The following is a 115,343-nucleotide window of genomic DNA, read 5'->3' on the forward strand; positions in this document are numbered from 1 at the left end:
TCACGTCGCAGGCGATTGACAAAGACTCCGGCAACCCGCGCACGTTCGCCCGCCACACCGGTTTCCCGTTCAACGATGGAGGCCAGAATGACGGCCTCTTCGATTGTGTCAAACGGCAAGCCTTCCTGACGACCGGGCCAAAGCTGTTCGACCATCTGGTCATGGGCCGTGCGCATACGATCAATGATGCTTTGCTTGGTATCACCAAACGAGAACTGATACGTCTCGGGCAGCAAGGTGCCATCAGCGGGGATATCGGTGATCTCGCCACTGAGCCCATCAACAAGATTGATCCGTTCAACGATTTCGCCAGACCGAAGGCCTTCCGGAATCGTGACAAACCGTTTGACCGTATCGCCGTTTGCAAGGATTTCCGCTGCCCGTTTCGGGCTGACACGGGCCGGGAAATGGTATTCGCCCGCACGAAGAGACCGGTCAAGCTGACTGAAGCGGACCCCTGCAAGGAAGATCAGCGGCTCGGTGATGATGTTTTCACGTTGGAAAATCTCGGCAATGCCGCGCACACCAGTCCCCTGCGGGATGATGATGTCGCGTTCCTGCGCCATATTGCTGGGCGATGTGTATTGCACATAAACATACACCGCTGCCCCACCTATGGCGAGAGCAGCGGTGATGATCAGAAAGCCAAGAAAAAGCAGAAAACGCTTCAAGGGAATGCTCCCGGGGTTGCTCTGCTGTTTAAACGGCTTTGAACACGAGCGACGCGTTGGTGCCACCAAAGCCGAACGAGTTCGACAGCGCGACATTAACTTTGCGCTGTTTGGCTTCAAGCGGAACCAGATCGATGCCTTTGCATGCTTCGGACGGATTGCGCAGGTTCAGCGTCGGCGGAACGACACCTTCATGGATCGCAAGGATCGAGAATACTGCTTCAATCGCACCGGCAGCACCCAGAAGGTGACCCGTTGCCGATTTTGTCGAAGACATCGACATGTTCTGGGCGTGATCACCAAACAGGCGCTTGACCGCACCAAGTTCGATTTCATCGCCAAGCGGAGTCGAGGTGCCATGCGCGTTGACGTAATCAACATCTTCCGGGTTCAGACCCGCATTGCGGATTGCATTGCGCATCGAACGGAAACCGCCATTGCCGTCTTCTGCCGGTGCGGTGATGTGATAGGCATCACCCGACATGCCGTAACCGGCAACTTCGGCATAAATCCGTGCTCCACGCGCTTTGGCGTGTTCGTATTCTTCAAGAACGACACAACCGGCACCTTCGCCCATGACGAAACCGTCACGGCCTTCATCCCACGGACGGGATGCTTCGGTAGGCGTGTCATTGTAACCGGTCGAAAGCGCACGTGAGGCGGCAAAGCCTGCCATACCAAGACGGCAGACAGCGGCTTCGGCACCACCGGCAACCATGACATCGGCATCGCCAAGCATGATCATGCGCGATGCGTCGCCAACAGCGTGTGCACCGGTCGAACAAGCGGTAACAACCGCATGGTTCGGACCTCTAAGGCCGTGCTTGATCGAAACCTGACCCGAGACCAGGTTGATCAGGCAAGACGGAATGAAGAACGGACTGACGCGGCGGGTCTTGCCGTTATTGACCAGATCAGATGCCTCGGAAATCCGTGGCAGACCACCGATACCTGAACCAATCAGAACGCCGGTGGCTTCCTGATCTTCTTCGGTTTCCGGCTTCCAGCCGGAATCGGCAAGTGCCTGATCAGCAGCAGCAACGCCATAGACGATGAAGTCGTCCATTTTTTTCATGTCTTTGGTCGAGACATGATCTTCAGCGTTGAAAAGTCCGTCACCCTCACCGCGCGGCACAAGGCCAGCGATCTTGGCAGGGATATCCGACACGTCAAACGTATCGATGCCTTTGATCCCGGATTGGCTTTTCAGCAGTTTCTGCCAAGTATTCTGTGCGCCGCTTGCAAGCGGAGTAACAGCACCAATACCGGTAACAACTACGCGTCTCATCCCGCATTACGCCTTTATTTTATGAATCCAGCAAAGACGAAAAGGGCGCCTGAGGATGCCCTCTGGCGCCCATGTCTGACAGCGAACTTAGCTGTCCGCCTTTTCGATGAAGTCGATCGCGTCTTTAACGGTCAGAATTTTTTCAGCCGCGTCGTCCGGGATTTCACAACCGAACTCTTCTTCAAACGCCATAACCAGCTCAACGGTGTCCAGGCTGTCTGCGCCCAGATCGTCGATGAAGCTTGCGTTTTCAGTGACCTTGTCTTCTTCAACACCGAGGTGCTCGACAACGATCTTCTTCACGCGATCTGCGACATCACTCATAGCTCAAATCCTTCAATAGGTTTTCTGTCAGTAGTGTAAACGTGGTACCCGATCCGTCCCCCTATTGAAGGAGTTCCCGGGAACCGGAAACCGACAACGAACAATCGCCAGTTTCAATATTTGGTATAGCGGCCCCTTTTAAGCAGAAAAGAAGGCAACCCGCAACGGGTTAAATCATCGCCATTCCGCCATTCACATGCAAGGTCTGTCCTGTGACATAAGCTGCTTCGTCACTCGCAAGATACAGAACCGCTGCAGCGATCTCTTTGCTGTCGCCCATGCGACCTGCCGGGATACCGCCCAAAAGCTTTTCTTTCTGGGCGTCTCCGAGTTCTTCGGTCATCGCCGTGGTGATAAAGCCCGGTGCCACACAATTTACTGTGATCCCGCGGGCTGCAACTTCCTGTGCCAGCGATTTCGACCAACCAATCATGCCGGCTTTGGCTGCGGCATAGTTGGTCTGGCCCGGATTGCCCGTCACACCAACGATCGAGGTAATATTGATGATACGACCATGACGACGCTTCATCATGCCACGCAGGGAGTTGCGCGCAAGCTTGAAGGCTGAGGTCAGGTTCACATCAAGAACTGCCTGCCAGTCTTCGTCCTTAAGGCGCATGGCAAGCTGATCACGGGTGATTCCCGCATTATTGACCAGAATATCAAGCTGACCGCCCAGCGCTTCTTCGGCATTCTTGATCAGGCCATTGACCGATTCTGAATCCGAAAGGTTGCCCGGAACCACCACCGCATTGTCGCCGATTTCAGCAGCAACCGCTTCGAGGCGTTCCTGGCGGGTCCCCGACAGAGCGACCTTCGCACCAGCGCCAGCCAGAACCTTGGCGATTTCGCCACCGATACCGCCGGTCGCACCGGTTACAAGTGCCGTTTTCCCTGCAAGATCAAACATAAATTCTCGTTCCCTTTGGGTTCGTTCGTGTTCACAACACTCTTAAAGAGTGCCGAGGAATGCTTCGATATCTGCCGGACCGTTGACAGCCGTGCCGCTCAGTTCGCGGTCAATGCGGCGTACCATGCCGGTCAAAACCTTGCCTGCGCCGATCTCGACCAGATCGGTGATGCCTTGTTCCTTCATATAAAGAACCGACTCACGCCAGCGCACGGTTCCGCAAACCTGCTCTACAAGGAGTTTACGAATGGTTTCCGGATTATCAGTTTTTTCTGCGGTCACGTTGGCAACAACCGGCTTGCCTGGCGCATTCATGGTGACAGCGGCCAGTGCCTCTGCCATGCGATCAGCAGCCGGCTGCATCAGGGCACAATGGAACGGTGCAGATACCGGAAGCAGGACAGCGCGCTTGGCACCCTTTTCCTTGGCGATTTCAATTGCACGTTCAACGGCTGCCTTGTGGCCGGAAACAACCACCTGCCCGCTGGCATTATCATTGGCCGCGGTGCAGACTTCGCCTTGTGCTGCCTCTTCGGCAACGGCAACGGCATCCACGTAATCAAGACCAAGAAGCGCAGCCATTGCGCCAACACCAACCGGTACAGCGGCCTGCATGGCCTGACCACGGATTTTCAAAAGGCGTGCGGCATCGGCAATCGCAAAGGTGCCCGCAGCAGCAAGTGCGGAATATTCACCAAGGGAATGGCCCGCGACCAGTTCGCATTTGTCGGTCAAGGTAAAGCCGCCCTCTTTTTCCAGCACACGGGTCACCGCAAGGCTGACCGCCATCAGGGCCGGTTGCGCATTTTCTGTCAGGGTCAGTTCGTTTTCCGGTCCTTCGAACATCAGCGCACTCAGCTTTTGGGAAAGCGCGTCATCAACTTCCTGGAAAACTTCGCGGGCAATCGGGAATGCTTCTGCCAGTTCCTTGCCCATACCTACCGCTTGCGACCCTTGGCCGGGGAAAACGAGTGCGCGTGTCATTATATTAAATAAACCCTTGTCAGCTTCTACGAAGGCTGTGCCGAAAACCGGCCCCTTGAAATTGAGCCACCCTTGATAACGTGCGCAAGCGCACTGTCAAGAACTGAAACCCCTTGGGTGCGGTCCGTCCGGCTTTTCATCACCCGAAAATACACACAACAATATAAAGTGCATGCGTCGGGCCTTTTAATCATCTTCGCGCGTTTATGGCATATTTCGCGCCATTTACGAAGGACTGCCTGTTGCGCAGCGCACAATAACCGCCCCGATAACCTTGACCGGCAATCTGGAACCTGCGCGCCTTGAAACCCCTTTGTTTGCGGGGTGTTGAACACCAATTCCCGCCCGCCGCGCCGCGAAAACCCTCTTCACACGGCAACGCATGACCGTTATCACAAAACCGCAACGCTCACTGCCCCGGATGGCTTCGCCGCAACCCGACGGGTTCTGCGGGTCAGGCTTAATTGATCTGCCCATCCCGTAAACGGTAAAAAGCTGCATTTGGCGTTGCACTCATGGGTGAAAAGTGTATATTCCGCCGTCTCACGGCTCCTTGCCGGGATTGCCCGGCTATGCCTGCGTGGCACGAGGTCATGTCAGGAAGAGATAAGCCAAAAGGAGTAATAGGAGTATTATGAGCAAGTACGAGAGCGTGTTTATCGCACGTCAGGACTTCTCGACCGCACAGGTCGAAAGCCTGAATGAAAAGCTGACCCAGACCATCGAAGGTCTCGGTGGCAAAATCGCCAAAACCGAATATTGGGGTCTGCGTTCCCTGGCATACCGTGTCAAAAAGAACCGCAAAGGCCACTATACCCTCTTCCAGATCGAAGCTGAAAAAGACGCGATCGCGGAATACGAGCGTCAGATGCGCCTGAACGAAGACGTTCTGCGCCAGATGACTGTCAAGGTTGACGAGTTCGAAGAAGAACAGTCTGCCATTCTGCGCAACCGCGACGAGCGCGGCGGTCGTGGCGGTAATCGCCGTGGCGGTCCCCGTCAGAACGGCTAACAGATAGCGAGGAGATAATATCATGGCTGGACGTCGTCTGTTTTTCCGTCGTCGCAAAACCTGCCCGTTCTCGGGTGCGGATGCGCCGAAGATTGACTACAAAGATGTCAAACTGCTGCAGCGTTTCGTTTCCGAACGCGGCAAAATCGTTCCGAGCCGTATTACTGCGGTTTCGGCCAAGAAGCAGCGCGAACTGGCGAAAGCCATCAAGCGTGCACGCTTCCTGGCGCTGCTGCCTTACGCAGACCAGGTCTGAGGCAGTCGGCAAGAGACCCTTTTGAGGTCTCGGGCCGGGAGTAGATGATGCAACGTGACACCCTCATAGCGATCGGGACCGGACTTGGCAGTGCCGTTCTGTTCCTGCTGGTTCTATCAGGAAATCCGTTTGCTCTTTTGCTCTCATACTTCGGGCATCTGCCGCTTTTCCTGACGGGATTGTGGCAAGGGCCCAAACGCCTGCTGGTTGCGGCATTTGCCGCATGTATTGCCCTCGTTCTTTTGGGGGGATTACTGCCTTTCACGGTCTTTATGGTCGTGTTTGCCGGACCGGCGATGTTGTTGACCCGCATGGCGCTGGTCATCCGGAAAGACCAAAATGGCAATGTTGCCTTCTTGCCTTCCGGAATTGTCGTAAGTGCCATGGCCGTCATGGTCGCGACGGTAATGATCTTCGTTACCGGAACACTGACGGCGGAAGGTGTGGACATACAGGACTTCATCGCGAAGTTCCTGAGCCAGATGTACTCGGAAATGGGTGTCCCCATGACATCCGATGTTCAGGGTCTGATTGGTATGTTCCAGACGTACTTCCCGGCGATTGCTGCGGTGAGCTGGCTGTTGATGCTGTTCGCCAATGCCGCAATCGCACAGGCAATTTTGGTGCGTGCAGGCAAAAACCTGCGTCCGACACCAAGTATGGCATCCTTTGCCTTGCCTGGCTGGTCACTGTTTGCGTTTGCCCTGGCCGGGTTTACGGTCGGCTTTGCCGATGGTTCTCTGGCCTATGTGGCGCGCAACGTCGCGGTGGTACTGGCGGTGCCGTTCCTGTTTCAGGGATTGGCGCTGGTGCATGGGCAGGCAGCCCGATGGCCGCAAAAACGTGTAATTCTGACGGTGTTTTACATCGTCGCGGTTCTGTCCACTTGGTCGTTTATCGCGATCACCGGACTTGGAATTGTTGAGCATTTAATCAGGCTGCGGGGGAAAGAACCGATGACCCGTAGCGATGAGGAGGATCGGTGATGGAAGTTATTCTGCTCCAGCGGGTAGAAAAACTCGGTCAGATGGGTGACGTAGTCACTGTCAAGCCGGGCCACGCCCGCAACCGCTTGCTGCCGCAGGGCATGGCCCTTCGTGCAACCAAAGCAAACATCTCTGTGTTCGAAGCACAGAAAGCACAGCTCGAAGCTGACAACCTGGAACGCCGTAAGGAAGCAGAAGCTGTTTCCGAGAAGATGGGTGAACTCGCAGTCACCGTCGTTCGTCAGGCATCCGACGTTGGCCAGCTTTATGGTTCGGTCACTGCCCGCGATATCGCAAACGCAGTAACCGAAGCAGGCTTCACTGTTGCCCGTACCCAGGTCGTTCTTGATCAGCCGATCAAGACCCTTGGTCTGCATCAGGTCCGCATCAACCTGCACCCGGAAGTTATCATTGAGGTAACCGCCAACGTTGCACGTTCCGAAGAAGATGCCGCTGAACAGCTCCGCAAGGGTTCTGCTGTTCTTGGCACCATCGAGGAAATGGAAGCGGAAGAAGAGGAAGCTCTGGAAGCCGCTGAAGAACTCTTCGAAGAAGAAGTTCCGGAAGACGTTGCAGAAGCACTCGAAGCTGCTTCGGAAGACGAAGAAGAAACCAACGCTTAATTGCGGGTTCTTCGAACCATTTGAAAACGGCACATCCCAAAGGATGTGCCGTTTTCTTTTGCCCTGACGCCAAAGCCCGTCGATTTTTTTTCAAAGCATTTCAGGAGCCTGCAGCATTCGCGACCTCTGCGCTGACGGAATACCGGCTATGAGCAAGCGCGATTAACTCTTTGCGCATATGCGGATGCCTGCTACCTTTTCGGCCCATGACAGATCCCAATTTAGATGCCCTGTTTGCCCCGCTTGAACCGGACCGTGGTGACGACGCCGAAATGGTGCTCGAACGCATGGCACCGCACAATTTTGAGGCGGAGGCAGCCCTTCTTGGCGCAATCCTCAATAACAACGCCGCCTATGAGCGCGTGTCCGATATTTTGCGCCCCGAGCATTTTGCCGACGGGCGGCACGGGCGCATCTTCGAGGCCTGCGGAAAGCTGATCGAACGCGGCCAGCTTGCGAACCCGGTCACGCTCAAAGCCTATTTCAAGCAGGACGAACATCTTGCCGAAATCGGCGGCCCGCAATATCTGGCCGAACTTTCAAACAATCTGGTTTCGGTGATCAATGCCGGTGACTATGGTCAGCTGGTCTATGATCTGTATTTGCGTCGTGAACTGATCGAGCTTGGCGAAGAAGTCGTCAACGAAGCCTATCAGTACGAACTTGATACCGACGCCACCAACCAGATCGAAAAAGCCGAACAGAAACTGTTCTCGCTGGCGACTGCCGGTTCAGCGGAATCGGGCTTTGTCGCTTTTGGCCCTGCCCTTGCCAAGGCCTATGAAAACATTGATCACGCCTACAAAAACGCCGGGCGCGTTGTGGGCGTGACAACCGGTTTGCGTGACATTGACCGGAAGCTGGGCGGTTTGCACCCGTCTGACTTGCTGATCCTTGCGGGTCGTCCGTCGATGGGTAAAACCGCACTTGCGATGAACGTGGCCTTTAACGCCGCCATTGCATCACACCAGAACCGGGCCGCAGGCGAAGATACCCGCGATGAAACCCGAACCGGTGCGGTTGCCGTGTTCTCGCTTGAGATGGCAGCAGAACAGCTTGCCGGGCGCCTTTTGTCGCAGGCGGCAGAGGTTTCTGGCGATAACATGCGCCGAGGTGACCTGAACGAGCAGGATTTCGAACGCTTGCTGCTGGCAACCCAGGAACTCAACACCGTTCCGCTTTATATTGATGATACGCCGGCTCTTCCGGTATCGACGCTGCGTACCCGTTGCCGCCGCCTGAAGCGCCAGCACGGCCTTGCGATGATCGTCGTCGATTACCTGCAGCTTCTGGCACCGCCGACCAACTTCCGCGGCGATGGCCGTGTGCAGGAAGTTTCCGAGATCACCCGAATGCTTAAAGCCATTGCCAAAGAACTTGAAGTTCCGGTTCTGGCGTTGTCGCAGCTTTCGCGTGCGGTCGAACAGCGCGAAGACAAACGTCCGCAGCTTTCAGACCTTCGTGAATCCGGCTCGATTGAGCAGGATGCCGACGTCGTGATGTTCATTTATCGCGAACAGTACTATCTCGAACGTGCCGAGCCAGCCCAGCGTCCGGAAGAAGCCACCGACAAGTTCGGTGAACGCTATGCGCAATGGCAGGACCGTTTGAACCACGTCTATAACACCGCTGAGGTTATTGTTGCCAAACAGCGTCACGGCCCAGTGGGCAACGTGCGCCTGTATTTCGACGGGAACTACACCAAGTTTGGCGATCTCGATCACACAGAAGAAGAGTTTGAACAGGGATAAGGTTCACGCCTTTCCATCAACGGATTCCACGGGGTATTACGAATGACCGTTCTTCCCGCCGTCGGCCGTGCTGCCGAGTGTGCGGAACTGCAAATCAATCTGAAAGCAGTTGCCGACAACTACCACACCCTGAAAAAGCGTTATACCGGACGCACCTGTGCTGCCGTGGTAAAGGCTGATGCCTATGGCCTTGGCGCAGAAACCATCGTGCCGGTTCTCAAAAAACAGGGGTGCCGCCTGTTCTTTGTTGCACAGGCCAACGAAGCAGCCGAACTCTTCCCGCTTTTGCGCGGCGGCGGACGGATTGCGGTCCTTAATGGCGTTTTGCCCGGTGACGAAGCGTTCTTTATCGAAAATGACGTCATCCCTGTCCTCAATGACCTTGAACAGATCGAACGCTGGTCAAATCTTTGCCGCGAATATGAACGTCCGGCCCCGGCCTTTATCCATCTTGATACCGGCATGAGCCGCCTTGGCCTGACCCCGCGCGAGGTCAGCGAACTGGTCGATCGTTATTCATCGGTGCTATACGGCTTTGAAAAAGCTGGCTACATGACCCACCCGGTCGCAGCCGACGAGGCCGAAAACCCGGTAACCAAGGAACAGTATGATCTGTTCATGAAATGGTACCGCCGCCTGCCCCCGGCTCCGCGTGGCTTCTGTAACTCGTCGGCAATTTTCCGCAATGACGATTACCATCTTGAATTCTGCCGCCCGGGTATCGCGCTTTGGGGTGGCAACCCCACACCGGAAACCACCAACCCGATGCGTTCTGTCGTAAACCTTAAGGTCAAGGTCCTTCAGGTGCGTGAGCTCGATGAAAATCAGGCTGTTGGTTATGGCGGCACCTGGAAGGCAAAACGCAAATCGAAAATTGCCACCATTGCGCTTGGCTATGCCGATGGCTGGCTGCGCTCGCTATCGAATTCGGGAAAGCTGATCATCAAGGGGCACGAAGTCCCTTATGTCGGGCGCGTTTCGATGGACGCCATCACCGTCGACATTACCGACCTTCCGGGCAAACCGCTTAAGGCCGGGGATATGGTGCCGCTTCTTGATGACAAGATGACGGTTGACGACGTTGCATCTGCTGCTGGTACAATCGGTTATGAAATTCTAACTTCTCTTGGACATCGCTATCGGCGGGTTTATACAGAGAGCTAAATCATAAGAGCCAGCCAGAAAATTCCGGCAGGTCGATAACAGGGGACTTCGAAGTACAGATGCCGATCTTTGCGCCGGTTGGCCATATGTTTCTGACCTTTTTGGCCCTTGTCGGTCGCGTCACGGTATTTGCGGGACGCACCATCGGCCACATGGTCACACCACCGATCTATTTCCGCCTGATCTTCAAACAGATGCGTGAAATCGGCTATTTCTCCTTGCCGGTGGTGGCGATGACCACGCTGTTTGCAGGGATGGTTCTGGCGCTGCAATCCTATTCCGGGTTCTCGCGGTTTTCGGCCGAAAGTGCGGTTGCGACCGTGGTCGTCATTTCCATGACCCGCGAACTGGGGCCGGTTTTGGCGGGCCTCATGGTTGCTGGTCGCGTTGGTGCCGCGATTGCCGCAGAAATCGGAACCATGCGTGTGACTGAACAGATCGACGCGCTGGTGACCCTTTCGACCAATCCGTTCAAATATCTGGTCGTGCCGCGTGTGATCGCCGGTCTGATCACCCTGCCGGTTCTGGTTCTGATCGGCGATATCATCGGGGTTATGGGCGGCTATCTGGTGGGCGTGAACAAGCTTGGCTTCAATGATGGGTCCTATATCCGCAATACCTTCCAGTATCTTGAACAGCTTGACGTGGTGTCCGGTCTTGTGAAGGCCGCCGTGTTTGGCTTCATCATCACACTGATGGGCTGCTATCACGGGTATCATTCGCGTGGTGGTGCGCAGGGTGTTGGTCAGGCAACGACCAATGCGGTTGTTTCAAGCTCCATCCTGATCCTGATTTCGAACTATATCGTCACCGAACTGTTCTTCACGCGATAAGGGCCGGTTGACAGGATCATGAGCAGCACAGCCAAGATATCGCTTCGCAACGTTCACAAGGGCTTTGGCCCGAAAAAGGTGCTTCAGGGTGTCGACCTTGATGTCGCCAAGGGTGAATCGGTTGCCATCATTGGCGGGTCGGGTACCGGCAAGTCCGTCACGCTGAAATGCGTTCTGGGCCTGCTTACCCCGGATCAGGGCTCCATCAAGGTCGATGGTGTAGAGATGACCACGGCATCGCGCACTGAACGTGATGAGATGCTGGCGAAAACCGGCATGCTGTTTCAGGGAGCCGCCCTTTTTGACTCACTGACCGTGTGGGAAAATGTTGCCTTTGGCCTGATCGAAGGTCAGGGCATGAAAGCCGCCAAGGCCCGCGATCTTGCGATTGCGCGGCTTGAGGATGTCGGTCTGGAGGCTGATATTGCCAACATGTCCCCGGCATCGCTTTCGGGCGGCATGCAAAAGCGTGTGGGCCTCGCGCGCGCCATCGCGACGGAGCCGGAAATCCTGTTCTTTGACGAACCGACCACCGGCATTGACCCGATCATGGGCGACGTCATCAATGACCTGATCGTCAAATGCACCCGTGAACTTGGTGCCAGTGCCATGACCATTACCCACGATATGGCCAGTGCACGCAAGATCGCAGATCGCGTCGCCATGCTGTATCAGGGCAAGATTATCTGGGATGGTCCGGTTGCCGATATTGACAATGCCGATAACCCCTATTTGCAACAATTCGTTGCCGGTGATATCGAAGGTCCGCTTGAACTTGATCTCAAGCATCTCTGAGCACTGTCTGACCGACATTCGCCCTTACTGAACTTCTTTGATCTGCGGAGCATTCTGTGGCCAAAACCCAAAGCCGTTTCATCTGCCAGAACTGTGGTGCCGAGTACCGCAAATGGACCGGACGTTGCGACGGCTGCGGCGAATGGAACAGCATCGAGGAAGAACGCGTGGAAAGCGGCCCCAAGGCCACCGGTGGCATTGCCGGGGGTGCCAAGGGCAAGACCATCGATTTTGTCGCCCTTGAAGGTGAAAGTGCCAGCCCCAAACGCATCATAAGCGGCATCGCCGAACTGGACCGTGCGTGTGGTGGCGGGCTTGTACCAGGTTCCGCCCTTCTGGTCGGCGGGGATCCGGGGATTGGTAAATCGACCATCCTTTTGCAGGCCGTTGGGGCCATGGCCGCCAAACACAAATGCGCCTATATCTCGGGCGAGGAAGCGGTTGATCAGGTCCGCATGCGCGCCGCCCGTCTGGGCCTTGAAAAATCCAAGGTCGACTTTGCCGCCGCCACCAGCCTGCGCGATATCATCACCACGCTGGAAGCGAGCAACCATGACGTGGTGGTCATTGACTCAATCCAGACCATGTATGCCGACACCCTTGATAGTGCACCGGGCACGGTGTCGCAGGTACGTGCATGTGCGCTGGAACTGATCCGCCTTGCCAAGCGCAAGGGATTTGCCGTGCTGCTGGTCGGCCATGTCACCAAGGAAGGCCAGATCGCCGGTCCGCGTGTTCTTGAACATATGGTCGATACGGTTCTGTATTTCGAAGGCGAACGCGGTCACCAGTTCCGTATCTTGCGCGCGGTAAAGAACCGTTTTGGTGCGACCGATGAAATCGGTGTGTTTGAAATGGGCGATGCCGGACTGGTCGAGGTTCCCAACCCATCCGCGCTGTTTCTGGCAGATCGTGACTCGCCGGTCAGCGGCACCGCGGTATTTGCCGGGCTTGAGGGCACGCGCCCGATGCTTGTGGAAATTCAGGCGCTGGTGGCGCAATCGGCCCTCGCCACCCCGCGTCGTGCGGTTGTTGGCTGGGATTCTGCGCGCATGAACATGATATTGGCAGTGCTTGACGCCCGGTGTGGCCTGCCGCTCAGCCAGTTTGATGTGTACCTCAACGTTGCCGGTGGCTTGCGGGTTGGTGAACCCGCAGCCGACATGGCGGTTGCGGCTGCGTTGATTTCGGCTGTTGCCGATGCGCCGGTTCCGGCCGAGACCGTGATTGTTGGTGAAATCGGCCTTTCGGGGGAAGTCCGCCCGGTCGGGCAACTCGAATCGAGACTGAAAGAAGCCACCAAACTTGGCTTTGGAAATGCCTATACCCCCAAGAATGGCACCCAGGGAAAGAAGAAGTTCGCGATCAAGGGCCTCAATCAGACCGAAATTGGCCATCTTCAGGATTTGGTAAACCTCTTCGGCGACGATGTCCGCGACAAGGTGCGTCCGCGCGAAGGCATGTACTAAACGCCTTCACAGTGACGCACTCCGCCACCCGGACTGACGAACAAGGTTTACGAATAGATGGATTTCTCCGCCCTGCCCGATCTTGGCGCACGTGATGTGTTTGACCTGATTGTTGTCGGCATTCTGCTGATCTCGGGGATTTTTGCCTTTTTCCGCGGTTTTATCCACGAAACCCTGTCGATGATGGGCTGGGTCGGGGCCGGGCTTGTCGCGCTTTATGGCTATCCGGTTGCACGCCCCTATGTGCGCGAACTGATCCCGTCCGAACTGATTGCCGATCTGGCAACCGGGGTTGGCCTGTTTCTGATTTCGTTTTTGATTTTCTCGTTCATCAGTGGTCGGATCGGCCGGGCGGTTCAGAATTCCGGTCTCGACAGCCTTGATAGCACGCTTGGCTTTGTTTTCGGGCTTCTGCGCGGGGCGTTGATCGTTTGTATCGGCTTTCTTTCCCTGTCCTGGTTGCTGCCGGCAGATTCGCAACCCGACTGGGTCCGCGATGCCCGCACCCGCCCGGTTCTGGAAGAAGGCGCGTTCCTTATTATGCGCATGGCACCTGACGAAATTTTCGATACCACCGCCCAAGAGCTTGAACGCGCTCAGCGTGAGGCCGATGCAAACGAAAAAACCTATCGCCAACTTCTTGGTCCGGAACCAAAAGGGACTGGACCCGCGCCCCTAAACGGGTATACAAGGCCCTCGCGCGATGATTTGGATCGCCTGATTGAGGCGACCACTAACGAGTGAGGCGTGTGGGTTTCGTACTAATGACGAATTCCGTGCGCCACCGGCGAGAGAGCGGAACCCACTCATGCTGACCACCAATCCATTTGACGACGACAAGCTACGTGAAGAATGTGGCGTCTTTGGCGTATTTGGCTCCCCCGATGCGACGGCACTAACGGCCCTTGGCCTGCATGCCCTGCAGCATCGCGGACAGGAAGCCGCAGGCATTGTGTCCTATGACGGCGAAGATTTTCCGGCACACCGGGCATCCGGCCAGGTTGGCGACATCTTTGGTTCAGAAGATGTCATCAAAAGCCTGCCCGGCCACCGTGCGGTCGGCCATGTGCGCTACTCGACAGCGGGTGGCAAAGGCCTTCGCAACGTGCAGCCACTGTTTGCCGATTTTGAATTCGGTGGTCTGGCGATTGCCCATAACGGCAACCTGACCAACTCGCTTGCGGTGCGTGAACGTCTTGTGAAACGTGGCTCGATTTTTCAATCGACCTCGGACACCGAAACCTTCATTCACCTGATTGCGACCAGCCTGTATGAAAAGATCGTCGATCGCCTGATCGATGCGGTCCGTCAAGTTGAAGGGGCTTATTCACTGGTCGTCATGACCCAGAAGAAACTGATCGGTGTGCGTGACCCGCTTGGTGTCCGTCCGCTGGTTCTGGGCAAGCTCAATGATGCCTATATCCTGTCATCGGAAACGGTTGGCCTTGATATTGTTGGCGCGGAATTCATCCGCGACGTCGAACCGGGCGAAATCGTTGAAATCACCGATAATGGCCTGCGATCGATCAAGCCGTTCAAGCCGCAAAAGTCGCGCTTCTGCATTTTCGAGCATGTCTATTTCGCCCGCCCCGACAGCATTGTCGAAGGCACAAGCGTGTATGACGTGCGCAAGAATATCGGCCGCGAACTGGCGCGTGAATCCTCTGTTGATGCCGACGTTGTCGTGCCGATCCCGGATTCCGGTGTGCCGTCTGCACTTGGTTATGCCGAAGAAAGCAAAATTCCGTTCGAACTTGGCATCATCCGAAACCACTATGTCGGGCGTACCTTTATCGAGCCGACCGACCAGATCCGCCACCTTGGCGTGAAGCTGAAGCACAACGCCAACCCGGGCAAGCTCAAGGGCAAGCGCGTTATTCTGGTTGATGACTCGATCGTGCGTGGCACCACCTCGACCAAGATTGTTGATCTGGTCCGTCAGGCCGGTGCGGCAGAGGTGCATATGCGCATCACCAGCCCCCCGACCATGAACCCGTGCTTCTATGGTGTTGATACCCCGTCCAAGGACAAACTGATGGCGGCCAATCACGACATCGAAAGCATGGCAAAGATCATCGGCGTTGATAGCCTGGCCTTTGTCACCATTGACGGCCTTTATCGGGCGACAGGCCTTCCGGGCCGCGACAATGACGATCCGGCTTTCTGCGATGCGTGTTTCACGGGTGATTACCCGATCAAGCTCACCGATCACAATGCCGAAAACAAGGACCGCAAGCTCACCCAGCTGGTTGAAAGGCAGTCCGCATGACCGATACCAAGCGGCTTGAAGGTCGCGTCGCCCTGATCACCGGGGCGTCGCACGGGATCGGTTGTGCTGTTGCCAAGCGCTTTGCGGCCGAGGGCGCGCATGTGATTGCGATTGGCCGCAATGTCGGTGCGCTCGAAGAACTCAGTGACGACGTCACGGATGCCGGTGGCAAGATTACCCTGCTGCCGCTCGATCTGACCATGTTTGACAAGATTGATATGCTCGGCCCGTCGATCTATGAGCGGTTCGGCAAGCTAGATATTGTGGTTGGTAACGCAGGCCTTCTGGGCGAAATCGCCCCGGTCGGCCATATTGATGCGCAGGTGTTCCAGAACACCTATGCCACCAACGTCACGGCAAACTTCCACCTGATCCGCACCACAGACAAGCTCCTGCAGCTTTCTGAGGCTGGTCGGGCGATCTTCGTGACCTCGAACGCATCGGCAAAAGGTCGTGCCTTCTGGGGCCTGTATGCGTCGACCAAGGCAGCCCTTGAAAGCCTTGTTCTGTCTTATGCGCAGGAACTCGAAGAAACCAAGGTCAAGGTCAACCTGATCAATCCGGGCCGCATCCGCACCAAAATGCGCGCCGAAGCCTATCCGGGCGAAGACCCCCAGACCTTGCCGACGCCCGAAAGCATCACCGATGTTTTCGTCGATCTGGCAGAAGCCACCTGCACCAAACATGGTGAAGTGGTCAACGCTTCCTGAGCTTGATGCGCGGATAACAGTCAAAATTGCAAAAGGCCTTGCTGATATCGCAAGGCCTTTTGTTTTGGGTTTGATTAGGCGCGCCTACTCGGCCGTGCTCATGCCCATGCGCAGCAAGACACGCCGTTCAACGACGACGACCAGTTGATAGAAGACAACGGCGAGGATGACGGACAGGGCCGCCACGGTCCAGATCATGCCGTAATCCATATAACCGCGCGACTGGTTCAACAAATTGCCAAGCCCCTTACCCGTCGCCAGCCATTCGGCAATCATCACCCCCAAAAGCGCGCGCGGCACCGTCAGGCGCGTTGCCGCAAACAAATATGGCATGGATGCCGGAATGGTGATGATGCGCAATTCCTGCCCCGCAGAGGCCCCATATGCCATGGCCAGTTCACGGGTCGCGCGCGGCACCATCGATATCCCTTGCGCCAAAATCACGAAGGCCGGGAAAAACGTGACCGATATCGTCACCCAAAGTGTCAGTGACGTGCCCCGCCCCAACAGCAAAACCAGCAAGGGCGTCAGTGCGACCAACGGCATGGTCTGGGTCACCAGAGCGACCGGCATAAAGGCACGCAAGAATGCGGGAAACAGCCGTGATGAAATCGCCAGCAAAAAGGCAAAGGACAAACCACACAACAATCCGATACCAGTAATCGGAAGCGTTTCCCAAAGAGCAGCAATCAAACGTTCCTGAGCGCTTTGCGCCGCAGGTGAAAAGAACAGATATTCCACCACGCCAATCGGGGTTTTTGAAATCATTGCCGGCACGTCAAGAAGCCGGATAAATGCCCACCAAAACAGGAACGGCAATAGCACCGCCATCGCCCCGGCCAGAATTGATGACAGTGGTCTGTTTGATCCATCCCCTGCCTTTTCAGGCACCGACATGTTCATCGTGACCGCCCGGCTTGCACCGACGAAGCGATGCGACATAAGCGCAAACACCCCATAGGCCAAACCGGCAATCAGGGTGGCGACAACACCAATTCCCCAAAGACGCTCCGGTTCGGCCCGACCAAGCGAACCCAGAAGATACGCGCCAAGCCCCCAGCGACCGCCACCACCAAATTCAGCAAGGATGGCACCAAGAACTGCATTGGGTGCGGCAACGCGGAAGCCCGACAGGATGGATGGCAAGGCGCTTCTGAACTGAACCATGCGCATGATCAGCCAGTTACTGCCGCCATAAACCCTGATCAGGTCCGCCGCCCGGCTATCGGACTGGGACAGACCAATCACGGTTGCCGTCATGGTCACGAAGTAACAGCCAAGGGCGGCAAGAACCACCCGCGGGGTCAAACCCGACAGCGTCAGCGACAGGATCGGCGCAATGGCAATGGGCGGCAGAGCAAAGATCGCAATGTTCAAGCCGCGAAAGACACGCAATGACACCGGGATCAAAACAAAGAAAATACCGGCCACCACACCAAGCAGATTGCCGATCACAAACCCAAGTCCGGATGCCTTGAGCGTTTCCCAAACATGGAGCGGATAGTCGGATCGGTCGTTCCAAAGCCCGATCAGGATCTCGCTGACCCCGGGCAATGCGCCATCGGCAATCAAGTCAAGTCTGCCGACCACCTCCCAGACAAGAAGCAGGACGACAACATTGCGCAGTGGAGCGGCCCATTGTTTATTGCCCGCCATGAAGTACCTCGGCAACCTTGTCGCACAGGGCATGGAAGGCGGGATCGGAAAACAGCTCGGGTTTGCGCGGGCGTTCGAACGGAACATCAATCACCACCGAAAGACGCCCCGGATTGGCCGACATCACTGCAATCCGGTCCGCAAGGAAGACGGCCTCGTCAATGCCGTGGGTGACGAGAAATGCCGTGGCCTGACTTTCCTGCCAGATGCGTTGCAGTTCAAGATTCATCTGACGCCGCAAGATTTGATCGAGTGCGCCAAAAGGTTCATCCATAAAAAGCACGCGCGGACGGGTCACCAGCGCGCGGGCAATTGCCACACGCTGGCGCATTCCGCCGGAAAGTTCGCCCGGCAGGGCATTTTCATAACCTTTCAGGCCAACCAGTTCGATCAAATGTTGAACATCCGGGGCAAAGTCCCGAATGTTCTTTCTGAGGACTTCCAAGGGCACTTCGACATTCTGGCGCACCGACCGCCAGGGCAGAAGTGCCGCATCCTGAAAGGCAACACCGGTCAGACCGGCCCGCGTCGCATCCTGTGGTTCGCGATCCTCGATCAGCACCGCGCCCTTGTCGGCATCTTCAAGACCCAGCGCAATCCGCATGGCTGTGGACTTGCCACAGCCTGACGGACCGATGATCGCGGTAAACGACCCCGAAGGACAACTCAGGGACATATCCCTGAGCGCCTCGATGGTTTTTCCGCGCCCGCTGAAAGTCTTGCAGACACCGTGGAATGTGATCCCCCCAGAGGGCATCCTAGATCTCCTCAAGCAGCGTGGTATCGAACATGTCGCGGCTGCCATTGATGCCAATTTGGCCAAGGGCAGTCAGGCAGGCTTCGATGTCGTCCTCAGCCATTGAGAAGATGCCATTCGGGCTTTCAACGAGCGGCTGCTGAGCCTTGTTGAAGTAGATTTCGTTTTCGATGGTCCGGCCCGTTCCCTTGAACCAGCTATCGGCCCATTTCGGCGGCCAGACAGTCGGATCAACAAAGTTTTCTTCCCAGCCACGACGCGATGCGCGCAACCAGCCAACCAGTTCCTTGCGCTTGGTTTTAAGCGTTTCTTCGGTCACCACAACTGTATCGTTAAAGATGGTAAAGCCGAAATCATAAAGCAGGAACGAGGTTGCCTCTGCCCCCTGCTGGGAAATGGTGAACGGAACATTGGTGGTGAAATCAAGGCTGGCGTCAATTTCACCCTTGATCAGCGGGGTCGGATCATATGCATACGGAACAATGTTAACATCGGCCTTGTCGATACCGTTCAGTTTCAGCATCGCTTCAACCGAAATGACATTGACCGGCGGCACGGCAAGAGTCTTGCCGACAAGATCTTCTGGTTTGTTGATCGGGTTGGATTTCAATGAAACGATGCCGATCGGGTTTTTCTGATACTGGGTGCCGATGATCTTGAACGGTGCGCCCTGCTCTGAAATCGCCTTGATGGTGGTGTCTGGTGTGGTCAGGGTCAAATCGGCACGCCCGGTGATGATTGTGCTTTCGGGAATAACATCCGGTCCCCCCGACGCATAGCTCATATCAAGGCCTTCGTCGGCGTAATAGCCATTGTCGAGCCCCAGAAAATAACCCGCGAATTCCGCGTCATTGATCCAGGATGCCTGCATGGCAAACGGCGATGCGGCCATTGCACGGAACGATCCGAACGGCATGGCGGATGCGGCGGCGCCTGCGGCAGCTGCGCCAAGAAAACGGCGACGGCTCAGTTTCATATCCATAGCTTAATCTCCCTGATGAATTTCGGTGGTCGGCCTGCGCATTTTTTGCGCTTATGCCAGCCCCTGAATACGTTGAAGTTCCTGAAGCGGAGGCGTTTCCTCGATTTGTTTTGGGTCCAGAAGCGGCCATTTCACACCACTTGGACGTTTTGCCCGGCGCCCGACATCAAGCACGCGGGTTGGTGTCATGATCTGATCCACAAGAATGTCGGTTTCTGATGGTTGAAGCATCTCTTCGACCACCTGAACATCATGAACAACGGCCACAACCGGGGTGGTTTCATCGACCAGACCAAGATCGGTGAACATGCCCCATTCAAGGTCAAAGAACCCGTGTCCCTTGCCAAACCGCACCCCGTTCATCGACACGGCCGACGCACCGGTGACCATGTAGTCAAAGCGGCCACGTTTGGCGATTTCTTCAAGGGTGATCGGGCGGCCGAAATGCTCCATACCATCCAGCCAGGATGCATAAAGCGCGGCCCCATCGGGAACCATGGAAGGCTCAAGAAGCAAAAAACCGCGATAAATGCCATAGGTCGACATGACAAAAGTTTTGCCATCCTCGATCATCCGACGACGAAGATCGGCAAGGCAGTTATCCGGGGTGATAAAGGCAAACTCGGATTTCTGATAAGCTTCGGTTTCAACGATCTTGTCGACCGCCTGTTCGGAGCCGTCAAAGTCAGGAATGACTTCAGCAAAGTTCAAATGGAAACGTGTATCGGGCTTTGCCACGTCGTGAAGCTTTGACCAAATTCGTTCGCGAACCACCTTGGAGGTTGACATGATGCAATCCTGCGTCGTTTCATAATTGTGCGTTTCACTGTTTCAAAAATAAGAAACACCTGTTTCATTCGTCAAGATGTTTCTTGGCTCACCTCTAGGTACAAGGGTCGAAAATGGCCTCTCGACTGATCTTACGCATCCAGGAAAAACAGGCCCGCCTGACAAGCGGCGAAAAGAAAATTGCGAAAACTATCCTTGAAAATCAGGATATTATCGAAACTCATACGGCAACCGAGATCGCCAATCTATCCGGCGTATCAAAGGCCACGGCCGCACGATTTTTTCGTACCCTTGGATATGCCGATTTTGAGGAAGTCCGCCTGCAGGCCCGTGAAGAACGCAACCAAAAACAGCCATATCGTCAGACCATTGTTTCAGAAACGGCCGTTTCACTGGGCCGTTCCATTGGCGACCATCTGGAACTGGAACTTCAAAACCTGACGCGCAGTTTCGAGGAACTCAGTTCCTACAAACTGATGGAAACAATTGATATTGTTGCTTCAGCACCCAGTGTCTGGTTTCTTGGTTTCGGGGCCGAGGATGGTGTTGCACGGACCGGTCGGGCGATGTTTTCACGCCTGCGTCATGGCGTTCATTACATTTCGGGAGTCGGCCAAGACTGGTCAAGCGATCTGGCCATGGTCGGCCCGCGAGATGTCCTGATTTTGCTCACGCTCGACACCCGCCCCAAGGTGATGCGCCCGATCATCAATTATGCCCGCACATCGCGCATGCGCGTCGTCACCCTGACTGATCACAGCTATGAAAAACAGGCCGCGCGCTTTTCCGACGTGGTCCTGCCCTGCCATGTTGCAAGCTATGGACTATTGCCAACACATGCGACGCTACTATCCATGCTGCGCCTGATGGGCATTGCCTATGCCGGAAAGAACCCGGAGTCGGTCAAACAGCGTGCCGATACGCTTGATGCGATTGTCGAAGAACTCGACATCATGGAATAGGACGGGGAAATATTGCTGTTTTGCCTTGGCAATCAATTGATTGCCAAACTGCCCACCGCACCGTTACCATGCCCGCAACACGCCGATAAAGAGATTGCAAGCGCAGAGGGAACCAAGATGCGACAGACCTTCCGACAGAACAAAGCCGTCGCACTGATCACCGCCGCCATCCTTGGCACACTTATCCTTCCGAGCGCCCCGGCACAGGCCGAAATGGATGCAAAACGCGGTAAGGCCCTGTTTGCCGAACGTGGCTGCGTCATCTGTCATTCGGTCAACAATGTCGGTAGCGACACAGCGACCAGCCTTGATGCATCAAACATGAATATCGCGCGCGAGCCGTTTGAATTCTTTGCCCGCATGTGGCGCGGCGCACCGCAGATGCTGGCCCTGCAGCAAGCTGATCTTGGCTATCAGATCGATTTTTCCGGTCAGGACATCGCAGACATTTTCGCCTTTGTCCAAAGCTGTGAAATTCAGGAAGGCTTCACCGAACAGGACCTTCCCGACCATATCAAGGAAATCATTGATAACGGTCCGTCGACTGCCATCGATTAAAGCGCCCGGAACACCCAAGACACACAAAAGCCGCCCTCGTTTCCGACGGGCGGCTTTGTTGTGTTTGGCTACAAATCGAAACTAGCGTTTCTTTTTCTTGTTGGCAAAGGGATTGTCGCTGCTACGCAAATAGATGCGGATCGGGACGCCCGGCATGTCGAAATCTTCGCGCAGACCATTGATCAGATAGCGCGTGTAGCTTTCGGGCAACTCAGCCGCCTTGGAACAGTTGATAAAGAAGCTTGGCGGACGCGATTTCGCCTGGGTCATATAACGCAGGCGAATACGACGCCCGGAAATGACCGGCGGCAGGTGGCGTTCGGTAACAGCTTCAAGCCAGCGGTTAAGCTGCGAAGTCGGGATACGGCGGCTCCAGATATCGTGGATATCAAGCACCGTCGGCATCAGGCGATCCGTGCCACGGCCGGTCAGGGCCGAGAAGGTCAGAACCGGAATGCCCTTGGCCTGCGCAAAGGAAACGTCAAGCTTGTCACGCAGGTCCTGCATGACGCCCGCCTTGTCCTTGATCGCATCCCACTTGTTAACCGCAATGATCAGTGCACGACCTTCCTCAAGCACCATACGCGCAATCGTCAGATCCTGCTTATCAAGCGTGTTGGTCGCATCGATCATCAGAACCACGACCTGCGCATAGCGGATCACGCGCAGGGTATCGGCGACGGACAGCTTTTCAACGCGGTCATCGATCTTCTTCTTGCGGCGCATCCCGGCGGTATCAACCAGTCGGATCGGACGCCCGTCATAGGACCAGTCAACAGCGATGGAATCACGCGTCAAGCCGGCCTGCGGGCCTGTCATCACACGGTTTTCACCCAGAAGCTGGTTGAGAAGCGTTGATTTGCCGGCATTCGGACGACCGACAATCGCCAGCTGGATTTTCGAATTGTCACGTGCGCCTTCGACAATCAGTTCGCCATCTTCGTCTTCATCGTCTTCGCTGAATTCAATCTCATAGGACGGGAAGACTTCGCCTTCGTCATCGGCAAAACCGTCTTCATCGTCAAAATCGTCATCTGCAAGGCTATCGGCACGGGCTTCGTCCAGGGCTTCTTGTGCGGCTTCGCGCGCATGCTGTCTGGCAACGCGTTCGCGGTCTTTCCATTCCTTCCAGTGCGGCTCAAGCATGTCATAAAGAAGCTCAATCCCAAGACCATGCTCGGCCGAAATCGGCGCGACATCGCCAAGACCAAGGCCGTATGCCTCGTACAACCCCGGATCTTGATCACGGCCTTCGTGCTTGTTGGCAATGACATAGACCGGCTTCTGGCGCTTGCGCAGCCAATCGGCAAAATGGTTATCAAGCGGCGTCAGGCCGGCACGGGCATCAATCAGGAACAGCGCAACATCGCATTCCTCGAACGCCATCTCACTTTGCTGGCGCATCATGCCTTCGACGGAATTATCAAACGCTTCTTCCAGACCGGCAGTGTCGATAATGTCAAACGACATATCGCCAAGGCGCGCCTTGCCGTAACGGCGGTCACGGGTCACACCGGGCTGATCGTCCACAAGTGCCAGCTTTTTGCCGACCAGACGGTTAAACAGGGTCGACTTCCCGACATTGGGGCGACCGATAATGGCAACTTTCAGCGACATCTGATTTTCAGACTCTCGTTATAAAAGGCGTTATGCGCCGCGGGCATTGAGGCCCACGGCGCATCGCAAAACCTGCAAGGAAACCTTGCGAAAACTGTATTCGTTCCTGACTGATCAGCGATATGCGATTAGATCGGCATCCGCAGTCAGGAAGTAAAGGCTGTCACCAGCAACAGATGGCGGCAAAGTGATCGGGCCGGATACTTCATCCTGACCGAGGATATCACCGCTATAAGGGGAGACAGTCATTACTTCGCCCTGCTCGTTACCAACGATCAACCTGTCACCGGCCAGAACCGGCCCTGTCCAGACAATCGGGCCTTCCTGTTCCTCGGGATCGGTAAAACGGGGCAGAACGGTCACCCATTTAACCTGTCCGGTCTTCCGACGCAAGGCAATCAAGTCATTTGTATTGGTTAGCAGGTATACGTAGTCGCCGGCCACCCATGGCGACTGGATGCCACCGGCTTCCAATTCCCAGACGCGATAGCCCGTACGCAGGTCAATCGCCGTGGTCAGGCCGGAGTTACTTGTCGCAACCACCAGATCATTATCAATCACCGGCAAACCGCGAATATCGGCAATGGCCGATACCGCATCGGTACGACCGGCAGCCGCCAGCGCATCAGACCAGATCACCTGACCGTTTTCCACGCGAAGGGCATAAAGCTCACCGGTGGAATAGGCCGAAATGACTACACCCTGATCAACCGCCGGGCTGGCACCACCGATAAAGGATGCGCCTTCGGCAGCACCACGATGGCTCCAGAGGTTTTCGCCCGTGCGCGCATTGAGCGCCACGGTCTGGTTATCAATGGTAATGGCAAACACGCGACCACCGCGCACAGTCGGTGCGGAACGCATCGGTGCAGTGACCTGCTGGCGCCACAGGACCGTCGCACTTGGTGCATCAATGGCAATGATTTCGGCAAAGCCCGTGGTGGCATAGATGATCCCGGCTTCATAAGCCAAACCACCGCCAAGAAGGGTACTGTCTTCTTCGTCCTCAGGTGCGAGTTCAAGCGACCAGATTTCCTTGCCCGAGCTTGCGGCAAAGGCGCGAACTTCGGCAGCAGCATCAATGGTAAAGATCACGCCACGTGCAACAATCGCCTGATTAAGCAACAGGTTGTCATCCATCGACCCTTCGCCGATATCAATCGACCAGTCCTGCTCAAGAACTTCATTTTCAAGACCGACATGATGAAGCGCGTGGCTGGGGTAACCACCATTTTGCGGCCAATCGACCATAGGTTCGGGTTCGGGCAGGATCACACGCTGATCGCTGAGTTCCACATCAGGCTGAACCGTGCTTTGCAAGGCAAGGACCGAGATACGCTCCCCCGGAAGTGGCGGGGCCTCTGCCTCGCCAAGCCAACCAGAACACCCTGCCAAAAGGCCCGAAAGGCCCATTACGCACAGAAGTGACTTAATACCGCGTGTGGTCAAAACCGTTTCCCCTGAAAGAACTCACGTCATATGGACCGCTGATCGCGCCCCGTTGTTGCCCGGGTGTCGTCAGGCACCAACAGCCTTGAGAATTTCACTTGCCCGTGCACGCATGCCCGCCGGTGCGCTGTTATCATCGGCGATCTCGGTGAGAAGCGGCTTGGCTGCCTCGACCTCGCCACCGGCGATATGCAACAGCGCAATCATTTCACGGGCCGAGTAGTACCAGGCGTTTTCCGGCACCGCGATCGGTTCCAGGCGCGAAATCAGTTCCTGCGCGTTGGTTGCGCTTGCACTGTTCATTGCGATCTGGACAACCGCAAGATCACGGTAAACCTGATCAATGTCGGAATTACCGGCAATCGCTTCGAGTTCGGTGATCGCAGACGGCGTTGCGCCCGAACGCAGATAAACAGCCGCCTTCTGGAAATGACCAAGGGCGACAAAACCGGCATTGCCGTCGGCAATAATCGCATCAAGGGCGGCCAGTGCGGCGTCCTCGTCGGTTGCGCTGTCTTGTGCCAGCTCTACAGCATTGGCAAGACGGGTTCCGTTTTCGATGCTGGTGCTGGTTTCATAGGTTTTCCAGCCTTCACGACCGGCAACCCCCAGAACGATGGCCGCAGCAACGCCGATCACGTATTTCCCGTATTTGCGCCACAGCTCTTCGCTGCGTTCACGCTTCAGGTCTTCTTCGACTTCCTGGAAAATATCAACCACGAAAACGGCTCCAATCCGGTCACAATAAAGCGGGCAACCTGCCCGCTTATCTGAAAAAATTCTGGCAAGGATTTAACGCGCCAGCGGGTACAGGGTCAAGTCTGCTCGACATCAATCGGGTCATTCCTATGATTATTTTCACCCGCCCCGGAATTCGGCGGGATCGCAACATCATCATACACACCGATATCACCCCCGTACGGCTTTAATCGGGCACAAGTCTATCAAGGGGAAAGAATTGCCTGCCAAGTGCCAAATATCCCCCGTTCCTTGCCGGTTTTAAACCGCTTTGAAAGATTTACCGACCACCATCAAAGCAATGTTGCACCAAGTGGCGATCACGCAAACGGCTGAAAATGTGTGATATCGTTGCCATATGTCGCTTTGGCGATCATCCGGGCACAGTCCGGCACAGGGCTTGCTTATGTATGGGGCAAGGGAACAGATTTGAACTTGTCATCGGTCATAATTGCCGATGTGCGGACGGAGACAACAATGAAACGTCGCGAGATTGCTCATAACCGCCCATCCAAACGGCGCCTCATCCGACAGCGTATTCTGGCCGGGCTGTTTGCTGCTGTCATGGGGTCCGCTGTTTCGGGATGCAGCACGACGATGTCTGACATTGTCGGCACCAGCATCTTTACCGGCGGCGAGTGGTACCTTGCCTTTGACGTGATCAGCATCGTCAACTCCGACAAGACCCTTATTGACCACGCGGTCTCGCTTTCAACCGGTCAGGATTGCTCAACCATCCGCAAAATCGACGGCAAGTCTTATTGTAAAAAGGATCCGGTCCCGGAAACCCCGCTTTATTGCTATCGCTCGCTTGCGGCTGTGAGTTGCTATCGCACGCCAGATCCCTATAACACCGGATCGCAGACGGTCGACTGGCCGCCAACCCGTTCGCGCAGCTTGTAAATACCGCCTTCTGGCACCCTGTTTTTCATCCATTGAAACTTGAGGCATCGGTCAATCCGCGCTACCGTGTCACATGGTTGTCATGTTGCCGTCACGGTGAAGGATGACCACGGACACACGCTGGCGGAGCACCTCATGGGAACATTGTTCGATTTGGCCAAATACCGCAAAGCCAAGAGCTTTGTTCATTTTGACCGGACTGAACTCATGAAACTCATGAATACCTATTCCCGACAGGTTGCCAGCGGCGCGTGGAAGGATTATGCCATTGACCATCTCGACGGGATGGCGATGTTTTCGATCTTTCGCTCCACCCACGAAACACCTCTATTCACGGTTATCAAACTCAGCAACGAACACAAAAACGCAGGACAATATCTGGCCCTGCACAGTGGCGAGCGCATCAAGCAAAGCTCTGATATCACCAGTGTGCTGGATGCGATCGAAAAACGCGCCCGCAAGGTCGTGCCCCTCTTTAAAACAAATTCCTGATGGTTCCATAACGTGACGCGTCCCCCATCGGCCCACCGTTCCGGCCGACGCCCCATCTTCGCCCTGATCCTGTTTGCATCTGTGCTGCTGCCCCCGGCGGCAGGCCAGGCTGCCAGCATGAGCAAGGAATATCAAAACGGCTATTATGCCTATCAGGCGGGTGATTATCAGCGCGCACAGTCATTCTGGAAGCTGGCAGCAGCGGAAGACGATCCTTACGCGCAATATGCCCTGGGCCTGATGTATTTCCGTGGCGATCTGGGCAAACCGGAATACGGGATGGCCGCCAATTGGTTCAAAAAGGCGGCCAGAGCCAATCATGGCGGGGCGACCTATTACCTTGGCCTGATGCATTTCAATGGTTATGGCCTGTCTTATGACCATTTTCAGGCCACGAAATACTTCAAACGCGCATTGCGGATTGATCCGCATAACGGCAATGCGGCCTATATGATCGGGGAGCAGTATTTTCATGGCCGCGGGGCACGGCAGAACTTTGTCGAGGCAGCCCACTATTTTGAAATAGCCGCACAGGAGAACATGCATGCCGGGCAGTTCATGTATGGCGCCTTGCTTGAACGCGGCTGGGGCGTGAAACAGAATTATGCCGATGCGTATTACTGGCTAAGACGTGCAGCACGCGGCACCATCACCTTCCCGCTTGGTGCTGGCGAAGAAGAACCACTTGACCCACAAGCCGCGATTGCCGCACTTGAACCGCGTCTGCGCCCCGAAGAAATCGCACGGGTGGATAAACGCCTTGCGGCCGAAAGCCTGCTTTAGGTCGGGAAAAGCTATCTGATTTTGCACTTGGCAGGTATTAGTGGTGCGTCTCGATGACCATACCGCTTTTGACAACCTCGGTAATCGTCACACCCAGATTTTCATCAACAACAACCAGCTCACCACGTGCTACCAGCCGGTTATTGACATAGATATCAACCGGCTCCCCCACACGGCGGTCCAGTTCAAGCACGGCACCGCGGGTCAGGCGCATCAGTTGTGCGACCTGAATCTGGCTTTTGCCAATCACCGTTGATACGCGCACAGGCACATCATAAGCCGCCCCGATGTCCGAGGCACCCATGCGTACGCTAAACGGATCCTTATCGTCGTCAGCCATGATTTGCGAGCCATCCAGTCAAATCGAAAGAATCGAGAACCTTGTATAATAGAGGTTAGCTTTGAAAAAAGTGTTATCAAGCCCAATCTGTTGAAAATCGACATGAACCTGACAGATCTGCACAGAATGTATCGACACAATTTTACTGTCGTTTTTTGTATTATATTGACCTAAACAGATGCCAACAAAGGGCCAGCCCCACAACGCACCATAATGATCCAAACCGACGTCAGGATGTTTTATGCCCTATGATCGCCAATGGGTGGCGGATGCCATCAGCACGATTGAAGCCGATTTCAACAGGTCTGCCGACACCCATCTGATTCGCCTTGATCTGCCAAAGCTTGGTGATATCGGCCTGTATCTTAAAGATGAATCGACTCATCCGTCGGGCAGCCTCAAACACCGTCTGGCAAGATCCCTGTTTCTGTATGGGCTTTGCAACGGCTGGATCACCAAGGACACGCCGATCATCGAAGCATCAAGTGGCTCGACCGCCGTGTCAGAGGCCTATTTCGCACGGCTTCTTGGTTTGCGTTTTATTGCCGTCATGCCGAAATCGACATCCCAGCAGAAGATTGATCAAATCGCCTTTTATGGCGGCGAAAGCCATCTGGTTGACCATAGCGGCCAGATTTACGAGGAATCCCAGCGTCTGGCGCGCGAACTGGGTGGCCATTACATGGACCAGTTCACCTATGCCGAACGTGCGACCGACTGGCGGGGCAACAACAACATCGCCGAAAGTATCTTTGATCAGCTCAAACGCGAACCCCACCCCATTCCACGCTGGATTGTTGTCGGTGCCGGAACGGGCGGTACATCATCGACCATCGGGCGCTATATCCGCTATGGCCGAAGCTTGGGCCAGGGGTGCGAACTTTGCGTCGCCGACCCTGAAAACTCGGTTTTCTATGATGGTTATGAAACAGGTGATTGTTCGGTCACCAACAGCAAGGGATCACGGGTCGAAGGCATTGGCCGCCCGCGCGTTGAGCCCAGCTTCAACCCGACCGTTGTGGATCGCATGTATCGTATCCCGGATGCGGCAAGCTTTGCAGCGCTTTATTACCTTGAAAAGCATCTTGGCCGACGCTGTGGCGGCTCAACCGGGACCAACCTGATTGCAACCCTGTCGCTGATCTCGGAGATGAAAACCGCCGGACAGACCGGGTCGGTGGTCACCCTGCTGTGTGATGGCGGGGATCGTTATTGCGATACCTATTACAATCCCGACTGGCTCAAGGCACAGAACATCGACCTTACACCCTGGACAGACGCACTGGCGCGCTTTGATGAAACAGGCCTGTTCGACATGCCGCTTAATCACTGCAGTGGGTATGTCGGGCGCTAGGCGAAGCCATCGCTAAAGATTTCTCGCATCCGGTTTAACAGTTGCTCACAGCAACATGACTTCCCCGTCAACAAGCAACTTTGCGCGTTAAACGAGGCAGTCATGACAACTGAAAAGATCGGCGGAATAGAACTCTATGTCGAAAATCTAGATCTTGAGAATTCTGGTCAGCAGCAGAAAGTGTACGGCACGAACTGCGCTGATGATTTCTGGGCACTGATGTCAAACGCCAAAGCTGCGTTCGCTTATGTCGATTACCTTTGGGTTCCGCCCGACCTTAAGCGCAATGCAGACAAAAGCACGCGCACCCTTTTTGCGTGGCGCGGCGATACCCGCCAACCAGACCAAATTTTTGGCCACGGCTTTTCCCGGCGTGGCACGTCCCCGTCGACACCTGCCATTATTTATCGCAAGGGCGATCAGGACCTTGCCCATTACACGGCGGTTTGCCTTTCTGGTACGCATGAAATAGGCGCGCTGTTCCCGCCGAAGGTTCCCAACCTGCCCGCACCCGATGCAAAAACCTGGGTCTATTGTGTGCGATTACGTGGCTATTGGTGCCCGACATATTCTATTCAACACAAAGTCAGTGGCGACGCCGCAAAATTCGGCGCAACCGAAAGAGATATGGCGCGGCAAAACCTGTATGCACAGGAACTGGCCGTTCTTAATGTCTCCTACAAGGATGTAATTGGTGCAATTGAGGTCAGTCGAGACTGGGCGGGTGATGGCTATGACGCTGGCGGACAATTCACCTATCTTCAGTTGAAGCTCAACCAATGGGTTTCATCCGACAACAAACCGCTTGCTGACCGCCTGCAAAAATGGTGGACGACCAAAAACCTTGCTGGCACGCACAAGGCACTTCCAACTCCTGCATAATGAACTGGAAACGAAAGCCCAAAGGGCCTTTTGATCTCCAACAAAAGGCCCTTGAATAGCGCTAGCGCGTGTGTGCTAGGCGATCAGTTCGTCCTCGGAGCTAAGCATATCCTCGAACCCGTCAACAAGCTGATCATAGACCGGATCGGCTTCACTCCCTTTCCCAAGTTGCGATGTCACCGCACCAAGATTTGTGAGTAGCTTCTGATCCTCTGCCTGTTGCTGTCGGGCTTTTCTTTGCCAATCGGCCTGGCTAATCGTTGCCTGTCTGGCAATCCATGCGTCGTCTTCTTTGGCCAGCTTATTTGCGATGGCCTCGCCGACGACAAGGGCACCACGGATATCGCTCTTGGCTGAGGCAACAGATTTGGCGCCTGTTTGCAAATCTGAACAGCTTTGAGCGACACGCTCAGCGATTGCGCAAATCTTCTCGGCTTGGTCCTTTGTCCTGAAAGACGCCATATCTGCCTTGTATGCGGCGGCGTAATCGTTTGCCAGCTGTGCCAGTGCGCTACTCATCGTGGTTCTCCTGTTGCCTTTAAAGATGAACTCTTCAAAGACGCCGTGTGACCACACATGTGAGAACCACATAAAAAAAGACGGGCGGTAAAACCGCCCGTCAGTCTATCAGGGGACAAGCTTTCTCAGGGAGGAGAGAAAGTTCTTAGCCAGAGACCGCAATCTTGCGCGGCTCAGGCTTCTGTTCTGCTACTTTTGGGAGAGTCAGTACCAGAACACCATTTTTGAAGGATGCGGTAATGTTGTCCGCGTCAATGGTATCATTCAGGCGGAATGACCGCTTGAAGCTGCCAAAGCTGCGTTCGACAACATGGGCGCCATCCTTGCTTTCACGGGTGAATTTCTTTTCACCGGTGATGGTCAGAACGCCGTCGAGAACTTCGACATCGACATCGTCCTGCTCCACGCCAGGAAGTTCGGCGGACAGTTCAAAGTGATCTTCGCCGTCATAGATGTCGATCTGCGGGCTCAGCCACGTTTGGGCCGGTTCGGCGCCCTCGGTCGGTGCCGCAGAGTGGCCACCAAAAATCGAACCGATCATACGATCGACATCACGGGAAATAAGGGTGAAAGGATCACCATATGTCGGGGTCGAAGCCAGACGACGGGATCCATTAAGAGTCTGAAGACCAGTCATGATAGTACCCTCCATTACAGACGAGCAATCTTGCGCCATCAGTCCAGACCAGGCTGCAACCTTGGCGCGTATCGGGGCACCATGCCCCGTTCCAACCTTGAGATAGATCGGGCAAAAATTTCCGCAAGTGTCCCTATTCATTTTTTTGAATTTTTTCGCACTTTTTGCAGACAGCCAAACAAGTCATTCCACCTGTTGAAATAATCAGGCTTCCGACTGGCGCACTTGCGCACTGCACGGTAGCCTCGGCGCATAGACAGTCGGGCATTGCCCACTTCCCAAATCCAAGGAACCGTCCGATGAGCACACTTTTCACTCCCCTGACACTGGGGTCACTTGAACTTGATAACCGGATCATTATCGCCCCGATGTGCCAGTATTCGGCCCAAGACGGCAAAACATCCCCTTGGCATGCGATGCACCTTGGCAATCTGGCGCAGTCCGGTGCCGGACTTCTGATCATAGAAGCCACAGCCGTCGAACCCGAAGGCCGCATTACCTATGGCGATGTCGGTCTATGGGATGATGAAACAGAAGCCGCTCTTGCCGAAACCCTTTCTGCTGTGCGCAGTCATTCCGACATGCCGGTTGCCATCCAGCTTGCGCATGCGGGGCGCAAAGCATCCTGCGAGAAGCCATGGGATGGTGGCGCTGCGATTGATCCCGGTCATCCCAACGGCTGGCAAATCGTCGCGCCATCGGCTGTCCCGTTCAAGGACGGCGACCCGATTCCCGAGGCACTTTCAAAATCACGCATCGCAGAAATCGTTTCGGCCTTTGTCGAAAGTGCAGAACGTTCTGTTCGCCTTGGATTTGAGGCCATCGAAATCCACGCCGCACATGGCTATTTGTTGCACCAGTTCCTGTCGCCACACGCCAACAAGCGTGAAGACGAATATGGCGGTTCTTTTGAAAACCGGACCCGACTTGTTCTGGAAATCTATGACGCCATTCGTGCGGCAGTTGGGAACAGCTATCCAGTTGGTATTCGCATTTCAGCAACCGACTGGGTTGAAGATGGCTGGGACATTGATCAAAGCGTTGAACTTGCCAAACTGCTTGATGCGCGCGGATGTGACTTTATTGATGTGTCCTCCGGCGGGTTGCATATCGATCAGAAAATCGCGCTTGGCCCGAATTATCAGGTGCCGTTTGCGGCTCGGATCAAATCCGAAACCAACCTGACAACCATTGCCGTTGGCCTGATCACCGAAGCAGAACAAGCCGAAGCCATTACATTTACCGGCCAGGCTGATGCCATCGCCCTTGCCCGCGGCATTCTGTATGATCCGCGCTGGCCATGGCATGCCGCCGCAACGCTGGGCGCAGAAGTCAAGGCTGCCCCGCAATACCTGCGCTGCCAGCCCCGGAACCTGAAAAAGCTTTTCGGCTGAAGGAACCTCTACTTTTAGAGCATAAAACTAACCCAAAGCATAGGTTTGTTGACTTGCATCAAGGCAGCCCTCCTACGCCACAGATAGTTTCGCGCCATTAAAGAACGATTCTAAATCAGCAGGGCCATATCCCGGCCCTGCGATGCATGGCGAGTTACCTTCAATGCCCGGAACCATCCTTAAGACGCTAGCGGTTCTTGTCCTTATGGCGATGCCCGCGTTCGCAGCAGACATCCAGATATCGACCGAAAATACACCCTCTCACTTTCAAACGCAGGTTCTGCAGAGATATGCGGCCGCGCTGAACGCGGAAATTTCCGAACATCATTTTGACGTCGTCCATTCAGCCCGGGCATTTAGCGACCGTGAAGTCGCCGAAGCCGTTTCAAGCACCCGTGTCGCGATTGCAGCGCCGGGTATCTGGCATCTGGGCCAATATAGCAGCGACCTGAATGCACTATTGCTGCCAGATTTCATGGGGCTTGAGGCGCAAGATGTTCGCAGATTTGTTGATGGCACGGTCGGAGAAGCGCTTGAGGATTCCCTCGAAACGCAATTGAATGTCAAGGTGATCGGCAAATGGCTTGACCTTGGCCCAGCGCATATTTTCACCCGCAAGAAAGTCATTCGCCGCTTTGACGACCTTAAGGGACTTCGCATCCGTTATGCGGGCGGGGATGCAAATGCACTGCGCCTTGCTGCCCTTGGCGCGGAACCGGTGCTGATCCCCTGGCCCAATGTTCCCGATGCACTTGATCGCGGCGAGATTGACGGTTTGCTGACCACCAGCAGCACGGTCGTCAGCGCGTCCTTGTGGGAACATGGCCTGACGCATGCGTTCCTTAGCCATTCCTACTATCCGTTCTATGTACCGCTGATTTCCGGCGACATCTGGAGACGCCTGTCCGAACCCCAGCGCAAGGTCCTTACCGACAGCTGGGAGGATATGATTTCGGATGGCCGAGAACGCGCCGTAAGCCATCAGGAATCCTCAATGGCACTGCTGCGTGAACACGGCATTAAAATCACCGCTCCCAGCAATCAGGAACGTGAGTCTGTTCGGCGCGGTCTGGCAAGTCGCCAGGACGAAATGGCCCGCGAAATCGGCATTTCGAACAAGATGCTTGAAATCCTTGCACAGCACGGGGGCGACTGATCGTGTCTCCTGCCCGTCGTAAACATCATGAATGGCGCCAGATTCTTGGCGAAGAGTTCCTCAGCATCTTTCTGTCAATCGGGTTGCTGCTGGGCGTTCTGTTCATGCTTGCCAATCAAACGGTTAAGGAACATCTCATTGCGTCGCAAAAGGCACTTGATACCGCCGCGTTCGGCATATCGACCTATGCCGATAGCCTGTCGGCGATCCTGACCAAGGCGGACAATATCGCGCTGATCGCAACACGCAGGCTTTCAGACACCGATACGATGCCCGTCCCGCTTAAAAAGCAAATGACAGCAATTGTTCAGAATGACAGCGACATCACCGGTTTCATTCATATCCTTGAAACCGGCGAAGTTTCCGAAAGCTTCACCTTCCAGAACATCGCGGAACAGATGCTTGATACCGATGCCATCCTGTCACGTCATCGGGATGCATGGGTTGAACCAGCCTTTTTGCAGTCCGGGGAACTGGGCCTTAAAGCCGATGAAATTGCGACCGAACGTGGCATCTGGCGTGACGATGGCAGCTTTGCTGGCGTTGTCATCATTCTGGTGACGGTCGGCAGCCCCTATGAGAACACCCCACTTGAGAAGTTCCTGACAGAGGCAAAAATTCGCGTCGCGGGGGCAAACAGCGGCAACATCCTGACGAACCAGTATGCACTGGCCGATACAGTGACTGACTGGCTTGGCGCAGCGGAAGAAACCGAATACTGGCATCCCGACGACGGCAATGAAACCCTGCATGCCGAAGTGGCGCAGATCAGCGATAATATCGTGCTGGCACACGCCAATCTGCCCGACCTGCCCCTTACGGTATATCTGCAGATCTCAACCAACCGCTTTTTTGAGGCCTATCATTCGACCCGCCGCAACGCGATCATTGCCTCGATCATTATTGTCGCGGTTTCAGGAGTCCTGCTTCTTCGCATCTGGCTTGACCGGCAGGCAAAACGCAACAGCGAACGAAGACGCCGCGCCCTTGATCAACGCTTGCAGTTCGCACTCGATACCGCGGGCCAGGGCCTTTGGGATTGGAACATTGCCGAGAAACGCGGCTATTTCTCGGATAGTTTCTATCGGTTGCTCGATATTGACAAGGACGACAAACAAATCGACGTGGACAACTTGCGTCAACGCATTCACTCAGATGATCGTCATGCCTTCAATTTGGCACTGAACGCACATCTCGACGGCCTCACGCCGTCGTTCGAAGTCGACGCCCGGATCCAGATTGGCAAAAGCGATGCCTGGGAATGGTTTTCCCACACTTGCTCGGTGACCGAACGTGACCGTTTTAACAAGCCGGTCCGGGTGATCGGTTTGCTCAAGAACATTCATCGTCAGAAACTGCGCAACCTTAACCTGGAATTCGAGGCATTTCATGATCCGCTCACTGGCCTTCTTAACCGAACGGCCTTTGAAGACCGCATCGCACGCATTCATGCCAAAACCAGTCGTGGCGGGGAACCGTATTCGCTGGTGATGCTCGATATCGACCACTTCAAGCATGTCAACGACAGCTATGGGCACAGTACCGGTGACCTGGTTCTGCAGCACGTGACCAGAACGGCGTACAACACCCTGCGCTTTGAAGAGGAAAAATTGTTCTTCCGATTGGGGGGTGAGGAATTTGTTGTTCTCCTTCCCGATACGGATGGCAAAGCCGCCCGCTTTGTCGCCGAACGTATCCGCGAGCGGATCGAAAAATCGACAACCACAGTCGGCGAATTAGAAATCCCGGTGACGATCAGTGCCGGCATTGCCTGTTATCAAGGCGGCGAAATGCCCGAAGACGTGCTCAGGCGTGCTGACCATGCGCTGTATCAGGCCAAGGAACGCGGCCGCAATCAAAGCTGCCTTGCATAAGCGCAAAACACATCTAGTCAAATTAGTACCCAAAACAAAAAGGGCTCCGCAAATGCGGAGCCCTTCTCGTAGTGCTTGGTCGGTTGGTTGGTAAGGCTTAGAAGCCCATGCCACCCATGCCGCCCATACCACCCATGCCGCCCATGTCAGGCGCGCCACCGGCTGCCGGTTTGTCTTCCGGCTTCTCGGCGATCATGCATTCGGTGGTGATCAGCAGACCTGCGACCGATGCTGCGTCCTGCAGGGCAGTACGAACAACTTTGGCCGGGTCGATGATGCCAGCTTTAACGAGGTTGGTGTATTCGCCCTTCTGAGCGTCATAACCGTATTCAACGTCGTCCTGCTCAAGCAGCTTGCCTGCGACAACCGCACCGTCAACACCCGCGTTCTGGGCGATCTGGCGAACCGGTGCCTGCAGGGCACGGCGAACGATGTCAACACCGATGGTCTGGTCGTGGTTTTCACCTTCGAGACCTTCGAGCGCGTGAACCGAGTACAGCAGAGCCGTACCACCACCAGCAACAATGCCTTCTTCGACAGCAGCGCGGGTTGCGTGCAGGGCATCGTCGACGCGGTCTTTACGTTCTTTAACTTCGACTTCCGAAGCGCCACCGATCTTGATCACTGCAACGCCGCCTGCGAGTTTCGCAAGACGTTCCTGCAGTTTTTCACGATCGTAGTCAGAGGTGGTTTCTTCGATCTGGGCACGGATCTGGCCAACGCGTGCTTCGATCTGTGCTTTCTCACCAGCACCATCAACGATGGTGGTTTCTTCTTTGGTGATGGTAACCGATTTCGCGGTACCGAGCATGTCAAGCGTAACGCTTTCCAGCTTGATGCCGAGATCTTCGGAGACAACCTGACCACCGGTAAGGATGGCAATGTCTTCGAGCATCGCTTTACGACGGTCGCCGAAGCCCGGTGCTTTAACAGCAGCGATTTTCAGACCACCGCGCAGCTTGTTGACAACCAGGGTTGCCAGTGCTTCGCCTTCGATGTCTTCAGCAATGATCAGAAGCGGCTTGCCGGACTGAACGACCGACTCAAGCAGCGGAAGGATCGGCTGAAGCGAGGAGATTTTCTTGTCGAACAGCAGGATGTACGGAGCATCCATTTCTGCGACCATTTTCTCCGGGTTGGTTACGAAGTACGGAGACAGGTAACCACGGTCGAACTGCATGCCTTCGACAACGTCGAGTTCGGTGTGCAGGCCTTTTGCTTCCTCAACGGTGATAACACCTTCGTTGCCAACTTTTTCCATGGCTTCAGCGATCATGTCGCCGACTTCACGGTCACCGTTAGCCGAGATGTTACCAACCTGTGCGATTTCGTCACGGCCAGCAACTTTACGTGCACGGCTCGAAATCGATTCGATCACTTTGTTGGTCGCAAGGTCGATACCGCGCTTAAGGTCCATCGGGTTCATGCCGGCAGCAACAGACTTGTTGCCTTCACGAACGATGGCCTGTGCCAGAACGGTTGCGGTCGTGGTGCCGTCACCAGCCAGATCGGCGGTTTTCGACGCGACTTCGCGAACCATCTGTGCGCCCATGTTTTCGAACTTGTCGGTCAGTTCGATTTCTTTGGCGACCGAAACACCGTCCTTGGTTACGCGCGGTGCGCCGAAGGACTTTTCGATAACAACGTTACGGCCTTTCGGGCCAAGCGTTACCTTGACAGCGTCTGCCAGGATGTCGACGCCACGCAGCATTTTTGCGCGTGCATCGGTGGAAAATTTTACGTCTTTAGCAGCCATAATATTCTTTCCTCTCTATGAGACGGATGAACGTGGAATTTTAAGTCACCCAAAGGGCTGACTTATTCCATGATGCCCATGATGTCGGATTCTTTCATGATCAACAGCTCTTCGCCGTCAACCTTGACTTCGGTGCCCGACCATTTGCCAAACAGGACTTTGTCACCTGCTTTGACGTCGAGGGCTACAACCGAGCCATCGTCTTTGCGAACGCCAGAACCTACAGCGACGACTTCGCCTTCCTGCGGTTTTTCTTTGGCGGTATCCGGAATAATGATGCCACCGGCAGTTTTGGTGTCGGATTCGACACGACGTACCAGCACTCGATCATGCAGCGGACGGAACTTCATTTTAGACAACTCCGTGTTTAAGCTAAGGCTCGTTAATAACTAAGACTAACCGGGATGAGCCCGTATTAGCACTCACCCCCGGCGAGTGCTAACAGCATTTATTGGAGTACCTGTCCAAAGTCAATAGGGAGATGTAAAAAGACGCGGAAATGTCACGATTTTTGCCGTTCTCGCGTCATTGCAGCGCAGTATGAAACTGCGTGCTTTTTGATGTCGCGGGATCAAAACATTTCCAATGGCCCGATGCAACCTTTCTCGAGCCACTGACGATGAGACACGCCCTGTGAAAGTTCAGATTGGATTGGAACGCTGCTTCACCTCGGAAGGCCACACCAATAAATCCACCGCCCGACATGGCAAACAAAAAGCGGTCAAACAGGACAGCAACAAGCCCGCCGACAAGTACCAACAACTGCCATTACCAGAAGGCAGATCGCGATACCCTGCCCTGAAAGACGACGTAGTTTGAAAACCTGACTTGATGGCATCGGGGAATGTCACGGCAGAATCCTGGCCTTTGGTTGCAGGGTCATTATGCCGGGTTAATCAGGCGCTGGGAAACCGAAATAGCGCCCCAACATCACAGGATCATCAAAGTGACGCCGTCCGACAAAGGCCGTTGCGTGACGCCCCCACTGGCGCATTGCGCCGGGTCGTGCAATCCCCATCGGCCAAAGGATAAAACGCTCCAACCGATCTGTACCGGGGATGAAGCCGTCTTTGTCATAAAGGCTGGCATATCCTGTTCCATCCGCAAGCGGGAGGCTCGTAAGATGCTGCTCGGGTTGCAGCACGACGGGGATTGCGGAGGACCGCTCTCCTTGCGTGTCAGCTTGCGTAACAGCAAGCAGATAATGACTTGTGTCATCGATCCAAAGAACAGGTCGCGCCAGGGTTTCCGATTCAAGGAACCCTGCGGGGGTTTCAGCCGTTTCCCGGATGTCGTCGTCTTCCGGTGCATGGAGGCGCTTCACGCCGTTCGTCGGGAAGAACATATGGTAACAACCGCAGCCATGGATACTGTCGGCCATGATCGGCACTCCGTCCCGGTTTAGTGTGACCCGCCAGATCAGCGCGTCCAGATGACCTGCAAGGATATCAAGGAAACCGACTTTGGGGCGCTCAGGAAACCACACCGAATAAACAATCTGGGGCACCCATTCTCCCCCGAAATAGGTATGCGACAACCGATAAAACATGACTGGCGTTGATAGATCGACCTCTGATCGCGCATCCCGGCTTTGAAGCGCGGGCAAACCAATCAGGTCACTATCACTTCTCGTATCAATGCGAAGTTTTGGTGCGTATTGTTGCGCCAATGCTTCCAATTCTGAGGCCGTGGGCAGCAAACGTCCGAATTTATCCTGGCTGATGTTTACAGCCTTGATGTTCGCGGGTTTGGCCCCGGCGCCAGAAGGCGCATAGATCAACCAATCCCCGGACTCCTGAAGGTCGTCCTCTGACAGCGTAAAAGTTTGAAGATTATCCCTCTTCCAAGCTTCATAACCGAAATAAGCGGGAAAAGCCGTCACGGGATACAAACCGGAAACCCGTTGGAAATCAAGATAGTCATCGGGGACGAACACAGCATCGCTCAGTTGTGCAAAATCGTCAGTCTGCAAGGCCCCCGCCAAGCTGTTTGCACAGGCCTCTTGCTCCGAAACAGTGACAACCGGTTTGACTGACAAATTGCGCATTTCACTGGCGCGTGCAGTTCGATCAAGTACACGCATCTGCGTCACCCAATCAGCAAACAGCTCACTTGCCAATACTTCGTCATCTTGATCCAACGCCGCCCCGACCTGCTGCCCCATCAAAACAGAGTTTCGATTGGCCCGAAGAAACGGGTACTCTTCGACCTTTGCAACAGACGCGTTTCGAACGTCGCTGCCAATCACCTGAATATCGGCAAGCTGCAGCTTTTCAATACAAGACAGCGTAGCGATGTCATCGGGGGTTTGTCGAGCTGTTGCGCACCCGACAAGCAGCAATAATGCGCAAAGAACAAGAACCTGTCCGAGGCGCCAATGCATGCATCGTGCTATCATCGTATCCGGCATTGATCCGCCCCTTGGTTCAGGTCAAAAATTTCACACCGTTAGTCTTGTCAATTATGGTAAAACCGCAAATCTATTGAGAAGACAAGTTTTTGTATTCATACACGAAATAGCAAGTCTGATGACATCCGGCACACGCATTATTCAGATTCTGGCACTTGGCTTCGCGCTTTTGCTGCCAAGCTTCTCTTATGCGCAACCCAAGGATGAATGCCCGAAGCGATTGGGCATTGTGATTAATGACAGGCTATCAAATTATATCGCCACCATCTTAAGCGGGATATACGAAGATTTAGGCTGCCCGATTGAGTTGATCGATCTTCCCGGACGCAGAGGTTTTGTCGCATTCAATAATGGTCGCATTGATGGCGAACTCTTCAGGCTTCCTGTTGGCGCGGCACATTACACCAAACCATATGTTCGATCAGATATCCCGTTAATCGCAGTAACCAGCAGTCTGTGGGGGATGCCTGGCAGCAAACTGCATTCAGATGACACAATCGGCTACACGATTGGCATTGCATGGCAGGAAGATTACCTGAACAAAAACATGCTCCGCAAAAGCGGCCATAACGACGTTGACGATATTATTCAGCATTACAATTCAGGCACCTTTGATCGCTTCCTTGCCGAGGACAGTACGATTGACCTGATGATTACCGAAGGCGCCTTTGCCAAGGACAGGATACCGGTCAAAATTGAACTGCTTGAGGACGGCCCGCTCTATCATTTCCTTGCAGCGGAATTCGCCCCCTTCATGGAGCGGTTTTCCAAATACCTGCACGAGAAAAGGCCGTTCGATCAGTCGGAAATGATGTAGCTGCGCAGGCATAAAGATCACCGAGATACCCACAAAGCAAAGCAAGCCGGATGATGACCCATCCGGCTTGTTATATTTCCATTGGTAAGTGTCTTTATCTGTTACTCGACCGTCACCGATTTGGCGAGGTTGCGTGGCTGATCAACGTCGGTGCCTTTGTGAACGGCAACGTGATAGGCCAGCATCTGTACCGGGATGGTGTACAGGATCGGTGCGACGAAGTCGGCGACCTTGGGGAGTTCGATCGTGGCCGATGCCATATCGCCCAGTTTGGCAAGCCCCGGCGCGTCCGAGATAAAGATCACACGACCACCACGTGCGGCAGCTTCCTGCATGTTTGAGGCGGTTTTTTCAAACAGCTCATCGGACGGGGCAATGACGATGATCGGAACCGACTGATCAATCAGGGCAATCGGGCCGTGCTTCATTTCACCAGCGGCATAGCCTTCGGCGTGGATATAGGAAATTTCCTTGAGCTTAAGCGCCCCTTCCATCGCGATCGGGTAACCAAGACCACGGCCGAGATAAAGCACATCGCGCGCGTCGGCGACATCAAGGGCGAGCTGTTTAAGCGCCTCGTCATGATGCAGGACTTCGGCAGCGTGTTTTGGCACTTCGGTCAGCGCACTGACGATGGCGCCTTCCTCGTCCTTGGCAAGGGTTCCGTTCTCACGGCCGATGGTCACCGCAAGGCAGGCGAGAACCGTGAGCTGTGTCGTAAAGGCCTTGGTGGAGGCCACCCCGATTTCAGGCCCGGCATAGGTCAGAAGCACCACGTCACTTTCACGCGCAATCGTACTTTCGGGCACGTTGACGATGGAAACGATCTTCTGGCCCTTGGATTTGGCATACCGAAGGGCAGCCAGGGTATCAAGCGTCTCTCCCGACTGCGAAATGAACAGGGCGACGCCGCCTTTCGGCAGTGGCGGGCAGCGATAACGGAACTCGGATGCGACGTCGACATCCACCCCCAGACCGGCATAACGTTCGATCCAGTGTTTTGCCACCAGCCCGGCGTAATAGGACGTGCCGCAGGCGACAATCGTCAAACGCGTTGCATCGGCAAAGGAAAACGGCATGTCGGGCAGTTTGATCGTCTGGGTCGCCGGGTTGATGAAAGCATGCAGGGTATCGCCAATCACTGCAGGCTGTTCGAAGATTTCCTTCTGCATGAAGTGATTGTAGTTGCCCTTGCCCATCATGGCACCGGAAACGGCCGAAAGCTTGGTTTCGCGGATGACGTCTTCGTCATTTTCATCGCGGACCTGAACGCTCTCACGGGTCATTTCGACCCAGTCGCCTTCTTCAAGATAGATAAGTTTGTTGGTCAGGTGGGACAGCGCCATGGCATCGGAACCGAGATACATCTCGCCCTCGCCCAAACCAACGGCAAGCGGCGTTCCACGGCGTGCCCCAAAGATCACGTCATGCTCACCGGCAATCATGATCACAAGGGCAAAGGCGCCTTCGATGCGATGCAGGGTGGCGGCAACCGCGTCACGCGGGCTCTTACCCTGATCAAGGAAATCAGACACCAGATGCACGACCACTTCGGTGTCGGTGTCGGTGGCAAACACACCTCCCTTGGCAGACAGCTCCGCCTTGATTTCCTGGAAGTTTTCAATGATGCCGTTATGGACAACAGCAACCTTGCCATCGGTGTGCGGATGGGCGTTGTTTTCAGTCGGCACACCATGGGTTGCCCAGCGGGTATGACCAATACCGACATCCCCCGCCAGCGGTTCGTCAGCCAAACGATTTGCAAGATTGATCAGTTTGCCTTCGGCACGGCGGCGTTCGATATGGCCATTGACCAGTGTCGCAATCCCGGCACTGTCATAACCGCGATACTCAAGACGCTTCAGCCCCTCAAGAATACGCTCGCTGACGCTGTCTTTGCCGATAATCCCGATAATGCCGCACATATTGGTTTTCTTCCTGCTTTGTATCGCGTGTCTTCAGGCCACCCGGAGGCGAGTGGCAATTTCAAAAATCTTTGTTTGGGCTACTTTTTGCCGGTCAGTTCGCGCATTTTTTCGCGAAACTTGGCCGCCCAGCCCTTTTTCTCGATCCGTTCGGCCCTTGTCAGGGTCAGTGCGTCCGCTTCGACCTTGCCGGTGATCGTGCTGCCCGCGCCGACAATCGCGCCATCGCCAATCTCGACGGGTGCGACAAGCGACGAGTTCGAACCGATAAAGGCCCCTGCCCCAATGTCGGAATGCTGTTTGCGGAAACCGTCATAGTTGCACGTGATGGTTCCGGCCCCGATATTGGCCTTGGTGCCGACACGGGCATCACCGATATAGCTCAGGTGATTGACCTTTGCCCCGTCTTCAACAACGGCCTTCTTGATTTCAACAAAGTTGCCAACCCGCGCACCGGCACCAATTTCTGCTCCCGGTCGCAAGCGGGCATAAGGCCCGATATCGGCACCATTGCCAACTACACAGCTTTCAAGGTGGCTGAACGCCTTGATCACAACATTGTCGCCCACGGTCACGCCGGGTCCGAAGACCACATTGGGTTCAACAATGACATCCCGGCCAAGTTTGGTATCGGCACTAAGGAACACGGATGCCGGATCAACCAAGGTAGCACCCTCTGCCATCGCAGCCTCGCGCAGGCGATCTTGCAGGATGGCTTCGGCAACCGCCAACTGGGTGCGGGAATTAACACCAAGTGTCTCTGCCTCATCGACCTCGACCGCAACACAGCTTTGACCATTCTTCTGCGCAACTTCGACCGCGTCGGTCAAATAGTACTCACCCTTGGCATTGGCGTTATCAATCGCCTCAAGGGTTGCGATCATGTCCTCGGCCTTGAAACACATCACCCCGGAATTGCAGAAATTGATCTGACGCTGCGCGTCGTTGCATTCCTTGTCCTCGACAATCGCGGTCAGGTTGCCGTTCTGATCTGTTACCAAACGGCCATAACCGGTCGGGTCTTCGGGTCGGAAGCCCAGAACCGCAACGGCATGATCATTTTCTTCGCGCGCAGCAACAAGGCGCGCCAGAGTTTCAGCGGTAAAAAGCGGGCTGTCAGCATAGAGCACCAGAACATTGCCCGTAAGGCCCTTCAAGCCATCCTTGGCGGCAAGAACAGCGTGTGCCGTGCCAAGACGATCAGTTTGTTCAAAGGTCGGATGCGGGGCAACGGCCTTGATCAAGTCGGGCATATCCGGGCCAACAACCACCATGGTCTTTGCCGCCTTCAGGTGGGCTGCGGTATCAATGACGTGATTGACCATCGGCTTGCCGGCAACTTTGTGCATGACTTTGGGCAAGGCGCTTTTCATGCGCGTACCCATACCGGCGGCCAAAACAACAACACTTAGCTCAAGCGACATCTATTACCCTGTTGGCTGCGGTTTCGCAGCATCCCCTTTGAAAGCATTATCACAATGGTTGTGATGCAAATAATCCAATTCGCAGCAAGTCTTAGAACATATTCTTTTCAAGCAAAAGCCCATAAAGAATCACGTTTTGTTACCGGCTGTTAGCAGATGTTACCGATTGTTAATGGCACGGTTTCCGTTAAGTTCCTATAAACCATGCTGCACTTGCCACCACTGTCACCAATTCACATCCAAGGAGCCCCACCCGATGGCCAAATTCATTCTGTTCGACCTTGATGGCACCCTGATTGACGGGGTCGATGACATCCTGTTTGCAATGAATGATTTGCTGGCCGCCCACGGTCATGCGCCACTTGTTCGTCATGATATTGAAGCCATGCTGGGTGATGGCACATGGATGCTGACCAAACGCGCCTTTGCCGCACGCGGATCCGAGCCCACGGATGCGATGCTTGACGAGCTTAATGTCGATTTCAACGCGCGATATGTCGAAACCGACTACGCCTATACCCGCCTTTTTGAACATGCCGAACCCGTCCTGCGCCAACTGAAATCAGATGGCTGGACGATTGCGCTGGCATCGAACAAACCCGAAGCCCCGTGCAAGGCAATCCTGACCAAACTTGGTGTCGCGGACCTGTTCAGCGTCATCGCTGGTGGCGACAGCTTTGAGGTCAAAAAACCCGATGGCTGTTTCCTTGACTTTGTGTTGGGCCAGCTTGGCTTTGATAAATCAACCGACACCGCCATCATGGTCGGCGATCACGCCAATGACGTAAACGCCGCCCGCGCGGCTGGCATTCATGTGATTGCCGTTGCCATGGAAATCGATGACACCCGTGCGAACACACTTGGCGCGGATGCTGTGGCAACCGCTTATCAGGACTTGCCTGCGGCGATCCGCGCGATTATCGAGTAATCGCAAAGCCCCACGGAAAAAAGAAGCCGGCTGACGCATCTGCACCAGCCGGCTTCAAATTTTCGATCTGGGTTAGCCTTAGGGTACCCTAGTGGCTATCCTTCGGAATTGCGTTGCCACGATGGCCGACAAGGAAGTCGAAGTCTGCCCCGCGATCGGCACCAATCACCGACTTGTAGTAAAGCGAGGCATAGCCGCTTTCCGGGACCGGAACGCTGTTTTTCCAGTCTTTCAGGCGCTGAGCCAGTTCTTCATCGCTGATATCGAGATGCAGGCGACGGTTGGGCACATCAAGCTCGATCATGTCGCCATTCTTAACGACAGCCAACGGGCCACCGGCAGCAGCCTCCGGCGAGGTATGAAGCACAACGGTGCCATAGGCCGTACCGCTCATACGCGCATCCGAAATCCGCACCATGTCCGTGATGCCCTTGCGCAGCACCTTGGGCGGCAGGCCCATATTGCCGACCTCTGCCATGCCCGGATAACCTTTCGGACCACAATTCTTCAGAACCATGATGCAGGTTTCATCGATATCAAGGTCCTCGTCATAAATCTTGGCCTTGTAATCGTCGATGTCCTCAAACACCACGGCGCGACCGCGATGCGTCAGAAGCTCGGGCGTTGCAGCTGATGGCTTAATCACCGCACCATTGGGCGCAAGGTTACCCTTGACCACGGCAATGCCACCGCTTTCGGTCAGGGCCCTGTCGAACGGGCGAATGACGTCCTCGTTCCAGTTGCGCACATCCTTGACCTGATCCCACATGGTTTCACCCGAGACGGTCAGGGCATCGTTGTGAAGCTTGCCTGCCTCGGCCAGCGCCTTGATCACCACAGGCAGACCACCGGAATAGAAGAACTCCTCCATCAGGTAGTCGCCAGATGGCTGCAGGTTGACGATGGTCGGGATATCCTTGCCCAAGCGATCCCAGTCATCAAGGGACAGGTCAATACCGACACGCCCGGCAATCGCCAACAAATGGATCACCGCGTTCGTCGATCCGCCAATCGCACCATTGACGCGAATGGCGTTTTCGAACGCCTCCTTGGTCATAACGTCAGACGGCTTGAGGTCATCCTTGACCATCTGAACGATGCGACGACCCGTCACATGCGCCATTACACGACGACGGCTATCAACAGCCGGGATCGCGGCATTGCCCGAAAGCGCCATGCCAAGCGCCTCGGCCATGCTGGCCATGGTTGAGGCCGTGCCCATGGTGTTACACGACCCTGGGGATCGCGACATGGCAATTTCGGCTTCAAGGAAATCTTCGGTGCTGATCTTGCCGGCCTTGCGCGCCTCGGCAAGCTGCCAAAGAGAGGTGCCCGATCCGATATCCTCACCGCGCCATTTGCCGTTCAGCATCGGACCACCGGTGACGACAATCGCCGGGATATCAACGCTGGCCGCCCCCATCAGAAGCGATGGCGTGGTTTTGTCGCAACCCACCATCAGGACAACACCGTCAAGTGGCGTTCCGCGCAGCATTTCCTCGACATCCATCGAAGCCAGGTTACGGAACATCATTGCGGTTGGACGCAGCGTGCTTTCACCGGTCGAGAAAACCGGGAATTCAAGCGGCAGGCCACCTGCTTCGTAAATGCCGTGTTTGACCCGTTCGGCCAGATCACGCAAATGGGCGTTGCATGGGGTCAGTTCAGACCAGGTATTACAAATGCCAATCACCGGTCGCCCATCAAAGAGATCCGACGGCAGACCCTGGTTCTTCATCCAGCTGCGGTGATAGATATTGTCCTTGCTGGTTCCGCCGAACCAACCTTCTTGTGACCGCAAGGTACGCGGCCAGGGAGCCGGTTTGAACTTCGTCATGCCCGTTTTCCTTTTTGACTTATTATCGTGACGGATCCGGTCATGTGCGGTTGGTACAGCCACACACAGGACATTGAACGATACGCACCGGCAATCGGTCAGGGAAACCGACTGGTGTGAGGCCGGTGCGCATCGTTCCGCGTCAACGTGTTGTTACGCCTTGTTCTTGTTGTAGACGTCGAAGATCACAGCCGCCAAAAGCACAAGGCCCTTGATCACCTGCTGCCAGTCAATACCGACACCGATAATCGACATCCCGTTATTCATGACACCCATGATCAGCGCGCCAACCACAGCACCGATCACTTTACCTACGCCACCCGACATCGATGCACCACCGATGAATACAGCAGCGATCACGTCAAGCTCGAACGCAAGGCCCGCTTTCGGCGTTGCCGTGTTCAGACGTGCGGCAAAAACCAGCCCCGCAAGCGCGGCAAGCATGCCCATATTGGCAAAGGTGAAGAAGGTCAGGCGCTTGGTGTTAATGCCTGAAAGCTTGGCGGCCTTTTCATTCCCGCCGAGCGCATAGATGCGACGACCCAAGGTCGTGCTGTTGGTGATGAAGGTAAAGATCGCAATCAGAACCGCCATGATCACCAGAATGTTCGGCAATCCGCGATAGGTCGAAAGCAGATAGGTCACAAACAGGATCGCAATCCCTGCAACCGCATGTTTGGTGACAAACACTGCCATCGGTTCCTCAACCGCGGCAAACTTCGCCTGCTTGGCGCGCGACCGCAGGCCAAGGATTGGCAGAAGTGCTGCCAGAACCACACCCAGCGTCATGGAGAAGACGTTGAATCGTCCCTCAATGAAACCACCAAGAAAGTCGGGGATGAAGCCCGATGACATTGCCTGGAAGCTGTCGGGGAACGGACCAACCGATGCCCCGCCCAAAAGGGCCAGCGTCAGCCCCTTGAACACCAGCATGCCAGCCAGTGTCACGATAAAGGACGGAATACGCCAATAGGCCACCCAATACCCTTGGGCCGCACCAATGATCGCACCCGCGATCAGGCAGACCGGGATAACAAGGACCGTCGGCAAATCCCAATTGACAATCATCACGGCGGCCAACGCGCCGATAAAGCCGACAACAGAGCCGACTGACAGGTCAATATTACCGCCGACAATCACCAGCAACATGCCAACAGCCATGATGATGATATAGCTGTTTTGCAGGAACAAGTTGGTCAGGTTGACCGGCTTGAGCATGATGCCGTCGGTCAAAACCTGGAAGAAGGCCAGAATGGCAACCAGCGCAACAACCATGCCGTATTCACGAATGTGGGTGCGCAGATAGTAGCCGATTGATTTGGTTTCAGTATCCGTCATTGTCTATTCCTCACGCCTTCAGGATCATGCGCATGATTGCTTCCTGGCTTGCGTCCTTTGCCGCAAGCTGCCCCTTGATCTCACCTTCGTTCATCACGTAGATGCGATCGCACATGCCCAGAAGCTCCGGCATTTCCGACGAGATCATGATGACCCCCTTACCGTCGGCAGCCAGTTGGTTGATAATCGTGTAAATTTCGTATTTCGCCCCGACATCAATACCGCGGGTCGGCTCATCAAGAATGAGCACTTCAGGTGCAGCAAACAGCCATTTGGACAAAACGACTTTCTGCTGGTTGCCACCCGAGAGGTTCATGACCTTTTGCGCAACATTCGGGGTGCGAATGTTGATCTTGTTGCGATATTCCTCGGCAACGGATCGTTCTGCGCCGTCATTGAGAACACCGTTTTCCGAAACACCCGGCAAGTTCGCCAGCGTAATGTTGGTCGTGATACTTTCTTCAAGGATCAGCCCCATTTCCTTACGGTCTTCGGTAACGTAGGCAAGGCCCGATGCAATCGCCTTCTCGACGGTCGATACATCAACAGGCTTGCCATTGATCAGAACTTCGCCCGAAATATCGGTGCCATAGGATTGGCCAAAGATGCTCATGGCAAGCTCGGTTCGTCCGGCCCCCATCAGACCCGCGATCCCGACAACCTCGCCGGCAGCAACGTCGATATTGACATTGTCAACAACCTTGCGCTCGGGATGAAGCGGATGGGTTGCCGACCAATTGCGGACCTCCATCAGCTTTTCGGTACCGATATTGGGCGTGCGGTCCGGATAGCGGTGCGCCATATCACGCCCGACCATATCCTTGACGATATCGTCTTCGGTAATATTGCCACCACGTGCATCAAGGGTCGAAATCGACTTGCCATCACGAATGATCGTGATGCGGTCTGCAACCCGGTTGATTTCGTTAAGCTTATGCGAAATCAGGATCGAGGTAATGCCCTGCGCCTTGAATTCCAGCAAAAGGTCCAGCAACTTCTGACTGTCATTTTCCTGAAGACTTGCCGTTGGCTCGTCCAGAATCAGAAGCTTCACCTTTTTTGAAAGCGCCTTGGCAATTTCAACAAGCTGCTGTTTACCGACCCCGATATTGGTCACAAGCGTTGCCGGGTTCTCTTTCAAACCCACTTTTTTCAGCAATTCGCCCGTGCGCGCAAACGTCGCAGGCCAGTTCACAACGCCGTTTTCACTGATCTCGTTGCCCAGAAAGATATTTTCAGCAATCGACAGAAGCGGCACCAGGGCCAGCTCCTGATGGATGATGATAATCCCGCGATCTTCACTGTCGCGGATATCCTTGAATTCCTGCACCCCGCCGTCATAAAGGATGTCACCTTCATAGGTACCATGCGGATAGACCCCGCTCAGCACCTTCATCAGCGTGGATTTGCCGGCACCATTCTCGCCACAAAGCGCATGAATTTCGCCGCGCTCGACTTTAATACTAACATCATCAAGTGCCTTCACACCCGGGAAAGTCTTGGTGATGTTCTTCATTTCCAGGATGGTATCCATCCGGTCCTCCCACTGCCATTGACACTGCAACGGCGCCTTAAGTCTGCTTTGGTCTTTGTTTTCCTGGAAACCAGTCGGGCTTGATCGCCCGATCACGTTTGAGAAAAGCGACCCCGGCGTCTCCGCCGGGGCCTTCAAAGTTCAAGTGCTTACTGCACTTCTTCTTTGGTGTAGTAGCCTGAACCAACAAGGATTTCTTCCCAGTTGGATTTATCAACCATGATCGGCTCAAGCAGGTAGGAAGGAACAACCTTCACACCGTTGTCGTAAGTGCTGGTGTCGTTGATGGTCGGCTTTTCGCCTGCAAGCACACTGTCCACCATCGAAACGGTCACGCGTGCAAGTTCACGGGTATCCTTGAAGATGGTGGAGTACTGCTCACCAGCCAAGATCGACTTAACCGACGGCAGTTCAGCATCCTGACCGGTAACGATCGGCATATCCATGTCGCCCGAACCGTAACCAACGCCCTTGAGCGAGGACAGGATACCAATCGACAGACCGTCATACGGCGAAAGAACGCCATCGATTTCTTCGTCGGTGTAGTATGCCGAAAGAAGGTTATCCATACGTGCCTGAGCAACCGCACCATCCCAACGCAGCGTACCGACCTTGTCCATGCCCATCTGGCCGGATTTGATCACGATGGTTCCTTCGTCGATCAGCGGCTGCAGGATCGACATGGCACCGTTATAGAAGAAATACGCGTTGTTATCGTCCGGCGAACCGCCGAACAGTTCGACGTTATAGGGCGGCTCACCCGATTCAATCAGACCATCAACAAGCGAAGATGCCTGCTGAACGCCAACCTTGAAATTATCAAAGGTGGAATAATAATCGACATTCGGGCTTTCAACGATCAGGCGGTCATAGGCGAAGACCTTGATGCCCGCTGCTGCTGCGTTTTCCAGCGCATTCGAAAGCGTGGTACCGTCAATCGCCGCGATCACCAGGACATCCACGCCCTTAACGATCATGTTTTCGATTTGGGACAGCTGGTTGGGAATATCATCTTCTGCGTACTGAAGATCGGTTTTGTAGCCGGCAGCTTCAAACTGCTCGACCATGGAATTTCCGTCGGAAATCCAACGTGCCGAAGATTTGGTGGGCATTGCGATCCCGACATAGCCTTTTTCATCGGCATGGGCGTAACCGCCGGAAATCATCGGGCTCATCATTGCGGCCGCGCCAAAGGCGACCCCTGCCATTACGGCACCGAGACGTTTCATAGCTATCCTCCCTAAAAGACACGGCATACCAGCCATTTTTGTCTTAGCCCGACTTTCACAGGCGTGCTTGGCCCGCATACGTCGTGTCTTTGTTTTCGATTGATACAGCATCCTATTTCCCAAAGGACACGGCGCCATTATTCAGACGCCCTACATAACAATCAAATAAACATTTTCGAAACTTGCATATCAAAAACGATATATTAAAATCCCCACCGCAGGAGGAATACATATGGCAAAAACGTCAACCCAACAGCCGCTCAGCTCGGCAAAATCGCTGCTTTTCCGGTCGGGAAACCTTTTTCAGCGCGGACTTAAGCTCAGTCACCTTCGCATGATTGTCGCGATGGAAGAAACTGGTCAGATCAGTCTGGCGGCGGACATGCTCAAGACATCCCAACCCGCTGCCTCTAGACTATTGTCTGAGATGGAAAGCATCCTTGAGGCCAGACTATGCGTGCGCAGCCCGCGTGGTATCGAGATGACCAATGCCGGACGCGCCCTGGCGCGACGTGCACGCAGCATGCTGATTGAAATCCGCGAGGCCGAACGCGAAATCGAGGACATCAAACATGGGGGCGGTACCGTCTTTATCGGTGCGGTGACCGCAGCCGCAGTTGAATTGGTGGTTCCCGCAATCCGAAGCGTCCAGGCTGTCAACTCGCTGCTTGAGGCCCATGTCGGGGTCGGGCCATCTCACTTGCTGATCAAGGATTTGCTGGCTGGTGACCATGACTTCGTCATTGGCCGTGTGCCCGAAGACATGGACCCGCGCCTTTTTAACATCCGCGAAATCAGAAGCGAGAAAATCCGCCTCATGGTGCGTACGGGGCACCCGCTGCTTGAAAGCAACAAACCGATCACCCTTGCACGACTTGCACAATTCGACTGGATTTTGCCGCCGCCGGGCAACCTGATGCGTCGTACGATTGAAGATGTCTTTATTTCGCGTCACCTTCCCCTGCCCCATTCCAGCCTCAACTCGGCATCACTTCTTGTGACCCTTGCGACGTTGTCTGATACCAACTCGATTGCCCCGATGGCCGAAGAAGTCACAACCCTTCTGACCAGTGGCGGGCTGATCACGGAATTGCCATTCGATGGCGCGATTGAAATTAAACCCTATAGCCTGATTACTGCCCGTGGGCATCGGCTTTCGCCATCGGCACAGTTGGTGTCGGACCATATTCTTTCACGTATTGAAAAACCCCATGGTTAGGCAAAGGTTTGCACTGTGCGCCGGACCAAAACTCACATAAGCTTCTGAAGCAGAACAAAGTATAGTGTCGTCGAGATCCAAGCATGCCCAAACTGGTTCGATATTTCACCGCCCTGCTGGGCGCATTGTCGCCCTTGTTCTCGGCCACGGCCAGTGCCGATGAAACCCAATACAGCGCAGACACCACAGCCGACTTCGCGGTCATGGATCTGCGCGGAACAACCGCATGGGCGATCAACCATTTTCAGTGGCTCGAACCAGACGCAGAGGCACTTGAAACACTGATCGGCGCCACAGGGAAAGGCCCCATGCGGCTTGATCTTGTGATGGACAATATCGTGCCGCCCTATTGCGAACTGCGTCCTGATCCGGAAATTTGCGATGATCCGGGCGGGCCGGTGAACTGGATGGAAGATGTTCCACAAACCATCTGCATGGACATCCCACCTACCACCAGAACCCGCCACAAGGATATACCGGGCAATATCGATCTGTTGTGCTTGCAACCGCAAAGCAACCTTTTGTTCCCCGGCAACTGGACAGAGGGCACCAACTGGCCGCAGATCCATCTCAATCAAACTGTGACACCAGGCGAAATCCGCTATGAGGGCAGCACGGTGATCATTGACCTGACGATCATTGATGCCATTGCCACCAACCTCGCCAACCTGTCAGAACAGGGTTACGGCGCAGCGGTTATCGGTATGTCAGACAGCGACCTTCGTGACGTCCTTGGCCCAAAACTTGATGTCTTTCGCGCCGGAGACGATGACAGCTGCACCTATTTGCAACGCGATCTTGATCCGCATGGATTGGGCTATATGGTTCTTGATGGCGAACTTGCGCGGGTATCGATCTATGGTGACGAACTTGATGTTGCGACCAGCCTTGTGCGAACCGTGAATGGTCTTTCGATCGGATCCCGCAAGGAAAACGTTCTTGACGCATTTCCCAATCAAACCCTGATCGAGGAAGAACACGAATATCTTGGCCCCGATGGCCTGTATTTGACCTGGTGGCAAGACGACGCGCAGACGCGCGGCATCCGGTTTGAAATTGACGAAACCGGCAGCGTCATTGCCATCCATGCCGGAAACAGCGCGATCACCCTGATCGAAGGCTGCCCCTGATTCTTCGACCTGATCTTCTTGGTCGTTGACTTCACGTCACAAGCCGCTAAAAAGCCGGTCCTGCGCAGATCGTACCGATCTTGCCGCTACCCAAAACCAACAACAATATTGCCATCCCCTTGCCGCAAAGCCCGACCAGAACGGCGTGCTTGCGGAGACACGAACACGAATGCAAACACCTATAACGTCCAACCTTGTTGTCATTACCGGGGGTCCCGGTGTTGGCAAAACCACCTTGATTAGTCATCTGAATGACCGGGGCTTTGACACCAGCCCCGAGGTCGCGCGCGCCATCATCGAAGAACAGATGGAACGTGGCGGCACCGCCCTGCCGTGGTCTGACAATGATGCCTATGCCGGTCTGATGTATCGCCGGTCCATCCGCGCGTGGCAGGACGACATTCAAAACCACCCGCGCACGGTTTTCTGTGATCGTGGCTTGCCCGATACATTGGCCCATCGAAGACTAAGCGGCCTTCCCGAAAACCCCGACCTGATCCGCGCGATCAAGACCTATCGCTATCACAAACTCGCCTTTGTCCTGCCGCCATGGTCGGAAATTTACAAAACCGATGCGGCGCGAACACAAAGCTTCTCTGAAGCCGTCAGAACATATGTCGTGCTGTGCCGGACCTATCATGAATGCGGCTATGAACTGGTCGAAATTCGCAAAGGCCCGGTTGAACAGCGCGCCGCCCAGATCCTTGCCCGCCTGAAACTATAAGAAACACACCACGCCATGACGCCCACCCATTCGACATCCCCACGCACCAAATATGCCATCATGGCATGCACAGCCGCTGTTGCGTTATTTGCCAACCTTGCGGCCGATGCTGCCTGCTATGACTGGCCGCTGCGCGATTATCGCGGCAATTACGCCTATGACGGCGACACCATCTATGTCGCTATTCCGGGACTGCCCGAAGAAATCGCCAATATGTCGGTGCGCGTGCGCGGGGTCGATACGCCTGAAATGCGCGGCAAATGCGAAAGCGAAAAGCAACTGGCCCAAAAGGCCCGCGACTACGCCCGCAACCGACTGAAAGCCGCAACAAGCGTGCAATTCTGCGAACCCGAATGGGGCCGCTATGGCGGGCGTGTGGTCGCGTCTGTGCGCATTGATGGCAGCCCGCTTGATCTTGAGCTGATCGCAAACGGCCTTGCCCGGCCCTATGACGGCAAAACCAAACGTCAGCCCTGGTGTCAGGGCTAACGTCAGGGCTGATCGCGATGGCCATTAATCTCACTTCGCTGTGAAGTCACTGGACAACGGCAATATTCCAACCATCTTTGGAAACAGGAAATTGCAGGACCAAAGATCAAAAAACGAAGTGACGAAATATGAGCAAGTATCACAAAGATCCCGATGCCATCCGCGACCTGTCGCCCGAACAATATCATGTGACCCAGGAAAGCGGCACCGAACCGCCGTTTCGCAATGATTTCTGGGATCATAAGGAAGACGGGCTTTATGTTGATATCGTCTCGGGCGAGCCACTTTTCACCTCGCGCGACAAGTTCGATAGTGGCTGTGGCTGGCCAAGCTTTGTAAAGCCTGTCGAAACCGACCATATCGTCGCCAAGGAAGACAACACGCTTGGCATGCGCCGGATCGAGGTTCGGTCCAAACACGGTGACAGCCATCTCGGCCATGTCTTCCCCGACGGCCCGCAGGACCGTGGCGGATTGCGCTATTGCATCAATTCCGCATCCCTTCGCTTCATCCCGATTGAGGATTTAGAGGCAGAGGGTTATGGCGACTATCGCCAGCTGTTTGAATAATCAGACAAAAAAAGACCGGCACGAGGCCGGTCTTTTTATTTGTGTGATGATTAGAACTCATAATCAAAACTTACTGTCAAAATTCACCCGGCGCACACTGCAAACAGGTCAGGCCCATATCGCGCCATTTATCAACGACCCGCCTGCGATCATCGACAACCAGCCACGGGTTAAACCCATCTTCTATGATCCTGGCCAGAAGGTCTTCCTTGACCTCTTCATCGGTGCGGTGATCGGCATCTTCGGGACGCAGATACATGCCATCAAACGGGATATCATGCGCACGCAGCCACGCTTCTGACCGGTGCTGCCATCCAGCCGGGCGGCCTGAACAGATCAGAATTGCATGGCCGGATGCATGCAGGATGCGCAACAGTTTTTCGATATTTTCAATTGGTTTGGCGTGGTCCATGGCGTCAAAGAACGCATCCCACTGTTTTTCCGCACCATGAACCAGATGCCCCAAAGCATCGGCATCAAAATGCGCCAGCGTGCCATCCATATCAAACACGACTGCATCACGCGCATCACGGGCTTTGGGTTCAGTCACGCAGAAATCTCCTTGATCAGGTTTTCGGTCAAATTTTCATAGCCCCAACCATCCTTGTTCGGGCGGAACAGGATCGGGGTCGCATTGGGCACACGCGGGCCATCGGCCTCGAACCCGGTCATGTAAAGAATGCAGCGCGCTACACCGGAATGGGCAACAATGACGGTCAGGTTATCGCTGACCTCTGCCAGGGCCTGTTGCATGGCAAAGGACACGCGCTGACACATGGCATCAAACCCTTCGCCATTGGGCGGGGTGTCAAAGCGCGGGCACAGTTCACCAATCGGGCAGCCTTCCAGATCGCCCCAATGACGTTCGCGCAACCCATCAAGGACCCGGGCGTCATACCCCGGCAGCACAAGATTGGCCGTCGTGCGAGCCCGATCCTGCGGGCTGACATAAACCGCATGCCATTTCGCCATCGCCATTAATGGTGCAATCGCCAACGCTTGTGCGCGCCCGGTTTCATTCAGCGGCGGTTCGTTTGACCCGGCAATGATACCCGCCCGGTTGGCATCGGTTTCCCCGTGCCGGATGAAGACAAACGGCAGCTTGGGAAAATCGAACTTTTCAGCGGCATAGATCATGACCGGGCATTACCTTTGTTGTGCATTACAAATAGAACCGATCTGCAAGCTGTAGCCGCCCGTCAAACCCGTCGACAAGTCCAAAGTCCTCTGGACGGCTGGTGAATAGCGGGACGACCTGCATGGCATGGCATTGATTGGCAAGGTCAATCACATGGCTTGCCAGCGGATGCACGTTCCAGCGCCGGAAATAAGCATGACCCTTTTCCACCATCTTGCGCGCCTCGATCGGCATGAAACCGGTAAAGATCACATGCGCGCTTGACCCCATCCGCCCCGCATCCTGCCACTGATCAATCAACTCACGCGCCTTGCCAAAGGTCGCGCATGGTGCATGACACAAAAGCAACCGTGCATCCGGATTGAAGTGCTTGGCCTTGTCCTTGAGACTGCGCAACTGACGGATCGCATCACTTGCAACGTAGTCCGATCCATGAGCATCAAGCACCTGCTTGACCTGCCCATAGCAGCGATCATCCATCGACCAGTCGGCCAGCCCGTGGCGCTCGAACAACAACGCCATTTCCGCCGCCCGGCCACTGGGTGGCACGGGAAACAGGATCTGCCCGTCCAGCTTGGTCATGGTGGTCAAAAGACTATCAATACGGACCTGCTGGGTCAGCTGTTCCATGCCATAGGATGCATCAAGCAGGACTGTTGCGGCATCAGGCGGCGCGTCATACAGGAAATAATCAGATTCCTGACAGAAATCGCCGGAATACAGCACTCCGCCACCCAGTTCGAAATGCAGCCACACCCCGCCAAACGAATGGCCGGTGCGTCCGGTGGTGACGGTCACACCATCCACCTGAATTTCCCCGACGGGTGGCAAAGGAACAACATTCGCCCCCTTGGGAAGCGATCGCGCGGTGACTTCGGTGCAATAGATCGGCAAACCGGCATCAACGATTTCGCCCGCCGCCCCGATATGATCGATATGATCGTGTGTAATGAAAACGGCGTTAACTTTATTGAGCCACGCCGGATCAAATCCCTGATCACTTTCGGGACCCACCCCGCAATCAAGCAGCCAGCGCCGGTTAAAGAATTCAAGTCGCAAACAGGCCGGGCCTTTTTCGCCAAGACCGGAAAGAACACGCATGCGGGCTGACATCAGGCGGCCTCACCCGACATGCGATCAAACACCCAGCCGTCTTTGACCTGAAGGCCGACTTGCTCGCCAATGCGGGCCCGGCGGTTGGCATAGACCGGCAATGTCTGATCATCGCCAATCCGAACCGACAGGCGGAACCGCCCGCCGAGATAGACGCAATCATCGACCTGTCCGCGCAACGGCGCTTCATCCGTGACCCAGACATCCTCGGGCCGCAGACACAAACCGGCATTGGCCGCCGCAATGCCATCGGCCAGTTTCGGGCAGATGCGCGCGGTAATGTTGCTTTCGCCCAGCTGGACCGAACAGGTGCCATCACCACCAACAGAAACATCGCGCACCGGCAATACCGCCCCTGCGCCGACAAAGCCCGCGACCATCAGATCGGCCGGTTCGCGATAAAGCGTTTCGGGCGCTGCCATCTGGCGAATATGGCCCTTGTCCATCACCGCAATCCGGTCGGCCATCGCCATGGCTTCGGACTGGTCATGGGTGACGTAAATCATCGTCGCCCCGGTGCGGCGATGGAAATCAAGAAACGCCTGCTGCATGGTTTCACGCAGGTGTACATCAAGGTTCGCCAGCGGCTCATCAAGCAACACCGCCCGCGGTTCCATGACAAGGCACCTTGCCAGTGCCACGCGCTGACGCTGCCCGCCTGATAGTTCCGACGGACTGCGATTGGCATACGGGCCAAGGGCGACGATATCGAGTGCCTCGGCAATCTTGCGATCCTGATCGGTCCGGCTGAGCCCGCGCACCTCAAGCGGATAGCCAACATTGCGCGCGACTGTCATATGCGGCCACAGGGCATAGGATTGAAACACGATGCCAAGATTACGGTCCTCGGGACTGATCATGACGTTGTTTTCAGGACTCGCCATGATCTGACCACCCAATGAAATCTGGCCGTGATCGGGTTCCTCGAACCCGGCAAGCAACCTTAATAGCGTCGTCTTGCCGCAGCCGGACGGGCCCAGCAGAGCCACGAATTCACCATCGGCAATATCAAGCGAGACCTGATTGACCGCCCGATAATCGCCAAAGCATTTGGTAATGCGCGAAAGATTTATGTCTGCCACGGTACAACTCCTTTGGGCAAACGACGCGCGGCAAGCTGAAAACAGCTCATCAGCGCGATCACCACCAGCACGACCAGAACCGCCACGGCCGAAGCCAGAACGGTGTCGCCACTGTCATCAAGATTGAAAATCAGAACGCCCAACGTCTCGTTCCCGGCCGACCACAAAAGGGCCGAAACGGTCAGTTCGTTAAAGGCGGTCAGGAAGACCAAAAGCGCACCGGCCGCAGCCGAAGGGGCAGCAAGTGGCAACAGAATATCGCGCAAGCGTCGCGACAGCCCTGCCCCACAGGCCTGGGCGGCTTCTTCAAGGGCCGGGTCAAGCTGGGTAAAGCTGTTCATCACCGGACGCAGTGCAATCACCAGAAAACGCGCCAAGTACGCGACAAAAATGATCGCAAGCGTGCCATACAAACTGACATCAATCAGCGGAATGCGGATAAACAACAAGATGCAGGCAATCGCCAAAACCACGCCCGGAAGCGCATAGGGCACCTCGACCAGAAGATTGATCAGCTTGGTCAGGTTCGAAGGCCTGCGCACCATCACATAGGCCAGCGGCAGGCACATCAGAACAAGCGTCACCGCCGCCCCCACGGACAGAACAAAACTGTTCTGGAACGCGCGGATGGTCGATGGCTGCACAAACATGACTTCGTGGAACGCCTCGAACGTCGCATTCGCAAAAGTCAGCTTGACGCCAAAGGCCGGAACCAGTGCGGTGGTAAAGAGTGCTAGAAGCGGAATGACCAGAATGGCAACCAACACCGCCCAAAGGACCATTTCAACCAAGCCGCGACGCGCGCCGAGTTTCACATCAAGCGGCCGCCCGACCATCCCCATCAGGCGATAGTCACGTTTGGACAGCAATCGGTGATGCAAGGCCACGCCACAAATCGCAATCGCGCCGATCAACATGGCAAGAACGGAAACCTCGCCCAGAACCGACGGGCCAAACCCGGCAAGCTTTTGATAAATCAAGGTTGGCAGCGTCTGGTAGCCTGCCGGAATGCCCAGCATCGCGGGAATACCGAAATTGCCAAGGGCGGTCACAAACGCCATGGCGGTGCCGGCAATCAGGCCCGGACTGGTCAGCGGCAAAATGATCTGCCACCACAAACGCCCGCCGCGTGCGCCCGCCAGACGTGCGGCTTCGATCTGTTCGCGGGGCAACATGCGCAGGTTTGCCCGCAATGTCAGAAACACGATGGAGGCATGCTGGATCCCCAGCAAAAGGGCGATGCCCTCAGCCGAATAAAGCGGTTGGGGCGATCCCAGCGGTGGGGCCATACCAATGGCGTTTAACAGCGCGCTGCTGGGTCCGGTCAGTTGCACCCAGCTGAGCGCCGTAATCTGTGGCGGGATCATCATCGGGATCATGAAACAGAACACCAATGCCGCCTTGGCGCGGATATCGGTGAGCGCCACCAGAAAGGCAAACGCCCCACCAATCAGAAGGGAAATAATCGTTCCCAGACCGGCGGTATAAAGGCTGTTTGCCGTGGCCCGCCAGGTTGATGAATTGCCCAGCACATCACGAAAATAATCAAACGAAGGCACGCCACCGACCATCACACCTTCAAACCCAAGGCGCAGGATCGGCAAAATCGAAATAATAAATACCGGCACCACCAACCAAATCAGCAACCGGTCCGAAGACCGGTTGCCATTTGGTTTGGCGATTATGCCAGGCAGAACGCCGCGAAGGCGACCTGTAGCCTGCATTATTCAGCCCCGAAGATGTCTGCGAATTTCTGTTTGTTGGCTTCGGCCTGTTCCAGCGCGATGGCCGGATTGAAGTCCATCAACTTGATCTCGCTGCGTGCCGGGAAACCGGCCGGAAGCGCCATGTCGTTACGCGCCGGGATGTAACCCATATCAAGCACCAGTTCCTGACCCTGTTCGGACAGAAGGAAGTCAACGAACTTGTGCGCGGCATCAACGTTCTTGGCGTCTTTCATGATCGCGACCGGCTCGGTCACATAGGTCACACCTTCAGACGGGAAGACGAAATCAACCGGTGATCCATCAGCCTTGCCACGGATGGCAAGGAAGTCGACAACCACACCATATGGCTTTTCGCCTGATGCAACCGCCTTGAAAGTACCGCCATTGCCGCCCTTGGCGCGTGCTTCGTTGGCTTTCAGTGCCTGATAGTAATCCCAGCCAAGATCCTTGTTCTCGGTCAGGGTGGACAGGTGAATAAGGGCCGCACCGGAATAAAGCGGGCTTGGCATTGCGATCTGGTTTTTAACAGCCGGATCAACAAGGTCTTTCCAGGATTTCGGGGCTTTGACGCCAGTGTTGTAAACGATGCCGCTGGTGATCAGCTTGGTCGAATAGTAATAGCCGTCACCGTCATAAAGACCGTCTTCATAGGCACTTGCTTCATCGGATTTATAGGCCTGAAGCTGACCTTCCTGCTTGAGACCTTCAAGCGTCACGGTATCAGCAATCAGAAGAACATCCGGGCGCGGGTCGCCAGCAGCGATTTCCGCACGCAGTTTCGCCATCAGTTTGGTGGTGCCGTCACGGACCCACTCAACTTCAATTTCCGGGTTGGCAGCCATAAAGGCATCAACAGTGGTCTGGGCATCCTTGTTCGGCTGGCTGGTATAAAGAACCAGTTTTTCAGCAGCCTGACCCACAACCGGCAGCATCATCGCAGCAGTTGCTACAGCAGCAAGAAGAACGTTACGCATGATCGGCATCCCTTGGTCGAAAAGAAGGTTTCGTTCGAAAATGTTTCGACCCGGAAGCTATCGGGATTTCGATTTCAGTTGTGTGACAACACCAAGAATTAAATGTTTCAACAGGAAAACCGGGCTATGCAGCGGTATTTCGGCCTGTCTATACTAAGATCACAAGCGAAATTACAACTTTCGAACGAAAGAAAAGCCGTGACTAAAACGCCTGATGCAGTACCCCTTGATCGCCGACGCGACCGCATCGTCGCCCTTGTCAAATCGACCGGCTTCATGGCGGTAGAGGAACTGGCACGCCGCTTTAACGTATCGGTCCAGACCATCCGCACCGATTTGCGTGACCTGCATGAACAGGGGCGCGTGTTTCGCCGTCATGGTCTGGCGGGCCCGGCACCCGATCCGGATAACTCGGCCTATGAAAAACGCGAGGACTGGAACCGCACAGGCAAGATGGCGATTGCCGCCAAGGTTGCCGATCTGATCCCGGAGGGCTGCACGATCGCCATTGGCACCGGCACCACTGCCGAACTCGCCGCCCAGCATCTGGCATCGCATCGCAACTTAACGGTTCTCACAAACAATCTTCATGTGGTGATGGCGCTGCAAAACGCGCCCAATGTCACGCTTCGCCTTGCCGGTGGCACGGTCCGTACGCGTGATTTGGATATCATAGGCGCCGATAGCGCGGATTTTTTCGGCAGCATGCGCGCCGATTTCGGGATTGTCAGTGTCGGTGGCATGAGCGACGAAGGGGATTTGCTGGACTTCAACATGGATGAAGTCCGCGCAAGGCGTGCACTGGTATCGTGCTGCGATCACCCGATCCTGATGATCGACGAAAAGAAAGTCGGCCGCAAAGCACTCTGCCGCGACGGCCACGCCAGCGATTTCCAGACTGTGTTGCTCAACACCGCCCCAAGCGACGCCCTGCAACGTGCCTTGGTCAAGGCACGCAGTCAGATTGTTGTTGTTAGCTAAAAGATCAATTGAGTTGTCGTGCTCGGCATTCCATAGGGAGAACTATGGTTCCCCGTGGACAACACTCAAAATTGGCTTTCCGTAATCAGCACCCCAAGTAACATCCGCGAACTCAACAATCGTCCCCGGCGGATCGTTATACTCAAGAACTGTATTCAGGTTAAAACGGTCCTGATTGACTACAATCAGCGGTGTTGTATCGAAATTGAAGTAAATGCCCGCACCGAAATAGGGGCGTAAATTCTCCGCAAGGTGCCAACCGCAATCCTCTGTTGATTTGCAGGGTGCGACATCATCAAGAGACATAGTGAGCATTTCTCCCAAGCCCAAACGGCGTTTTGTCGCTGTTTCCACCCAAAACATATCGTAGTCCGGGTCTTGGATATACCACTTGCCATCTTGGGTATTGTTTACCTCAAGAAACGTGTGAGACCCGTTTTGCTCAGAGAACACATGCACCTGACGGGAACGCAAGCCCATTTGATCCAAAATGCCGGTCATCGCATTTGAACGCGATGAGCACAGCAGACTTATCGGCCCGATCTGTCCGTCATTTGCATCAATCAGCGCCTGAATTACACCACCAGTATCATATGGATGTATGTCCTGCTCGAAGTCATGATCAGCACGTATACTATTTGTAAAAACAAAATCACGAACAGCGTCAACCTGCGAGAATTGATCTTGCGGATCAGATGGCGTCAACCTCTCTTGCACTTGCTCGATACAACATGGGTCCGTCCGACCTGCCAAATATGCATGTATCTTCGCGGGCCATGACTCTTTGTGAGCAACGTAGCCAACCAATGCCGACGATACCGAGATGGCAACGAACAACCCCAAGACGACGCCAATATAGACGACCAGTTTCTTACGCACAGAAATTTACCCTAATGCACTTTTGGCTTTAGCTTGCTTGACGATTAAACATAAGACGAGAATGAAACACAAGAACAGCCAAACAGGCGTTCGTCGATGTTTTCCAATTTTCTCATCTTACTCAGATAACACTCGCAATCGCATCTATGCCAACAATGTCGCTTCTTCGCTGATGGTCAAATCACCTTCGACATGCAGGGTGTGATTCGGCGCTACGGCCTTCCAGCTGTCGCTTTCGGCATCAAGTGGTTCAGAGACGACAATCACGTGATCATCGCGTTTGCGCCAATAGAGCGATGGCGGCTTGTCGTCGCTGGCATGACGAATAGCGCAGACGCTTTTGCCATTGGACAGGCAGGCGGTGAAACGGAACGGGGCGGTTGCGCCGCGCTGCTTCATTTCATTTTCGACAACCTCGATCGTGCGGCGGATCGCACGGTGCGGGTCTTCGCGCAGGCCAAGGGTCAGCATCAGGCAAAAGATCAGCTCGCTATCGGTTGATCCCTGCCGACCTTCGTAAAATTCATCCTCGATCATCATTTCCAAGGATCGGCGCACCAGCGGATAATCACCAATCTGGCCGTTATGCATGAAAAGATACGGACCGTTGGCAAACGGGTGGCAGTTCGTACGGCTGGTGTGGGTGCCAGTCGAGGCGCGAACATGGGCAAAGAAAAGGCCAGACCGGATATGATGGGCAAGCGAACGCAGGTTCGGGTCATTCCAGGCCGGCAGGATTTCGCGATAAAGCCCCGGTGTCGGGCGTTCGTCATACCAGCCAAGGCCAAAGCCATCGCCATTGGTCGGCGTTTTGGCCTGTTCGGCGTGCAGGCTTTGTTCGACCAGTGAATGGCGCGGCTCAAAGACCAGCTTTTCCAGATACACCGGATCCCCGATATAGCTTAGCCAACGACACATGATTTGCCCCCACACATTGATTCTGACCGATTTTGATCGCGCACATCTAAGCCGGATAATAACAGTATGGTCAATGTGATATTGTGTGTCTCTGTCCTGATTTCAGGGCATGACTGAAAGTCCGGCGCTTGTTGGCAAAAAGTACAACAAACCTCTTGCCAAGGCGGGTGATTGTCCGTATTTTCCGCGCCACAAAATGAATCGTGCTGGTGTAGCTCAGCTGGTAGAGCGGCGCATTCGTAATGCGTAGGTCGTAGGTTCAAATCCTATCACCAGCACCATTTTGATTTACAAAACCCCGTCGGGTCACCCCCGACGGGGTTTTGTGTTTCTGCGGTCCTGCCCGCGACTTTGCAACCAGCACTTGCTGGCGAAACTTTTTCACATCCACCGGTCAGACGCGTCTGTTTGCAAGGAACCGTTATAACTTCTTGCAGATCAAGGGCGGCACTATGGCGGCCCTTTTATGCGCTGCAAGGCACCATTGGGGAGTGCAGGCATGACCGATAGTGACGCGCCCAAACCAGCAAAGGCTTCAAGCAAAACCAGTCCACAACCCGGAAACGGGCCAAACTCTGCCGAAGCCGACCCGGCAGAGGCGGAAAAAAACCTGCAGGAGCCAAGCGAAAGCCCAAGCGAGAACCACGACCCAGGCAGCGCAGAGCAAGCAGCCATGGACATGATGTCCGCCTTGTGCCGTGACTTTGGCCTGCCGGGATTTTCTGCAGCCCCGACTGCCGGGTCGGGCCAGCAACCGCAGCAACCCCAGCCCATGGAAACAGCGTTTCAGATCATTCAGCGCTATCTGCTTGATGGCGATACGCCCACTGCGCCCAGCACATCAACGTCCAATCCATCAACTGAGGCCCCTGCCGAAGAATTCGGCGGGTTCGATGGCGGTTATCAATCAGATGAATTTGCACAAGATGGCGCGTCGCACAATTCGGCGACCCCCAACGCCCCCCGAACGGGCAATGCGCATTGGGCGATCAGCACAACCCATGCCGATGGCAGCACAACCGACATGAGCGGCCCCGTCATCCATGATGACATGTTTCGGACGGCCATGCCGTCATTGCAAGGCACAGCAGAAAACGAAACCGACACCCCGGATTGGTCGATAAGCATGGCGCAGGGGCATCCGATGTCGCCAACCAAGACGAGCGCACATACAGCGATCTCCGCCAAAATGCTGGCGCCCAAAGTGCCGAACGCGCTGCGCAAATGGTCACTGCATGTCGGCACAACGCCAGATGCAAGGTCCGCATTGTCGGTCACGGCGCCGAACGCAGTTCCGTCGCAATTGCGCGCGCTTCTGTTTGATACGGCAGGTTCGGACAGCCCCCCATCCCAGATTTCGGAAGTTCCGATTTATAGCGGCGAACCACATGCGCTTCATCTCGAACAGACTGTCGGAACCGCTGGCAGCGAAGCAACGCCTGATCTGGCATCGATCCGGCTGATCTTTGCCAATCATGCGCCGATACCCGTACAGCTTGAATATGTTGGCAGCCTGCCCAGCCCCATCGTCGCGGGCAGTGTTGTGATCGAACCGAATGTCAGCATTCCCTTCTGGGCTCAGATCACGCCACCAAGCGACGGCGACAAGGGGGCTGGCCTGATTGTTCTGGTCCGCTATGAGTCCGAAATCAGCTTTGATGTCACCGCACAGTTAATGACCAAAGCCCGAACCAGCACCCCGACGGCAATCCTGACCTGCAATGCCCAAAGCGATCATTCGGCCTGCCGGGCTGCAAGCATGATTGCCGATAGTCGAGGACGGCTTGAAACCAGCCTGACCGGCCTGCCAGATGATCCTGATGTCGCAGATCTTGAAAAGTACGGCTTCATTCCGCCGGCCTTCATGCTCGACACTGCAAAGACGGCATCAACAGTCACCAGCGCAGAAACACAATCGGATGCATCCGGCATTAACGAACCCGCATCGAAATCGACCGATGATGGTGACGCGAACAGCACAACCACCCCCGCCAGGCAATCGACGGCCAAGCCGTCCACCCGCGCGACCAAAAGCAAAGGCAGCAATACGGGGCGCGCTGGCAGCAGCAAGGGAGGCAGCTGATGACCGGACAGGCACAAAACGATATTGCCACGGCAAGCGGGCGCAAGGATGCCGTCAGGAAAGCCTTTAATCAGGAATATATGGCAACCCAGCAAGCCATGTCCCAGGCGGCCGAACGGGCCCGCGCACAGGTTCTTGAACAAAAGCAGACAATTGCCAGTCACGCGGAAAACGTGAAATCGGGCACCCAGCCCCCACAGGGACCAATCGGCCAGCAGGGTTCCGGGCAAACAGCATCGCCGCCCCCAGCCAGCACGCGACAGGGCGTTCAACAGGGCGCGCCGCAACAGGCCCAACAGCCCGCACAACAGGGTGCACCACAGATGGCGTCTGATCCGAATGCACATGACGGTCAACAAATCATGTTCGAGATCGCAAACGAGATCCGCAACATTATCGCCCACGAAATCGATCTGCGTATGCAGGCCTTGTATGAGAAGGTGGAGACCGCCCTTGCTGAAGCGTTTCCGCCACAAGCCCCGGATCACGAACAAAAACCCGGAAAATCCGGCTCCGGGCGTCAAAAGCCTGCGTCGGACAAAAAGACATAGGAACGGAACGGTCAACGTTCCTGACCAGCACCACCAAAGATAATAACAAGCGCGTCAACGCGCGATACCGCGTCCCGATATGTCTGAAAGCCCGCGTTGCGACGGCTGTGCCGTTGCGCACATAACCACAACCATAGGATGTATTAAAAATATTTTTCACATTTTAGTTGCGGTCGCGTCATAATGATTACCGCAAATCCTAATCACCTATGGTTGCAGTCAATCAACCGGAGGGGTCCATAGTGCAGAATGAAAAGAACAGTCCGCAGGATGAGACAACCCTGACCGAAGCTGAGATCAGCTTTGCCAAAACACTTGAGCAAAGCCTTACGCTGGCGTTGGGCGATGATGACAAGGTAACGTCGATCTGGTCGCGTTTGAAACCGGAACACCGGGCACGAATTGCTGAGGACTATCTGGCAAAGCTTGCCAAAACCGAGGATACCGGTGATCCACGCAGCGACCGGAACTGGTCGGGCATCCGCGCAAACGCAGCCCTTGATGCACATGCAATTACCCAAGCCTCCGCATCGGCGTCCGGAATGCAACAATCACCCGCCACGGCCCCAGAACAAGCCAACAAATCAACCCGGCCGACACATGCGGGAAAAACAGCGGACAACACGTATAGTCCCCCGCCCGGATATCCCGCGGACTTCAATCCTCTGGCGGGTTTTCCGGGGCTTGAACCGTCACGCAGCGGCCCCAGCCCGGAAGACATCATTGCCGGTGCACTCGGTGGTCCCGGCACAGCATCCCCGATTGATCCGCTTGATATCTTGCGTGGTATTATTCCGGGTGGCGAAAATCCGACATTGCGGCACCCTATCCCGCAATCGCCATCCACCCCGACCGAACCACCGACCCGACCGCAAACGTACGATACAGAGCAGGATCAGCACCCGAACGCATCACAACCGGGTGCGCAAAAAGAAACCTCTGCCGGACCAGCAGCGCCGAATTTCTGGCCGCTTTGGATCGATCAACAGGACACACTTTTGAAGCAATGCCTGAAACTGATGTCAGGCAATATGGACGACGCACAAGACGCGCTGTCGGAAGCGATGGTCAAGGCATCGACCAAGTTCGAAGATTCCATGGACGAGATCCGCAACCATCGCGCCTGGCTTTCACGCATTGTCCACAATGCCTGTATTGACTTGCATCGGCAGAACCGGCGCAAGGCGGAATACCGCGAAGAAACCCATGGCGCTGCGGACACACCGGCATCCCCCATGACCGCCCCGGTCACGCCAAGTCCGGAAGAATCCTATCTTGCCGGTGAAAAGCTTGATCAGCTTGAAACAGCCCTTTTGGCGATGCAGGAAAAATTGCGCAAACCGCTTTTGATGCGCTGTGTCCAGGATCGCACCTATGACGAGATCGCAAGCGCCCTTGGGCTTAGCAACTGTGCGGTACGCAAACGTGTTCAGCTCGCACGTGAGCACCTGAGAGCGTCGGGCATTCAGTAATGCCCACCGCACGAAAAAAAATAAGCACTGCACAAAAAAAGACGCGTCACAACCACTGACACCCAGCGTCGATAGACTGAAAACGGGACGGCGAAACCCCGGCAGAAACACAACAGCAAGCAGCATACAGCAAAGCGTAACGAAGGAGAGTTTACAATGGCGATTCCGACCCCGGTAAATGGTCAGATCACTGATGCTGTCACCCAGGCTAACGTGAAAGTTCTGGGCGACGCTCCGGCAATGGCGATGGGCTCGATCTTCCAGTCCCTCGCACATTCCACCGGTATTCTTTATGAAAACGCCGTCAGCGCCCAGCAGCAGATCGGCATCACCTCGCAGGCCGCAACCAATCAGGGCGTCATCCAGATCTATTCGGTCGATACGATGGCAGACTCTGTTGCGACCTCCAAAATTGCCAAAAGCGACGTACCCGACAACATGCTGTCGCTTCTTACTGCCCTTCAGGCAACCAAAGGCTGATTTCCCCGCACCCTTTGGCCCGGGCATCCGGCTTCAAATCGGGCGGTCGCAGATCAATGCGACCGCCCGATTTCTGTTTGTGATATGCCCTCAGACAGCGCCATTTTTTTGCCCGGCCTGACGTCACAACACCATAAGCCCCTCGTCAACTGTCTGACCGCAAGACATGCGGAAAGGGCCGGATGAAAGCACGCTTTCCTTCCGGCACTTCTTTAGGCAACCAGGAGATACACAATGGCTGATAACACTCCGGTCAATGGCATGATTACCGACGCTGTCACCCAGGCCAATGTAAAGGTAATGGGCGACGCGCCGGCAATGGCCATGGGCTCGCTGTACCAGTCGCTGGCACATTCGCACGGTATTCTCTATGAGAACGCTGTCAGCACCCAGCAGCAGGTCGGCATTTCTTCCCAGGCAGCCACCAATCAGGGCGTCATTCAGGTTTATTCTGTCGACACCATGGCGGGTGCTGTTGCAACGTCGAAGCTCGCAGCAAGCGACGTTCCCGACAATATGCTTTCGCTTTTGTCGGCTCTCAAGGCAACGACCGGAACATCCGTGTCGTAACATCGAAACTGGTTTCGCCGCCAAACCCGCCCGGCATGCTTACGCTTGCCGGGCTTTTTCTATCACAAACATCAAGGTGCAACGTCATCACGATACGTACCACTTCCGCCAGCCAAGGAGACGGACATGCCATCGGCACCACCTGCGCAAGACGGCAAGAAATCCCAGCACGGCCATGTCGATCACAACACCGACATGCACCAGTGCGAGGTTTCCGACCAGATCACTGACAGCGTTGCCCAGACCAATGTCGCCACCATGGGGGCGGGTCCGGGCTATGCCGCCCTGCAGTCGATGTTGGGACAGGCGCAATCGCAGAACATTTTGATGGCGAACATGGTCTCCGCCCAAAAGCAGAATGCCATGATCGGCATGACGACCATGACCCAAAGCGTTCTGCAAATGATGAATCGCCGCAACCAGTAAGGAACATTCCGATGAGCAATCCAAACGAAGTCGACGAACAGATCACCGACAGCGTCACCCAGACCAACACGTCTGTCATTGCCAACGGCCCGGCGATGGGCGCAATGCAGTCCTATCTGTCGCAAGCACAGGCGCAGGGAATCCTGTTTGCCAACATGGTCAATGAACAGCAGCAACAGGCTGTTGCCAGTCTGGCGACCACCATGGAGTGCGCGAAAGCCACCTTGTCGGTTCAGGACCAAAAACCAAATTTTTTTACCGCAACCGGTCCGGTCATGCGCCGGGCGAAGCAGACGGACGTCAACAACAACCCGACTTGAAGTTCGGGGCCGCACCGCTCGGCACCAATCCCGATACTGCGCCGGAAGACGATCCCGCAGACGATGGCGAAACCGCCGGGCGTTGGTATGAAACCGCCTGGGGCGAGATTGATGCACGGTTTCGCGGCGGGCCCGACAACGCCGGTGGGCAAGAGGGCGAAAGCAACGAGGTCCAGTAATGAGCGATATCGTCAACCCGCAAGTAACCGATGCCGTTACCCAGACCAACGTGAAGGTCCTGGGCGAAAGCCCGGCACAGGCCGTTTCCATCGCGATGCAGTCACATTCACATGCGACCGGTCTTGCGATGGAAAACGCCACCCTGACACAAGGCAACATGCAGCAGGTTGCCAATACATCAACATCGAAGCTTGTCGCGATGATCACCGCGCAGGCTGGCTAATTGATCACAACCGCGTCCGTGCGACGTCTAAGGATATGCGGTCAGACCGACCGCCTTTTCGGAGGATAACATGGCAATTCCAACCCCGGTGAACGGTCAGATTACCGACTCAGTCACCCAGAGTGCGGTCAGTGTTCTTGGCTCTGCACCTGCGAATGCAATGGGTTCGATCTATCAGAGTGCGGCGCACTCGACATCGATCCTGTTCCAGAACGCAGTACAGGCACAACAGCAGGCATCAATGTGTTCACAGGCCGCCACAAATCAGGGCGTGATGCAGCTTTACTCCGTCAACACCATGGCTGGCGCACAGGCCACCGCCAAGCTTGGCCGGTCTGACAACAGCGATGCGCTTTTGACACTTCTCGTAATTTTGGCAGCAACCCGCCGCTAGGCACCCGACCTGTCCGGTCATTGAGACCGGCAATGGTCATAAACATGAGGGCGTGAAATGGCAGACAACACCCCTGTAAATTCACAAATCACCGACGCGGTGACCCAGAACAACGTCAAGGTTCTGGGCGAAGCGCCGGCACAGGCCATGGGGCTTGTGTATCAGACGATGGCTCATTCCATCAGTCTGTCGATGCAAAACGCCATGCAGACCCAGGGTGGCCTGCAACAGATCGGCAATGCCGTCACGTCCAGTGCCTGCAAAATGATTCTGGATAGTTCCGGCGGCGGTATGGGATCAAATAATGGTGGCGGCAACCAGACCGGCTAATGGTTTAAGCGCCCGGCCCCGTTTCGCAACCATCCATAATCCGGTCCTGCGACCAGTCGAAAATGAGGTTTCCGATGGCTAACGAAGACAACAAACCAAACGAAGATCCGAAACCGGACGGCGGTGACCAGGATAACGCACAAGGCAGTGCGGGCGCCCCGTCAGCCAGCGCCAGTTCAACTGACAGCGACGCTGACACGTCCCAAAACGACGCATCCGCCAGCCAGAAAACCGAAGATGGCAGCGCCCCGGATGATGCCAGCAGCGGCAATTCTGCAAGCGACCCGGCTGCCCCTGACAACCCACCAGGCACACCGCCGCTTAGCACGGCATTGAACCCGCAGATCGTTCAGGCCGTCGGCACCACCAATCATGCCGTCTTGAACGGGGCAATCCCCGGTGCAAATGGTGTCGCCTATCAAAAGGTCGCCCAGGCCGCAGCCTATGCGGTGCAGGATTCAACCGACTATATGCGCAATATCATGTCGATGGCATCGGCCACCACCGGTGTTGCCATGCAGAAAATGCTCGCAGAAAACAAACCGTCGCCCTATGACGAAATCATCGCGGCCGCGACCAAGGCGGTCACGGACGCACAAAAAACCTTCACCAGCGTTGGTGAAGCTGCCAGCAGCGTGGTGAAGGATTTTGATAATCTGGCATAGTGTTGCGCCAAACGGGGCTAATCGGTTGCAACTTACCTTTTCGTCGATAAAATTTGTGAATGAATCACAGATACTCGAAGCACTTCCAGAGGATAATTGCACTGCCTGCGCTCGTAGCGTTTGTCCTCGCGTGTATCGACTTGCTTGATAACGAGCCAGCAAGCCATTTTATCGAAACCCATGCTCCTCAAGGCGTCATCTTGTCGATCTATGGTGGGATTCTCGCATTGAATGTGTTCGCTGCTCTACCCTACATACCCGATGTTTTGCGCGGCGAATTCCATTGGAAAATACGGACTCCAATCAATCCACTCGATCGGTACGGGGTATTTGTTACCGGTCTTTTTTTCGCGCCGTTGATTGCTGTCGTCTCTGGCTACGCACTTTATCAACAAACACTCCCTGCAACGGTTTGCTTCCTGCTGGCATTTTTGCCAGTGTTTTGCACCATGATAAGCCTGAGTTTTTGGATCAGACTTTTAGGAGCGTTGCTCGCCCGGATTGCTGAATTGGCGCAGAAGTAGTCAATAAACCTATCCTGCGCGCATCAGCTCGATACGGTGGCAGGCTTCGGAAAAATCAGGCGCAAACAGTTTAACACTGACCCCGGTTCCCGGAAGCTCATAGGCACCCATTTCTGACGTCGGGCAGGAAATGAATTGGGCCACGACCGCGCTGACAAGAACGCGTTTGCCGAGTTGCTTGGTAAGTTGTTCGATACGGGCGGCCTCGTTTGCCGCCTGCCCGACCACAGTAAAATCGACACGTTCAGAAACGCCGACATTGCCGTAAATCACATCGCCGACATGCATGCCAAGACCGTAATCGAACGGCAGCTTTCCTTCTGCCTCGCGCCGCGCATTCAGGGCATCAATATTCAGTTGTGCTTCGGCCGCAGCATAAAGTGCCGCGTGACAGGCGATTTCAAGGTTTGTTTCGTCTTCGTCAATCGGGAAGATTGCAAGGGTCGCATCGCCTATATAGCGCAGAACCTGCCCGCCATGCTTTAGAACCGCACCCGCTGTTGCGCCGAAGAAATCATTCATTTCACCCAGAAACGCATCATCGCCGACATGGGTCGCAACCGAGGTTGAGTTGCGCATGTCCGAAAACCAGATCACCGCGCGTGTCTTGGTGCTGTCACCCAGCTTGATCTGGCCATTTCGGACCCGCTGCCCGGCATCGGTACCAAGATAGGTTTCAAGAATGGTACTGGTTTCTTCATGGTTGATGCGCATTTTGCACGACACTGCAAACCGGCGCTGGATACCTGACAAGATGGCCAGATCCTCGTCCGAGAAGCCACTGGGCCGCCGCGTCAGATAGGTCATGAAGATGCGGTTGCTATCGAGTGTACTGTCGCTGTCCGTGACGAACGGGGTCATCAGCGCATAGTAATCCGTGCCACGCTTTCGGCGGAAACTTTCCAGAATGGGGAAATCAACAACTGCGCTTGGACCAATCAGATGACGGCGCATGAAGCTGACATCGTTATCAAGCATCCACTTCATCGGGCTTTCGTCCCAGTCGTGGCCCTTGTCATCTCCCCCCATGTGGGTGGTGCGCTCGACCTGGCCGTTTTCCTTGGTCCAGATGTAAGACACCCCTTCGTACAATGGATGCAGGGTTTTAAAGGCGACCATAACCCGGTCAACCGGAATTCCCGATGCCACCAAACGGCTGGCCATACCTGACAGAAGCTCGCTGATGTCGGTATCATCAAGCGCGCATTCCATCAGCCAGTCGTTCACAGAACGCACAAAACCGCGCGCGGCCTGCGCGTTATTTGTCCCGGGTAGCGGGGTTACCACCCCCGTTGAAGACTGGTTATTGGTCATAGCTACGCTCCGTCCGTTCGTCTGCTTGATTGTTGCATTGCCGCTGGGTCAAATCCAGACCCTAAATAGAACAGCAACGCGATTTCGCAATTCTCGATTTGGCAAAGTAAAAATCCACGCAACAAATGACTATTGGTCACTTGTTTTGCAAGGCCTTTTTGTCAAAAAACTGTCGCACTGTGTCAGGAGAAAAATCTCAGGCCCTCGGACTGATCGAAATGACAGCTATTGTGGCTGTGCTGGTGGCAGGTAGATACGCGCCAGAAGCCCGCCTTTCTGCGATTCCTCAAGGTAAATCTCGCCACCATGGGCACGGATGGCTGTGCGCGCAATCGCCATTCCAAGTCCTATGCCCCCGGTGTCACGATTGCGTGACTCTTCAATCCTGAAGAACGGTTCAAACACCTGTTCACGCTGCTCGACGGGAATCCCCGGACCATCATCGGCAATTTCAATCCACAGACCGCCATCGTCGGCATCACGCACCGCGACCTCGACCGTGTGACCGAAATTCAGCGCATTCGCCACCAGATTGCCAAAGGCGCGTTTGATCGACAGGGGGCGGCAGGGATAAACGCGGGTAGCCCCCTGCCCGATGAATGTAATCGGGCGCCCGGTTTCTGCCAGATCCTCGACCGCGGATTCAACAAGCGCGGTCAGGTCGATCTTGCGCGTTTCCTCATTTGCGGTTTCTTCGCGGGCAAAAGTCATGGCCGCTTCGACCATCTGTTCCATTTCATCAAGTGTCTCGATGATGCGCGCACGATTTTCCGGGTCCTCAACAAACTCGGCCCGCAGACGCAGCGACGTGATCGGCGTACGCAGATCGTGCGAAATTGCCGCCAGCATCCGGGTGCGGTCCTCGACAAAGCGTTTGAGACGGGCTGTCATCCGGTTAAAGGCCTTTGTTGCGCGTCTGATTTCAATCGGGCCTGTTTCAGGCACCGGTTCGGGATAGTCCCCCCGCCCGACGCGATCAGCCGCACGGGTCAGCACATCCCATGACCGGGAAATCCGCCGTGCCAGGAAGAAGGCAATGACCGCGATAACAAGTCCCGACGCCAGAACCCGCAACAGGTTATCAAAGACAAACCATGGCGGGGGCATCACCCCACCAATCATTGCCTCAAGCCAGACATCGGGTTCGGTGCCGGTCGGCTCGCCATTCGTGCCGATCATATTGACCGGCACGACAAGACGCATCACCGGCGCGGTATGGCAATCAAACCGGTCAAGATAGCGCATCGACCACGGCGCCCGGCGATCATCATCACGGTGATGATGATCATCAACCCGCTTACCCTGATCGTCGTCTTCATCATCGTCATCAGGTCGCTGCGGGTAATTGCGTTCAAGATAATCTTCCTTGTCGCGGCGCAACGACTTGCGCTCGTCCCAGCAATCATCCTCGGACAGGATTTCAACCCGCGCCGGAATGCCGTTTTCAAGTGACAAGGCCTCGTTCAAACGGTGGGTCAGGCTGTCGGAGACAAAGCCATCCCCGGCCTGAAGATCGGTCTCAGGTACAAGGCGCAGGCGGTTTTGCGATGATTGCGCCACACGCAGCACATCAGCCCAGTTATCACGCGGTGTTGTCGTCAGGATGCGTGAAATCGCCGCCACACGGGACAGGGCATAGCCCCGTCGCTCAGATGCCACCGCATCGCGACGTTCCTCGGCCAGCATCACGCCCAGCACAATATGGGTCAGGATGATTGCGCCCAAAAGCAGACAGACAAGCTGCGCGGTCAGACTTTGCGGCCAAAGCCGTTTGATCAGGCGGCGCTTGGTCATTTCTCTGCCACCTCGCAGGTGAACATATAGCCCCCGCCCCAGACGGTTTTGATCAGGGCCGGGTTCTTGGCATCATGCTCGATCTTTTTGCGCAGACGGCTGACCTGATTATCAATGCTGCGATCAAACGGAATTGCTTCGCGTCCCTTGGTCAGATCAAGCAGCTGGTCGCGGTTAAGTACCATGTTCGGATGTTCAACAAAGGCACAGAGAAGGCCATATTCCCCGGCACTGAGCGGCACGACCACATCATTGGCATCGCGCAATTCATGGCGCGTGCGATCCAGAACCCAGCAATCAAAATGCACCTGCCCGCCCGGAAGCGGCCCCTTGCGCCCGACCGGAAGACTTTGGGCACGGCGCATCACCGCCTTGATCCGGGCCAGCAACTCGCGCGGATTAAACGGCTTGGCCAGATAGTCATCCGCCCCCATTTCAAGACCAATAATGCGATCGGTTTCCTCGCCAAGGGCAGTCAGCATCACGACCGGCACATCATAGTTTTCGCGCAGCCAGCGACACAGACTAAGCCCATCCTCACCCGGCATCATAAGATCGAGCACAACCAGGTCGGGGGCAATGTTGTCATTCATCAGTTTGCGCAGCTCGCGCCCGTCGGATGCCAGCGTCACACGATATTCATGCTGACGCAGATACCGCCCCAGAAGGTCACGGATATCACGATGGTCATCGACAACAAGAATGTGGGGCTGGTCGCTCATATGCGGTCCTGAAATCAAAACTCTTTGTTCAAACCAACCTAACGCGTTGGTCACGCCGGCAGAAACGGCAATTTGTATCAGATTGTCGCAAAGGGCCCATTTGGCAAATCTTGCGACCAATTTACCGGTTTTCCGGGATCATTTCACGACAATCATAGGCGATAACGGGCTTCAACACATTGATCCCCCACAAACCTGATGAGGTCCCCGATGAAACGCAAAAACACGCTTAAACTTGCCGCCGCCCTGATCGCCACCACCATGATCGCCACCCCGCTTGCTGCGACTTATGCATCACCGGGCGAACGTGACCATGGCGGCGAGTGGTCGATGTTTGGCGGCGGTCACGGTGATCGCGACCATATGCGCGGCGAACGCGGTGAATATCGCGAACACGGCAAGCATGGCAAAGGCGGCATGTTCCATGGCGAAGGCCGCCAGCGTGCTGTTCCGTTGACTGTCGATGAAGCCCGCACGCTGGTTGATGCGATGCTTCTGAAAATGGGTGAATCCACCCTTAAAACCGGTGAAGCCAAGGTCTCCGAACAAGCAGGCAAGATCGATGTTGTCTTGCTTAATGCCACCGGTGATGTGGTCACGGTTCTGAAATTTGATGAACAAACCGGCCGCATGGATCGCGGCACCCGCCATGACCTGCGCAAACTGATGGGCAAACCGAACAAGGATCAGGCATCGCGCTATGATCGCAAATTCACCGCCGATCAGATGACGCTTCTGGCCAACGCGATGGTGATCCGGTTTGGCAATGGCGAACTCAAATTGGGCGACATCAGCGAAACGCCGCGTGGCACCTTTAGCGCCACCATCACCAACCAAGCCGGTGACATTGTCCGCGAAATGGAACTAAGCAGCGTGACCGGCCGTCCGATCAGCTAAGTCATTCGTTTAACGTTAAAAATTGTCCCCACCCCGGTCCGGGGACCTCCCCCATCCCAACCGATACCCCGGACCCGCACCGCGCCCCAAGGCTCCCCTTGGGGCGTTTTGCGTTTTGACGTTTAATTTCATCGGCTTGCCGTGCGATTGGGTTTGACGGTCGCGCACAATCCAATCATTGTGACGTGCTTCTAAATATTGCCCCATGAAAAAAGCACCATGAAGACCAACTCCCCGAAGTCGCAACCCAGAACTGCCACCCTTTCTGACACCCCGGCATTAACAGCCCTTTGGCAGGAAACCGGGCTTTATCGTCCGTATAATCCGCCGCAATGGGATGTACGCTTTGCGCTTGAAAGTGACGAGGCCACCCTTTTCGTCTGGGAAGATAACAGTGATAACATTATCGGCTCCATCATGGCGGGTCATGACGGGCATCGTGGCTGGGTCTACTATATGGCTGTTGTGCCAAGTTTGCAGAAATCAGGGCTTGGTCGCCGCCTGATGGAAGTCGGGGAAAACTGGCTGCGTAATCAGGGTGTTTGGCGCATGCAATTGATGGTGCGTGCAGATAACCACGCGACACAGGATTTCTATCGTCATCTCGGGTACCGCGCCTGCGATGTCACGGTCATGCAAAAGGATATCGACACACCACCCGCGGATCGCTGATCTGTTCGCGAATTACATGGCGTCGGCAATTGTCGATGCCGCGTTCTGTTCATCCGGGGCGGGCTCTTCCTGATTTTTGATCGCGATTGTGGCATGTGCGATCCGGCGGGCGCGCTCGTACAGGCGGTTGATGCGCTCCACCATGGCGACCTCGATCCGGTAACGGCGAATATCAAGGTCACGCGGGCCGATCTCGTCACTGACCTTGCGCAGTGTGGCATCAAGCTTGGTGGCAAATTCACTCTTGCGGCCAAGCACGTGGTTGGCCGCCTCGATATCCTCGGCGGTAAAGGCGGTCATGGCCTGTTTCAGGCAGTCCTCGGCGATTTCGTATAGCTCTGCCATTTTCTGGCGGCTTTCATCTGATGGCATGTGGCGGATATCAAGCCATTCGCCGACCAGCTTGACCATTTCCTCGCTGATCAGATCACCAACCGCCTCAAGATGGTTGCTGACCGCAAGCTCGTTCTGCATGCGGTTAACGTCGCCCGCCAACAGTTCGGCCCGGCGCAACTTGGCGGCAAACAGCGCAATCGCATCCTGCAGGCTATCGATCCCGTCATCCAGCTCACCAAGCTTTTTAAGCTTCGGGCGTGTCGGATTGCGCAGGTTTTCCCGGCCAAGGCGCACCACATCAATCACCACATCCCCCATATGCACGACTTCACTCCGCAGCAAACTGAGTGCGGCGGCCGGAGCCACGGTCAGTTCGTGAATAACGTATTTCGGTTCCGGGTTGAGCCGCGGCTCTGCATCAATTTCTGCGGGGACGAGCTTTTCAATCAAACGCGCGATCCACGGCACAAAGCCGATCATCAGGATGACGTTGGCGACATTGAAGATCGTGTGAGCATTGGCGATTTCGCGCGCGATATCCGTCGTTTCTGGTGTGCGGCCAGTGGTGATAACCTCAACCAAACGCGCCAATTGATCGATGAAGGGCAACCAGATCAAAACCCCGACCACATTAAACAGGATATGTCCAAGGGCGGTTCGAAATGCATCGCGGTTCTTGCCAATCGTCACCAGAAGGGCCGTAACGCATGTGCCGATATTGGCCCCGAAAATAAGCGCGATCCCGCTTTCAAGGGGCACCAGCCCCTGCCCGGCAAGAACAATGACAATCCCCATGGTCGCGGCACTTGATTGCACCAGCGCAGTAAAAGCCGCCGCCACCAGCATGGCCAGAAACGGATTGCTCATCTGGCTCATAAGGTCAATGAACGGGGCATAGGTTCGCAGCGGTTCCATGGCATTGCTCATCATGCCCATGCCAAAGAACAGCATCCCCATACCCAGCACCGCCTTGCCGATCAGCGAAAAGCGTTTTCGATCGGCCAGCATCGTCATGGCAAAACCAATCGCAATGAAAAGCGGCGCGATGGCATCCACGCGAAAGGCAATGATCTGGGCTGTCAGTGTGCTGCCCATATTCGCACCCATGATCACGGCAATCGATTGGGCAAAGGGCATCAACCCGGCTGAGACGAACCCGACCACAAGCACGGTTGTAACGCTTGAGGATTGAACCAACCCGGTAATGACCGCACCCGATACCGCCGCCCACAGGCGATTGCGTGTCATGCCCGACAGCACCCGGCGCAACCTTGCCCCGGCAAGGGTTTTGAGCGCCCCGGCAAGATGATCCATCCCATACAGAAACAAGGCAAGCCCACCGACCAGACCGATCATCATCGACCAGGTTTCGAGCGCGACAACATCATCAGCGGCCCTTGCCACCGGTATGGTCAGAAGAAGCAGTACAATACTTGCAAGGATGGGTTTCAGGACTGCGGGCATCAGCGAACCAGTCGAGGTAGTCAGTTGAAAACAAACCGACCATAGCGCAGTTTATCAAGACTGTCAGGTGGCAGACGCATCATCGACAGGGAGAAGATTTATCGCGCGAAGGAAGAAATGACATGCGTAATATTGGCCCGACCTCTTCGCGGGAACTCAGCGAAATCGGGATTGAAAACCGTGATCAGTTGCGCGCACTCGGCATTGAAGAGACCACACGCCGATTGCTGTTTCGCTTTGGCAGCGAAAAGAAAATCAGCCTGAATTATCTTTATGCGCTTGAAGGGGCGATCCATGATCGCGACTGGCGCGATATCACGCCTGCGCGCAAGCAGGAACTCAGGTCCCTGCTTGAAAGATTGCGCCGCGAACTGTCCAACCATCAAGCCTGACAGTTCGCGTGCATGAGATGACTTATTCAGCCGCAACCGATTTATGGTCGCGGTTTTCCTGTGCAAGACGTTCGCCAAGATCGGCAACCTGATCGCCAGACAGACGCAGACCAAGCTTGGAACGACGCCAGATCAGGTCATTGATGTCGTGCACCCATTCGTTATCAATCAGATAGCGAACCTCTGCCTCATAAAGGTCATGGCCATAACATTTGCCAAGATCACGAACACCCTTGGCATTGCCAATGATCTGTTCGATCCGCGTACCATAAGCACGCAGGAGACGTTTGAGCATTACCGCGTCCATCCAGTCATAGCGTGCAGCATAGGATGCAAAGGCCGCCTCATAGGATGCATTGGGGAAATCCCCACCCGGCAATGATGCCCCCGCCGTCCAGGGGGTATCCTTGGCACCCAGTTCCCTTGAGATGATCTGAAGCGCATGTTCGGCAAGCTTGCGATAGGTGGTGATTTTACCGCCAAACACATGAAGTGCCGGGGCCTGATGACCATTGGCTTCGAGTTTCAGGGTGTAATCACGCGATACCTTGGAGGCGTTTGCTTCCGCGCCTTCACCGGCATAAAGCGGCCGCACCCCGGAATAGGTCCAGACGACATCATCAGATGCGATCGGCTTTTTGAAATAGCCGCTGGCAAGCTTGCAAAGATAATCGATTTCGTCCTGATCAATCTTGACCGTGGACGGGTCGCCCTTGAAATCGACATCCGTGGTGCCGATCAGGGTGAAGTCATCCTGATAGGGAATGGCAAAGACAATGCGGCCATCGCCGTTCTGGAAGATATAGCAGAAATCATGGTCAAACATCTTGGGCACGACAATATGGCTGCCCTTGACTAGGCGGATATTGGCCCTGGTATCGGATTTGACGACACCGTTTTCAGGATTGATCAGATCGGCACACCACGGCCCGGCGGCATTGATCAGCATGCGACCTGACACAGAGCGGTTTTCGCCTGTTTCCTGATCGCGCAGCGTCACGTTCCAACCATCATCTGACCGGCTCGCCCCGACACATTCGGTACGGGTCAAAATCTCGGCCCCCATGTCCTTCGCGTCCATCGCGTTCAGGACCACAAGCCGCGCATCATCAACCCAACAATCGGAATAGACAAAGCCCTTTGTCATCTCGTCACGCAGGGGCGCACCGGATACGTGCTTGGCGAATGAAATGCCCTCGGACGCCGGAAGCTTTTTGCGCCCGCCAAGATGATCATAAAGGAACAATCCAAGACGGATCATCCATGCCGGACGCAGATCCTTGCGGTGCGGCAGCACAAAGCGCAGCGGCCAGATGATATGCGGCGCATTATCCAACAAGACTTCGCGTTCGGTCAGCGCTTCGCGCACCAGACGGAACTCGTAATGTTCAAGATAACGCAAGCCTCCATGGATCAGCTTGGTGCTGGCAGATGACGTGGCACTGGCCAGATCATCCTTTTCACACAGCAACACGCGAAGGCCCCGGCCCGCCGCATCGCGGGCGATCCCGGCGCCGTTAATGCCGCCGCCGATAATGATCAGATCATAGTTTGAAGTGCCAGCCATGGGGGCCTCTCATCGCAGAAGGAAAACTCTTTGATGAGAAAAATAGTTCATTTTCGAAAATTTTCAAGTTTCGAATTGTGACATTTATTCGACACAGCCATGCGGCAAACGCACGCACATACGTTAGATATCGCAAATAAACACCGAACACCGACAAACAAGAAAACGTTCATTCGTGAACGAAAATGAAAACCCCGCCTGAATGTCAGACGGGGTCATGAAAGATCAAATGCGCCGAAAATCCCGGGAACAGGGCTGTTCGATCAGGTCAGCCAGCGTTGCTGCCAGTCAGACAGCATGGCAATGGTCCAAAGCTGATGCCCCCAATTGCGCTTGCCCGACATATGTTCCTTACGAAGCTTTTCGATCTGGCGGCGATCCAGACCGAAGTCGGCATAAAGCGCTTCATTGGCCAGATGGTCCCCCATCCATTCATTGAGCGGCCCACGCAGCCATTGCGCCAACGGCACACCAAAGCCGGTTTTTGGCCGGTCAATCATTTCGCGCGGAACATATTTATAGAGGATCTGGCGCAGGGCGTATTTGCCGACCGATCCATTCATCTTGAGCCGTGCTGGCAAACGCCAGCCAAACTCGATCACGCGGTGATCAATGAAGGGCACGCGCACTTCAAGCGAATTGGCCATCGATGCCCGATCCACCTTGGTCAGAACATCATCGACCATATACATCATCGTATCCATGGCTTGCATGGAGGAGACATAATCCAGATGACGGTTGCGACAGAACTTCTCGCCCGGCACGCGGAATTTCTTGGTCGATGCGTGCTTGCCGCGCAGCTTGTCAGGATCAAACAGCGAAATCAGCGCATGATAGCGATCAATATCATCGCGGATCGCCAGAAGTGGCGCGGCCTTGTGGATTTTATCGCCAATCGCGCTGGTCGATTTCTTGCCCGGCATCAGGCCAACAAGCTTGTCCCAATATTCGGGCGAAAGCATGGTAAGCCCGCGCGAAACAAGCCCGCTTCCAAATGGAATGCTGCCAGCCGCGGCGCTTAACTGCTTGGCCCACAAATAGCGGTTATAGCCGCCAAAGGTTTCATCACCGCCATCGCCAGAAAGGGCGACGGTGACGTGCTTACGCGTCAGGGCAGAGATCAGATAGGTCGGAATGGCTGAACTGTCAAAGAACGGCTCGTCATAGGTTTCCGAAAGCTTCGGCACCAGATCAAGCGCATCCTTGGGCGTGACATAAAGTTCGGTATGATCGGTTTTAAGGTGCCTGGCGACTTCACCGGCGAAGGCGGCCTCGTTAAAGGCCTCGTCCTCAAAGCCGACGGAAAATGTTTTGACCGGCCGGTCTGAAACAGACTGCATCAGTGCAACGACGGTTGATGAATCAATCCCGCCCGAGAGGAACGCGCCCAACGGCACATCGGCCACCATCCGGCGTTGAACCGCATCGCGCAGCAGATCTTCGAGCGCGTCAATCGCACTTTGATCATCACCGCTCCAGGCATGCGTCTGCCCGTTAAGCACCGCATCCTCGACCGACCAATATCCGGTCTCGGTCGCCTGATCATGTGATGAAATTTCAAGAATATGGCCGGGTTTCAGCATCTTGGCATGGGCATAGATCGAAAGCCCGGATGGCACATAGCCAAAGCGCAAATAGGCATCAAGTCCGGTCTGGTTGACCTCGCGCGAGATCGCGTCACCTGCCAGCAATCCCTTCACCTCGGACGCAAAGCCGATATGGCCGTCATAGCGCGACCAGTAAAGCGGCTTGATCCCCAGCCGGTCACGTACAAGGAACAGCTTCTTTTTCTGCCGATCCCACAGGGCGATGGCAAACATGCCAATCAGGCGCTTGATGGTATCGCGCAGGCCCCAATGGGCTATGCATTCAAGGATGACTTCGGTATCGGAATGGCCGCGCCAGGTAATGTTGGCGGAGGCCAGCTTTTCGCGCAGTTCCGGGGCGTTATAGATTTCGCCGTTATAGACCATGACATAACGGCCATTGGCGGAATGCATCGGCTGCTTGCCGGCATCAGAAAGATCAATAATGGCAAGGCGGCGCTGCCCAAGGGCCAGTCCGCCTTCATCATCCACCCAGACATCACCGCCATCCGGCCCGCGGTGATACAGCGCATCATTCATGCGCGATACACGATCACCCAAGCCCGTTGCATCAGCTTGTTCAGACAGCCATAGACCGGCAATTCCACACATGAAAATATCCTGTAAAGCCCTGCCGTTACTTAAAACAATAACGGTGTGCCCTACAATGAAAACATTCGCAAAATCGGTCTAAAGCCCTTTTTGACCAATCAGCGCCGTTCAATCCCAAGGCGCGCCATCCGGCGATATAACGTGTTGCGCCCGATACCAAGCGCCTTGGCGGTGTTGCTGATATGCCATTGGTGATCACGAAGCAGCTGACGCAGCGCATCGGCCTCGGCGCGCTCCATGGTTTGGCGCGGCGATGGTGTTTCATTGGTCTGTGTCGCGTGGAAATCGTCGGGCAGATGATGACGTTCAATCACGCCGTCTTCGGCAAAGACCGCGGCATATTGCAAAACATTGATCAATTCGCGGACATTGCCCGGCCAGCCATGACGGGTCAAAAGAGAAAGAACATCGTCTTCGCACTGAACATAGTCGTCTGACAAAACCGTCAGAAGCCGCCCGATCAGATCGACAAGATCGCTTCGTTCGCGCAAAGGCGGCACGGCAAGGCGCGCGCCCTTGATGCGATACAAAAGGTCTTCACGGAATTTCCCCTCGGCCACCGCCGCGTTAAGGTCAACATTGCTGGCACAGATCAGGCGGAAATCGACCGGTACCGATTTCGTGCTGCCAAGCGGCTCGACCGTGCGGCTTTCAAGAACACGCAGCAAACGCCCCTGTGCAGCCAGCGGCATGTCGCCGATTTCATCAAGAAACAGCGTGCCGCCATTGGCCTCGCGGATGCGGCCACCAAACCCGTCGCGTGCAGACCCGGTAAAGGCACCACCGGCATGACCGAACAATTCGTTTTCAATCAAACCTTCGGGCAAGGCGGCACAGTTGATCGCAACAAACGTCTTTGACTTGCCAAGGGTGGCATTATGAATATGACGGGCCAGATATTCCTTGCCGCTGCCGGTTTCACCCGACATCAGAACATTGATGTCCTTGGCGTGCAGACGCGTACCGATTTCGAAAATGCGCCGAAGGGCTGCGTCCTTGTCGGGGATGTCGGCAGCGGAACGCGCAGGCAGCGATGGGGCCTTGCGCGCAACCGGGGTCGAACGACCGACATAGCGGCGACGCATACGCTGGGGAATGGTGACACTGCCAAACAAAACCCCGCCACCTGAGATATTAAGCGGCGTTGCCGATGCCCCCTGCCCCTCCGGCGTTGCCAGCTTGGCGACAAGGTTTTCAACATCCATCTCGAACATTTCGGAAATGTCGGTGGAATTGTTGGCCGCAGACAGAATACGCCGCGCGGTCGAGGTCGCCCCGCTGATTGTGCCGTCAGACGCAATTGAAATCATCGCATCGCGGGTAGAACCGACATGCCGCGCATCGGGATGCAGGTGCAAGATCACATCCCCGGCGCGTTCATCAAAGAACAGGATACGCTCAAGCGCATCGGCATAATCGGCCACCATGCCGCGCACACGCAGGCAATCGGGACGTTTGATATCTTCGCGCACGGCTGACACATCCAGCACCGAACACACCTTGCCATCGGGATCAAACACCGGGGCCGCGGTGCAGGTCAGAACCGAATGCTGGGCAAGAAAATGTTCGTCCTTGTGGATGGTGATCGGTTGCCCTTCGACAATACAGGTGCCAATGCCATTGGTGCCTTCGCGCTCCTCGCTCCAGACCGCACCGGGCAGAAGCCCGTTGGTGCGAAATGACGGCAACAGGGAATGTGCGGCGACACTGTCAAGGATCACGCCACTATTGTCGGTCAGAAACACCGCATAGCCCGATGCATCAATCTTGCGATAAAGGGTACGCACCAGATCGTGGGCATGGTGGTAAAGCCGCCCGTTGCGATCACGCAATTGCCGGGTCTGGCTTTCGGGTATGACTTCGGGACGGCGCAAGGTGTCATGAGCCAGGCCAAAGCGTTCTTCACACCTTTGCCAGCTTTCAAGCACCGCACGATTTTGCGCCCCACCGCTGAGCTGAAGGGCTGCTTCTATCCGTCCGCCGGGAAGGTTTCCTGACATAGACGCTATCTCCCTTGTGTCGGTGTTTTGGCCCGGATTTTCCGGTGCGTGGCTTTTGCCACAGCCGATCACAGCATCAATCGTAGCACACTTGAACCACCCCACGCCAAACAGTTTCACACCCCAATTCCGGCAAAACCATGAGTGTTCCATTTTTGGAACAATTTGTGCCACACGCACTGTTCCAATGGGGCGGATGACACAGAACCTCTCCTCAAACGCATAGCGCTCAATGGCCTGAAAACGCGTTCTTTTTCATCAAATGACCATGAGATCTGCCAAGTGGCATGACCTTTGCGGATACGGCAGCGTCACAATCAAAAAATGCGGGTGAAAAATCGCCCGTTATCTCGGAGGAACCTAAATGATCTACAAGAATCCAAATGACGCAGGCAGCCCGGTCAGCTTCAAAGGCCGTTATGAAAACTTCATCGGCGGTGAATGGGTCGCCCCTGCCAAGGGTCAGTATTTTGAAAATGTCTCGCCCGTAAATGGCAAGCCGTTCTGCGAAATTGCGCGTTCAAGCAGCGAAGATATCGAAAAGGCGCTTGATGCCGCCCATGCTGCTTTCCCGGCCTGGGGCAAGACCTCGGTCACGGAACGTGCCAACATGCTCAACAAGATTGCCGACCGTATGGAAGCCAATCTTGAAATGCTGGCAGTCGCCGAAACCTGGGATAATGGTAAGGCGGTGCGTGAAACACTGGCAGCTGACATTCCGCTTGCGATTGACCATTTCCGCTACTTTGCTGGTGCCATTCGTGCGCAGGAAGGTTCGCTTGGCGAGATTGACGACAACACGGTTGCCTACCACTTCCACGAGCCACTTGGCGTGGTCGGCCAGATCATTCCATGGAACTTCCCGATCCTGATGGCGGTCTGGAAACTGGCCCCGGCCCTTGCTGCAGGCAACTGCATCGTTCTGAAACCGGCCGAACAGACCCCGGCGTCGATCTGTGTTCTGCTGGAACTGATTTCCGATCTGATCCCGGCAGGCGTCGTCAACGTTGTGCAGGGCTTTGGCGTGGAAGCCGGCAAGCCACTGGCACAAAGCAACCGTGTTGCGAAGGTCGCCTTCACTGGTGAAACCACCACGGGCCGCCTGATCATGCAGTATGCATCGGAAAACATCATTCCGGTCACCTTGGAGCTTGGCGGCAAATCACCGAACATCTTCTTTGAAGACATCATGGCCGCTGATGATGATTTCCGTCAGAAAGCCGCCGAAGGCATGGCGATGTTTGCCCTGAACCAGGGTGAAGTTTGCACCTGCCCGTCGCGCGCCATCATTCAGGAAAGCATCTATGACAAATTCATGGATGGTGTTCTGTCGCGCGTTGCCAGCATCAAACAGGGCAACCCGCTTGATACCGACACCATGATGGGTGCGCAGGCCTCGACCGAACAGATGGAAAAAATCATGTCCTATCTGGATATCGGCAAACAGGAAGGTGCCGAAGTCCTGTGTGGCGGCGACAAGGCTGATCTGGGCGGTGACCTTTCCGATGGTTTCTATATCCAGCCGACCATCTTCAAGGGTCACAACCGCATGCGGATTTTCCAGGAGGAAATCTTTGGCCCGGTCGTATCGGCCACCACGTTCAAGGACGATGCCGAGGCCCTTCATATCGCCAATGACACGCTGTATGGCCTTGGGGCAGGTGTCTGGACGCGGGATGCCAACCGTTCATACCGCTTTGGCCGCGACATCAAGGCTGGTCGTGTCTGGACCAACTGCTATCACCTCTATCCGGCGCATGCGGCCTTTGGCGGCTACAAGCAATCGGGCATCGGGCGTGAAAACCACAAGATGATGCTCAACCACTATCAGCAGACGAAGAACCTTCTGGTTTCCTATGATCCGAAACCGATGGGCTTCTTCTGATCCAATGATTTTCACAACCGGACGCGAGGCCAACCTTGCGTCCGGTCGCCTTTTGCAAAGAAGGAGGTGACATTGACTGGATCAGAAAACGCGCCTGCCAGGGTGGTTGCGACAGATGCCGCAATTGAACTGATCAGGAAACTAAAAGACATCCACGGGCCGGTGATGTTTCATCAGTCCGGGGGCTGCTGCGATGGCAGTGCGCCGATGTGCTTTCCGGATGGAGAGTTCAAAACCGGTGATCAGGATGTGCTGCTCGGCGAGATTGAAGGCAGTCCGTTCTATATCGGGCGCGCACAGTTCGAATATTGGCGCCATACCCAACTGATCATTGATGTGGTCGATGGGCGCGGCGGCATGTTTTCGCTTGAAGGACCAGAAGGCAAACGCTTTCTGACCCGATCACGCATCTTTAGCGACGATGAATGGAAATCCCTTGAAGCATTCGAGGAGACACACCCCATCGCGTAAGAAAATAACCAATAACCAAAGCAAGACGGGATCGTACCCCACCCCTTTGCGTTTCGTTTACCTGCACCGTCTCCCACGGTGCTTTCCTCCCCCCAGCGAAACGCGTGAAGAGGCTGTCTCATTTCCCACAATGCAAGGCTTCTTCCACCTGCCTGCTGCCCCCCCATTCTGGCAGCAGGCTTTTTTGTTCCCGTAGTTCGCTTAATTCCCTTGGGCAAGCACCACCAGAACAACGCCGGATAACGCACACAGAAAGGTCAGCGACAACAGCGCTGCAATCACCACCCGCCCGCCGACATGCAGGACATTGCGGATATCGACACTTAACCCAAGTGCCGCCATGGCAAGAATGGTCAGGAATGACGAAGTCGTCTTGATCGGCGCGCGCGCAACATCCGGGATCAGATCGAACGAACAGGCCGCCATCATGGCGATAAAGCCGATGATGAACCATGGCACAACCTGCGCAATCGGTAGCTTCGTTTCACGTGCCCGCCCGCCAATCACAGCCAGACCAAAGATCACCGGCCCCAGCATCAAAACCCGGATCAGCTTGACCAATGTGCCAACCTGAACCGCAAGGGTGCCGGCCGGGGCGGTTGCCGCCAGAACCTGCGGCACGGCATAAACGGTAAGGCCGGAAAAAATACCGTATTGGGTTGCCGATAATCCAAGCCCGGCATGAAGCATCGGCAGGACAAAGACAAACAGCACACCCAAAACCGCCGTGAACGAGATCGAGGCCGCCACATCATCTGATTGCGCTTCAATCACCGGCGCGGTTGCTGCAATTGCCGAATTGCCACAGATCGAATTGCCGCACGCCACCAGCATCGAAAGATGGTTGGAAAGACCAAGCGCGCGCCCGATGTGATAACTGACAAACAGGCTGATACAGACCACCGCGATGATGGCCGCAACCAGCCCGCCCCCGGCCGACCCGATTGCCTGCGCGCTAATCGACGCGCCCAGCAACACAATGGCGATTTCAAGCACCGTCTTGGCGCAAAACCGTACCCCGGCAAAATAACGTGGCGCCAACCCAAACAAAGACCGCACCACCACGCCGATCAGTATGGCAAAAACCAGACTTTCCACCCAGCCACGCCCGAACAACATACGCTCGGCATGTTCGACCAGCTTGGCGGCAAGTGCGACCAAAAGGGTCACAACAAGTCCGGGCAGGATCGGTTTGAGGTGGGTGTTAAAAAACATGGTTTTCCTGTGTTTTGATCACAGGCAGAAAATCTCACGCCCAACCATTTACTTCCATCGAATAAAAATTCATCTTTCATTCGATTAAATTGAACAGTTAAGGTGTGGCTTATCAGAACACCCCTCCGTCATTCCGGACGGCGCATCGCGCCGAGCCGGAATCTGGAACCCCATGTTTAAAAGTTTCCCGCCGCCGCGGGAAAGACGTCAGGACAAACAGCAAAGCGCCAACGCCATGATGACACTCGAACAGCTCCAGATCTTTGTCGCTGTTGCCGAACGCGAACACCTGACCCGCGCGGCCGAGGCGATTGGGCTTACGCCATCGGCCGTCAGTTCCGCGATCAAGAACCTTGAAGGGTTTTATGGTGTGGCGCTGTTTAACCGGGTGGGACGGCGCATCGAGCTGACCCAGACCGGACGACTGTTCCTTGATGAAGCCAAATCCACGCTGGCCCGCGCACGCGCGGCGGAACTGACGTTGGCTGAACTGGGCGGCATGCAGCGCGGGGAGCTTAATGTTTATGCCAGTCAGACGATTGCCAGTTACTGGTTGCCACCCTTCCTGATGAAATTCCATGACCAGTATCCCGGCATTGAAATCCGCCTGACAATTGGCAACACCAAAACCGTTTCGGACGCGGTGCGTGGCGGGGCGGCCGACATCGGCTTTATCGAAGGCGACATCGATGAACCAGCCCTTGCCAAACGCGAAGTCGCCGAAGACGCCCTGGTGATTGTCGTCTCCCCCAAACACCCTTGGGCCAGTGGCCGGGCGCTGAACCCGCAGGCCCTTGTCACCCAGACCAACTGGATCCTGCGCGAAGCGGGCTCCGGCACCAGATCGGAATTTGAAACCGCCCTGCGCGATCTGGGCGTTGACCCCGCGCGCCTGCGCACCGCACTTGTCTTACCCAGCAACGAGGCCGTCATTACAGCGGTTGAAAACGGCGTCGCCGCCACCGCGGTTTCGCAATTCGCGGTGAGCTCGCTGATCGCGCAAGGCCGCCTTGCGCGCGCAAACTTCCCGATCCCACCACGCAAATTCATGGTGCTCCGCCACAAGGAACGCCAGCAAACGCAAAGCTCGCTGGCGCTTGAAAAACTGTGCCTTAACGGCAAATGATGGTCACATATCGGAAGCAGTTATTGCTTTCGAAACCCGCTTGCCGCCCTTCAAGTAGGCCCGTGCTAGGATCACCCCGACCATTACATTCATAAGCACAGTTAGGAACTGCGACAAAACAGTCACGGCCAGAGCTGCGCCCTTCAGCCGATAGAGATTTTCTCCCGCCCCACCGAGCCAGACTAACGTATCAACCAAAATTCCCGGCAAAATCATGGCTGCACCCTCGTGGAGCAACCAAAGCGGCAAGAGACCGATGATCACTCCTTTGGCGATAAAGCCTCGCATGAGCCAACCAATCTTCACAGCGCCCTGCAACTCAACACGCCCATAACTTAGCAAAGGCGGAATCAGCATCGCGAGGAGTATAAATATCGCAAACATCATAACTTCTTGAATGGCAAACACTGAGGCGTAGACAAGCGCGCCGGTCACATCGCCATCGCTGACAGACAGCAAATGCATGCCCTGCCAACTCATATCTCCCACGCTGAATGCGACATTCACTTGACGGATAAGCCACAGCAAAGCATCGATAGAAAATAAAGTTACCGCAGAGAAAAACAGCGCTGTTTTCGTGCAAGAACGCCCAAGCTGCAGCACCCAAACGACACCAGAATAAATGGCGGCAAACTTGAGCAGCTTTAGATAAACCGCGCCGACCCAATGCAACACGGTATCTTCAAATGAGTAGTCCACCCGAAGCACAGAACTAACGAGCACTGGTAAAACAATCAGCAACAACATCCACTTCTTGTTGCTGATCGCGCAGAAACTTGATTTCCAGATGCCAGTTTTCTCTATCTCCATATGAGGATTTTCCAGAGTAAAAAAACCTCACTTGACAGCCAGATTTTCGGTCGTTTCCGACGTCACTTTCGTAGAACCGAGCCTAGCTTCACCAACCAAAAGCGCACGAGAAACAATCACTCCGGCAATACAGAAAGCGACAGCAAAATAAATGCTGCTCAACAGACTAAATGGAACTAATGCACCAAATGAGAAGCCTTCGAACTCAGTCTTGGGGACACCAGAACCATCTAAAAATAGAGAATTCATCATTGGCAACAAGACTGCCATCATGATGAACTGCAGAGGAAGAAGCGCAGGAATAACCATCAGGCTCTTCCCTATCACGAACCAAAATGTCTTTTTCCCGCGCGCAATTGCTCGTTTGAGAGATTGGTCACCATTCAGAAAAACTGACCCCGGCCATGAGATGATCAGGAAACCAAAGATCGAAAGAGCTAATAAACTTGGGACCGACACAAGAGCAAAAATAATGGCCCCAAAACTATTCTCCGCCCCAGCCCCATTCTCAACTGCAATTTGCCAGAACACCTGTTGAAGGATCCACGATATCACAAGATAAGTTAGCACCATGACGCTCACGCGCTTCAGAAACGTGGTTACCTTGTTTCGTTGTTCCTTGTTGAAAGCTGCCCAACAAGTTCGCTTATCCAACAATGTTGAATGCATTGTATACACGAGGATGGAAGATACAAAAATATAACCAAAACCCGCGAAAAACGAGACAGCATCCTTCGATGATTCGACTTTGAGGTAGAACCCGTTCACGCTAACAGTGTGAACCATTTTCGCTTGGTTCACTTGGTCATTGAGGCTGACAACTCCAACCAAACCCATCGCCAATACGGCGAGGACCACTACAGGAAAGTTACGCCAAAACCCGTCCCACGCATCTCCCAAAATCCAACGCTCAAACTTTGGATCATTGGCATTTTTAGGTTGTTTTTGAGCTTCACCCTCAGTCACAAGTTCCCCCTACTTTTTTGACCTGCACATAGCCCCGATACAACTGATAAGCGAGTTCTAAAATTCAAACAAACCTAATTTTCCTTCAGCGCAAAAATACGGAAGAAGTATCTCGCGATAATCCGACTTGCTCCGGCGATTTAAAAATATTCCAAATGTAAATTGCGCATTCGCAATGCAGCATTTTTGGGTCGGCGCTAATGGTCGGTCTGACAGGGCAACCTGTGCATGCGCCACGAAAAACCGACACATGCATCCGTCAAAGGGCACTTCCGATCGCGGAAGATGCAGAGTTGTCCCGAGGCTTCGCCACCTTAGAGGACCCTGCCAATGCTTGATGCAGAACTATTGGCGCGCATACAGTTTGCCTTTACCGTCTCGTTCCACATTATCTTCCCGTCCTTTACCATCGGACTGGCAAGTTTCCTGTTTGTGCTCGAAGCCCTGTGGCTGCGCACCAGGGACGAGACCTATCTTTCGCTATATAAATTCTGGATGAAAATCTTTGCCCTGGCCTTTGGCATGGGCGTGGTCTCCGGGATTGTCATGTCCTATCAGTTCGGTACGAACTGGGGACCGTTTTCCGAATTTACCGGCGGTGTGATTGGCCCGCTTCTGGCCTATGAGGTGCTCAGCGCCTTCTTCCTTGAGGCCGGGTTCCTTGGCATCATGCTGTTTGGCTTGAACCGTGTCGGGCCGAAGCTGCATTTTACCGCCACCACCATGGTTGCGATCGGAACGCTTTTCTCCGCCTTCTGGATTTTGTCGGCCAACAGCTGGATGCAAACGCCTGACGGCTATGTGATTGAAAATGGCCGGGCGGTTGTTTCAAGCTGGGTCGACGCGATTTTCAATCCAAGCTTCCCGTATCGTCTGGTGCATATGGTGCTGGCGGCTTACCTCACCACCGCGCTTGTGGTTGGGGCGGTTGGTGCATGGCATCTGATGCGTGATCGCGAAAACCGGGCGGCCAAAATCATGTTTTCCATGGCGATGTGGATGGCGGCCATCCTTGGCCCGGTCCAGATTTTTGCCGGTGATTTGCACGGGCTTAATACCCTTGAACATCAGCCCGCCAAAGTGGCCGCGATGGAGGGGCATTTTGAAACCCGCGAAGGTGCGCCCCTGATCCTGTTTGGCATGCCTGACATGGAGCAAGAGAAAACCAAATATGCGGTCGAAATCCCAAAACTCGGCTCTTTGATCCTGACCCATGAATGGGATGGCAAGATCACCGGTCTTAAGGACTTCGCACCCGAAGATCGCCCGAATGCGGCAATTGTGTTCTGGACCTTCCGCATCATGGTCGGTCTGGGTGTTTTGATGGCACTTCTGGGCATTGCCAGCGTCATCGCACGCCTGCGCAAGAAGCTTTATAGCTGTGGCTATTTGCATCGCTTTGCCCTTTTGATGGGGCCAAGTGGCTTTGTTGCCATTCTGGCCGGCTGGTTTACCACCGAAGTCGGGCGCCAGCCCTGGGTGGTTTTCGGCCTGATGCGAACGTCCGAGGCCGGGTCGCCCGTCGCCCCGACGGCCATTGCCGGATCGCTGATCGCCTTTGTCGTGGTTTATGCCATCGTGTTCGGGGTCGGCACGGCCTATATCCTGCGCGCCATGGTCAAGGATCCGCGTAGCGCCCACATCCCTGAAGAAACCGAAATCTTGCGGGCCGGTGGCCGCCAATCCACCGCCGCACATCCGCCTGTGGCAGGAGAATGATCATGGATTATCAACTGATCTGGGTTCTGCTGATTGCCGTTGCCGTTTTTGCCTATGTCACGCTGGATGGCTTTGACCTTGGCATCGGCATCCTGTTCCCCTTCATCAAAAGCCCGAAAAATCGCGGCCGGATGATGAATACCGTGGCCCCGGTTTGGGATGGCAATGAAACCTGGCTGATCCTGGGCGGCGGTGGGCTTTATGCCGCCTTCCCGCAGGCCTATTCATTGCTGATGACGGCCTTTTACATTCCGGTCTTTGCCATGTTGCTCGCCCTTGTGTTTCGCGGGGTGGCGTTTGAGTTCCGGTTCAAAAGCAAGAACCACCAGAAGCACTGGGACTTTGCCTTTTCCGCTGGCTCGATCATCGCAGCCGCCATGCAAGGCGCAATGCTGGGCGGCTTTATCGAAGGCATTGCCGTTGAAAACGGACGTTTTGTGGGCGGGGCGTTTGATTGGCTAAGCCCGTTTTCGGTGTTCTGTGCAACCGCGGTTGTCGTCGGCTATGCCCTGCTAGGTACCGGCTGGCTGATCATGAAGATGGAAGGCGATTTTCAGGGCAATCTGCGAAAGCTCGCCAAACCAGCCGTGATCTGGATGGCGGCCAATCTTGGCGTAGTGTCGCTGATGACGACCTATGTCAACCCGGCCTATGCCCAGCGCTGGTTTGAATTGCCAAACATGCTGTATCTCGCCCCGATCCCGATTGTGACGGTTGGTCTGCTCTATTGGCTGTGGCATGCGGTCAAGAAGCGTGAAAAGACCGTGTTTGGCATCACACTTGGTATTTTCTTGCTGAGTTATCTTGGCTTCGGAATCACGCTTTATCCCAATATCGTGCCGCCGATGATCACGTTTCGCGATGCGGCCGCGCCGGAAAACAGCCTTGCCTTCATGCTGGTGGGGGCTGTGGTCCTGCTGCCGATCATTCTGGCCTACACCGCCTATGCCTATTGGGTGTTCCGCGGCAAAACCGGGGATGAGGGGTATCATTGATGGCCAATATCAAGTCAACAAAAGCCCGCAAATGGCTATGGTTTGTCGGCCTTTATGTCGGCGGGGTTGTCGTGCTTGGCGCCGCATCACTTTTGCTGCGTGCCCTGATGGGGCAGGCATGACCATGCACATACCCTGACCTCTGACCTGACTTCATGCAGACTCCCGTGACCTGCTTCATACCCCCGACAGCAGGTCTCTACCCGGCAGCATTCCCCACCCGCTGCCGGGTTCTTTTTTGCTTACTGATTATCCTTGCGCTTGATCAGGTCGGCCAGGCGGGTGATGCCGTCCCTGATCCGGTCCACCTTCTCGGTCGAGAAGCTAAGGCGCGCGGTATTCTTGCCACTGCCATCGGTAAAGAAAGCCTGGCCGGGAACAAAGGCAACGTGAACATCCTCAAGCGCCTCTTCAAGAAGCTGACGTGCATTGATGTGTTGGGGCAGGGTCAACCAGACAAACATGCCGCCCTCGGGCTTCGTCCAGGACACGTCACCCGGCATGGTTTCCGCCAGGGTTTGCAGCATGACATCGCGCTTGGTGCGGTAGGACGCACGCAGCTTTTCAAGATGTCCCGGGAAAAGTTTCTTGGCAGCACGCAGGGCGGCTTCCTGATTGACGGTGGAAACATGCAGGTTTCCGGCCTGCATCATCAGAACCAGCTTGTCGATCACAGTACGTGGCGCACAGACCCAACCGATGCGAAGGGCTGGCGCGAGCGTTTTGGAAAACGTGCCGAGCTGAATGACATTGCCTGACGCCGGATCGCTGCCCTGTTCGTCAAGGTTTAGCAGTGACGGCAGGCTTTCGGCCCCGTTATAGGACAGCTTGCTATAGGCCGCATCTTCAAGCAGCACCGCGCCATAACGGCGCGCCAGCTCCAAAACGGCCTTGCGCCGCGCAACTGACCAGGACCGACCGGTCGGGTTTTGGAAATCCGGGGCGACATAGGCCACACGTGCCCCATTGGCAAAGGCATCTTCCAGCTGGCTTAACACCGGGCCGTCTTCTTCGGCATCGACACCGACATAGTTTGGCAACCGGGTTGAAAAGGCCTGCATCGCGCCAAGATAGCTTGGCATTTCAACAATCAGGTCGCGACCTTCTTCGAGCAATAGGCGGGCAAGGATATCAAGCCCCTGCTGTGCGCCATTGGTGATCAGGACATTATCAATCGTGCGCGTGGCCCCTTGGTCTGCAAGATCATCGATAATCCACTGGCGCAAGGCCGGCAGACCTTCGCTTACGGAATATTGCAGACTGCGGCGCGCCTGCGTGCCGTCCTGCATCATCGCGCCATAAATCTCGCTGAATGTATCGACCGGAAACAGATCGGGATCGGGCACACCACCGGCAAAGGAAATCACTTCCGGGCGCTCGGCCACTTTTAACAGATCACGAATTTCCGAGGCCACCAGCACCCGCGCATCACGCGCAATCAGGTCATTCCAGCTTACAGACATTTCAAACTTCCAATTAGGTCAGTATTTATGTCCTTTAAATGGAGCTTCCCGCTCCCTAAAATCAAGTTCTTTTCAATACAAGCAGCAAATTTGAAATAAAATTACCTGAAATTCACCAATCAAGCATAATGCCGGAATGCGAAATAAAGCCAAAAGTAGCAACCACTGATGTTTGCGCATGGCAGAACAGCGGCAGAAGAAAAGCTTCCACCGCTGTTCGGATGCGTGACCTTGTAAGATCTGGTGTTGATGCTACTCAGCCGCGCGCACGCTAAAGCGCGGCAATGACAAAACAAGACCCGAAACCAGCATCACAAGGCTGAGCACAAGAATAAGCCAACTGGTCTGCGCCAGACTGCCGGTAAGCCCGACAAGAAGCCCCGCAATTGGCTGTGTCATGTTGTTAAATAGAATAATCACACCAGTCGTCTTGCCATAATCGCGCGCCGGGATGATCTTTTGCCGGACGGTGCGGATATAGATGTTAAACATCCCGTCAAATCCGAGCACCACAGCAAAGCCAACCATATAAAGCCAGTAATCCGGACTGATCGCCGTCAGCACGCCACCAACGAAGACACCGGCAAATGATACAAGCCCGATACGCCCCACCGAAAGGCGGCTCGCCCCAACCAGCATCAGTACAATGATGGTGAATGCCGCACCGACAGTTTGCAAAAGGGCGTAATGCTCTTCACTTTGTCCATGAAGCCCGGTGACCATTGCCGCCGACGTCGCAAGCGTAATGCCAAAAACAAGGTTCACGCTTGCGGTCAGCGCGATTACACGCTTCAGCCCCGGCAAGGAAATCAGATGTGAAAACGCTGTTTTAAAAGGTGCAATCCAGGACGGGTTTTCATCCGTTGCCGCAATCGGTGTTTGATTAAAATGGCGCCAGATCATCATCGATAGTTCGGCAATTGCGAACAGAACAGCCGCGACAACGACAACGGTTTGCCAGTTGCTGATCGCAAACAGGGTGGCGGCAAGAAGCGGCCCCAGAACGATACTGGCCTGATTGACACTTTGCGAAACCGACTGGATTTTCTCAAACCGGGCACTGGCAAAGATCTGTGGCAATAACACTTCGCGCGCCATGAAGCCCTGCGTGGTCAGAAGACCGCAGATGGCAGAAATACCCACAACCCAGCCAAGCCCGCCAAACAAGGCAAATCCAATCAGCCCCAGCACACAGATCACAGCACGCCCGATCTGGCTGAGCTGTATCAAACGCAGTGGTGAATAGCGATCCGACAGAACCCCGCAAACGGGATAGAACAATACGCGCGGCAATGTTTCGGCGGCATAAGCCAGGCCCGAGAGCGAAACACTTTGCGTGGTTTGATAAACCACCAGCGGCACAACAAACAAAAGAAACTGATCGGCAAGCCTTGCGGCAAACATGGATGTAAAAAACAGAGAGGCAGGCTTACGGAAGTCAAATCGCACCGCGAAGCATCCTTTTGAAATCAGGGCAAAAAGTCTGACGCCACCCTGCTTCGATTACACTGGTTCCAAAAGCCGCAATCTTGCATGCCTGCCGCGCAACTTTGGGGCGTGACATTCGTTTTCACACTAGGCGCGTAGAGTCCATTGGTGCAAATATGCTTGTTCGATGTCGCTGTTTAAAACTCAAGGTCAACCAGTCTCATACAGATTCAACTGGTGCAAACTCCTCACTCTGCTCATCCGGATCAGACAGGTGAGCTTCGCCAACCTGATATGAATGCGCAATCAGAACTCCCAACATGAAGCTCTTGAGGCCACTAATAGAAACGTAAACCGTAGTCGCACCTGTAGTGATGACAGAATAATTAACACCAGCTACCGAAAACGAGTATTGCGGGTCGGTATACATTACGTGCGGAAAAGGAATGAAATTTACACTCCACATTGCCCCCGCAGCCAAAAGGAAAACACCACCAACACACAAAACATACCTTGGCACGAAGTAGGAGAACGCTGCGACCCCGCGCTTCACCATATGTTTTGGCCTACAATTTCCTTGTATGATAAAGGCCACCACCCAAGTTCCAAGAAACAAGTAAACCGGAATGGTTAGTACATGCCCCGCGTTATCCAGAACGGTTCTGGCGAAATAAACAAGCGTGTAGCTTCTATCTATTTCTCCAAGAAACTCCAATATGTTAGGAATTTCTGGCACGAAAATCCGATATGCCGTAACTAGAAATCTGTTTGCAATCTCAATGCCCACAGCCATTAACAAAGCAATCAGTAGCGCGACGCCAGAACAACGGAAAATCGCTGTTGGAATAAAGCGCCCCTTTAACACGGCAACTGAGGGCAACAACCAAAGCAAAGTTGTCGCGATATAGCTATAAACCCAGGCAAACCGATATTGATACCCCAGCAAATGGCTGAACTCGACAAGAATCAACTCAACTGCCACGATTGCAAGTAAAATAGGAATATTCAGGACGGCTATTGAGAGAAAATTGACAAAGAATGTACGACTGGGTCCAGCGTTCATAATGTACCGACTTGCACCTCTGCTTTTTCATGGGGTCCAGGTTCATCTGAACTCACCAACCGAGCCTCACCCAGTTGATAAGCACGAGAGAGAACAATCCCGAGCATGAATAATGACAGCAGCTTGAATATTCGGCTCGCAAACGAAAGTCCTGCCAAGAAAGATAAATGGCCGATTTCTCTTGCGAACTGCAAATCAAGTTGTGCCCCAAAGAGCTTGATCCAAATTGCAGCAGTGCCTGTCAGAACAAATCCAACCAAAAGTACTGGAACAGGACCGATCAGAACTCTTGAGATGATGTAGCCTGACGCCAAACATCCTCGCTTCACTGTTTGCCAAAGTGTTGACCGGCGCCGCAAAAGTGCTGCGGGCAGGGCTGTACCGAACAAAACCAGCACCAGCAACAGCCACAGAGATTCACTTAAATCTGCCGCAAGGATCCAAAGTAGCTTGCCGACACTGCTTTCTGGCCAGAATTCTTCAAGCTTCAAGACCCCACCAAACAGCGTGTTCGCTTCGGCAGAAAAATACCAAGATTCGACAAGCCAAAACAGCACGAACAGAACAAGTGCTTTGATCGTGAACTGTATGACATCCTTTTTGCTTGTATGTGTGTTCGCCCCCATACTCCCCCAAGAGCATCCTGTATAGAACACAACTCCAGCAGAAACGAAGAACACGACCCTTGAAAAAAAAACCAAGTCCCGCTTGAAATAGGAGAGGGGAAAGAACCAGAGGCAGGTTACTCAAAAGAATGGCAACCGCCAACACAGCGAGCCTTCTTTTGTACAGAACGAAGCCCGATATCGTCGATCGCCAGACGCCAAGGCTTTGATAGCTTTGGTAGCTCTCTTCGCGACATGCTGTATCGCCAAGATTTTGCCCATTCGCGTCAGCCCCCGCTACCAAGTTTTTCTGCCCCAACATAGTGATCACAAATTGCTACTTACATACTGACTCGTTGAAAACTCTATAAGACCTGTCTCCGACCGTAAACAACTTACACAACACCTGAATGGATTTGTTTGCAACCACCGATGCTGCACTCTTGCAAACTACTGCAGGCAGGTTATACACATTCTGAATGTTATTTTGTATTAGACTCCATTTTTTTGTGTAAAAATGGAAATCACACTTGCGTTGCGGGGCATTCCATATTACCCATCAAAGGCAAGTGAAATACTTTTATAAACACAAAATATTGTGTTAATTGCCCAGTTTTGATTGATCGGCAGGAAAGAGAATGCAGCCCAACCTGACTCATCTCCGCCAGCTCGAGGCAGAGAGCATCCACATTATCCGCGAGGTGGCGGCATCGTTCGAACGGCCGGTGATGCTTTATTCCATCGGCAAGGATTCATCGGTTTTGCTGCATCTGGCGCGCAAGGCATTTTACCCGGCCCCGCCGCCCTTTCCGTTGATGCATGTCGACACCACCTGGAAATTCCGCGAAATGATCGAGTTTCGCGACCGGATAGCCGCAGAATATGGCTTTGACCTGATTGTGCACATCAATCAGGACGGCGTGAAACAGGGCATTGGCCCCTTCACCCACGGCTCAAGCCTGCATACCGATGTCATGAAGACGGAATCGCTGAAACAGGCGCTGAACAAATACAAGTTCGATGCAGCCTTTGGCGGTGCGCGACGTGACGAGGAAAAGGCACGTGCCAAGGAACGCGTATTTTCATTCCGTACCGAGACCCATCGCTGGGATCCGAAAAACCAGCGTCCGGAATTGTGGGATATCTATAACGCCCGGATCAACAAGGGCGAAAGCATTCGTGCCTTCCCGATCTCGAACTGGACCGAGCTTGATATCTGGCAATACATCTATCTTGAGCAGATCCCGATTGTGCCGCTCTATTATTCCGCCAAACGCCCGGTGGTCGAACGTGATGGCACGCTGATCATGGTCGATGACGACCGCATGCCGCTCAATCCGGGCGAAAAGCCGGAAATGAAATCGGTGCGGTTCAGAACCCTTGGCTGCTACCCGCTGACCGGGGCTGTTGAGTCCGAAGCCGCCACCCTGCCCGACATTATTCAGGAAATGCTTCTGACCCGTTCAAGCGAACGTCAGGGCCGCATGATTGACCACGACCAGGCCGGGTCGATGGAGAAGAAGAAGCAGGAAGGATATTTCTGATGGCACACCAATCCGACCTGATTGCTGATGATATTCTCGGCTACCTGAAGGCGCAGGAAGAAAAAAGCCTGTTGCGTTTCATTACCTGCGGCAGCGTGGATGATGGTAAATCGACCCTGATCGGCCGTCTGCTTTGGGATTCCAAACTGATCTTTGAAGATCAGTTGGCCGCCCTTGAATCAGATAGCCGCAAAGTCGGCACCCAGGGTGGCGAGATTGATTTTGCCCTGCTGCTTGATGGTCTACAGGCTGAACGCGAACAGGGCATCACCATTGATGTCGCCTATCGCTTCTTCTCGACCGACAAGCGCAAATTCATCGTCGCCGATACCCCCGGCCACGAACAATATACCCGCAACATGGCAACCGGCGCCTCGACCGCCGATGTTGCCGTCATCCTGATTGACGCACGTAAGGGCATCCTGACCCAGACCCGTCGCCACAGCTTCATTACCTCATTGCTGGGCATCAAGCATGTGGTACTGGCGGTCAACAAGATGGATTTGATCGACTATGACCAGTCGAAATTTGACGCCATCGTTGCCGAGTATCAGGAATTCGCCAAGCAGCTGAAATACAGCTCGATCACCGCAATTCCGCTTTCAGCCCTGCGCGGCGACAACATGGTCGAAGCCAGCGCCAATACCCCCTGGTATTCCGGCCCGACCCTTCTGGCCCATCTGGAAAATGTGCAGGTCGAACAGGACGCAGTTGAAAAGCCGTTCCGTCTGCCAGTGCAGTGGGTTAACCGCCCGAACCTTGATTTCCGGGGCTTTTCGGGCACCATTTCATCGGGCCGCGTCAAACCGGGTGACGAGATTACCGTGACCGCATCGGGCCAGACCAGCAAGGTCAAGGAGATCGTTACCTTTGACGGCAACCTGGATGTTGCCATTGCCGGTCAGGCGATCACGCTGACCCTTGAAGATGAAATCGACATTTCGCGTGGCGATGTTATCGCCGAGGCAGAAGCCAAACCCGATTTCGCAGATCAGTTCGAAGCGCGCATCATCTGGATGCATGAAGATCATCTTCTGCCCGGGCGTCCCTATCTGATCAAGATGGGTGCACAGGTCGCCAATGCGCAGATCAGCGCGCTGAAATACAAGGTCAATGTCAACACGCTTGAACATGAACCGGGCAAAACGCTTGAGCTTAATGAAGTCGGCATTGCCAATGTTTCGGCTGACAAGGCGCTGGCGTTTGATCCCTATGACGAAAACCGTCATTCGGGCCGCTTCATCATCATTGACCGCTATACCAACGCCACTGTTGGCGCGGGCATGGTCAACCATTCCCTGCGCCGTGCGACCAACATCAAATGGCAGGAAATGGACATCAACAAGGGTGCGCGTGCCTATCAGAAAGGCCAGAAATCGGCCGTTCTGTGGTTCACGGGCCTGTCGGGTGCGGGCAAATCGACCGTCGCCAACCTGGTTGAGAAAAAGCTCCATGCCCTTGGCAAGCACACCTACACCCTTGATGGCGACAATGTGCGTCATGGCCTGAACAAGGATCTTGGCTTTACCGATGCGGACCGGGTGGAAAACATCCGCCGTGTTGGTGAAACCGCCAAGCTGTTTGTCGATGCGGGCGTAATCACGCTGGTGTCCTTCATCTCGCCGTTCAAAAGCGAACGCCAGCTGGCGCGCAGCCTTGTCGAAGATGGCGAGTTCATCGAAGTCTTCATCGACACACCGCTTGAAGTCTGCGAGCAGCGCGATGTGAAGGGCCTTTATAAAAAAGCCCGTGCGGGCGAGATCGCGAACTTCACCGGGATCGACAGCCCCTATGAGCGGCCCGAAAATGCCGAAATCGTGGTCAGCACCGCAGACCAAAGCGCCGAAGAAGCCGCTGAGATCATCGTCTCCAAGCTTGAAGAATTCGGTGTTCTGGGTGCGTGGTTCCCGGAAATCTGATCTGCACTCAAACATGCATTCAGGAAAACCCGACATTTGCGAATGTCGGGTTTTCTTTTGACAGCCATTAAACGAATAAGCTTAAACTAAAGCTACCTATACACGCATTAGCAAAGGCATGCACATCTTATGGCTATGGGCAGAAGTATCAGATTGTTCCTTGTAGATGGTACACCTACTGGAATTATTACTGCCGAGATAATGAATTGGACTGGACATATTATCTCCGCACCAAGGATCAACCTGCCCCACTTACTGAAACGCCATGAAGTTACCCGAACGGGTGTTTACTTCCTCTCAGGTCCAAACCCTGAGAACCCAAACAAAACTCTCGTCTACATAGGGGAAAGTGACAACGTTTCGCGACGCCTGATAAGTCACAACAATGATGCATCAAAAGAATTTTGGGACAAAACATTCGTAATCACCAGCAAAGACCAAAACCTTACCAAAGCCCACGCAAGGTATTTGGAGAGCCGCTTAATTTCTATCGCAGCTAGCACTGGGCGCATCAATCTCGTTAACGCTACAGCACCTGAGTATGGCTACCTACCAGAAGCAGACCTTGCCGATATGGAATTTTTTATCGAGCAAATTCGAATTGTGATGCCTGTTCTGGGCATGGATTTCCTTAGAGAAAAGCCAAATACAGCTGAATCCCCGCTCATAAAAGAGGCTTCCACTGAAAGATCTCCCACATTTGAAATTTATAGCCCCAAATACAAATTGACCGCGAAAGCACGGCAAATTGACGGTGACTTTGTTGTCTTAGCTGGCTCACATGCTAGATCATCTTGGGATAGCAGTGCTGGTGGCTACCGTAGTCTTCATGAACAACTCATTGAAGAAGGTCGTCTGGTTCCTGAGCGTGAGGGAATTCTTTATTTCAACGAGGATACAATTTTTTCCAGTCCGAGTGCCGCATCTGCAACTATTTTTGGCCGCCCTGACAATGGCCGTACAACTTGGCGCGTCGAAGGCACGAATAAGACCTATGCAGACTGGCAAAATGAACAAATTAGTTCTTCGACTGAACCGCCTTCTAACAACGACTAAATTTATAACAAGCATCTACTAGAATGCACCTCTTGACTCCTGTTCCGCTTTGACCACATAAAAAAGAACAAAACAGGAACAATTAAGCATGTCAGACAGACGCATTCATCAGGCCCGCGCGGCTTTGGCCCGCGCCGAGCAGCAATGGAAGGTTCAGGTTTCCTGCCTGTCCGGTGGGCCAGATCGGGCAGACGGGGTGATTGCGCGTGCCTTTGGCGGCACATTCCTGCGCGATCATATCAGCATCGGCGGCCTTGCCACGACTGGCCTGCATGAAGTGTTGTGCGGCCATGCTGATTGCGCCGCATCGCTTCTGGCCTGGTATCTGGCAACATTGTCTGTGGATGCGTCCTCTGATGGCCCATCTGCCCCGCCACCCGGCAAGGGCATCTTCTGGATCCGGCAGCGTCGCGCGCTGGATCAGGGCGGGTTTTATGCCCTGTCCCTGCCCATGACGGCCCTCGAACCCGAACCGTTGATGATGACGGTGGATCAACAGGCCACCGCCCTTTGGACCTGTGAGGAGGTGGCAAAATCCGGTCAGGTTCGTGCGGTGATCATTGAAACCACCGACTATGACCTGACCACGGCACGACGCCTGCAACTGGCCTGTGAAAGTGGTGGGACACGCATCATTGTTTTGCGCCCGCTTGCCAGAAACGGGCGCATTCCGACCTCAAGCGCGTGGACGCGCTGGCAAATAACACCTGTAAACGCCTTGGAACCAACAGAACGACCAACAGGAAACGACCATCATCTCAGCCTGATCGGGGGACGCGGGGTCCGACCGGGAAGCTGGAAAGTCAAAACCGATGCAACAACGTTTTCTTTATCTGTGGCTGACCCACTGGAAAACCGACTGTCAGAAGACAACCCCAAAGACAGGCACGCCCACGCCTGATCAGCCCCGCGATGCTGACAGTCAGAAAACTGCCCCGAAGGCACAAGACATCCCGCACGTGATCACCCGCAGCGATCACAAGGGCGTGCTCGTCTGCGGCCTGAATGCAGCGGCACAAAAGGCCGGGCTGCAGGGCGGCATGCGCCTTTCTGATGCGCGGAGCATCCTGCCCGATCTTCAGGATAGCCCCGAAGAACCTGAACTCTGCGATGGCAAATTTGCTCGTCTGGTGCGCTTCATGGACCGCTATAGCCCATGGATTGCGCCGGATCGGGACTTGCATGTACATGGGCTTGATGGGGATGCGGGCCTATGGCTTGAAATCACCGGTGGCAGTCATTTGTTTGGCGGCGAAAGTGCGATGATCAAACAGATCCTGCGCGACATGAAAGCCCAGGGCATTGCTGCCCGCGCCGCCATTGCCGATACCGCCGGTGCCGCATGGGCCGCGGCGCGTTGCCATCCATCGAACGAACGCATTTTATCCCTGCCGCGTGATCACGGGGTTGCGGCCGGGTTTCCGGTATCGTGCCTGCGGCTATCTGATGACATCATCGCGGTTCTGGCCCGTCTTGGCCTGAAACACCTTGGCGATATCACGCCCCTGCCGCGTGCCAATATCACCACCCGCCTTGGCCCGGATGTGTTGCATCGCCTTGATCAGTTTTATGGCCGCCTGCCCGAACAGCTGAATTTCGAGCTGCCCGATGCGCCGTGGCTGATCAAACAAAGCTTTGGCGAACCATTGGGGGATGCTGCCAATCTGGCACATGCGATTGAAAGCATGGTGGCCGAGCTTTGCGCCAAACTGCGCGATGAAAACCTTGGTCTTAGGCGCCTGATCGTCCGGTCCATTCGGGTCGATGGCCATGCCCATACCATCACCACCACAACTGGCACGCCCTGCCAGTCCGAAAGCCATATCTTGCGATTGCTCGCGGAAAAGATGCCCGGTGTTGATACCGGCTTTGGCATCGAACAGGTGATTGTCTATGCCCCCTGGGTCGAACATGTTGCCTTTCGTCAGGTCCGCCTTGATCGCAAGCAGGATGACAGCAGCGATGCCATTGCCCTGGCAGAGTTGCTTGATCGCATTGCCCACCATCTGGGCCCCAAGGATATCCTGTTTCGCCCGGCCCATCATGCCAGCCACCTGCCCGAACGGGCCGCCATCCGGCAGCCGCCGACCGGATCGATCAAACCGGCCCGTCTTGCGGATGCCCCCCTGCCCAAACGTCCGGTGCGGCTGATTGACCCGCCTGAACCGGTTGATGTCATGGAACGCAGTGCCAACGGCGCACCAACCAAACTGCGCTGGCGCAAGATGCTGATTGATGTTCTGCGGGCCGACGGGCCAGAGCGCATCTGCCCGGAATGGTGGAGTCACCTGGACCGGGATAATTACGCCCTGTCGCATATGACACGCGATTATTTCCGCATCTGCGATCAGAAAGGCCGGTTGATTTGGCTGTTTCGCAGCGGTCATGCCGGGCAGGATATCTGGTCAGTGCATGGTTTGTTTGCCGGGTGATGTGATTTGATGCCATGATCAAGCAAACCAACAGTACAGCCGATCCGGCATATGCCGAACTGCATGTCAGCAGCAATTTTTCCTTTTTGCGTGGCGCATCGCATGCCGAGGAACTGGTGCTGACCGCTGCCACCAAGGGCCTGCATGCAATTGCGATCACCGATCACAATACGCTGGCCGGGGTGGTGCGCGGTCATACGGCACACCGCAATTATGCCGACCGGTTGAACTACATTGTTGGCTGTCGGCTTGACCCGATGGATGGTCCCTCCTTACTGTGTTATCCGCCGGATCGGCAGGCTTACGCGCGGCTGTGCCGGTTGCTGACCCTTGGCAAGCGCCGCGCGCCCAAGGGATCGTGCGAGATTTATCTTGCCGATATTGTCACCCATGGCGAAGGGTTGCTGTTTATCGCCGTGCCACCACAGGTGCCGGGTGACGCCTTTCGCTCTGAGCTGATCAGTTTGAAATCTCATTTCCAAGATCGCCTTTGGCTGGCGGTCGGGCGGTTCATGGACGGGTTTGACTCAGAACGTCTTGAGTTTACCGAGGCGGTCGAGGCCGATCTTGGCATTCCGGCCGTGGTGACCAATGACGTGCATATGCATTTACGATCGCGCAAACCATTGCAGGATGTCCTGACCTGCATTCGCCATCACTGCACGATTGAGGATGCGGGATACCGTTTATTCCCCAATGGCGAACGCCATATCAAATCGCCGCGTGAAATGGCGCGTCTGTTTCCGGGGCACCCGCACTGGTTGGCCCGCACCGTCGAGATTGCCGATCAATGCACCTTCAGCCTTGATGAGTTGCGCTATGAATACCCCGATGAAAATGACGGATCGGGTGAAGGCACCCAGGAACGTCTGACACGCCTGACCTGGGAAGGCGCGCATAAACGCTATCCTGATGGTGTGCCCGACAAGGTCAAAAAACTGATCGAGACAGAGCTTAAACTGATCGACGAGTTGGGCTACGCCCCCTATTTCCTGACCGTGCATGACATTGTCGCCTTTGCCCGGTCCCGTGGCATTTTGTGTCAGGGGCGTGGATCAGCAGCCAATTCATCGGTGTGTTTTTGTTTGCATGTCACCTCGGTTGATCCCAACAAGGTGGAATTGCTGTTTTCACGCTTCATCAGCAATGCACGTAATGAACCGCCTGATATCGATGTCGATTTTGAACATGAACGCCGCGAAGAGGTTATTCAGTTCATCTATGAACGCTATGGCCGCGACCGGGCCGGGTTGACCGCCACGGTGATTTCATACCGATCGCGTAGCGCCATTCGTGATGTTGGCAAGGTGTTTGGCCTGTCGGAAGATACCATTGTCAAACTGACCAAAACCATCTGGGGATCCAGCAGCAAGGGCGCACATGACAATATGATGCGCCAATCTGGCATTCATCCTGATGAACCGCGCCTGAAGGCGGTGCTCGATATCGCGGGCGAGTTAACCGGCTTCCCGCGCCATCTGTCGCAACATGTTGGCGGTTTTGTCATTACGCGCGGGCCGCTTTGCGAACTATCCCCGATTGCCAATGCCGCCATGGCGGACCGCACCACCATTGAATGGGACAAGGATGACATTGATGCGCTGAGCATCCTTAAGGTCGATATCTTGGCCCTTGGCATGCTGACCTGCATCCGAAAAGCGCTTGATGAGCTGCGCACGCACAAGAACATCGATTATGATCTGGCCACCCTGCCCAAGGAAGACCGGGCCACCTATCGCATGCTGGAAAAGGCCGACAGTATCGGCACCTTTCAGGTGGAATCACGCGCGCAAATGAGCATGCTGCCGCGTCTTAAACCGCAAAGCATTTATGATCTGACCATTCAGGTCGCCATCGTCCGCCCCGGCCCGATCCAGGGCGGTATGGTCCATCCGTTTTTGCAGCGGCGCATGGGCCGCGAAAAGGTCGACTACCCGTCCCCGGAACTCGAAGCGGTATTGAAACGCACCTGCGGTGTGCCGCTGTTTCAGGAACAGGCGATGCAGATCGCCATTGTCGCCGCCGGCTATTCTGGCGGAGAGGCCGATAACCTGCGTCGTGCCATGGCAACGTTCAAGCGCACCGGCACCATTGGTGAACACCGGACCAAGTTCATCAATGGCATGCTGGGTAACGGTTATGACATGGAATTTGCCGAACGCTGCTTCAAACAGATCGAAGGCTTTGCCGATTATGGCTTCCCCGAAAGCCACGCGGCGAGTTTTGCCATTCTGGCCTATGCGTCGTCCTGGCTGAAATGCCATCACCCGGATGTGTTTTTATGTGCGCTTCTGAATTCGCAACCGATGGGGTTCTATGCCCCGGCACAGTTGGTCAATGATGCGCGCAATCACAGCGTGCGCGTGCTTGAAATCGATATCAATCACAGCTTCTGGGACAATCAGCTGGAACGCGAACTGGGCCGAACGGCGGGATATCATTCGGTCCGTCTTGGGTTCCGGCAGATCAAGGGATTTGGCGAGCTTGATGCCCTTGCCCTGATTTCCAACCGGCCCGCTGGCGGGTTTCAGGATGTCTATCTGATGGCGCGCCAGACGGGGCTGAGCCCGGCCGCGCTTGAAAAACTGGCCGAGGCCGATGCGTTCGGATCGCTGGGCCTTTCCCGGCGCGAAGCGCTTTGGGCTGTGCGGCGGTTTGGCAAGGGGCGCAAGGCACCAGCAAGCCTGCCCCTGTTTGAGGCAGCCCAGAACTTTAACCACAATATGGGGGTGTCAGCCGAGTTCGGCGCAGAGGCGCCTGTGGATCTGCCGATCATGGGCCCGGGCGAAGAGATCATCGAAGATTACGCCAGCCTGCGCCTGTCGCTTAAGGGCCATCCGATGGCGATGCTGCGTGATGCGCTTGGCGCTGCCGGGGTGTGCACGGCAAACGACATTGCCAACGTGCGAGACGGCCAACGCCTGACCCATGCGGGGTTGGCGATTGTTCGCCAGCGTCCCGGCACGGCATCGGGGGTTGTTTTCATCACGTTAGAGGATGAAACCGGCATCACCAACCTTGTGGTCTGGAGCAAGGTGATGGAACAACACCGCCGCGAGGTGATGACCGCCACCGTTCTGGGCGTGACCGGCAAATTGCAACGCGAAGACGGGGTGACGCATATCATCGCCGACAAGCTGGTCGATCTGACCCATATGCTGCAATCCATGAGCGAGAACACAAAAATCGCGCGCGATGCCAACAACCATCCGCGCAACCTGCGTTGGGCCAGCCCGCGCACCGCCCTGCCCACACAGGATAATGCGTCTGCCACCACATCCCGCCCTGCTGGTGATCTTGATCAGCTGGACTCAAAACCGGACAGCAGCACCAACAGCCACAAGCGCCTTAAGATCGACAGCCATGATTTCCACTGATTAATTCGCAGCCACGATTGGCACCATCACATTTGTAAAACTGGCACTGGAACAGAGGACCAATTCCAACCATCCTCCTGATCAGAAACCACACTCTATCAGACCAACAGGAACCACCATGACCAAGCCCCACAAAGATATCTTTGGCAAACCTGTCGGCCACCCGGTTGAAAACTGGACCGGATGTGCTTTGCCACCGCGCAGTGACATGATCGGTGCCCACGTCATCGTAAGCCCGCTTGATGTCGCCCGCGATGCAAGACAACTTTTTGAGGCCAACGGCAAGGCGTCTGACGGATCACGCTTTACCTATCTTCCGACCGGGGCGTTCGCGGACTTTGATGCCTACAAGGCATGGCTTGCAAGCATGACAGCCAATGATGACCCGATGCTGCATACCATCATCGACAAACCCACCAACATGGCCGTCGGGGTTGCCGCCTTCATGCGGATGGATCAGAACAATGGCGTGGTGGAAATCGGCAATATCAACTATGCCCCGGCCCTGTCGAAAACCATTGGCGGGACAGAGGCGATGTATCTGATGATGAAGCGCGCCTTTGATGAGCTGGGCTATCGCCGCTATGAATGGAAATGCGACGATCAGAACGCGCCGTCACGTGCCGCCGCCGCGCGGTATGGCTTCACCTATGAAGGCACGTTTCGCAATCACATGGTCTATAAGGGGCGCAACCGCGACACCGCATGGTTTTCCATAACCGACAAGGAATGGCCGGAAATCAAAGCCGCGTTCGAGGCGTGGCTGGCAGCTGAAAACTTTGATGCGGATGGCCTGCAACGCACATCACTTGGCACCTTGATGTCCACGCACAGATCATAAATCCCCCGGCCGTACCCCGGTCCAATCCCGGCACCGCAAAACAAAAAACACCCCTTGTCCGTGACAGGGGGTGTTTTTGCATCGTTGATTTATCTGTTGATCATCAAACCGGGCAGGAAGGTCGCGATTTCCGGCCAGATCGTGATCAGGATCAAACCAAACAAAAGCAGGAAAAAGAACGGCAATGACGCCTTGGTAACGGTCAGAATGTCCCGGCCACTCATGCTTTGTAAAACAAACAGGTTAAAGCCGACCGGTGGGGTGATTTGCGATATCTCGACCACCAGCACCAGATAGATGCCAAACCAGATCGGATCGAGACCGGCACTCTGGATCATCGGCAAGGCCACCGATGACGAGCCAGCAACGGCGACCATCACCCCACAGAATATTGACGTGCAACAAACGCCCCGGCAACCAGCTTACCCATGGGGCCAGTCCCTTGAACATGTCCTCGGACAGGCGCGAACGAAACAGGATTCCCCCCATCCGGGCCCTTGTCGAGAAATATGGCAAGACCAGACAACTGGCGAGTGTACGCGCACATGACCAGGGGGTTTTGGGCGCACATTCGGACGTCGATGGAACAATCGCGGCCTTCCGCGAGATGAGCGACAAAGCCGTCCATGAAGACGGTGCCGAGATCATCATTCTGGGTGGTGCTGTCACAGCGGGGATGAAGCGCGAATTGCAACCGACATCGCCGGTTCCGATCCTTGATGGCCTGGACTGTGCCATTCGATATGCCGAGAAGCTTCATTCTTCCCGCGCCTGACCGGCCTTGGACAAAACATGGTAAATACATGCCCTTGGGGTTAGACTTCGCATAACCAAGTGCGGGAGAAAAGCCATGTTAAACAACACCCTTACACGAATAAAAACGTGGATTGCAGGCCTTGTTCTGTCAGCTGTGGTTATTGTCGGCCAGACGGCACATGCCGATATAACCTTACCGCCACCAGCCGAACGTGACGTCATCGAAGTCAATATTCATGGCTATGATCAGCTGGCCCACCTGTTTGATGATCTGAACTACACACTGGAACAATGGAACGCTGGCGAACGTGTTGTCCCCCGCCTTTTCCTGCAAACGATCCCGACAGTCTGGCGTGACGAACTTGCCGATCAATTGACGGTCGAAGCAAAGAAACGCACCTTCTTTCGCACACTCGGACCGTTAACCTTGCTTGCGAACGAGGAAATCGCCCTGCAACAACGCGCACTTCGCGAAGCCATCGACAATAATGACAGCGACATCATTGCCGAACTGGCCAAACAATACCGTGTTGAAACCGCCCCCGACGATCCCGCCACAATTGCCGAGCTTGAAAAACGCATTGCACCGGTTCCCGCATCCCTTGCCATGGCCCAGATGGCGATTGAAAGCGGCTGGGGAACGTCGCGTTTTGCCGCCCTGGGCAATGCGTTATTTGGTCAGTGGACATATGGCGACGAAGGCATCACACCAAAAGAACAGCGCAGCCATCTTGGTGATTACAAGATCGCGGCGTTCGACACGCCGTTCGGGTCTGTTCGGGCCTATATGAAAAACCTGAATACAGGTTCGGCCTATCAGGAATTTCGAGACAAGCGCGCGAAAATGATCGCCAATGAAGAGCCGCTTTCGGGAACCGCTCTTGCAGAGACCCTGACCCGCTATTCCGAAAGGGGTGAAGAATACATCAAGGACGTTAAGGCTGTTATTCGCCAGAACAACCTTGGCCACGCAGACGATGCCGTGCTTGACGACGGCCCCTACTACTATCTGATCCCGAAAGGTGACTAAGCACGACTGCGCCTTCTGCTTCACCAGAAACCAACGAACTGGTGATTTTGATTAAGCCATACTTGCGCCTATAGTCGCCGTTCCAACGCATCAACCGGAAAAACCATATGTTTGACGCCCGCCTGCGCCCGCTGATCGATGTGCCCCTGAATGCAATTGCGCGCTCGCTTTCGGGCACGGGCATTACCCCCAACATGATCACAGGGTTCGGGTTCTTGCTTGGCATTCTGGCGGCAGTCTGCCTTGCGCTTACCCTTGATTACGCTGCCCTTGCGCTGATCCTTGCATCGCGTTTCATGGACGGTCTGGATGGTGCGGTTGCCCGGCACGCGGCCCCGCGATCACGCCATCCCGGTGCCAAAAGTCAGGAAAGCGACCTGGGCGGGTATTACGACATCGTATCGGATTTTCTGTTTTATTCCGGCATCATTCTGGCCTTTGCCATCGGTCGACCGGAACACGCGTTGATGGCTGCTTTCCTGATTTTCTGCTTCGTCGGGACCGGGTCGAGTTTTCTGGCGTATGCGATCATTGCCGCCAAACAGGGCCGGAACGACGACCAAAGCCAGGGCAAAAAAAGCTTCTATTTTCTGACCGGCATCACCGAAGGCAGCGAGACGATATTCGTTTTATGCCTGATATGTGTTTTTCCAGCCTGGTTTGACACAATTTCCGCCATTTTTGGCGCCCTTTGCCTGATGACGACCTTTGGGCGTGTCAGCGAGGCCAGACGTGACTTTGCATAAAATCAGGACTGATAAATTTTAGTGCAATGGCAACAGCTTGAAACGCATTCCTGAAACAGCCATATCGAGCTTATCAAGTACCCCTGCCCGCCCGGACAGGAAACGTTAAAGCAAACCGTTGCCCGAAAAAGCCAAACGTCCCGACCGTTTGGGAAAAACAGCAAGGAATAGAATGCGATCATTGAAGTTTCTATGCGCTGCCCTTGTCGGGTCTTTTTTGCTGGTTGCCTGTGATCAGTCAGGCCCGATCAAAATCGGCTTCATTGCCGGCCTGTCCGGCCCCGGTGCAGATGCAGGTACTGACGCACTTGATGCGCTGAAACTCGCAGCCCAGCAAGTTAATGGCGAAGACGGCATTAACGGCCGCATGGTCGAAATCATCCCCCGTGACGATCAAAAAACGCCAGAAATTGCCCAAAGTCACGTTCGTGAATTCAAACGCCTGGGCGTTGATGCGGTTGTTGGCCCGATCATCAGTTCTATCGGAATGGCAATGCTGCCGGTGATCAATGAACTGGGTGTGGTCACAGTTTCACCCACCATTTCTGCCGCCGACTTTGCCGGTTTTCGCGACAACCTGTTTCGCATGAACTCCACGACCCGCGAAAATGCGCGCGCTTATGCCCGACGCTATATCGCGTTGGGCCATGAACGGGTCGCTCTTGCGCTTGACGGACAAAATCAGGCATTCGCCGATAGCTGGTATCGTGAGTTCCTTCTGGAACTTGATGCCCTTGACGGGCGCGTGGTTTCAAAGGTCTGGATCAATGTCGACGATGCCACACACGCCAGCGCAGCCGCCGAATTGCTGAGAAATAATCCTGATACCATTGTCCTGATCACCAATAGCGCAGATGGCGCCCGCATGGCACAGGAAATACGCAAGCTGGCACCCGACATTCCGTTGGCGGCGGCTGAATGGGCGGGCTCGCAGGCCCTGATTGAATTGGGGGGCGAGGCGGTCGAAGGATTGCAACTGGTGCAGGCCTATGATCGCTATGACACCAATCCGCGCTTTCAGAAATTCATCAAAGACTTCAGTGATATGTTTGGCCGCCAGCCCGGCTATACGGCTGTCCTGACATATGACGCTGCCACGGTTCTGTTTGCCGCACTGCGCACCAAGCACCCAGAACAGTCACTTGCAGACGCCCTGACTAACCTGCCGCCGCAACAGGGGTTGCATCAGGAACTGGTGTTTGATGCCTTTGGTGATGGCAATCGCAACATCTATTTCGTGGCCATTCAGGACGGAAAGTTCATCCGGGTCGACTAAAAAAGCCCTGCTTTTGCAGGGCTTTTCGTATCGGCTTGGTCAGGGTCCTTGCGACCAGTCCTAGTGATCACTTTCCTCAAGGAAATGGTCGCCAAGGCCGGTATCATATTCCATGCCTTCCTTGGTCAGAACGATACTGCCCGGATAACCTTCCTTGACCAGTCCCTTGCGGGTCAGTGCGACCCAAACAGCCGGGTTATCAAAACCGCTGGCGTCGCGCGCAGCCACAGTGAATTTGCCAACATGAACATGATCGCCATGGGCGTGGGGCACACGCAGAAGCGTTGCTTCGCCGGTGGCCTCATCGATCTTCCCGGAATTGGGGTCTTTGGCAATGACCTGTGCGAGCACAAGAGTGCGCAGCTGCAGCTTGTTGAGTTTCAGCGGATTTTTGCGAACGAATGCCATGATGAATGATACCCCGGTTTAGATGCGTTATTTGCTAGAGCCTGTTGCGATTAGCTTGTACCGCTTTTTTCCAAGGGCAGTCCTCTGTGCAGCAAGGAAAGGGGCGCAGAGCGTAGCGGTGCTACGGTCAAGACCCTTGACGCTGCAGGGCTAAGGAATGTCCCGGCCCGACGGGTTCGCCAAACGCGAACAAAAGTTATGCAAGCTAATCGAAACAGGCTCTGGGACATATCTGTTACTTGGCGCGATGATGCAAGTGCTGATTTGGGCACCATCAAAAACGGCCTAACCGCCCGCCAGCATCCGGCGCAACTTGCGATCCCGCTTAAGATGCCATTCGCGGCTCATCGCCTGCCCGAATGTGCGGAACCGTTCGACATAAACCAGTTCCCACTGCCGACCACGGGTGGTCTTGGCCCCCTTGCCGCTATTATGGGTGGCAAGACGGGCCTCAACATCGGTTGACCAGCCGACATAGGTCCGGGGCAAAGCGGCCTTGCCCTGCCCCGGCCTGAAATCACATTCGCGCAGCACATAAACAAAGGTGAATGACGCCATCTATGAACTCGCGCTATCGCCGTTGTTGCATCACGTACCTGAATTCGTTTCA

At 55.0% G+C, this 115,343-nt stretch carries 112 protein-coding genes and 1 tRNA gene (1 of these 113 cut by a window edge); 64 read left to right on the top strand and 49 right to left on the bottom strand.

The window, feature by feature from the left end; genetic code table 11:
* The 5 genes from mltG to fabD all read right to left on the bottom strand — a co-directional run.
* On the bottom strand, positions 1-671 hold the 5' portion of the coding sequence (mltG, locus tag AUQ43_RS16840; RefSeq protein ID WP_062957478.1) for an endolytic transglycosylase MltG. Its footprint begins 304 nt before the window's first position; only the first 671 of its 975 coding nucleotides appear in the window; it begins with the start codon at positions 669-671; its stop codon lies beyond the left edge, outside the window.
* Between the two features lie 28 nt (positions 672-699).
* Positions 700-1,959 carry a beta-ketoacyl-ACP synthase II gene (gene fabF, locus AUQ43_RS16845; protein ID WP_062957479.1) on the bottom strand — a complete coding sequence of 420 codons (1,260 nt, stop codon included), beginning with the start codon at positions 1,957-1,959 and terminating at the stop codon, positions 700-702.
* An 87-nt stretch (positions 1,960-2,046) separates the two neighbouring features.
* Positions 2,047-2,283 (bottom strand): acyl carrier protein, encoded by a 237-nt coding sequence (locus AUQ43_RS16850; protein ID WP_008890547.1) that lies wholly within the window; start codon positions 2,281-2,283, stop codon positions 2,047-2,049.
* 169 nt (positions 2,284-2,452) lie between these two features.
* Complete coding sequence (fabG, locus tag AUQ43_RS16855) at positions 2,453-3,193, bottom strand: 3-oxoacyl-[acyl-carrier-protein] reductase (protein ID WP_062957480.1); 741 nt, start codon at positions 3,191-3,193, stop codon at positions 2,453-2,455.
* 42 nt (positions 3,194-3,235) lie between these two features.
* Positions 3,236-4,177, bottom strand: a complete 942-nt coding sequence (fabD, locus tag AUQ43_RS16860) for an ACP S-malonyltransferase (RefSeq protein WP_062957481.1) — start codon at positions 4,175-4,177, stop codon at positions 3,236-3,238.
* A gap of 634 nt (positions 4,178-4,811) precedes the next feature.
* On the opposite strand from fabD, the gene rpsF reads away from it, so the two are divergent.
* The 12 genes from rpsF (at position 4,812) to AUQ43_RS16920 (ending at position 16,045) form a co-directional block, all read left to right on the top strand.
* Positions 4,812-5,189, top strand: coding sequence for a 30S ribosomal protein S6 (rpsF, locus tag AUQ43_RS16865; protein WP_062957482.1), 378 nt, complete (start codon positions 4,812-4,814; stop codon positions 5,187-5,189).
* A 22-nt stretch (positions 5,190-5,211) separates the two neighbouring features.
* On the top strand, positions 5,212-5,445 hold the full coding sequence (gene rpsR, locus AUQ43_RS16870; protein ID WP_033067602.1) for a 30S ribosomal protein S18: 234 nt from the start codon (positions 5,212-5,214) through the stop codon (positions 5,443-5,445).
* 47 nt (positions 5,446-5,492) lie between these two features.
* Positions 5,493-6,431, top strand: a complete 939-nt coding sequence (locus AUQ43_RS16875; protein ID WP_062957596.1) for a DUF2232 domain-containing protein — start codon at positions 5,493-5,495, stop codon at positions 6,429-6,431.
* Complete coding sequence (gene rplI / locus AUQ43_RS16880) at positions 6,431-7,054, top strand: 50S ribosomal protein L9 (RefSeq protein WP_062957483.1); 624 nt, start codon at positions 6,431-6,433, stop codon at positions 7,052-7,054. The genes AUQ43_RS16875 and rplI overlap by 1 nt, the downstream gene beginning before the upstream one ends.
* A gap of 206 nt (positions 7,055-7,260) precedes the next feature.
* On the top strand, positions 7,261-8,805 hold the full coding sequence (locus tag AUQ43_RS16885) for a replicative DNA helicase (protein ID WP_062957484.1): 1,545 nt from the start codon (positions 7,261-7,263) through the stop codon (positions 8,803-8,805).
* 42 nt (positions 8,806-8,847) lie between these two features.
* Positions 8,848-9,969, top strand: coding sequence for an alanine racemase (gene alr, locus AUQ43_RS16890; RefSeq protein ID WP_062957485.1), 1,122 nt, complete (start codon positions 8,848-8,850; stop codon positions 9,967-9,969).
* Positions 9,970-10,028: 59 nt separating this feature from the next.
* A complete protein-coding gene (locus tag AUQ43_RS16895) occupies positions 10,029-10,802 on the top strand; it encodes an ABC transporter permease (protein WP_008890538.1) in 774 nt (257 codons plus the stop codon).
* Positions 10,803-10,820: 18 nt separating this feature from the next.
* Complete coding sequence (locus tag AUQ43_RS16900) at positions 10,821-11,597, top strand: ABC transporter ATP-binding protein (RefSeq protein ID WP_062957486.1); 777 nt, start codon at positions 10,821-10,823, stop codon at positions 11,595-11,597.
* Positions 11,598-11,653: 56 nt separating this feature from the next.
* Positions 11,654-13,066, top strand: a complete 1,413-nt coding sequence (gene radA, locus AUQ43_RS16905) for a DNA repair protein RadA (RefSeq protein ID WP_062957487.1) — start codon at positions 11,654-11,656, stop codon at positions 13,064-13,066.
* Between the two features lie 57 nt (positions 13,067-13,123).
* On the top strand, positions 13,124-13,810 hold the full coding sequence (locus tag AUQ43_RS16910) for a CvpA family protein (RefSeq protein ID WP_062957488.1): 687 nt from the start codon (positions 13,124-13,126) through the stop codon (positions 13,808-13,810).
* 64 nt (positions 13,811-13,874) lie between these two features.
* On the top strand, positions 13,875-15,335 hold the full coding sequence (gene purF, locus AUQ43_RS16915) for an amidophosphoribosyltransferase (RefSeq protein ID WP_062957489.1): 1,461 nt from the start codon (positions 13,875-13,877) through the stop codon (positions 15,333-15,335).
* Positions 15,332-16,045, top strand: coding sequence for an SDR family NAD(P)-dependent oxidoreductase (locus AUQ43_RS16920; protein ID WP_062957490.1), 714 nt, complete (start codon positions 15,332-15,334; stop codon positions 16,043-16,045). The genes purF and AUQ43_RS16920 overlap by 4 nt, the downstream gene beginning before the upstream one ends.
* Positions 16,046-16,129: 84 nt before the next feature.
* Here the strand turns inward: AUQ43_RS16920 and AUQ43_RS16925 are convergent, their stop codons facing one another.
* The 4 genes from AUQ43_RS16925 to AUQ43_RS16940 are packed head-to-tail and all read right to left on the bottom strand — an operon-like array spanning position 16,130 to position 20,229.
* Positions 16,130-17,701 (bottom strand): ABC transporter permease, encoded by a 1,572-nt coding sequence (locus AUQ43_RS16925; RefSeq protein ID WP_062957491.1) that lies wholly within the window; start codon positions 17,699-17,701, stop codon positions 16,130-16,132.
* On the bottom strand, positions 17,688-18,458 hold the full coding sequence (locus AUQ43_RS16930) for an ABC transporter ATP-binding protein (protein ID WP_062957492.1): 771 nt from the start codon (positions 18,456-18,458) through the stop codon (positions 17,688-17,690). Before AUQ43_RS16930 ends, AUQ43_RS16925 begins: the two co-directional genes overlap by 14 nt.
* 1 nt (position 18,459) lies before the next feature.
* Positions 18,460-19,440 (bottom strand): ABC transporter substrate-binding protein, encoded by a 981-nt coding sequence (locus tag AUQ43_RS16935; RefSeq protein ID WP_062957493.1) that lies wholly within the window; start codon positions 19,438-19,440, stop codon positions 18,460-18,462.
* A 51-nt stretch (positions 19,441-19,491) separates the two neighbouring features.
* Entirely contained in the window at positions 19,492-20,229 is a 738-nt protein-coding gene (locus AUQ43_RS16940; protein ID WP_062957494.1) for a 5-formyltetrahydrofolate cyclo-ligase, read from the bottom strand.
* Between the two features lie 113 nt (positions 20,230-20,342).
* On the opposite strand from AUQ43_RS16940, the gene AUQ43_RS16945 reads away from it, so the two are divergent.
* A complete protein-coding gene (locus AUQ43_RS16945; RefSeq protein WP_062957495.1) occupies positions 20,343-21,191 on the top strand; it encodes a MurR/RpiR family transcriptional regulator in 849 nt (282 codons plus the stop codon).
* Positions 21,192-21,308: 117 nt separating this feature from the next.
* Positions 21,309-21,749: a c-type cytochrome gene (locus AUQ43_RS16950; protein ID WP_232310723.1), complete on the top strand. Its 441-nt coding sequence runs from the start codon at positions 21,309-21,311 to the stop codon at positions 21,747-21,749.
* Between the two features lie 81 nt (positions 21,750-21,830).
* On the opposite strand, the gene der is transcribed toward AUQ43_RS16950, so the two are convergent.
* From der to AUQ43_RS16965, 3 genes are all read right to left on the bottom strand, one after another.
* Positions 21,831-23,366 (bottom strand): ribosome biogenesis GTPase Der, encoded by a 1,536-nt coding sequence (gene der / locus AUQ43_RS16955; RefSeq protein WP_062957496.1) that lies wholly within the window; start codon positions 23,364-23,366, stop codon positions 21,831-21,833.
* Positions 23,367-23,480: 114 nt separating this feature from the next.
* Positions 23,481-24,815 carry a PQQ-like beta-propeller repeat protein gene (locus AUQ43_RS16960; RefSeq protein WP_232310724.1) on the bottom strand — a complete coding sequence of 445 codons (1,335 nt, stop codon included), beginning with the start codon at positions 24,813-24,815 and terminating at the stop codon, positions 23,481-23,483.
* Between the two features lie 69 nt (positions 24,816-24,884).
* Entirely contained in the window at positions 24,885-25,535 is a 651-nt protein-coding gene (locus tag AUQ43_RS16965; RefSeq protein ID WP_062957498.1) for a tetratricopeptide repeat protein, read from the bottom strand.
* Positions 25,536-26,030: 495 nt separating this feature from the next.
* On the opposite strand from AUQ43_RS16965, the gene AUQ43_RS16970 reads away from it, so the two are divergent.
* The 3 genes from AUQ43_RS16970 to AUQ43_RS16980 all read left to right on the top strand — a co-directional run bounded on the left by AUQ43_RS16970 (position 26,031) and on the right by AUQ43_RS16980 (position 27,731).
* Positions 26,031-26,456, top strand: a complete 426-nt coding sequence (locus AUQ43_RS16970) for a hypothetical protein (RefSeq protein ID WP_062957499.1) — start codon at positions 26,031-26,033, stop codon at positions 26,454-26,456.
* A gap of 96 nt (positions 26,457-26,552) precedes the next feature.
* On the top strand, positions 26,553-26,948 hold the full coding sequence (locus tag AUQ43_RS16975) for a DUF2794 domain-containing protein (protein ID WP_232310725.1): 396 nt from the start codon (positions 26,553-26,555) through the stop codon (positions 26,946-26,948).
* Between the two features lie 117 nt (positions 26,949-27,065).
* Positions 27,066-27,731: a tetratricopeptide repeat protein gene (locus tag AUQ43_RS16980; protein ID WP_062957599.1), complete on the top strand. Its 666-nt coding sequence runs from the start codon at positions 27,066-27,068 to the stop codon at positions 27,729-27,731.
* Positions 27,732-27,768: 37 nt separating this feature from the next.
* On the opposite strand, the gene fliN is transcribed toward AUQ43_RS16980, so the two are convergent.
* A complete protein-coding gene (fliN, locus tag AUQ43_RS16985) occupies positions 27,769-28,071 on the bottom strand; it encodes a flagellar motor switch protein FliN (RefSeq protein WP_040823589.1) in 303 nt (100 codons plus the stop codon).
* 241 nt (positions 28,072-28,312) lie between these two features.
* Between fliN and AUQ43_RS16990 the strand changes: the two genes are divergently transcribed.
* Both AUQ43_RS16990 and AUQ43_RS16995 read left to right on the top strand, forming a co-directional pair.
* A complete protein-coding gene (locus AUQ43_RS16990) occupies positions 28,313-29,425 on the top strand; it encodes a PLP-dependent cysteine synthase family protein (RefSeq protein WP_062957500.1) in 1,113 nt (370 codons plus the stop codon).
* Positions 29,426-29,527: 102 nt separating this feature from the next.
* Positions 29,528-30,307 carry a hypothetical protein gene (locus AUQ43_RS16995; RefSeq protein WP_062957501.1) on the top strand — a complete coding sequence of 260 codons (780 nt, stop codon included), beginning with the start codon at positions 29,528-29,530 and terminating at the stop codon, positions 30,305-30,307.
* A 75-nt stretch (positions 30,308-30,382) separates the two neighbouring features.
* On the opposite strand, the gene AUQ43_RS17000 is transcribed toward AUQ43_RS16995, so the two are convergent.
* The gene (locus AUQ43_RS17000) at positions 30,383-30,826 is read right to left on the bottom strand and encodes a hypothetical protein (RefSeq protein WP_114129887.1); all 444 of its coding nucleotides are present in this window, start codon (positions 30,824-30,826) and stop codon (positions 30,383-30,385) included.
* Positions 30,827-30,971: 145 nt separating this feature from the next.
* Positions 30,972-31,463 (bottom strand): Hsp20/alpha crystallin family protein, encoded by a 492-nt coding sequence (locus AUQ43_RS17005; RefSeq protein WP_062957503.1) that lies wholly within the window; start codon positions 31,461-31,463, stop codon positions 30,972-30,974.
* A gap of 299 nt (positions 31,464-31,762) precedes the next feature.
* Between AUQ43_RS17005 and AUQ43_RS17010 the strand changes: the two genes are divergently transcribed.
* The 3 genes from AUQ43_RS17010 to AUQ43_RS17020 all read left to right on the top strand — a co-directional run bounded on the left by AUQ43_RS17010 (position 31,763) and on the right by AUQ43_RS17020 (position 35,887).
* Positions 31,763-32,857: an NADH:flavin oxidoreductase/NADH oxidase gene (locus AUQ43_RS17010; RefSeq protein ID WP_062957504.1), complete on the top strand. Its 1,095-nt coding sequence runs from the start codon at positions 31,763-31,765 to the stop codon at positions 32,855-32,857.
* Between the two features lie 163 nt (positions 32,858-33,020).
* Positions 33,021-34,013 (top strand): TRAP transporter substrate-binding protein DctP, encoded by a 993-nt coding sequence (gene dctP / locus AUQ43_RS17015; RefSeq protein ID WP_062957505.1) that lies wholly within the window; start codon positions 33,021-33,023, stop codon positions 34,011-34,013.
* A 2-nt stretch (positions 34,014-34,015) separates the two neighbouring features.
* Positions 34,016-35,887, top strand: coding sequence for a sensor domain-containing diguanylate cyclase (locus AUQ43_RS17020; RefSeq protein ID WP_062957506.1), 1,872 nt, complete (start codon positions 34,016-34,018; stop codon positions 35,885-35,887).
* A gap of 97 nt (positions 35,888-35,984) precedes the next feature.
* Here AUQ43_RS17020 and groL read toward each other — a convergent pair whose 3' ends face one another.
* From groL to AUQ43_RS17040, 3 genes are all read right to left on the bottom strand, one after another.
* Positions 35,985-37,643 carry a chaperonin GroEL gene (groL, locus tag AUQ43_RS17025; RefSeq protein WP_062957507.1) on the bottom strand — a complete coding sequence of 553 codons (1,659 nt, stop codon included), beginning with the start codon at positions 37,641-37,643 and terminating at the stop codon, positions 35,985-35,987.
* Positions 37,644-37,705: 62 nt separating this feature from the next.
* Positions 37,706-37,993, bottom strand: a complete 288-nt coding sequence (gene groES, locus AUQ43_RS17030; RefSeq protein ID WP_062957508.1) for a co-chaperone GroES — start codon at positions 37,991-37,993, stop codon at positions 37,706-37,708.
* Positions 37,994-38,535: 542 nt separating this feature from the next.
* On the bottom strand, positions 38,536-40,026 hold the full coding sequence (locus AUQ43_RS17040) for a hypothetical protein (RefSeq protein ID WP_062957510.1): 1,491 nt from the start codon (positions 40,024-40,026) through the stop codon (positions 38,536-38,538).
* Here AUQ43_RS17040 and AUQ43_RS17045 point away from each other — a divergent pair.
* Positions 40,025-40,870 (top strand): hypothetical protein, encoded by an 846-nt coding sequence (locus AUQ43_RS17045; protein WP_114129885.1) that lies wholly within the window; start codon positions 40,025-40,027, stop codon positions 40,868-40,870. The two genes, AUQ43_RS17040 and AUQ43_RS17045, sit on opposite strands and share 2 nt — an antisense overlap.
* A gap of 101 nt (positions 40,871-40,971) precedes the next feature.
* On the opposite strand, the gene glmS is transcribed toward AUQ43_RS17045, so the two are convergent.
* Entirely contained in the window at positions 40,972-42,795 is a 1,824-nt protein-coding gene (gene glmS / locus AUQ43_RS17050; protein WP_062957512.1) for a glutamine--fructose-6-phosphate transaminase (isomerizing), read from the bottom strand.
* A gap of 80 nt (positions 42,796-42,875) precedes the next feature.
* On the bottom strand, positions 42,876-44,219 hold the full coding sequence (gene glmU, locus AUQ43_RS17055; protein ID WP_062957513.1) for a bifunctional UDP-N-acetylglucosamine diphosphorylase/glucosamine-1-phosphate N-acetyltransferase GlmU: 1,344 nt from the start codon (positions 44,217-44,219) through the stop codon (positions 42,876-42,878).
* A 256-nt stretch (positions 44,220-44,475) separates the two neighbouring features.
* Here glmU and AUQ43_RS17060 point away from each other — a divergent pair, with 256 nt between their 5' ends.
* On the top strand, positions 44,476-45,147 hold the full coding sequence (locus tag AUQ43_RS17060) for an HAD family hydrolase (protein ID WP_062957514.1): 672 nt from the start codon (positions 44,476-44,478) through the stop codon (positions 45,145-45,147).
* Positions 45,148-45,235: 88 nt separating this feature from the next.
* Here AUQ43_RS17060 and araD read toward each other — a convergent pair whose 3' ends face one another.
* The 4 genes from araD to chvE form a co-directional block, all read right to left on the bottom strand.
* Positions 45,236-46,984: an L-arabinonate dehydratase gene (gene araD / locus AUQ43_RS17065; protein WP_062957515.1), complete on the bottom strand. Its 1,749-nt coding sequence runs from the start codon at positions 46,982-46,984 to the stop codon at positions 45,236-45,238.
* Between the two features lie 153 nt (positions 46,985-47,137).
* Positions 47,138-48,322 (bottom strand): multiple monosaccharide ABC transporter permease, encoded by a 1,185-nt coding sequence (gene mmsB / locus AUQ43_RS17070; RefSeq protein WP_062957516.1) that lies wholly within the window; start codon positions 48,320-48,322, stop codon positions 47,138-47,140.
* Positions 48,323-48,332: 10 nt separating this feature from the next.
* Positions 48,333-49,856: a multiple monosaccharide ABC transporter ATP-binding protein gene (gene mmsA, locus AUQ43_RS17075; RefSeq protein ID WP_062957517.1), complete on the bottom strand. Its 1,524-nt coding sequence runs from the start codon at positions 49,854-49,856 to the stop codon at positions 48,333-48,335.
* Between the two features lie 149 nt (positions 49,857-50,005).
* Positions 50,006-51,085, bottom strand: coding sequence for a multiple monosaccharide ABC transporter substrate-binding protein (gene chvE / locus AUQ43_RS17080; RefSeq protein ID WP_062957518.1), 1,080 nt, complete (start codon positions 51,083-51,085; stop codon positions 50,006-50,008).
* A gap of 232 nt (positions 51,086-51,317) precedes the next feature.
* Here chvE and AUQ43_RS17085 point away from each other — a divergent pair, with 232 nt between their 5' ends.
* From AUQ43_RS17085 to msrB, 5 genes are all read left to right on the top strand, one after another.
* Positions 51,318-52,304 (top strand): LysR family transcriptional regulator, encoded by a 987-nt coding sequence (locus AUQ43_RS17085; protein ID WP_062957519.1) that lies wholly within the window; start codon positions 51,318-51,320, stop codon positions 52,302-52,304.
* An 83-nt stretch (positions 52,305-52,387) separates the two neighbouring features.
* Positions 52,388-53,434 carry a hypothetical protein gene (locus AUQ43_RS17090; protein ID WP_062957520.1) on the top strand — a complete coding sequence of 349 codons (1,047 nt, stop codon included), beginning with the start codon at positions 52,388-52,390 and terminating at the stop codon, positions 53,432-53,434.
* Between the two features lie 169 nt (positions 53,435-53,603).
* The gene (locus AUQ43_RS17095) at positions 53,604-54,158 is read left to right on the top strand and encodes an AAA family ATPase (protein WP_062957521.1); all 555 of its coding nucleotides are present in this window, start codon (positions 53,604-53,606) and stop codon (positions 54,156-54,158) included.
* 15 nt (positions 54,159-54,173) lie between these two features.
* Entirely contained in the window at positions 54,174-54,647 is a 474-nt protein-coding gene (locus tag AUQ43_RS17100; RefSeq protein WP_062957522.1) for a thermonuclease family protein, read from the top strand.
* A 128-nt stretch (positions 54,648-54,775) separates the two neighbouring features.
* Positions 54,776-55,216 (top strand): peptide-methionine (R)-S-oxide reductase MsrB, encoded by a 441-nt coding sequence (msrB, locus tag AUQ43_RS17105; RefSeq protein ID WP_062957523.1) that lies wholly within the window; start codon positions 54,776-54,778, stop codon positions 55,214-55,216.
* 76 nt (positions 55,217-55,292) lie between these two features.
* Here msrB and AUQ43_RS17110 read toward each other — a convergent pair whose 3' ends face one another.
* The 6 genes from AUQ43_RS17110 to AUQ43_RS17135 are packed head-to-tail and all read right to left on the bottom strand — an operon-like array spanning position 55,293 to position 61,250.
* Entirely contained in the window at positions 55,293-55,766 is a 474-nt protein-coding gene (locus tag AUQ43_RS17110; RefSeq protein ID WP_198157181.1) for an HAD family acid phosphatase, read from the bottom strand.
* Positions 55,763-56,353 carry a histidine phosphatase family protein gene (locus AUQ43_RS17115; RefSeq protein WP_062957524.1) on the bottom strand — a complete coding sequence of 197 codons (591 nt, stop codon included), beginning with the start codon at positions 56,351-56,353 and terminating at the stop codon, positions 55,763-55,765. The genes AUQ43_RS17110 and AUQ43_RS17115 overlap by 4 nt, the downstream gene beginning before the upstream one ends.
* Before the next feature lie 25 nt (positions 56,354-56,378).
* Entirely contained in the window at positions 56,379-57,467 is a 1,089-nt protein-coding gene (locus AUQ43_RS17120) for an MBL fold metallo-hydrolase (RefSeq protein ID WP_062957525.1), read from the bottom strand.
* Positions 57,467-58,549 (bottom strand): ABC transporter ATP-binding protein, encoded by a 1,083-nt coding sequence (locus AUQ43_RS17125; protein ID WP_062957526.1) that lies wholly within the window; start codon positions 58,547-58,549, stop codon positions 57,467-57,469. Before AUQ43_RS17125 ends, AUQ43_RS17120 begins: the two co-directional genes overlap by 1 nt.
* Positions 58,537-60,273 carry an iron ABC transporter permease gene (locus tag AUQ43_RS17130; protein WP_062957527.1) on the bottom strand — a complete coding sequence of 579 codons (1,737 nt, stop codon included), beginning with the start codon at positions 60,271-60,273 and terminating at the stop codon, positions 58,537-58,539. Before AUQ43_RS17130 ends, AUQ43_RS17125 begins: the two co-directional genes overlap by 13 nt.
* On the bottom strand, positions 60,273-61,250 hold the full coding sequence (locus AUQ43_RS17135; RefSeq protein WP_181838567.1) for an ABC transporter substrate-binding protein: 978 nt from the start codon (positions 61,248-61,250) through the stop codon (positions 60,273-60,275). The genes AUQ43_RS17130 and AUQ43_RS17135 overlap by 1 nt, the downstream gene beginning before the upstream one ends.
* Before the next feature lie 198 nt (positions 61,251-61,448).
* Between AUQ43_RS17135 and AUQ43_RS17140 the strand changes: the two genes are divergently transcribed.
* Positions 61,449-62,231 (top strand): DeoR/GlpR family DNA-binding transcription regulator, encoded by a 783-nt coding sequence (locus AUQ43_RS17140; RefSeq protein ID WP_062957528.1) that lies wholly within the window; start codon positions 61,449-61,451, stop codon positions 62,229-62,231.
* A 42-nt stretch (positions 62,232-62,273) separates the two neighbouring features.
* Here the strand turns inward: AUQ43_RS17140 and AUQ43_RS17145 are convergent, their stop codons facing one another.
* On the bottom strand, positions 62,274-63,110 hold the full coding sequence (locus tag AUQ43_RS17145; RefSeq protein ID WP_062957529.1) for a hypothetical protein: 837 nt from the start codon (positions 63,108-63,110) through the stop codon (positions 62,274-62,276).
* A 144-nt stretch (positions 63,111-63,254) separates the two neighbouring features.
* On the bottom strand, positions 63,255-64,028 hold the full coding sequence (locus AUQ43_RS17150) for a class II glutamine amidotransferase (protein ID WP_062957530.1): 774 nt from the start codon (positions 64,026-64,028) through the stop codon (positions 63,255-63,257).
* 205 nt (positions 64,029-64,233) lie between these two features.
* Here AUQ43_RS17150 and AUQ43_RS17155 point away from each other — a divergent pair.
* From AUQ43_RS17155 to AUQ43_RS17220, 14 genes are all read left to right on the top strand, one after another.
* A tRNA-Thr gene (locus AUQ43_RS17155) sits at positions 64,234-64,309 on the top strand.
* 218 nt (positions 64,310-64,527) lie between these two features.
* Complete coding sequence (locus AUQ43_RS17160) at positions 64,528-66,111, top strand: hypothetical protein (protein ID WP_062957531.1); 1,584 nt, start codon at positions 64,528-64,530, stop codon at positions 66,109-66,111.
* Positions 66,111-66,662 carry a hypothetical protein gene (locus AUQ43_RS17165; protein WP_062957532.1) on the top strand — a complete coding sequence of 184 codons (552 nt, stop codon included), beginning with the start codon at positions 66,111-66,113 and terminating at the stop codon, positions 66,660-66,662. Before AUQ43_RS17160 ends, AUQ43_RS17165 begins: the two co-directional genes overlap by 1 nt.
* Before the next feature lie 242 nt (positions 66,663-66,904).
* The gene (locus AUQ43_RS17170; RefSeq protein WP_181838566.1) at positions 66,905-68,134 is read left to right on the top strand and encodes an RNA polymerase sigma factor; all 1,230 of its coding nucleotides are present in this window, start codon (positions 66,905-66,907) and stop codon (positions 68,132-68,134) included.
* A 156-nt stretch (positions 68,135-68,290) separates the two neighbouring features.
* Positions 68,291-68,614, top strand: coding sequence for a RebB family R body protein (locus AUQ43_RS17175; RefSeq protein ID WP_008890488.1), 324 nt, complete (start codon positions 68,291-68,293; stop codon positions 68,612-68,614).
* 234 nt (positions 68,615-68,848) lie between these two features.
* The gene (locus AUQ43_RS17180) at positions 68,849-69,184 is read left to right on the top strand and encodes a RebB family R body protein (protein WP_033067648.1); all 336 of its coding nucleotides are present in this window, start codon (positions 68,849-68,851) and stop codon (positions 69,182-69,184) included.
* Positions 69,185-69,310: 126 nt separating this feature from the next.
* A complete protein-coding gene (locus AUQ43_RS17185) occupies positions 69,311-69,610 on the top strand; it encodes a RebB family R body protein (RefSeq protein ID WP_062957534.1) in 300 nt (99 codons plus the stop codon).
* Positions 69,611-69,621: 11 nt separating this feature from the next.
* On the top strand, positions 69,622-69,930 hold the full coding sequence (locus AUQ43_RS17190) for a RebB family R body protein (protein WP_062957535.1): 309 nt from the start codon (positions 69,622-69,624) through the stop codon (positions 69,928-69,930).
* Positions 69,927-70,109 (top strand): hypothetical protein, encoded by a 183-nt coding sequence (locus AUQ43_RS17195; RefSeq protein ID WP_062957536.1) that lies wholly within the window; start codon positions 69,927-69,929, stop codon positions 70,107-70,109. Before AUQ43_RS17190 ends, AUQ43_RS17195 begins: the two co-directional genes overlap by 4 nt.
* Positions 70,109-70,333: a RebB family R body protein gene (locus AUQ43_RS17200; RefSeq protein ID WP_062957537.1), complete on the top strand. Its 225-nt coding sequence runs from the start codon at positions 70,109-70,111 to the stop codon at positions 70,331-70,333. Before AUQ43_RS17195 ends, AUQ43_RS17200 begins: the two co-directional genes overlap by 1 nt.
* Positions 70,334-70,403: 70 nt before the next feature.
* A complete protein-coding gene (locus AUQ43_RS17205) occupies positions 70,404-70,727 on the top strand; it encodes a RebB family R body protein (RefSeq protein ID WP_062957538.1) in 324 nt (107 codons plus the stop codon).
* Positions 70,728-70,784: 57 nt separating this feature from the next.
* A complete protein-coding gene (locus AUQ43_RS17210) occupies positions 70,785-71,057 on the top strand; it encodes a RebB family R body protein (RefSeq protein WP_062957539.1) in 273 nt (90 codons plus the stop codon).
* Between the two features lie 74 nt (positions 71,058-71,131).
* A complete protein-coding gene (locus AUQ43_RS17215; protein WP_062957540.1) occupies positions 71,132-71,722 on the top strand; it encodes a hypothetical protein in 591 nt (196 codons plus the stop codon).
* A 140-nt stretch (positions 71,723-71,862) separates the two neighbouring features.
* A complete protein-coding gene (locus AUQ43_RS17220) occupies positions 71,863-72,246 on the top strand; it encodes a hypothetical protein (RefSeq protein WP_147250470.1) in 384 nt (127 codons plus the stop codon).
* Positions 72,247-72,255: 9 nt separating this feature from the next.
* Here AUQ43_RS17220 and AUQ43_RS17225 read toward each other — a convergent pair whose 3' ends face one another.
* The 3 genes from AUQ43_RS17225 to AUQ43_RS17235 form a co-directional block, all read right to left on the bottom strand.
* Positions 72,256-73,560, bottom strand: coding sequence for an adenylate/guanylate cyclase domain-containing protein (locus AUQ43_RS17225; RefSeq protein WP_062957542.1), 1,305 nt, complete (start codon positions 73,558-73,560; stop codon positions 72,256-72,258).
* Positions 73,561-73,785: 225 nt separating this feature from the next.
* A complete protein-coding gene (locus AUQ43_RS17230) occupies positions 73,786-75,354 on the bottom strand; it encodes an ATP-binding protein (protein WP_062957543.1) in 1,569 nt (522 codons plus the stop codon).
* Complete coding sequence (locus AUQ43_RS17235; RefSeq protein WP_062957544.1) at positions 75,351-76,076, bottom strand: response regulator; 726 nt, start codon at positions 76,074-76,076, stop codon at positions 75,351-75,353. Before AUQ43_RS17235 ends, AUQ43_RS17230 begins: the two co-directional genes overlap by 4 nt.
* Before the next feature lie 210 nt (positions 76,077-76,286).
* Between AUQ43_RS17235 and AUQ43_RS17240 the strand changes: the two genes are divergently transcribed.
* Positions 76,287-76,973 (top strand): hypothetical protein, encoded by a 687-nt coding sequence (locus AUQ43_RS17240; RefSeq protein WP_062957545.1) that lies wholly within the window; start codon positions 76,287-76,289, stop codon positions 76,971-76,973.
* Between the two features lie 219 nt (positions 76,974-77,192).
* Positions 77,193-77,645, top strand: coding sequence for a GNAT family acetyltransferase (locus tag AUQ43_RS17245; protein ID WP_062957546.1), 453 nt, complete (start codon positions 77,193-77,195; stop codon positions 77,643-77,645).
* Between the two features lie 12 nt (positions 77,646-77,657).
* On the opposite strand, the gene AUQ43_RS17250 is transcribed toward AUQ43_RS17245, so the two are convergent.
* The gene (locus AUQ43_RS17250; protein ID WP_062957547.1) at positions 77,658-79,445 is read right to left on the bottom strand and encodes a Na/Pi cotransporter family protein; all 1,788 of its coding nucleotides are present in this window, start codon (positions 79,443-79,445) and stop codon (positions 77,658-77,660) included.
* Positions 79,446-79,567: 122 nt separating this feature from the next.
* On the opposite strand from AUQ43_RS17250, the gene AUQ43_RS17255 reads away from it, so the two are divergent.
* Positions 79,568-79,837 carry a TfoX/Sxy family DNA transformation protein gene (locus AUQ43_RS17255; protein ID WP_062957548.1) on the top strand — a complete coding sequence of 90 codons (270 nt, stop codon included), beginning with the start codon at positions 79,568-79,570 and terminating at the stop codon, positions 79,835-79,837.
* A 22-nt stretch (positions 79,838-79,859) separates the two neighbouring features.
* Here AUQ43_RS17255 and glpD read toward each other — a convergent pair whose 3' ends face one another.
* From glpD to AUQ43_RS17270, 3 genes are all read right to left on the bottom strand, one after another.
* Positions 79,860-81,404 (bottom strand): glycerol-3-phosphate dehydrogenase, encoded by a 1,545-nt coding sequence (gene glpD, locus AUQ43_RS17260; RefSeq protein WP_062957549.1) that lies wholly within the window; start codon positions 81,402-81,404, stop codon positions 79,860-79,862.
* 263 nt (positions 81,405-81,667) lie between these two features.
* Positions 81,668-83,602 (bottom strand): asparagine synthase (glutamine-hydrolyzing), encoded by a 1,935-nt coding sequence (gene asnB, locus AUQ43_RS17265; protein WP_062957550.1) that lies wholly within the window; start codon positions 83,600-83,602, stop codon positions 81,668-81,670.
* A gap of 98 nt (positions 83,603-83,700) precedes the next feature.
* Positions 83,701-85,602, bottom strand: a complete 1,902-nt coding sequence (locus AUQ43_RS17270) for a sigma-54-dependent Fis family transcriptional regulator (protein WP_062957551.1) — start codon at positions 85,600-85,602, stop codon at positions 83,701-83,703.
* A 364-nt stretch (positions 85,603-85,966) separates the two neighbouring features.
* On the opposite strand from AUQ43_RS17270, the gene adh reads away from it, so the two are divergent.
* Together adh and AUQ43_RS17280 are read left to right on the top strand one after the other, a co-directional pair.
* On the top strand, positions 85,967-87,487 hold the full coding sequence (gene adh / locus AUQ43_RS17275; protein ID WP_062957552.1) for an aldehyde dehydrogenase: 1,521 nt from the start codon (positions 85,967-85,969) through the stop codon (positions 87,485-87,487).
* 72 nt (positions 87,488-87,559) lie between these two features.
* On the top strand, positions 87,560-87,958 hold the full coding sequence (locus AUQ43_RS17280; RefSeq protein ID WP_062957602.1) for a DUF779 domain-containing protein: 399 nt from the start codon (positions 87,560-87,562) through the stop codon (positions 87,956-87,958).
* 201 nt (positions 87,959-88,159) lie between these two features.
* Here AUQ43_RS17280 and AUQ43_RS17285 read toward each other — a convergent pair whose 3' ends face one another.
* Entirely contained in the window at positions 88,160-89,173 is a 1,014-nt protein-coding gene (locus tag AUQ43_RS17285; RefSeq protein WP_062957553.1) for a YeiH family protein, read from the bottom strand.
* Positions 89,174-89,345: 172 nt separating this feature from the next.
* Here AUQ43_RS17285 and AUQ43_RS17290 point away from each other — a divergent pair, with 172 nt between their 5' ends.
* The gene (locus AUQ43_RS17290; RefSeq protein WP_309471157.1) at positions 89,346-90,299 is read left to right on the top strand and encodes a LysR substrate-binding domain-containing protein; all 954 of its coding nucleotides are present in this window, start codon (positions 89,346-89,348) and stop codon (positions 90,297-90,299) included.
* Positions 90,300-90,302: 3 nt separating this feature from the next.
* Here AUQ43_RS17290 and AUQ43_RS17295 read toward each other — a convergent pair whose 3' ends face one another.
* Together AUQ43_RS17295 and AUQ43_RS17300 are read right to left on the bottom strand one after the other, a co-directional pair.
* Positions 90,303-91,109 carry a hypothetical protein gene (locus tag AUQ43_RS17295; protein ID WP_062957554.1) on the bottom strand — a complete coding sequence of 269 codons (807 nt, stop codon included), beginning with the start codon at positions 91,107-91,109 and terminating at the stop codon, positions 90,303-90,305.
* A gap of 27 nt (positions 91,110-91,136) precedes the next feature.
* On the bottom strand, positions 91,137-92,075 hold the full coding sequence (locus AUQ43_RS17300; protein ID WP_062957555.1) for a hypothetical protein: 939 nt from the start codon (positions 92,073-92,075) through the stop codon (positions 91,137-91,139).
* A 330-nt stretch (positions 92,076-92,405) separates the two neighbouring features.
* On the opposite strand from AUQ43_RS17300, the gene AUQ43_RS17305 reads away from it, so the two are divergent.
* From AUQ43_RS17305 to AUQ43_RS20375, 3 genes are read left to right on the top strand one after another with little or no spacing between them, the layout of a single operon-like run.
* On the top strand, positions 92,406-93,794 hold the full coding sequence (locus AUQ43_RS17305; protein WP_062957556.1) for a cytochrome ubiquinol oxidase subunit I: 1,389 nt from the start codon (positions 92,406-92,408) through the stop codon (positions 93,792-93,794).
* Positions 93,791-94,789 (top strand): cytochrome d ubiquinol oxidase subunit II, encoded by a 999-nt coding sequence (gene cydB / locus AUQ43_RS17310; protein WP_062957557.1) that lies wholly within the window; start codon positions 93,791-93,793, stop codon positions 94,787-94,789. The genes AUQ43_RS17305 and cydB overlap by 4 nt, the downstream gene beginning before the upstream one ends.
* On the top strand, positions 94,789-94,911 hold the full coding sequence (locus tag AUQ43_RS20375) for a DUF2474 family protein (protein ID WP_114129884.1): 123 nt from the start codon (positions 94,789-94,791) through the stop codon (positions 94,909-94,911). Before cydB ends, AUQ43_RS20375 begins: the two co-directional genes overlap by 1 nt.
* A 120-nt stretch (positions 94,912-95,031) precedes the next feature.
* Here AUQ43_RS20375 and AUQ43_RS17315 read toward each other — a convergent pair whose 3' ends face one another.
* The 4 genes from AUQ43_RS17315 to AUQ43_RS17330 form a co-directional block, all read right to left on the bottom strand.
* Positions 95,032-96,252 (bottom strand): PLP-dependent aminotransferase family protein, encoded by a 1,221-nt coding sequence (locus AUQ43_RS17315; protein WP_062957558.1) that lies wholly within the window; start codon positions 96,250-96,252, stop codon positions 95,032-95,034.
* 252 nt (positions 96,253-96,504) lie between these two features.
* Positions 96,505-97,701, bottom strand: coding sequence for an MFS transporter (locus AUQ43_RS17320; RefSeq protein WP_198157182.1), 1,197 nt, complete (start codon positions 97,699-97,701; stop codon positions 96,505-96,507).
* A 199-nt stretch (positions 97,702-97,900) separates the two neighbouring features.
* A complete protein-coding gene (locus AUQ43_RS17325) occupies positions 97,901-98,743 on the bottom strand; it encodes a hypothetical protein (RefSeq protein ID WP_062957560.1) in 843 nt (280 codons plus the stop codon).
* On the bottom strand, positions 98,740-99,369 hold the full coding sequence (locus tag AUQ43_RS17330; RefSeq protein ID WP_062957561.1) for a hypothetical protein: 630 nt from the start codon (positions 99,367-99,369) through the stop codon (positions 98,740-98,742). The genes AUQ43_RS17325 and AUQ43_RS17330 overlap by 4 nt, the downstream gene beginning before the upstream one ends.
* Positions 99,370-99,986: 617 nt before the next feature.
* On the opposite strand from AUQ43_RS17330, the gene cysD reads away from it, so the two are divergent.
* The 7 genes from cysD to AUQ43_RS17365 all read left to right on the top strand — a co-directional run bounded on the left by cysD (position 99,987) and on the right by AUQ43_RS17365 (position 110,517).
* Positions 99,987-100,892, top strand: coding sequence for a sulfate adenylyltransferase subunit CysD (gene cysD, locus AUQ43_RS17335; protein ID WP_062957562.1), 906 nt, complete (start codon positions 99,987-99,989; stop codon positions 100,890-100,892).
* Positions 100,892-102,811, top strand: coding sequence for a sulfate adenylyltransferase subunit CysN (gene cysN, locus AUQ43_RS17340; protein WP_062957563.1), 1,920 nt, complete (start codon positions 100,892-100,894; stop codon positions 102,809-102,811). The genes cysD and cysN overlap by 1 nt, the downstream gene beginning before the upstream one ends.
* 153 nt (positions 102,812-102,964) lie before the next feature.
* Positions 102,965-103,867 (top strand): GIY-YIG nuclease family protein, encoded by a 903-nt coding sequence (locus AUQ43_RS17345; protein WP_232310726.1) that lies wholly within the window; start codon positions 102,965-102,967, stop codon positions 103,865-103,867.
* A gap of 88 nt (positions 103,868-103,955) precedes the next feature.
* Complete coding sequence (locus tag AUQ43_RS17350; protein ID WP_062957565.1) at positions 103,956-104,768, top strand: ImuA family protein; 813 nt, start codon at positions 103,956-103,958, stop codon at positions 104,766-104,768.
* A complete protein-coding gene (locus AUQ43_RS17355; protein WP_232310727.1) occupies positions 104,680-106,299 on the top strand; it encodes a DNA polymerase Y family protein in 1,620 nt (539 codons plus the stop codon). Before AUQ43_RS17350 ends, AUQ43_RS17355 begins: the two co-directional genes overlap by 89 nt.
* Before the next feature lie 14 nt (positions 106,300-106,313).
* Positions 106,314-109,676 carry an error-prone DNA polymerase gene (locus tag AUQ43_RS17360; protein ID WP_062957567.1) on the top strand — a complete coding sequence of 1,121 codons (3,363 nt, stop codon included), beginning with the start codon at positions 106,314-106,316 and terminating at the stop codon, positions 109,674-109,676.
* A 118-nt stretch (positions 109,677-109,794) separates the two neighbouring features.
* The gene (locus AUQ43_RS17365; protein WP_062957568.1) at positions 109,795-110,517 is read left to right on the top strand and encodes a GNAT family N-acetyltransferase; all 723 of its coding nucleotides are present in this window, start codon (positions 109,795-109,797) and stop codon (positions 110,515-110,517) included.
* 89 nt (positions 110,518-110,606) lie between these two features.
* Here AUQ43_RS17365 and AUQ43_RS17370 read toward each other — a convergent pair whose 3' ends face one another.
* Positions 110,607-110,894, bottom strand: a complete 288-nt coding sequence (locus AUQ43_RS17370; protein ID WP_062957569.1) for a TRAP transporter large permease subunit — start codon at positions 110,892-110,894, stop codon at positions 110,607-110,609.
* Positions 110,895-110,965: 71 nt separating this feature from the next.
* Here AUQ43_RS17370 and AUQ43_RS20380 point away from each other — a divergent pair, with 71 nt between their 5' ends.
* From AUQ43_RS20380 to AUQ43_RS17390, 4 genes are all read left to right on the top strand, one after another.
* Positions 110,966-111,292, top strand: a complete 327-nt coding sequence (locus AUQ43_RS20380) for an aspartate/glutamate racemase family protein (protein WP_232310734.1) — start codon at positions 110,966-110,968, stop codon at positions 111,290-111,292.
* 75 nt (positions 111,293-111,367) lie between these two features.
* On the top strand, positions 111,368-112,303 hold the full coding sequence (locus tag AUQ43_RS17380; protein WP_062957571.1) for a glucosaminidase domain-containing protein: 936 nt from the start codon (positions 111,368-111,370) through the stop codon (positions 112,301-112,303).
* Positions 112,304-112,410: 107 nt separating this feature from the next.
* A complete protein-coding gene (locus AUQ43_RS17385; RefSeq protein WP_062957572.1) occupies positions 112,411-113,049 on the top strand; it encodes a CDP-alcohol phosphatidyltransferase family protein in 639 nt (212 codons plus the stop codon).
* A 172-nt stretch (positions 113,050-113,221) separates the two neighbouring features.
* Positions 113,222-114,325: an ABC transporter substrate-binding protein gene (locus tag AUQ43_RS17390; protein ID WP_062957573.1), complete on the top strand. Its 1,104-nt coding sequence runs from the start codon at positions 113,222-113,224 to the stop codon at positions 114,323-114,325.
* Between the two features lie 60 nt (positions 114,326-114,385).
* On the opposite strand, the gene AUQ43_RS17395 is transcribed toward AUQ43_RS17390, so the two are convergent.
* Together AUQ43_RS17395 and AUQ43_RS17400 are read right to left on the bottom strand one after the other, a co-directional pair.
* Entirely contained in the window at positions 114,386-114,733 is a 348-nt protein-coding gene (locus AUQ43_RS17395; protein ID WP_062957574.1) for a hypothetical protein, read from the bottom strand.
* A gap of 285 nt (positions 114,734-115,018) precedes the next feature.
* Positions 115,019-115,291, bottom strand: a complete 273-nt coding sequence (locus AUQ43_RS17400; protein WP_062957575.1) for a GIY-YIG nuclease family protein — start codon at positions 115,289-115,291, stop codon at positions 115,019-115,021.
* Positions 115,292-115,343: the final 52 nt, after the last annotated feature.

Origin of the sequence: Thalassospira sp. MCCC 1A01148, assembly GCF_001613795.1 — a bacterium.
GTDB lineage: Bacteria > Pseudomonadota > Alphaproteobacteria > Rhodospirillales > Thalassospiraceae > Thalassospira.

What these genes read in the sequence shown, in the direction of transcription:
- AUQ43_RS16945 (WP_062957495.1), top strand. Translation starts at nt 20,343, where the DNA reads ATGGCCTCTCGACTGATCTTACGCATCCAGGAAAAACAGGCCCGCCTG.
- AUQ43_RS17100 (WP_062957522.1), top strand. Translation starts at nt 54,174, where the DNA reads ATGACGCCCACCCATTCGACATCCCCACGCACCAAATATGCCATCATG.
- adh (WP_062957552.1), top strand. Translation starts at nt 85,967, where the DNA reads ATGATCTACAAGAATCCAAATGACGCAGGCAGCCCGGTCAGCTTCAAA.
- AUQ43_RS17330 (WP_062957561.1), bottom strand. Translation starts at nt 99,369, where the DNA reads ATGGGGGCGAACACACATACAAGCAAAAAGGATGTCATACAGTTCACG.
- AUQ43_RS16895 (WP_008890538.1), top strand. Translation starts at nt 10,029, where the DNA reads ATGCCGATCTTTGCGCCGGTTGGCCATATGTTTCTGACCTTTTTGGCC.
- chvE (WP_062957518.1), bottom strand. Translation starts at nt 51,085, where the DNA reads ATGAAACGTCTCGGTGCCGTAATGGCAGGGGTCGCCTTTGGCGCGGCC.
- AUQ43_RS16970 (WP_062957499.1), top strand. Translation starts at nt 26,031, where the DNA reads ATGAAACGTCGCGAGATTGCTCATAACCGCCCATCCAAACGGCGCCTC.
- AUQ43_RS16925 (WP_062957491.1), bottom strand. Translation starts at nt 17,701, where the DNA reads ATGGCGGGCAATAAACAATGGGCCGCTCCACTGCGCAATGTTGTCGTC.
- AUQ43_RS17160 (WP_062957531.1), top strand. Translation starts at nt 64,528, where the DNA reads ATGACCGATAGTGACGCGCCCAAACCAGCAAAGGCTTCAAGCAAAACC.
- AUQ43_RS17120 (WP_062957525.1), bottom strand. Translation starts at nt 57,467, where the DNA reads ATGTCAGCCCGCATGCGTGTTCTTTCCGGTCTTGGCGAAAAAGGCCCG.
- AUQ43_RS17175 (WP_008890488.1), top strand. Translation starts at nt 68,291, where the DNA reads ATGGCGATTCCGACCCCGGTAAATGGTCAGATCACTGATGCTGTCACC.
- alr (WP_062957485.1), top strand. Translation starts at nt 8,848, where the DNA reads ATGACCGTTCTTCCCGCCGTCGGCCGTGCTGCCGAGTGTGCGGAACTG.
- purF (WP_062957489.1), top strand. Translation starts at nt 13,875, where the DNA reads ATGCTGACCACCAATCCATTTGACGACGACAAGCTACGTGAAGAATGT.
- AUQ43_RS17240 (WP_062957545.1), top strand. Translation starts at nt 76,287, where the DNA reads ATGAAACGCAAAAACACGCTTAAACTTGCCGCCGCCCTGATCGCCACC.
- AUQ43_RS17315 (WP_062957558.1), bottom strand. Translation starts at nt 96,252, where the DNA reads ATGTCTGTAAGCTGGAATGACCTGATTGCGCGTGATGCGCGGGTGCTG.
- AUQ43_RS17210 (WP_062957539.1), top strand. Translation starts at nt 70,785, where the DNA reads ATGGCAGACAACACCCCTGTAAATTCACAAATCACCGACGCGGTGACC.
- AUQ43_RS17200 (WP_062957537.1), top strand. Translation starts at nt 70,109, where the DNA reads ATGAGCGATATCGTCAACCCGCAAGTAACCGATGCCGTTACCCAGACC.
- AUQ43_RS16850 (WP_008890547.1), bottom strand. Translation starts at nt 2,283, where the DNA reads ATGAGTGATGTCGCAGATCGCGTGAAGAAGATCGTTGTCGAGCACCTC.
- AUQ43_RS17225 (WP_062957542.1), bottom strand. Translation starts at nt 73,560, where the DNA reads ATGACCAATAACCAGTCTTCAACGGGGGTGGTAACCCCGCTACCCGGG.
- AUQ43_RS17395 (WP_062957574.1), bottom strand. Translation starts at nt 114,733, where the DNA reads ATGGCATTCGTTCGCAAAAATCCGCTGAAACTCAACAAGCTGCAGCTG.
- fabG (WP_062957480.1), bottom strand. Translation starts at nt 3,193, where the DNA reads ATGTTTGATCTTGCAGGGAAAACGGCACTTGTAACCGGTGCGACCGGC.
- AUQ43_RS16930 (WP_062957492.1), bottom strand. Translation starts at nt 18,458, where the DNA reads ATGCCCTCTGGGGGGATCACATTCCACGGTGTCTGCAAGACTTTCAGC.
- AUQ43_RS17350 (WP_062957565.1), top strand. Translation starts at nt 103,956, where the DNA reads ATGTCAGACAGACGCATTCATCAGGCCCGCGCGGCTTTGGCCCGCGCC.
- AUQ43_RS17135 (WP_181838567.1), bottom strand. Translation starts at nt 61,250, where the DNA reads ATGCGTAACGTTCTTCTTGCTGCTGTAGCAACTGCTGCGATGATGCTG.
- araD (WP_062957515.1), bottom strand. Translation starts at nt 46,984, where the DNA reads ATGACGAAGTTCAAACCGGCTCCCTGGCCGCGTACCTTGCGGTCACAA.
- fabF (WP_062957479.1), bottom strand. Translation starts at nt 1,959, where the DNA reads ATGAGACGCGTAGTTGTTACCGGTATTGGTGCTGTTACTCCGCTTGCA.
- fabD (WP_062957481.1), bottom strand. Translation starts at nt 4,177, where the DNA reads ATGACACGCGCACTCGTTTTCCCCGGCCAAGGGTCGCAAGCGGTAGGT.
- cydB (WP_062957557.1), top strand. Translation starts at nt 93,791, where the DNA reads ATGATCATGGATTATCAACTGATCTGGGTTCTGCTGATTGCCGTTGCC.
- AUQ43_RS17000 (WP_114129887.1), bottom strand. Translation starts at nt 30,826, where the DNA reads ATGAGTAGCGCACTGGCACAGCTGGCAAACGATTACGCCGCCGCATAC.
- mmsA (WP_062957517.1), bottom strand. Translation starts at nt 49,856, where the DNA reads ATGGATACCATCCTGGAAATGAAGAACATCACCAAGACTTTCCCGGGT.
- groL (WP_062957507.1), bottom strand. Translation starts at nt 37,643, where the DNA reads ATGGCTGCTAAAGACGTAAAATTTTCCACCGATGCACGCGCAAAAATG.
- AUQ43_RS16940 (WP_062957494.1), bottom strand. Translation starts at nt 20,229, where the DNA reads ATGTCAACCTCCAAGGTGGTTCGCGAACGAATTTGGTCAAAGCTTCAC.
- AUQ43_RS16935 (WP_062957493.1), bottom strand. Translation starts at nt 19,440, where the DNA reads ATGGATATGAAACTGAGCCGTCGCCGTTTTCTTGGCGCAGCTGCCGCA.
- AUQ43_RS17215 (WP_062957540.1), top strand. Translation starts at nt 71,132, where the DNA reads ATGGCTAACGAAGACAACAAACCAAACGAAGATCCGAAACCGGACGGC.
- AUQ43_RS17365 (WP_062957568.1), top strand. Translation starts at nt 109,795, where the DNA reads ATGACCAAGCCCCACAAAGATATCTTTGGCAAACCTGTCGGCCACCCG.
- cysD (WP_062957562.1), top strand. Translation starts at nt 99,987, where the DNA reads ATGCAGCCCAACCTGACTCATCTCCGCCAGCTCGAGGCAGAGAGCATC.
- AUQ43_RS17235 (WP_062957544.1), bottom strand. Translation starts at nt 76,076, where the DNA reads ATGAGCGACCAGCCCCACATTCTTGTTGTCGATGACCATCGTGATATC.
- mmsB (WP_062957516.1), bottom strand. Translation starts at nt 48,322, where the DNA reads ATGACGGATACTGAAACCAAATCAATCGGCTACTATCTGCGCACCCAC.
- AUQ43_RS17190 (WP_062957535.1), top strand. Translation starts at nt 69,622, where the DNA reads ATGAGCAATCCAAACGAAGTCGACGAACAGATCACCGACAGCGTCACC.
- AUQ43_RS17005 (WP_062957503.1), bottom strand. Translation starts at nt 31,463, where the DNA reads ATGACTGGTCTTCAGACTCTTAATGGATCCCGTCGTCTGGCTTCGACC.
- rpsF (WP_062957482.1), top strand. Translation starts at nt 4,812, where the DNA reads ATGAGCAAGTACGAGAGCGTGTTTATCGCACGTCAGGACTTCTCGACC.
- AUQ43_RS16950 (WP_232310723.1), top strand. Translation starts at nt 21,309, where the DNA reads ATGCGACAGACCTTCCGACAGAACAAAGCCGTCGCACTGATCACCGCC.
- groES (WP_062957508.1), bottom strand. Translation starts at nt 37,993, where the DNA reads ATGAAGTTCCGTCCGCTGCATGATCGAGTGCTGGTACGTCGTGTCGAA.
- fliN (WP_040823589.1), bottom strand. Translation starts at nt 28,071, where the DNA reads ATGGCTGACGACGATAAGGATCCGTTTAGCGTACGCATGGGTGCCTCG.
- AUQ43_RS17305 (WP_062957556.1), top strand. Translation starts at nt 92,406, where the DNA reads ATGCTTGATGCAGAACTATTGGCGCGCATACAGTTTGCCTTTACCGTC.
- AUQ43_RS16875 (WP_062957596.1), top strand. Translation starts at nt 5,493, where the DNA reads ATGCAACGTGACACCCTCATAGCGATCGGGACCGGACTTGGCAGTGCC.
- dctP (WP_062957505.1), top strand. Translation starts at nt 33,021, where the DNA reads ATGCCCGGAACCATCCTTAAGACGCTAGCGGTTCTTGTCCTTATGGCG.
- msrB (WP_062957523.1), top strand. Translation starts at nt 54,776, where the DNA reads ATGAGCAAGTATCACAAAGATCCCGATGCCATCCGCGACCTGTCGCCC.
- AUQ43_RS17230 (WP_062957543.1), bottom strand. Translation starts at nt 75,354, where the DNA reads ATGACCAAGCGCCGCCTGATCAAACGGCTTTGGCCGCAAAGTCTGACC.
- AUQ43_RS17180 (WP_033067648.1), top strand. Translation starts at nt 68,849, where the DNA reads ATGGCTGATAACACTCCGGTCAATGGCATGATTACCGACGCTGTCACC.
- AUQ43_RS16885 (WP_062957484.1), top strand. Translation starts at nt 7,261, where the DNA reads ATGACAGATCCCAATTTAGATGCCCTGTTTGCCCCGCTTGAACCGGAC.
- rpsR (WP_033067602.1), top strand. Translation starts at nt 5,212, where the DNA reads ATGGCTGGACGTCGTCTGTTTTTCCGTCGTCGCAAAACCTGCCCGTTC.
- AUQ43_RS17400 (WP_062957575.1), bottom strand. Translation starts at nt 115,291, where the DNA reads ATGGCGTCATTCACCTTTGTTTATGTGCTGCGCGAATGTGATTTCAGG.
- glpD (WP_062957549.1), bottom strand. Translation starts at nt 81,404, where the DNA reads ATGGCTGGCACTTCAAACTATGATCTGATCATTATCGGCGGCGGCATT.
- asnB (WP_062957550.1), bottom strand. Translation starts at nt 83,602, where the DNA reads ATGTGTGGAATTGCCGGTCTATGGCTGTCTGAACAAGCTGATGCAACG.
- AUQ43_RS17285 (WP_062957553.1), bottom strand. Translation starts at nt 89,173, where the DNA reads ATGTTTTTTAACACCCACCTCAAACCGATCCTGCCCGGACTTGTTGTG.
- AUQ43_RS17040 (WP_062957510.1), bottom strand. Translation starts at nt 40,026, where the DNA reads ATGCATTGGCGCCTCGGACAGGTTCTTGTTCTTTGCGCATTATTGCTG.
- rplI (WP_062957483.1), top strand. Translation starts at nt 6,431, where the DNA reads ATGGAAGTTATTCTGCTCCAGCGGGTAGAAAAACTCGGTCAGATGGGT.
- AUQ43_RS17290 (WP_309471157.1), top strand. Translation starts at nt 89,346, where the DNA reads ATGTTTAAAAGTTTCCCGCCGCCGCGGGAAAGACGTCAGGACAAACAG.
- AUQ43_RS17130 (WP_062957527.1), bottom strand. Translation starts at nt 60,273, where the DNA reads ATGCAGGCTACAGGTCGCCTTCGCGGCGTTCTGCCTGGCATAATCGCC.
- AUQ43_RS17185 (WP_062957534.1), top strand. Translation starts at nt 69,311, where the DNA reads ATGCCATCGGCACCACCTGCGCAAGACGGCAAGAAATCCCAGCACGGC.
- AUQ43_RS20375 (WP_114129884.1), top strand. Translation starts at nt 94,789, where the DNA reads ATGGCCAATATCAAGTCAACAAAAGCCCGCAAATGGCTATGGTTTGTC.
- AUQ43_RS17295 (WP_062957554.1), bottom strand. Translation starts at nt 91,109, where the DNA reads ATGGAGATAGAGAAAACTGGCATCTGGAAATCAAGTTTCTGCGCGATC.
- der (WP_062957496.1), bottom strand. Translation starts at nt 23,366, where the DNA reads ATGTCGCTGAAAGTTGCCATTATCGGTCGCCCCAATGTCGGGAAGTCG.
- AUQ43_RS17325 (WP_062957560.1), bottom strand. Translation starts at nt 98,743, where the DNA reads ATGAACGCTGGACCCAGTCGTACATTCTTTGTCAATTTTCTCTCAATA.
- glmS (WP_062957512.1), bottom strand. Translation starts at nt 42,795, where the DNA reads ATGTGCGGCATTATCGGGATTATCGGCAAAGACAGCGTCAGCGAGCGT.
- AUQ43_RS17360 (WP_062957567.1), top strand. Translation starts at nt 106,314, where the DNA reads ATGATCAAGCAAACCAACAGTACAGCCGATCCGGCATATGCCGAACTG.
- AUQ43_RS17270 (WP_062957551.1), bottom strand. Translation starts at nt 85,602, where the DNA reads ATGTCAGGAAACCTTCCCGGCGGACGGATAGAAGCAGCCCTTCAGCTC.
- AUQ43_RS17115 (WP_062957524.1), bottom strand. Translation starts at nt 56,353, where the DNA reads ATGATCTATGCCGCTGAAAAGTTCGATTTTCCCAAGCTGCCGTTTGTC.
- AUQ43_RS16900 (WP_062957486.1), top strand. Translation starts at nt 10,821, where the DNA reads ATGAGCAGCACAGCCAAGATATCGCTTCGCAACGTTCACAAGGGCTTT.
- AUQ43_RS16910 (WP_062957488.1), top strand. Translation starts at nt 13,124, where the DNA reads ATGGATTTCTCCGCCCTGCCCGATCTTGGCGCACGTGATGTGTTTGAC.
- AUQ43_RS17150 (WP_062957530.1), bottom strand. Translation starts at nt 64,028, where the DNA reads ATGTGTCGTTGGCTAAGCTATATCGGGGATCCGGTGTATCTGGAAAAG.
- AUQ43_RS17250 (WP_062957547.1), bottom strand. Translation starts at nt 79,445, where the DNA reads ATGCCCGCAGTCCTGAAACCCATCCTTGCAAGTATTGTACTGCTTCTT.
- AUQ43_RS16980 (WP_062957599.1), top strand. Translation starts at nt 27,066, where the DNA reads ATGAGCAAGGAATATCAAAACGGCTATTATGCCTATCAGGCGGGTGAT.
- AUQ43_RS17085 (WP_062957519.1), top strand. Translation starts at nt 51,318, where the DNA reads ATGGCAAAAACGTCAACCCAACAGCCGCTCAGCTCGGCAAAATCGCTG.
- AUQ43_RS17390 (WP_062957573.1), top strand. Translation starts at nt 113,222, where the DNA reads ATGCGATCATTGAAGTTTCTATGCGCTGCCCTTGTCGGGTCTTTTTTG.
- AUQ43_RS20380 (WP_232310734.1), top strand. Translation starts at nt 110,966, where the DNA reads ATGTCCTCGGACAGGCGCGAACGAAACAGGATTCCCCCCATCCGGGCC.
- AUQ43_RS17165 (WP_062957532.1), top strand. Translation starts at nt 66,111, where the DNA reads ATGACCGGACAGGCACAAAACGATATTGCCACGGCAAGCGGGCGCAAG.
- AUQ43_RS17370 (WP_062957569.1), bottom strand. Translation starts at nt 110,894, where the DNA reads ATGGTCGCCGTTGCTGGCTCGTCATCGGTGGCCTTGCCGATGATCCAG.
- AUQ43_RS17205 (WP_062957538.1), top strand. Translation starts at nt 70,404, where the DNA reads ATGGCAATTCCAACCCCGGTGAACGGTCAGATTACCGACTCAGTCACC.
- AUQ43_RS17355 (WP_232310727.1), top strand. Translation starts at nt 104,680, where the DNA reads ATGCAACAACGTTTTCTTTATCTGTGGCTGACCCACTGGAAAACCGAC.
- AUQ43_RS17010 (WP_062957504.1), top strand. Translation starts at nt 31,763, where the DNA reads ATGAGCACACTTTTCACTCCCCTGACACTGGGGTCACTTGAACTTGAT.
- cysN (WP_062957563.1), top strand. Translation starts at nt 100,892, where the DNA reads ATGGCACACCAATCCGACCTGATTGCTGATGATATTCTCGGCTACCTG.
- glmU (WP_062957513.1), bottom strand. Translation starts at nt 44,219, where the DNA reads ATGTCGCTTGAGCTAAGTGTTGTTGTTTTGGCCGCCGGTATGGGTACG.
- AUQ43_RS17060 (WP_062957514.1), top strand. Translation starts at nt 44,476, where the DNA reads ATGGCCAAATTCATTCTGTTCGACCTTGATGGCACCCTGATTGACGGG.
- AUQ43_RS17385 (WP_062957572.1), top strand. Translation starts at nt 112,411, where the DNA reads ATGTTTGACGCCCGCCTGCGCCCGCTGATCGATGTGCCCCTGAATGCA.
- AUQ43_RS17095 (WP_062957521.1), top strand. Translation starts at nt 53,604, where the DNA reads ATGCAAACACCTATAACGTCCAACCTTGTTGTCATTACCGGGGGTCCC.
- AUQ43_RS17045 (WP_114129885.1), top strand. Translation starts at nt 40,025, where the DNA reads ATGCATCGTGCTATCATCGTATCCGGCATTGATCCGCCCCTTGGTTCA.
- AUQ43_RS17245 (WP_062957546.1), top strand. Translation starts at nt 77,193, where the DNA reads ATGAAGACCAACTCCCCGAAGTCGCAACCCAGAACTGCCACCCTTTCT.
- AUQ43_RS16995 (WP_062957501.1), top strand. Translation starts at nt 29,528, where the DNA reads ATGACAACTGAAAAGATCGGCGGAATAGAACTCTATGTCGAAAATCTA.
- AUQ43_RS17090 (WP_062957520.1), top strand. Translation starts at nt 52,388, where the DNA reads ATGCCCAAACTGGTTCGATATTTCACCGCCCTGCTGGGCGCATTGTCG.
- AUQ43_RS17255 (WP_062957548.1), top strand. Translation starts at nt 79,568, where the DNA reads ATGCGTAATATTGGCCCGACCTCTTCGCGGGAACTCAGCGAAATCGGG.
- AUQ43_RS16990 (WP_062957500.1), top strand. Translation starts at nt 28,313, where the DNA reads ATGCCCTATGATCGCCAATGGGTGGCGGATGCCATCAGCACGATTGAA.
- AUQ43_RS16920 (WP_062957490.1), top strand. Translation starts at nt 15,332, where the DNA reads ATGACCGATACCAAGCGGCTTGAAGGTCGCGTCGCCCTGATCACCGGG.
- AUQ43_RS17380 (WP_062957571.1), top strand. Translation starts at nt 111,368, where the DNA reads ATGTTAAACAACACCCTTACACGAATAAAAACGTGGATTGCAGGCCTT.